This window comes from Myxococcales bacterium, assembly GCA_016712525.1.
GTDB lineage: Bacteria > Myxococcota_A > Polyangia > Polyangiales > Polyangiaceae > JAAFHV01.
The window spans coordinates 56667-170129 of sequence record JADJQX010000007.1 but is presented as its reverse complement, the minus strand read 5'-3'; the positions used below and the strand labels follow the sequence as shown (position 1 = coordinate 170129).

General features: G+C 70.0%; 102 protein-coding genes, 3 pseudogenes and 1 riboswitch (2 of these 106 running past the window's edge). Of the genes and pseudogenes, 57 read left to right on the top strand and 48 right to left on the bottom strand.

Annotated features, from left to right (window positions below; translation table 11 throughout):
* Positions 1 to 1220 carry the 5' portion of a pyridoxal-phosphate dependent enzyme gene (locus IPK71_17865; protein ID MBK8215602.1) on the bottom strand. The gene continues 154 nt to the left of window position 1, outside the view, so 1220 of the gene's 1374 nt are visible here — the first part of the coding sequence; its start codon is at positions 1218 to 1220; its stop codon lies off the left edge, out of view.
* 83 nt (positions 1221 to 1303) lie between these two features.
* The gene (locus IPK71_17860) at positions 1304 to 2116 is read right to left on the bottom strand and encodes a prolipoprotein diacylglyceryl transferase (GenBank protein MBK8215601.1); all 813 of its coding nucleotides are present in this window, start codon (positions 2114 to 2116) and stop codon (positions 1304 to 1306) included.
* A gap of 113 nt (positions 2117 to 2229) precedes the next feature.
* On the opposite strand from IPK71_17860, the gene IPK71_17855 reads away from it, so the two are divergent.
* The 3 genes from IPK71_17855 to IPK71_17845 all read left to right on the top strand — a co-directional run bounded on the left by IPK71_17855 (position 2230) and on the right by IPK71_17845 (position 4232).
* Positions 2230 to 2514, top strand: coding sequence for a hypothetical protein (locus tag IPK71_17855; GenBank protein MBK8215600.1), 285 nt, complete (start codon positions 2230 to 2232; stop codon positions 2512 to 2514).
* A complete protein-coding gene (locus tag IPK71_17850; GenBank protein ID MBK8215599.1) occupies positions 2511 to 3338 on the top strand; it encodes a ferritin-like domain-containing protein in 828 nt (275 codons plus the stop codon). The genes IPK71_17855 and IPK71_17850 overlap by 4 nt, the downstream gene beginning before the upstream one ends.
* Positions 3339 to 3407: 69 nt before the next feature.
* A complete protein-coding gene (locus IPK71_17845; GenBank protein ID MBK8215598.1) occupies positions 3408 to 4232 on the top strand; it encodes a hypothetical protein in 825 nt (274 codons plus the stop codon).
* Positions 4233 to 4261: 29 nt separating this feature from the next.
* On the opposite strand, the gene IPK71_17840 is transcribed toward IPK71_17845, so the two are convergent.
* Positions 4262 to 5254 (bottom strand): hypothetical protein, encoded by a 993-nt coding sequence (locus IPK71_17840; protein MBK8215597.1) that lies wholly within the window; start codon positions 5252 to 5254, stop codon positions 4262 to 4264.
* Here IPK71_17840 and IPK71_17835 point away from each other — a divergent pair.
* Together IPK71_17835 and IPK71_17830 are read left to right on the top strand one after the other, a co-directional pair.
* Positions 5253 to 6329, top strand: coding sequence for a teichoic acid biosynthesis protein (locus tag IPK71_17835; protein ID MBK8215596.1), 1077 nt, complete (start codon positions 5253 to 5255; stop codon positions 6327 to 6329). The two genes, IPK71_17840 and IPK71_17835, sit on opposite strands and share 2 nt — an antisense overlap.
* On the top strand, positions 6326 to 8080 hold the full coding sequence (locus IPK71_17830) for an NAD-dependent aldehyde dehydrogenase (protein ID MBK8215595.1): 1755 nt from the start codon (positions 6326 to 6328) through the stop codon (positions 8078 to 8080). Before IPK71_17835 ends, IPK71_17830 begins: the two co-directional genes overlap by 4 nt.
* 20 nt (positions 8081 to 8100) lie before the next feature.
* Here the strand turns inward: IPK71_17830 and IPK71_17825 are convergent, their stop codons facing one another.
* Positions 8101 to 8865 (bottom strand): patatin-like phospholipase family protein, encoded by a 765-nt coding sequence (locus IPK71_17825; protein ID MBK8215594.1) that lies wholly within the window; start codon positions 8863 to 8865, stop codon positions 8101 to 8103.
* Positions 8866 to 8932: 67 nt separating this feature from the next.
* Here IPK71_17825 and IPK71_17820 point away from each other — a divergent pair, with 67 nt between their 5' ends.
* Both IPK71_17820 and IPK71_17815 read left to right on the top strand, forming a co-directional pair.
* On the top strand, positions 8933 to 9700 hold the full coding sequence (locus IPK71_17820; GenBank protein MBK8215593.1) for a serine/threonine protein phosphatase: 768 nt from the start codon (positions 8933 to 8935) through the stop codon (positions 9698 to 9700).
* On the top strand, positions 9697 to 10449 hold the full coding sequence (locus tag IPK71_17815; GenBank protein ID MBK8215592.1) for a glutathione S-transferase family protein: 753 nt from the start codon (positions 9697 to 9699) through the stop codon (positions 10447 to 10449). The genes IPK71_17820 and IPK71_17815 overlap by 4 nt, the downstream gene beginning before the upstream one ends.
* A gap of 1 nt (position 10450) precedes the next feature.
* Here IPK71_17815 and IPK71_17810 read toward each other — a convergent pair whose 3' ends face one another.
* Entirely contained in the window at positions 10451 to 11059 is a 609-nt protein-coding gene (locus tag IPK71_17810) for a helix-turn-helix transcriptional regulator (protein ID MBK8215591.1), read from the bottom strand.
* Between the two features lie 26 nt (positions 11060 to 11085).
* Positions 11086 to 11688 (bottom strand): hypothetical protein, encoded by a 603-nt coding sequence (locus IPK71_17805; protein MBK8215590.1) that lies wholly within the window; start codon positions 11686 to 11688, stop codon positions 11086 to 11088.
* A gap of 161 nt (positions 11689 to 11849) precedes the next feature.
* Between IPK71_17805 and IPK71_17800 the strand changes: the two genes are divergently transcribed.
* The 6 genes from IPK71_17800 to IPK71_17775 all read left to right on the top strand — a co-directional run bounded on the left by IPK71_17800 (position 11850) and on the right by IPK71_17775 (position 17778).
* Positions 11850 to 14336: a TonB family protein gene (locus tag IPK71_17800; protein ID MBK8215589.1), complete on the top strand. Its 2487-nt coding sequence runs from the start codon at positions 11850 to 11852 to the stop codon at positions 14334 to 14336.
* Positions 14333 to 15040, top strand: a complete 708-nt coding sequence (locus IPK71_17795) for a hypothetical protein (GenBank protein ID MBK8215588.1) — start codon at positions 14333 to 14335, stop codon at positions 15038 to 15040. Before IPK71_17800 ends, IPK71_17795 begins: the two co-directional genes overlap by 4 nt.
* 22 nt (positions 15041 to 15062) lie before the next feature.
* Positions 15063 to 16010, top strand: a complete 948-nt coding sequence (locus IPK71_17790) for a hypothetical protein (GenBank protein ID MBK8215587.1) — start codon at positions 15063 to 15065, stop codon at positions 16008 to 16010.
* Between the two features lie 224 nt (positions 16011 to 16234).
* A complete protein-coding gene (locus IPK71_17785) occupies positions 16235 to 16894 on the top strand; it encodes a hypothetical protein (protein ID MBK8215586.1) in 660 nt (219 codons plus the stop codon).
* A gap of 102 nt (positions 16895 to 16996) precedes the next feature.
* Positions 16997 to 17410, top strand: a complete 414-nt coding sequence (locus tag IPK71_17780; protein MBK8215585.1) for a helix-turn-helix transcriptional regulator — start codon at positions 16997 to 16999, stop codon at positions 17408 to 17410.
* 23 nt (positions 17411 to 17433) lie between these two features.
* A complete protein-coding gene (locus IPK71_17775) occupies positions 17434 to 17778 on the top strand; it encodes a hypothetical protein (protein ID MBK8215584.1) in 345 nt (114 codons plus the stop codon).
* 102 nt (positions 17779 to 17880) lie between these two features.
* On the opposite strand, the gene IPK71_17770 is transcribed toward IPK71_17775, so the two are convergent.
* Complete coding sequence (locus IPK71_17770; protein MBK8215583.1) at positions 17881 to 18615, bottom strand: class II glutamine amidotransferase; 735 nt, start codon at positions 18613 to 18615, stop codon at positions 17881 to 17883.
* Positions 18616 to 18832: 217 nt separating this feature from the next.
* Between IPK71_17770 and IPK71_17765 the strand changes: the two genes are divergently transcribed.
* Positions 18833 to 20020 (top strand): DUF1501 domain-containing protein, encoded by a 1188-nt coding sequence (locus tag IPK71_17765; protein MBK8215582.1) that lies wholly within the window; start codon positions 18833 to 18835, stop codon positions 20018 to 20020.
* Between the two features lie 34 nt (positions 20021 to 20054).
* Here the strand turns inward: IPK71_17765 and IPK71_17760 are convergent, their stop codons facing one another.
* A complete protein-coding gene (locus IPK71_17760; GenBank protein MBK8215581.1) occupies positions 20055 to 21470 on the bottom strand; it encodes an FAD-binding oxidoreductase in 1416 nt (471 codons plus the stop codon).
* A gap of 44 nt (positions 21471 to 21514) precedes the next feature.
* On the opposite strand from IPK71_17760, the gene IPK71_17755 reads away from it, so the two are divergent.
* Positions 21515 to 21883, top strand: coding sequence for a sulfurtransferase (locus IPK71_17755; protein ID MBK8215580.1), 369 nt, complete (start codon positions 21515 to 21517; stop codon positions 21881 to 21883).
* A 73-nt stretch (positions 21884 to 21956) separates the two neighbouring features.
* Here the strand turns inward: IPK71_17755 and IPK71_17750 are convergent, their stop codons facing one another.
* From IPK71_17750 to IPK71_17715, 8 genes are all read right to left on the bottom strand, one after another.
* Positions 21957 to 23282 carry a hypothetical protein gene (locus IPK71_17750; GenBank protein MBK8215579.1) on the bottom strand — a complete coding sequence of 442 codons (1326 nt, stop codon included), beginning with the start codon at positions 23280 to 23282 and terminating at the stop codon, positions 21957 to 21959.
* A gap of 76 nt (positions 23283 to 23358) precedes the next feature.
* Positions 23359 to 23544: riboswitch (cobalamin riboswitch) on the bottom strand.
* Positions 23545 to 23622: 78 nt separating this feature from the next.
* Positions 23623 to 23937 carry a hypothetical protein gene (locus IPK71_17745; GenBank protein MBK8215578.1) on the bottom strand — a complete coding sequence of 105 codons (315 nt, stop codon included), beginning with the start codon at positions 23935 to 23937 and terminating at the stop codon, positions 23623 to 23625.
* 157 nt (positions 23938 to 24094) lie between these two features.
* Positions 24095 to 24520, bottom strand: coding sequence for a hypothetical protein (locus tag IPK71_17740; protein ID MBK8215577.1), 426 nt, complete (start codon positions 24518 to 24520; stop codon positions 24095 to 24097).
* Positions 24517 to 24948, bottom strand: a complete 432-nt coding sequence (locus IPK71_17735; GenBank protein ID MBK8215576.1) for a hypothetical protein — start codon at positions 24946 to 24948, stop codon at positions 24517 to 24519. Before IPK71_17735 ends, IPK71_17740 begins: the two co-directional genes overlap by 4 nt.
* A gap of 21 nt (positions 24949 to 24969) precedes the next feature.
* The gene (locus IPK71_17730) at positions 24970 to 26031 is read right to left on the bottom strand and encodes an alpha-ketoacid dehydrogenase subunit beta (GenBank protein ID MBK8215575.1); all 1062 of its coding nucleotides are present in this window, start codon (positions 26029 to 26031) and stop codon (positions 24970 to 24972) included.
* A gap of 3 nt (positions 26032 to 26034) precedes the next feature.
* Positions 26035 to 27060 (bottom strand): thiamine pyrophosphate-dependent dehydrogenase E1 component subunit alpha, encoded by a 1026-nt coding sequence (locus tag IPK71_17725; protein MBK8215574.1) that lies wholly within the window; start codon positions 27058 to 27060, stop codon positions 26035 to 26037.
* A gap of 133 nt (positions 27061 to 27193) precedes the next feature.
* Positions 27194 to 28177 (bottom strand): fatty acid desaturase, encoded by a 984-nt coding sequence (locus IPK71_17720; protein ID MBK8215573.1) that lies wholly within the window; start codon positions 28175 to 28177, stop codon positions 27194 to 27196.
* A 314-nt stretch (positions 28178 to 28491) separates the two neighbouring features.
* Entirely contained in the window at positions 28492 to 29073 is a 582-nt protein-coding gene (locus tag IPK71_17715) for a hypothetical protein (GenBank protein ID MBK8215572.1), read from the bottom strand.
* A 604-nt stretch (positions 29074 to 29677) separates the two neighbouring features.
* Here IPK71_17715 and IPK71_17710 point away from each other — a divergent pair.
* Positions 29678 to 31219 carry a protein kinase gene (locus tag IPK71_17710; protein MBK8215571.1) on the top strand — a complete coding sequence of 514 codons (1542 nt, stop codon included), beginning with the start codon at positions 29678 to 29680 and terminating at the stop codon, positions 31217 to 31219.
* A gap of 27 nt (positions 31220 to 31246) precedes the next feature.
* Here the strand turns inward: IPK71_17710 and IPK71_17705 are convergent, their stop codons facing one another.
* The 3 genes from IPK71_17705 to IPK71_17695 form a co-directional block, all read right to left on the bottom strand.
* A complete protein-coding gene (locus tag IPK71_17705) occupies positions 31247 to 32014 on the bottom strand; it encodes a DUF1275 domain-containing protein (protein ID MBK8215570.1) in 768 nt (255 codons plus the stop codon).
* A 403-nt stretch (positions 32015 to 32417) separates the two neighbouring features.
* Complete coding sequence (locus IPK71_17700; GenBank protein MBK8215569.1) at positions 32418 to 33668, bottom strand: DUF1501 domain-containing protein; 1251 nt, start codon at positions 33666 to 33668, stop codon at positions 32418 to 32420.
* A gap of 7 nt (positions 33669 to 33675) precedes the next feature.
* A complete protein-coding gene (locus tag IPK71_17695) occupies positions 33676 to 35538 on the bottom strand; it encodes a DUF1549 domain-containing protein (protein MBK8215568.1) in 1863 nt (620 codons plus the stop codon).
* A gap of 87 nt (positions 35539 to 35625) precedes the next feature.
* On the opposite strand from IPK71_17695, the gene IPK71_17690 reads away from it, so the two are divergent.
* Both IPK71_17690 and IPK71_17685 read left to right on the top strand, forming a co-directional pair.
* Positions 35626 to 36975, top strand: a complete 1350-nt coding sequence (locus IPK71_17690; GenBank protein ID MBK8215567.1) for a 1-acyl-sn-glycerol-3-phosphate acyltransferase — start codon at positions 35626 to 35628, stop codon at positions 36973 to 36975.
* Entirely contained in the window at positions 36972 to 37997 is a 1026-nt protein-coding gene (locus IPK71_17685; GenBank protein ID MBK8215566.1) for a DMT family transporter, read from the top strand. Before IPK71_17690 ends, IPK71_17685 begins: the two co-directional genes overlap by 4 nt.
* Here the strand turns inward: IPK71_17685 and IPK71_17680 are convergent.
* Positions 37902 to 38492, bottom strand: coding sequence for a hypothetical protein (locus tag IPK71_17680; protein ID MBK8215565.1), 591 nt, complete (start codon positions 38490 to 38492; stop codon positions 37902 to 37904). The genes IPK71_17685 and IPK71_17680 overlap by 96 nt on opposite strands.
* An 85-nt stretch (positions 38493 to 38577) precedes the next feature.
* Between IPK71_17680 and IPK71_17675 the strand changes: the two genes are divergently transcribed.
* From IPK71_17675 to IPK71_17650, 6 genes are all read left to right on the top strand, one after another.
* Positions 38578 to 39405, top strand: a complete 828-nt coding sequence (locus IPK71_17675) for a hypothetical protein (protein ID MBK8215564.1) — start codon at positions 38578 to 38580, stop codon at positions 39403 to 39405.
* Between the two features lie 25 nt (positions 39406 to 39430).
* A complete protein-coding gene (tsaA, locus tag IPK71_17670; GenBank protein MBK8215563.1) occupies positions 39431 to 40249 on the top strand; it encodes a tRNA (N6-threonylcarbamoyladenosine(37)-N6)-methyltransferase TrmO in 819 nt (272 codons plus the stop codon).
* A 46-nt stretch (positions 40250 to 40295) separates the two neighbouring features.
* Positions 40296 to 41441, top strand: coding sequence for a hypothetical protein (locus IPK71_17665; protein ID MBK8215562.1), 1146 nt, complete (start codon positions 40296 to 40298; stop codon positions 41439 to 41441).
* A gap of 353 nt (positions 41442 to 41794) precedes the next feature.
* On the top strand, positions 41795 to 43519 hold the full coding sequence (locus tag IPK71_17660) for a hypothetical protein (protein MBK8215561.1): 1725 nt from the start codon (positions 41795 to 41797) through the stop codon (positions 43517 to 43519).
* Positions 43520 to 43613: 94 nt separating this feature from the next.
* Positions 43614 to 45137 (top strand): acyl-CoA synthetase, encoded by a 1524-nt coding sequence (locus IPK71_17655; GenBank protein ID MBK8215560.1) that lies wholly within the window; start codon positions 43614 to 43616, stop codon positions 45135 to 45137.
* A gap of 145 nt (positions 45138 to 45282) precedes the next feature.
* Positions 45283 to 46215 (top strand): hypothetical protein, encoded by a 933-nt coding sequence (locus IPK71_17650; GenBank protein MBK8215559.1) that lies wholly within the window; start codon positions 45283 to 45285, stop codon positions 46213 to 46215.
* Between the two features lie 6 nt (positions 46216 to 46221).
* Here the strand turns inward: IPK71_17650 and IPK71_17645 are convergent, their stop codons facing one another.
* On the bottom strand, positions 46222 to 46776 hold the full coding sequence (locus IPK71_17645; protein MBK8215558.1) for a TlpA family protein disulfide reductase: 555 nt from the start codon (positions 46774 to 46776) through the stop codon (positions 46222 to 46224).
* On the bottom strand, positions 46748 to 47380 hold the full coding sequence (locus tag IPK71_17640; protein MBK8215557.1) for a hypothetical protein: 633 nt from the start codon (positions 47378 to 47380) through the stop codon (positions 46748 to 46750). The genes IPK71_17645 and IPK71_17640 overlap by 29 nt, the downstream gene beginning before the upstream one ends.
* 150 nt (positions 47381 to 47530) lie before the next feature.
* On the opposite strand from IPK71_17640, the gene IPK71_17635 reads away from it, so the two are divergent.
* The 5 genes from IPK71_17635 (at position 47531) to IPK71_17615 (ending at position 54309) form a co-directional block, all read left to right on the top strand.
* Positions 47531 to 48259, top strand: coding sequence for a sigma-70 family RNA polymerase sigma factor (locus IPK71_17635; GenBank protein MBK8215556.1), 729 nt, complete (start codon positions 47531 to 47533; stop codon positions 48257 to 48259).
* A 114-nt stretch (positions 48260 to 48373) separates the two neighbouring features.
* Complete coding sequence (gene mnmA, locus IPK71_17630; protein ID MBK8215555.1) at positions 48374 to 49462, top strand: tRNA 2-thiouridine(34) synthase MnmA; 1089 nt, start codon at positions 48374 to 48376, stop codon at positions 49460 to 49462.
* The gene (locus IPK71_17625; protein MBK8215554.1) at positions 49459 to 50214 is read left to right on the top strand and encodes a hypothetical protein; all 756 of its coding nucleotides are present in this window, start codon (positions 49459 to 49461) and stop codon (positions 50212 to 50214) included. Before mnmA ends, IPK71_17625 begins: the two co-directional genes overlap by 4 nt.
* Before the next feature lie 131 nt (positions 50215 to 50345).
* The gene (locus tag IPK71_17620; GenBank protein MBK8215553.1) at positions 50346 to 51263 is read left to right on the top strand and encodes a hypothetical protein; all 918 of its coding nucleotides are present in this window, start codon (positions 50346 to 50348) and stop codon (positions 51261 to 51263) included.
* A 31-nt stretch (positions 51264 to 51294) separates the two neighbouring features.
* Positions 51295 to 54309, top strand: coding sequence for a protein kinase (locus IPK71_17615; GenBank protein MBK8215552.1), 3015 nt, complete (start codon positions 51295 to 51297; stop codon positions 54307 to 54309).
* A gap of 334 nt (positions 54310 to 54643) precedes the next feature.
* Here the strand turns inward: IPK71_17615 and IPK71_17610 are convergent, their stop codons facing one another.
* Positions 54644 to 55000, bottom strand: a complete 357-nt coding sequence (locus IPK71_17610) for a hypothetical protein (protein MBK8215551.1) — start codon at positions 54998 to 55000, stop codon at positions 54644 to 54646.
* Positions 55001 to 55303: 303 nt separating this feature from the next.
* Between IPK71_17610 and IPK71_17605 the strand changes: the two genes are divergently transcribed.
* The 9 genes and pseudogenes from IPK71_17605 (at position 55304) to IPK71_17565 (ending at position 65825) form a co-directional block, all read left to right on the top strand.
* Positions 55304 to 56086 carry a hypothetical protein gene (locus IPK71_17605; protein ID MBK8215550.1) on the top strand — a complete coding sequence of 261 codons (783 nt, stop codon included), beginning with the start codon at positions 55304 to 55306 and terminating at the stop codon, positions 56084 to 56086.
* Between the two features lie 161 nt (positions 56087 to 56247).
* Positions 56248 to 57582 (top strand): class I SAM-dependent RNA methyltransferase, encoded by a 1335-nt coding sequence (locus IPK71_17600; GenBank protein MBK8215549.1) that lies wholly within the window; start codon positions 56248 to 56250, stop codon positions 57580 to 57582.
* Positions 57579 to 58592 carry a tRNA lysidine(34) synthetase TilS gene (gene tilS, locus IPK71_17595; GenBank protein ID MBK8215548.1) on the top strand — a complete coding sequence of 338 codons (1014 nt, stop codon included), beginning with the start codon at positions 57579 to 57581 and terminating at the stop codon, positions 58590 to 58592. Before IPK71_17600 ends, tilS begins: the two co-directional genes overlap by 4 nt.
* Positions 58593 to 59086: 494 nt before the next feature.
* Positions 59087 to 60668 (top strand): annotated as a pseudogene (gene ftsH / locus IPK71_17590) (ATP-dependent zinc metalloprotease FtsH).
* 210 nt (positions 60669 to 60878) lie between these two features.
* The gene (gene gap, locus IPK71_17585; protein MBK8215547.1) at positions 60879 to 61895 is read left to right on the top strand and encodes a type I glyceraldehyde-3-phosphate dehydrogenase; all 1017 of its coding nucleotides are present in this window, start codon (positions 60879 to 60881) and stop codon (positions 61893 to 61895) included.
* A gap of 109 nt (positions 61896 to 62004) precedes the next feature.
* On the top strand, positions 62005 to 63207 hold the full coding sequence (locus tag IPK71_17580; protein MBK8215546.1) for a phosphoglycerate kinase: 1203 nt from the start codon (positions 62005 to 62007) through the stop codon (positions 63205 to 63207).
* Between the two features lie 78 nt (positions 63208 to 63285).
* On the top strand, positions 63286 to 64068 hold the full coding sequence (locus tag IPK71_17575) for a triose-phosphate isomerase (protein MBK8215545.1): 783 nt from the start codon (positions 63286 to 63288) through the stop codon (positions 64066 to 64068).
* 23 nt (positions 64069 to 64091) lie between these two features.
* Positions 64092 to 64514, top strand: coding sequence for a preprotein translocase subunit SecG (secG, locus tag IPK71_17570; protein ID MBK8215544.1), 423 nt, complete (start codon positions 64092 to 64094; stop codon positions 64512 to 64514).
* A 12-nt stretch (positions 64515 to 64526) separates the two neighbouring features.
* Positions 64527 to 65825: a hypothetical protein gene (locus tag IPK71_17565; protein ID MBK8215543.1), complete on the top strand. Its 1299-nt coding sequence runs from the start codon at positions 64527 to 64529 to the stop codon at positions 65823 to 65825.
* 238 nt (positions 65826 to 66063) lie between these two features.
* Here IPK71_17565 and IPK71_17560 read toward each other — a convergent pair whose 3' ends face one another.
* From IPK71_17560 to IPK71_17540, 5 genes are all read right to left on the bottom strand, one after another.
* Positions 66064 to 66999 (bottom strand): hypothetical protein, encoded by a 936-nt coding sequence (locus IPK71_17560; protein MBK8215542.1) that lies wholly within the window; start codon positions 66997 to 66999, stop codon positions 66064 to 66066.
* 139 nt (positions 67000 to 67138) lie between these two features.
* Positions 67139 to 67402, bottom strand: a complete 264-nt coding sequence (locus IPK71_17555) for a PqqD family protein (GenBank protein ID MBK8215541.1) — start codon at positions 67400 to 67402, stop codon at positions 67139 to 67141.
* On the bottom strand, positions 67399 to 69810 hold the full coding sequence (locus tag IPK71_17550; protein MBK8215540.1) for a hypothetical protein: 2412 nt from the start codon (positions 69808 to 69810) through the stop codon (positions 67399 to 67401). Before IPK71_17550 ends, IPK71_17555 begins: the two co-directional genes overlap by 4 nt.
* Complete coding sequence (locus IPK71_17545; protein ID MBK8215539.1) at positions 69807 to 69959, bottom strand: lasso RiPP family leader peptide-containing protein; 153 nt, start codon at positions 69957 to 69959, stop codon at positions 69807 to 69809. Before IPK71_17545 ends, IPK71_17550 begins: the two co-directional genes overlap by 4 nt.
* Before the next feature lie 66 nt (positions 69960 to 70025).
* A complete protein-coding gene (locus IPK71_17540) occupies positions 70026 to 70943 on the bottom strand; it encodes a 50S ribosomal protein L11 methyltransferase (GenBank protein MBK8215538.1) in 918 nt (305 codons plus the stop codon).
* Positions 70944 to 71185: 242 nt separating this feature from the next.
* Here IPK71_17540 and IPK71_17535 point away from each other — a divergent pair, with 242 nt between their 5' ends.
* Entirely contained in the window at positions 71186 to 72088 is a 903-nt protein-coding gene (locus tag IPK71_17535) for a phytanoyl-CoA dioxygenase family protein (GenBank protein MBK8215537.1), read from the top strand.
* A 113-nt stretch (positions 72089 to 72201) separates the two neighbouring features.
* Positions 72202 to 72624 (top strand): hypothetical protein, encoded by a 423-nt coding sequence (locus tag IPK71_17530; GenBank protein MBK8215536.1) that lies wholly within the window; start codon positions 72202 to 72204, stop codon positions 72622 to 72624.
* Between the two features lie 68 nt (positions 72625 to 72692).
* Here IPK71_17530 and IPK71_17525 read toward each other — a convergent pair whose 3' ends face one another.
* Complete coding sequence (locus IPK71_17525; GenBank protein ID MBK8215535.1) at positions 72693 to 73211, bottom strand: hypothetical protein; 519 nt, start codon at positions 73209 to 73211, stop codon at positions 72693 to 72695.
* A gap of 474 nt (positions 73212 to 73685) precedes the next feature.
* On the opposite strand from IPK71_17525, the gene IPK71_17520 reads away from it, so the two are divergent.
* A complete protein-coding gene (locus IPK71_17520; GenBank protein MBK8215534.1) occupies positions 73686 to 75236 on the top strand; it encodes a hypothetical protein in 1551 nt (516 codons plus the stop codon).
* Between the two features lie 173 nt (positions 75237 to 75409).
* Here the strand turns inward: IPK71_17520 and IPK71_17515 are convergent, their stop codons facing one another.
* Positions 75410 to 76054 (bottom strand): hypothetical protein, encoded by a 645-nt coding sequence (locus tag IPK71_17515; GenBank protein MBK8215533.1) that lies wholly within the window; start codon positions 76052 to 76054, stop codon positions 75410 to 75412.
* 169 nt (positions 76055 to 76223) lie between these two features.
* Positions 76224 to 77167: pseudogene (gene mdh / locus IPK71_17510) on the bottom strand (malate dehydrogenase).
* A gap of 191 nt (positions 77168 to 77358) precedes the next feature.
* On the opposite strand from mdh, the gene IPK71_17505 reads away from it, so the two are divergent.
* On the top strand, positions 77359 to 79776 hold the full coding sequence (locus IPK71_17505; GenBank protein MBK8215532.1) for a hypothetical protein: 2418 nt from the start codon (positions 77359 to 77361) through the stop codon (positions 79774 to 79776).
* Positions 79777 to 79794: 18 nt separating this feature from the next.
* Here the strand turns inward: IPK71_17505 and IPK71_17500 are convergent, their stop codons facing one another.
* From IPK71_17500 to IPK71_17490, 3 genes are read right to left on the bottom strand one after another with little or no spacing between them, the layout of a single operon-like run.
* On the bottom strand, positions 79795 to 80703 hold the full coding sequence (locus tag IPK71_17500; GenBank protein ID MBK8215531.1) for an SUMF1/EgtB/PvdO family nonheme iron enzyme: 909 nt from the start codon (positions 80701 to 80703) through the stop codon (positions 79795 to 79797).
* The gene (locus IPK71_17495; protein ID MBK8215530.1) at positions 80700 to 81221 is read right to left on the bottom strand and encodes a hypothetical protein; all 522 of its coding nucleotides are present in this window, start codon (positions 81219 to 81221) and stop codon (positions 80700 to 80702) included. The genes IPK71_17500 and IPK71_17495 overlap by 4 nt, the downstream gene beginning before the upstream one ends.
* The gene (locus IPK71_17490) at positions 81218 to 82897 is read right to left on the bottom strand and encodes a hypothetical protein (GenBank protein ID MBK8215529.1); all 1680 of its coding nucleotides are present in this window, start codon (positions 82895 to 82897) and stop codon (positions 81218 to 81220) included. Before IPK71_17490 ends, IPK71_17495 begins: the two co-directional genes overlap by 4 nt.
* A 222-nt stretch (positions 82898 to 83119) precedes the next feature.
* Between IPK71_17490 and IPK71_17485 the strand changes: the two genes are divergently transcribed.
* Genes IPK71_17485 through IPK71_17460 form a run of 6 tightly spaced genes read left to right on the top strand, consistent with a single transcriptional unit; the run spans position 83120 to position 89087 of the window.
* A complete protein-coding gene (locus IPK71_17485) occupies positions 83120 to 84343 on the top strand; it encodes an MFS transporter (protein MBK8215528.1) in 1224 nt (407 codons plus the stop codon).
* A gap of 5 nt (positions 84344 to 84348) precedes the next feature.
* A complete protein-coding gene (locus IPK71_17480) occupies positions 84349 to 85938 on the top strand; it encodes a serine/threonine protein kinase (protein ID MBK8215527.1) in 1590 nt (529 codons plus the stop codon).
* Complete coding sequence (locus tag IPK71_17475) at positions 85935 to 87092, top strand: hypothetical protein (GenBank protein MBK8215526.1); 1158 nt, start codon at positions 85935 to 85937, stop codon at positions 87090 to 87092. The genes IPK71_17480 and IPK71_17475 overlap by 4 nt, the downstream gene beginning before the upstream one ends.
* Positions 87093 to 87106: 14 nt before the next feature.
* On the top strand, positions 87107 to 87691 hold the full coding sequence (locus IPK71_17470) for an RNA polymerase sigma factor (protein MBK8215525.1): 585 nt from the start codon (positions 87107 to 87109) through the stop codon (positions 87689 to 87691).
* Positions 87688 to 88434 carry a hypothetical protein gene (locus IPK71_17465; GenBank protein ID MBK8215524.1) on the top strand — a complete coding sequence of 249 codons (747 nt, stop codon included), beginning with the start codon at positions 87688 to 87690 and terminating at the stop codon, positions 88432 to 88434. Before IPK71_17470 ends, IPK71_17465 begins: the two co-directional genes overlap by 4 nt.
* Positions 88431 to 89087 (top strand): hypothetical protein, encoded by a 657-nt coding sequence (locus IPK71_17460; GenBank protein MBK8215523.1) that lies wholly within the window; start codon positions 88431 to 88433, stop codon positions 89085 to 89087. Before IPK71_17465 ends, IPK71_17460 begins: the two co-directional genes overlap by 4 nt.
* 110 nt (positions 89088 to 89197) lie before the next feature.
* Here IPK71_17460 and IPK71_17455 read toward each other — a convergent pair whose 3' ends face one another.
* The gene (locus IPK71_17455) at positions 89198 to 91105 is read right to left on the bottom strand and encodes a DEAD/DEAH box helicase (protein MBK8215522.1); all 1908 of its coding nucleotides are present in this window, start codon (positions 91103 to 91105) and stop codon (positions 89198 to 89200) included.
* A 182-nt stretch (positions 91106 to 91287) separates the two neighbouring features.
* Here IPK71_17455 and IPK71_17450 point away from each other — a divergent pair, with 182 nt between their 5' ends.
* The 3 genes from IPK71_17450 to IPK71_17440 all read left to right on the top strand — a co-directional run bounded on the left by IPK71_17450 (position 91288) and on the right by IPK71_17440 (position 93548).
* Positions 91288 to 91977, top strand: coding sequence for an SDR family oxidoreductase (locus IPK71_17450; GenBank protein MBK8215521.1), 690 nt, complete (start codon positions 91288 to 91290; stop codon positions 91975 to 91977).
* 38 nt (positions 91978 to 92015) lie between these two features.
* Positions 92016 to 92381 carry a PilZ domain-containing protein gene (locus IPK71_17445; GenBank protein ID MBK8215520.1) on the top strand — a complete coding sequence of 122 codons (366 nt, stop codon included), beginning with the start codon at positions 92016 to 92018 and terminating at the stop codon, positions 92379 to 92381.
* A 69-nt stretch (positions 92382 to 92450) separates the two neighbouring features.
* Positions 92451 to 93548: an IS630 family transposase gene (locus IPK71_17440; GenBank protein MBK8215519.1), complete on the top strand. Its 1098-nt coding sequence runs from the start codon at positions 92451 to 92453 to the stop codon at positions 93546 to 93548.
* 206 nt (positions 93549 to 93754) lie between these two features.
* Here IPK71_17440 and IPK71_17435 read toward each other — a convergent pair whose 3' ends face one another.
* The 4 genes from IPK71_17435 to IPK71_17420 form a co-directional block, all read right to left on the bottom strand.
* The gene (locus IPK71_17435) at positions 93755 to 94978 is read right to left on the bottom strand and encodes a hypothetical protein (GenBank protein MBK8215518.1); all 1224 of its coding nucleotides are present in this window, start codon (positions 94976 to 94978) and stop codon (positions 93755 to 93757) included.
* 86 nt (positions 94979 to 95064) lie between these two features.
* The gene (locus IPK71_17430) at positions 95065 to 95469 is read right to left on the bottom strand and encodes a hypothetical protein (GenBank protein ID MBK8215517.1); all 405 of its coding nucleotides are present in this window, start codon (positions 95467 to 95469) and stop codon (positions 95065 to 95067) included.
* A 38-nt stretch (positions 95470 to 95507) separates the two neighbouring features.
* The gene (locus IPK71_17425; protein ID MBK8215516.1) at positions 95508 to 95927 is read right to left on the bottom strand and encodes a glyoxalase/bleomycin resistance/extradiol dioxygenase family protein; all 420 of its coding nucleotides are present in this window, start codon (positions 95925 to 95927) and stop codon (positions 95508 to 95510) included.
* A 35-nt stretch (positions 95928 to 95962) separates the two neighbouring features.
* A complete protein-coding gene (locus tag IPK71_17420) occupies positions 95963 to 96460 on the bottom strand; it encodes a VOC family protein (GenBank protein ID MBK8215515.1) in 498 nt (165 codons plus the stop codon).
* Between the two features lie 295 nt (positions 96461 to 96755).
* Between IPK71_17420 and IPK71_17415 the strand changes: the two genes are divergently transcribed.
* Together IPK71_17415 and IPK71_17410 are read left to right on the top strand one after the other, a co-directional pair.
* Complete coding sequence (locus IPK71_17415; GenBank protein ID MBK8215514.1) at positions 96756 to 97190, top strand: YciI family protein; 435 nt, start codon at positions 96756 to 96758, stop codon at positions 97188 to 97190.
* Positions 97187 to 98512, top strand: a complete 1326-nt coding sequence (locus IPK71_17410) for a sigma-70 family RNA polymerase sigma factor (protein MBK8215513.1) — start codon at positions 97187 to 97189, stop codon at positions 98510 to 98512. Before IPK71_17415 ends, IPK71_17410 begins: the two co-directional genes overlap by 4 nt.
* Positions 98513 to 98557: 45 nt before the next feature.
* On the opposite strand, the gene IPK71_17405 is transcribed toward IPK71_17410, so the two are convergent.
* Positions 98558 to 99238 carry a hypothetical protein gene (locus tag IPK71_17405; protein MBK8215512.1) on the bottom strand — a complete coding sequence of 227 codons (681 nt, stop codon included), beginning with the start codon at positions 99236 to 99238 and terminating at the stop codon, positions 98558 to 98560.
* 341 nt (positions 99239 to 99579) lie between these two features.
* Here IPK71_17405 and IPK71_17400 point away from each other — a divergent pair, with 341 nt between their 5' ends.
* Positions 99580 to 100230 carry a dihydrofolate reductase family protein gene (locus IPK71_17400; GenBank protein MBK8215511.1) on the top strand — a complete coding sequence of 217 codons (651 nt, stop codon included), beginning with the start codon at positions 99580 to 99582 and terminating at the stop codon, positions 100228 to 100230.
* A 105-nt stretch (positions 100231 to 100335) separates the two neighbouring features.
* The gene (locus IPK71_17395; protein MBK8215510.1) at positions 100336 to 101100 is read left to right on the top strand and encodes an AAC(3) family N-acetyltransferase; all 765 of its coding nucleotides are present in this window, start codon (positions 100336 to 100338) and stop codon (positions 101098 to 101100) included.
* A gap of 61 nt (positions 101101 to 101161) precedes the next feature.
* Here IPK71_17395 and IPK71_17390 read toward each other — a convergent pair.
* The 3 genes and pseudogenes from IPK71_17390 to IPK71_17380 form a co-directional block, all read right to left on the bottom strand.
* Positions 101162 to 101719: pseudogene (locus IPK71_17390) on the bottom strand (dihydrofolate reductase family protein).
* Positions 101720 to 101793: 74 nt separating this feature from the next.
* On the bottom strand, positions 101794 to 102300 hold the full coding sequence (locus tag IPK71_17385) for an SRPBCC family protein (GenBank protein MBK8215509.1): 507 nt from the start codon (positions 102298 to 102300) through the stop codon (positions 101794 to 101796).
* Entirely contained in the window at positions 102281 to 102643 is a 363-nt protein-coding gene (locus tag IPK71_17380; protein MBK8215508.1) for a helix-turn-helix transcriptional regulator, read from the bottom strand. Before IPK71_17380 ends, IPK71_17385 begins: the two co-directional genes overlap by 20 nt.
* A 122-nt stretch (positions 102644 to 102765) precedes the next feature.
* Here IPK71_17380 and IPK71_17375 point away from each other — a divergent pair, with 122 nt between their 5' ends.
* Both IPK71_17375 and IPK71_17370 read left to right on the top strand, forming a co-directional pair.
* Positions 102766 to 105171, top strand: coding sequence for an AAA family ATPase (locus tag IPK71_17375; GenBank protein ID MBK8215507.1), 2406 nt, complete (start codon positions 102766 to 102768; stop codon positions 105169 to 105171).
* Positions 105172 to 105174: 3 nt separating this feature from the next.
* The gene (locus tag IPK71_17370; protein MBK8215506.1) at positions 105175 to 106245 is read left to right on the top strand and encodes a hypothetical protein; all 1071 of its coding nucleotides are present in this window, start codon (positions 105175 to 105177) and stop codon (positions 106243 to 106245) included.
* 528 nt (positions 106246 to 106773) lie between these two features.
* Here IPK71_17370 and IPK71_17365 read toward each other — a convergent pair.
* The 5 genes in view from IPK71_17365 to IPK71_17345 are tightly spaced (at most 37 nt apart) and all read right to left on the bottom strand, a layout consistent with a single transcriptional unit that may run on beyond the window.
* Positions 106774 to 107388 carry a macro domain-containing protein gene (locus IPK71_17365; protein ID MBK8215505.1) on the bottom strand — a complete coding sequence of 205 codons (615 nt, stop codon included), beginning with the start codon at positions 107386 to 107388 and terminating at the stop codon, positions 106774 to 106776.
* Between the two features lie 37 nt (positions 107389 to 107425).
* The gene (locus IPK71_17360) at positions 107426 to 107797 is read right to left on the bottom strand and encodes a hypothetical protein (GenBank protein MBK8215504.1); all 372 of its coding nucleotides are present in this window, start codon (positions 107795 to 107797) and stop codon (positions 107426 to 107428) included.
* A gap of 2 nt (positions 107798 to 107799) precedes the next feature.
* On the bottom strand, positions 107800 to 108816 hold the full coding sequence (locus tag IPK71_17355) for a hypothetical protein (protein ID MBK8215503.1): 1017 nt from the start codon (positions 108814 to 108816) through the stop codon (positions 107800 to 107802).
* Entirely contained in the window at positions 108809 to 112669 is a 3861-nt protein-coding gene (locus IPK71_17350) for a hypothetical protein (protein MBK8215502.1), read from the bottom strand. The genes IPK71_17355 and IPK71_17350 overlap by 8 nt, the downstream gene beginning before the upstream one ends.
* A protein-coding gene (locus tag IPK71_17345) for a hypothetical protein (protein MBK8215501.1) crosses the window boundary here: on the bottom strand, positions 112666 to 113463 show its 3' portion. Its footprint extends 261 nt past the window's final position; the window shows 798 of its 1059 coding nt (coding positions 262-1059); its start codon lies off the right edge, out of view; it ends in the stop codon at positions 112666 to 112668. Before IPK71_17345 ends, IPK71_17350 begins: the two co-directional genes overlap by 4 nt.

Below are 113463 nucleotides of genomic sequence, written 5' to 3'. Positions count from 1 at the left end.
TGGGTCGACATGACCTCCCCGACCGGCTTCTTGAAGTGCGCCTGATCGGGCAAATCGGCGAGGGCCAAGAGGAGGTCCGATTCGTCCACGATGCCCACGATCTTGCCGTTCTCCATGACCGGGAGCTGCGACACGTCGTAGAGCTTCATGCGACCGTGCGCCGTGAGCAGCGTGTCGTTCGGAGAGACCGTGACGAGCGCGCGATCCCCCGCCTTGCGCGAGATGACGTCCCGGAGGTCGCCGAAGGTCTCGCGGTCGGTGAGGCCTTGGTCGGCCATCCAGTAGTCGTTGAACATCTTCGACAGGTATTTGTTGCCGCTGTCGCACACGAACGTGACCACGTTCTTCGGGGTCGTCTGGTCTTTGCAGTACTTGACGGCCGCGGCGATGAGCGTACCCGACGACGACCCCGCGAGGATGCCCGTGCGGCGCAGGAGCGCGCGCGCGGTGTCGAGGCTCTCGCGATCGGTGACGGTGTACGCGTGTTTGATCCTGGAGAGATCGCAGACGCTCGGCACGAAGTCTTCCCCTACCCCCTCGACGACCCACGAGCCCGCCGTGCCGAGCTTTCCGGTCTTCACGTAGTCGGCGATGATGCTCCCCTTCGGGTCGGCCACCACGATGTCGACGTCCGGCTTCACACGCGCGAAGTAGCGAGAGAGCCCCGTGAGGGTGCCGCCGGAGCCGACCCCCACGACGACCGCGTCGACGTTGCCCTTCGTCTGCTCGAAGATCTCCGGCCCGGTCGACTCTTCGTGGGCGCGGGGGTTCGCCGGGTTCTCGAACTGACCGACGAGGAACGCGCCGGTCTCGTCGGCGATGCGCTTCGCGACGTCCTGGTAGTACTCGGGGTGGCCTTTGCCCACGTCGGAGCGCGTCGTCACGATGTCGACGCCGAGGGCTCGAAGGTGGAAGATCTTCTCCTGGCTCATCTTGTCGGGGATGACGAGCGTGAGCTTGTAACCGCGCTGCGCGGCGACCAGGGCGAGGGAGAGGCCGGTGTTCCCGGCGGTCGCTTCGACGAGGTGGCGCTTGTCGCCCCCGAGCTTGCCCTCGGCCTCGGCGGCCCGGATCATCGAGAGGCCGATGCGGTCCTTGATCGAGCCGCCCGGGTTCTGGCTCTCGAGCTTGACGTAGAGGGTGCAGGGGCCCGTGTCGAACTGGGTAAGCTTCACGATCGGCGTGTTGCCAATGAGCTTGGTGAGGTCGTCGGTGAACATGGGCGCGCAGCATAGTCAGCGCGAGCAAGGCCTGGTCTGAGAACTCCCCAGGAAACCGCCGACGGCGTGCGTCATCGGGCGCGTCAACGAGGAGAAGGCGGCGACGAAGGCCACGCTTCGCCATCACCTCTGTTCTGAGTTACGTCGGAGCGACGATCGGTCTCGCGGAGGGCGAGGGACAGGGCGAGCGCGACGACGAACACGCTCATCGCCTGCCCTGTCGTGAACGTCGCGGCGCGCGCGTCGGCGCGAAAAAGCTCGGAGACGATCCGCCCGCCGGCGTAGACGAGCGTCCCGGCGAAGAAGACCCCGCCTCTCCGGGTCGTCGGCCTCGGGCGGAGGGCGAGCGCGAGCGCACACGCACCGAGGGCGAACGCGGCCTCGTACAGGGTAGCCGGATGGAGGGGCACCGAACACGTCGCGAAAGCGGGAACGAGCCCTTCGCGAACGAGCTCGTCGAAGTGCGGGGACGTTCGGTCGTAGACGACGCCGAGCCACGTCCCCGTAGGGCGCCCATGCTCGCAGCCCGCCCACGTGCATCCGAGGCGCCCGACCGCGACGAGGAGCGCGAGCGGCGCCGTGATGCGATCGAGGGCGTCGTAGACCGAGAACCCACGGCGACGGGCGAAGAGCGCAAACGCGCCGCCGAAGCCGAAGAGCGCACCGTACGCCATCACCCCGAAGGCTCGCGGGGGCTCGCCGCTGCCGCCGGAGAGGGCGTAGCCGAGGAGCGCGAGGCCGTAGTCAACGCCGAGCGCTCCCAAGACCGTGAACGGCAAGGCACGCACGTACGCCCCGACGAGGACGGGAGGGGCGTCGCGGTTCGTACAGAGGAAGAGCCACGAGGCGAGCGCAAGGGCCGCGGCGTTCGCGAGGAACCAGGGAGAGGGGACCATGCCGCCATCGTCTGCACACCGCGTACCGTTGAATGGTTGAACCATTGCACCATCAGGCACGACCCTTGCTGGAGGCGGGACGGCTCACGACACGAGCCGAAAGGAAGCCCACGATGCAAAAGCCTTCGTCCGACCGAGCCCGCGCGCTCCGCATGGCCGCCCGAATCACGTGCGCCGTCTCTCTCCTCGCCGCCGGGGCCGCGCACGCCCGCGAGCGAGCCCCATCGTCCGACGAGCGTGTCGAGGACGGCTCGTCCGCCGAGCGCGTCGCCGACGTGCTCCGCCTCCGCGGCCAAGGGGGTGGCTGCGTTCCGTCCTGGGGCCCGCCCGCGCCGCCGGAGCTCGCGCCGGACCTCTTCTCGCAGCTCGCCGCGGAGCCGGCCGAGGTGGTGGCGTGAGGCCGCTCGTGTCGGCCACCGCCGAGGGCACGCCGGTGCTCGACCTCGGTCGCGAAGCCTCGGAGCTCGGCCCGCTGAAGCTCCCCGACGTCGCCCTCTCTCCCGACGAACGGGCGGCCGTCGTCGACACCTGGCGCACACGCATGGTCGCCGAGTACGTGTCGGCTCGCGTGTTCGCCGCGCTCGTCCCCCAGGCGATGGCCGCGGGCCTCCGCGCCCGGGAGACCACCGAGCTGCTCACGATGGCGAACGAGGAGCTGTCTCACGGCGTGCGCTGCGCGCGAGTTCTCACGTCGCTCGGAGAGGTCGCGACGGCCCCGATGGGCGAGCTCCCGAGGGTGCCCGTTCACACGAACGTATCCCCGCTCGAAGGCCTCGTATGGAACCTGCTCGACGTGTGCTGCGTGAGCGAGACGGCCGCCGTCGTGCTGGTCGGAGAAGAGGTGGAGCGCGCCGGGACCCCCGAGCTCGCCGAGGAGCTCCGCATCATCTTGGCCGACGAGGTCGGACACGCCCGGTTCGGGTTCCGCGTGCTCGGAGAGGTCGTGCCCACCTTCGGGCCGAAGGAGCGCGCGAGGCTCGCGGCCTACGCGGCCACGTCGTTCCGGCACCGCCTCGTCCGGTTCGGCTCGTTTCTCGGCACCCGGCCCTCGTCCGAGGCATCTCTTTCGTACGGGGCGCCCGAGGGGCCAGCGACGTTCACGGCCTTCTTCGAGACGCTCGAGGCGGTCGTCGTTCCGCGCCTCGAAGAGCTCGGGGTCCCCGCTCGCGAGGCGCTACGCGTGGCGCTGGCCGATCTCGAGCGCCACCCCGCGGCCGCGTGACGCGCCACGCCAAAGCTCCGCGGAGCGAAGCGGTCGACAAACGAACGGGCTCGAGTACATCATCGCGTCATGGTTCGCTCCGTCGCTCGCTTCGCGCTCTCCCTGGCTCCCCTCACCGTCGCGCTCGCCGCCTGCAGCGCCGAGACGGCGAACGACGATCCCGCGGCCTCGGCCGACGAGGACGCGGTCCGCGGGACGAACTGCGAGGCGACCTTCGTGTGGCTCCAGAAGGACGCCTACAAGGAGACCGCGGGCCGCACCTCGCCCCTCTGGCCTCCCCACACGACCACCACGATCGAAGCGTCGTGCACCACGAAGGCGAACGGCAAACAGCCGCTCGCGAGCGCGTTTCAGGCCAACTACGGCACCGAGCCCGGCGCCAAGGACAAAAACGGCAACGTCATCCTCGTCGAGGTCAAACGCGACACCGTGCGCGGCTCGAAGACGGCCATCTCGAACCTCGTCGCCGCGTACAAAACGTGCGGCTGCGATCCCAAACAGTTCCTCGGCATGGACCGCCTGAAGGGCGACGTCGGGGAGAAGCTCCTCACGGACGTCATCACGAGCATCGAGCAGAGCGCGGGCCTCACCTGCACGAACGAAGGTGGCAAGGCGGCCCTCGTCGCCGCCCTCAAGGCACAAGACTTCGAGAAGGCGATCGCCATCGCGCCCAAGTGCTCCTTCGAGGGCGGCAACCTCGCCTCGACGCTCGACAAGGCGCTCACCGAGATCGCGCGGTCGACGAACCAGACCCTCGCCGACTACCACGTGTGCAACAACAACGCGGCGCTCCAAGCCGAGCTCTTCGCGGGCTTCAAGGCGACGAGCAACGTCAAGGCGTGCTCCGCGGCCAGCACGCTCTGCCGCGGGCCGAAGTGGCTCTACAACCCGTAGACCGGACTTTGTCTAGTTAATTCGACAACTTACGGGCGTCCAAGGAACCGACCGAAGCCCCGCAGGAAGGCCGACCCGAGCGCGACGCGCCGTGGGAGCGACGTGGGCGCGGCGGCGTCGGTCGTGAACGCGTCGAGCCACGCCTCGGCCGGCGCGCGCCTCACGACTCCGCCGAGGTCGAAGAGCGTGAGGTCGTCGACGCCGAACGCACGCGCCACGGCCACGTCCTCGGCGAGCTCCCGTGGGTCGCGGTAGATGGGCTCGTCGTGGAAGGCCCCCGTGCCGACCGTCCCGAGGGAGAGGGACGCTCGGGCACCGTACCGTGCCTTCGCGAGCCTCGCGCACTCCCCGAGCACCCCCAGGGACGCCCGGCGATCGAGGAGGCCTCGCGACCACCCCTCCAGCATGCTCGTGTAGGCCATGATGCTCACCGCGCCGAACGCGACGCCGTCCACGGGCGTCCCGAGGAGCGACTGGTAGAACGGGGCGCCACGCTCGTGCCCGTCGAGGAGCACGAGGGGCACCGCGGCGCAGGAAATCTCGACCTCCGCGCCGAGCCTCTCGACCGTGCGCGCGAGCGATGCGTGGGCTTCGGCGAAGGCACCGCGCAGGCGCATGGCGGTGCGGACGGGGCCGGCGACCGCGCCGTGGGACGCGGCCTTCGCGGCCAAGAAGGGCGGCTCCAGATCGAAGGCGATCTCGCGCGGAGGCACGCCCTCCTCCACGAGGCCCGAGGTGACGGAGTCGACATAGGCCGTGTACGCGGAGAGGGTCGCGGAGCTCGCCCACCGCCCTTCGTCGTCGCCGATCATGGGCCAGAGCCCGGCGCGCACGCCGTGGTCCTCGAGGGCACGAAACGCCCGCGCCGCCCCGCTTCGAGTGCCGGGAGTCACCGCGACCAGCACCTCGAGGTCGTACCGGCGGAGGAGCCCCAAGACGGCCCGGGACTCGAGCTCTTCGAGCGGGAGCGTCTCGCACCAGACACGCCTTCGGCGCGCCGTTTTAGTAAGCTCGTCGGCCATGAAGATTCTCTACGGGGTCGTGGGCGAGGGAATGGGGCACGCGATGCGCTCGCGGGTGGTGCTCGAGCATCTGGTTCGCGAGGGGCACGAGGTCGAGATCATGGCCTCGGGGCGCGCCCGAGAATTTTTGGGGAAGCGCTTCGAGGGGGTCAACCAGATCCACGGCTTCCACATGATCTACGAAGAGAACCGGGTGCGCCTCGGGAAAACGCTCTGGAGCAACGTGACGACGGGCGCGGCCGGCGTGCCGGAGAACATCGGCGCGTACTTCGATCTCATCAAGGACTTCCAGCCCGAGGCGGTCATCAGCGACTTCGAGTCGTGGACGTACCTCTACGCGAAGACCCACAGGTTGCCGCTCCTCAGCATCGACAACATGCAGATCATCAACCGCTGCACGTTGCCCGAGTCGGTCATCGAGGGGCACACGGCGGAGTTTCAGCTCACGAAGGCGTTCATCAAGAGCAAGCTCCCGTTCTGCGACGAGTACTTCATCACGACGTTCTTCCGCCCGCCGGTGCGCAAAGAGCGGACGACCCTCTTCCCTCCGATCTTGCGCCCCGAGATCCTCGCGGCCAAGGCCACAAAGGGCGATCACGTGCTCGTCTACCAGACCGCCGAGGGAAACGAGTCGTTCGTCGAGGGGCTCCGCAAGCTCGACACCGAGTTTCGCATCTACGGGATCCGCCGCTCGATCAAGAGCGAGGAGCGCGAAGGGAACTTGGTCTTCCGGCCCTTCTCCGAGCAAGGGTTCATCGACGACCTCGCGTCCTCGAAGGCGGTCATCGCGGGGGGCGGGTTCACGCTCATGGGCGAGGCCGTCTACCTCCACAAGCCGATGCTCGCCGTCCCGTTGCATCGACAGTTCGAGCAGGTCCTGAACGCGCGCTACCTCGAGCACGAGGGCTACGGCATGGCGACCGAGTCGCTCGACGACCCGGAGGTCGTGAAGCGCTTCCTCGCGAAGGTGCCCGAGTGCGAGGCCAAGCTCGCCGCGTACTCGCAAGACGGCAACACCTTGATCTTGAAGGCGCTCGACGGCTTCCTCGACCGCGCACAAGCGGGGCTCGTGTGAGCGAGAAGCCCACCTTTCCCGAGCCCCCTCCGCCGCTCCCTCCCACGCCGCTCGCCCAGATCGATCTCAAGCTCGCGAACCTCGACGCCCACAAGGCCGACTGGCCGAAGGTGACGCTCGCGGAGCGTATTCGGCTCCTCGACGAGCTCGCGAAGGGCATCGTTCGTGTCGCCGAGGCGTGGTGCGACGCCGGCGCGCGGCGAAAGGGCCTCGATCCGGCGTCCGAAGAGGCCGGCGAAGAGTGGCTCGCGGGCCCGGTCGTGACGCTCCGCAACCTCCGTTTGCTTCGTGAGGCGCTCGAGGCGGGCGGGGCGCCGAAGCCGTCCCGTGTGCGCGACGAGCGCGGGCCCGACGGCGTCGGTCGCAAGGTGGCGCGGGTCTTTCCCGCGAGCCTGCTCGATCGCCTCACCTTCGGAGGGGTCACGGTCGACGTCGTGATGGCGCCGGGGCAGCCTGCCTCGCAAGGTCGCGTGTACCGCGAGGACAAGGGCGAGGGGCGCGTGTGCCTCGTGCTCGGTGGCGGCAACGTGTCGTCCATCGCGCCCATGGATGCACTCTACAAGCTCTTCGTCGAGGACGAGGTGGTGCTCCTCAAGACCAACCCGGTGTGCGAGCACGTGGGACCGCTGCTCGAGGACGCCTTCGCGCCCCTCGTCGATCGAGGGTACTTCGCGGTCGTGTACGGCGGCGCACACGAAGGCGCCTACGCCGCCGCGCACGCGCTCACGGGCTCGCTCCACGTCACCGGGTCCGACGCGACGTACGACGCGATCGTGTGGGGCGCGTCCGAGGAGGAGCGCACGAAGAACCGCGCCGAGGGGACTCCCAAGAACACGCGCCCGTTCACCGCCGAGCTCGGGTGCGTGACGCCGGTGCTCGTCGTCCCGGGGCCTTGGTCCGAGGCGGACCTCGTCTACCAGGCGCGCCACGTCGCCTCGATGGTGACGCAGAACGCGAGCTTCAACTGCAACGCCGCGAAGGTCCTCGTGATGGCCCGCGGTTGGCTCCAGCGCGAGGCGTTCCTCGAGCACCTGCACGCCGAGCTCGCCAAGATCCCGAGGCGAAAGGCGTACTATCCGGGCGCCGAGCGCCGCCACCGAAGCTTCCTCGAGGCGTACCCGAACGCCACCCCGCTCGGCCCGAGCGACGTCGCCCCCGAGACCTTGCCGTGGACGGTGATCCCGGACGTGCCCGCGCGAGCCGGCGAGCACGCGCTGACGCACGAGGCGTTCTGCGGCGTCCTCGCCGAGGTGACCCTCGATCTCGCCGACGAGACGGCGGGCTTCTCACGCGACCCCTACCCCGACGCCGAGCGTTTCCTCGCGAAGGCGGTCCCGTTCGTGAACGAGCGCGTCTGGGGGACGCTCTCCTGCATCCTGCTCGCTCACCCGACGACCCTGGACGCGCACGGAGGCGCCATCGAGCGCGCGATCACGGAGCTCCGGTACGGGGCGGTGGCCGTGAACTGCTGGGCGGGGCTCGTGTACGGGCTCGTCGTTCCGCCCTGGGGGGCGTATCCGGGTCACACGCGCGAGGCGATCACGTCGGGCACGGGGTTCGTGCACAACACGTCCCTCTTCGACCACCCCGAGAAGACCGTGGTGCGCGCGCCGTTCCGAACGTTCCCGAAGCTCCCGTATTTTTCGGATCACAAGGCCATGAAATCGCTAGCGAAAGCGCTCATGACCGTCGAAGCTCGGCCCGGCCTCGGCGAGCTCTGGGACCTCGTGAAGGCTTCTCTGCGAGGGTAGGCGCGGCGACGCGCGACGACCTACGCGACCTCCACGTCGACGACGCCATCGTCTCCGATGGGGAGAGACAACGCGCGAAGAGCCGCCGCTCGTGCGAGGTCGAGGGCCCGTCGCCCCTCCGCGAGCGCGAACGGCCCCGAACGTGGCAGGCCGTGGATCTTCAAGGTCACCATGCCCTCGCGCTTCGGGACCTTGAGGCCTTCGCTGTCGCGGGAGCGCCACGGGGAGCGCGACACGATGTGATGGAAGAGCACACGCTCCCCGCTCGGCATGCCGGCGAGCCCGGGCCGGTCGAGGATGCCGCCGTCGAGGAGGGGGCGTGGCCCGGCCCACGCCGGATGGAAGAGGAACGGAACCGTGCACGATGCACGCAACGCGAGCGCGAGCTCGCCGCGGGAGCGCACGTGGGTCGAACGCGAACGGACGTCGAACACCGACACGGCCGCGGGGATGCGACACTCCTCGAACGTCCGCACCGGCAACATCGCCTCGAGGCGCTCCTGGAAGCGACGACCACGAAGGAGCCCCGGCCCCGGCCCCGGATCCCAGAAGTGGGATCGCTCGAGCCGGACGAGCTCCTCCGCGAGGGCGTCCGACGAGAGGCCCGCCGCGAATGCCCCCGTCACGAGGGCGCCGGCGCTCGACCCCGAGACACGGGTGGGGAGCGGCGCCTCACGCTCGAGGACGGAGAGCACCCCGGTGTGCGCGAAGAACGAGAAGAACCCCGAGCTCATCGCGAGCGCATAGGGGCGCTCGAGCCATGCCCCCAAGGTCGTTTTTGCCATGGGGAAGGAGCATCGCACGACTCGCGAAGGTCGACTACGCGAGGGCGCGTCCGTGTAGCATGGGCCCATGGCTCACCGCACCTTCGCCGTCGGAGACATCCACGGCGACCTCGCCGCGCTCCGCGCCGTGCTCGCGAAGCTGCCGCCGCTCGACGAAGACGACACGCTCGTCTTCCTCGGGGACTACCTCGACCGCGGGCCCGAGTCGCGGCAGGTCATCGCCTTCGTTCGGCACGAGCTGCCGAAGCGGACCCCGGCCAAGATCGTCGCCCTGCGAGGGAACCACGAGGACGGCTGGCTCCGCGTCCGGCAAGGCGGCTGGCCCGAGTTCGTCATCCCGATCGGCAACGGGTGCCTCGCGACGATGCGCTCGTACGAAGAGAAGATCCACTTCGAGGGCGACGTGCCTTCGGTGGCCGAGATGCGACGCATGCAGGATGCAGGTTTCTTCCCGGAGGACGTCGTCACCTGGATGAAGAGCCTGCCCTACTTCTACGAGGACGCCCACGCGATCTACGTGCACGCAGGCCTCGTCGAGGCTCCGGACGGGACCTTCAAGCACCCCACCGCCATGGAGGATCCGACCCTGCTCTTGTGGGTGCGGACGATGAAATTCTTCAAGGGTTACCGTGGGAAGCGTGTGGTCTGTGGGCACACGTCGACCGACCACCTCCCGCCGGAGCTCTCGGCGTACACCCCCGAGGATCCGACCGACATGTGGATGGGAGAGAACGTCCTCGCCATCGACACGGGCGCCGGCAAAGGTGGGTTCTTGACCGTCGTCGAGCTCCCGAGCGTGACCGTGTACGAGTCGCGCGAGAAGGGCGCGCCATGACGCTCCGCCTCGTCTCCATCGGGCCGAGCCACTATTGCGAGAAGGCACGGTGGGCGCTCGATCACGCCGGGATCCCGTTCGCCGAGGAGGTGCACCTGCCCCTCGCGCATTGGGCGTTCGCCGTGCCTCGCGGCTCGCGCACGGTGCCTCTCCTGCTCCGCCCCTCGGCCCGCCCCCTCCGGGACTCGACCGACATCGTCGACTACGCCGACGAGCGAGCACCCGAAGGGCGGAAGCTCTTCTCGAACGATCCCGCGCTCCGCTCGCGCGCGAAGGAGATCGAGCACGACCTCGACGAGACGCTCGGACCGCTCACACGAAGGCTCGCGTACTGCTTCTTGGTCCCGAGGCCCGAGCTCTTCGTCCGCACCTTCGAGCGCAGCGCTCCCCTCACGTCGCGGGTCGCGCTCAAGACCCTCCATCCGGTGCTCCGCGGGGCCCTGAAGCGGGCGTTCCGAACCTCCGAGCGCGCCGAAAAACGCCTCCTCGGCGCCCTCGCGACCAAGCTCGACGAGATCGCGCGCCTCCTCGACGGGCGACGCTACCTCGTCGGGGACACGTTCTCGGCGGCCGATCTCACGCTCGCGTCCCTCGCTACCCCGGTGCTCATGCCCGACGGGTTCGGCGTGCCTTCCCTCTCACGCCGCGATCTCCCCGACGATCTCGGGGCGATCGTGGACGGGCTGCGGAAGACGCCCGTCGGCGAGCACGTGCTCCGCATGTACCGAGAGCACCGCGCGCCTCGTTGAGTCACCCTTGGGCGTCGCGGTAGGTCATCGTGAGCACCATCGTGGCGGCCTCACCGTGCGGGTTCGCGTAGGTGTGGGGCACGTCGGCCGCGAACTGGATCGCGTCCCCCTTCGCGAGATCGTGTGAGCCCTCGGGCAGGGTGATGCGGACCGCCCCGCGGATGACGACGATGTTCTCGAGCGTGCCCTGGGCGTGAGCCTCGGCGTGCTCCGCCGACGACGGCGCGAGCTCGAGCTCGTACATCTCCGACCTACGCGGCGTGCCGAACGGGAAGAGCGCGCGGGAGCGGAACGAGCCGTCGGCGCTCGTGAGGATCTTCGCCTCGCGTTCCCTCAAGACCACCGTGCCGGCCGTGGGCTGAGCGTGGATGAGGCTCGCGAAGGTCACGTCGAGGGCGCGCGCGATCTTCCAAAGGACGTTGATCGTCGGGGTGCTCTTGCCGAGCTCGATCTGACCGAGCATCGCGCGGCTCACGCCGCTCGCGACGGAGAGCTTCTCGAGCGACAGACCCCGCGCCGCGCGGAGCGTACGGAGGTTCTCGGCGACGACAGGAGACAGGTCGGGACCGCTCGGTCGGGCGGTCGGACGCGAAGCACGTTTGGCTGCCATGGTAGCTTTCGTTCGTCGGGGTGCGGCTAGCGCATGCAGGCCTTCCAGGCCTCCGGGGTCTTGGCCGCCATCCCGCACGCGTACTTCGCGCGCGTGATGCCCTCTTCTTTGCAAGGGTCCCCCTTCTGCGCGTTCGCCTGCTGCTTCGCCTGGGCGAGCATGGACTTCAGCATCTCGGGCGGGATGGCCGAGAGCTCGGGGCGCGACTTGATCTCGAGCTCGACGTAGTGGTCGACCACTTGCGTGCACTCTGCACGCGTCGGAGCCCCGCCCTTCGCGCTCGGCTCCGGGGTCGCCGCGGGGGCCGCCGGGAGCGGCGCGGTCTGCGTGTGCGTGGGGGCCGCGGGTGCGGGCGCAGGCGTCGGCCCGGCTCCCGGCGCTCCCGAGACGGGCGTACCGCCGGCAGGGGCGCCGTCCGAGGCCTGCGTGTCCCCGACGATGGGCGGCTTCGTGGCGGACGACTCGAAGGCCGAGTTCGACGGCACCATCTCGGTCTGCGCCGACTTCGCCGGGCGAGAGTCCCCGCACGCCACGAGCGCCGAGGCGACCCACACGGGGGCGACGAGCCGCGCGGCGCGGACGAAGAACGAAGCGGACGGGGGCCTCACGACGGCGGGCAGGCGGGGCATGCTCCGAGGACGATACCGAATTTCTCGAAGGACGACACGCGAGGGCACCGAAGTTGCGCGATGCGACTTGACCGACGGGTTTCTTTCGACCAAGTTGCATCAAGCAATTCTTCAATGGTTTTCATCACTTCAACACTCGTTCAAGCGTTCTGGTGTGGCCGATGAGGGCGCGCCATGTGGCGGGGCTCGTGGCCTTGGGCCTGCGCTTGGCCGTGCCACGCGAAGCGCTCGCGCAGGACGAGGTCGTGCCGCCGACGGTGCTCCGCTCGGCCGAGCCCACGTACCCGCCCAACGAGATCGGCTCCGGCAAAGACGTGCTCGTCGTGCTCGCGGTCACGGTCGACGCGCAGGGCCACGTGACGGACACCACCGTGCTCGAGAGCGGGGGGCTCGACTTCGATCGCGCCGCCATCGACGCCGCGCGCCTCACGACGTTCTCTCCTGCCCGCCGGGGTGAGCGCGCCATCGCCGCGAAGATTCGTGTCCCGTTCCACTTCGTCGCGAAGATGCCCGCGCGGCCTCCCGCGACGCCCGCGCCGAGCGAGCCGCCGAAGACCGAGGGCGAAAAAGGGCCCGCCGTCGAGACGGTCCAAGTGGATGGGGCTTCCCGCGCACCGACGCGCGGCCTCTCCGACTTCCGCATCGACGGCGCGATCCTTCGCGCGGCACCCCACCCCGACGCGGGCAGCATGCTCCTCACGGCCCCGGGAGTCTACGTCGCGCGGCCCGAGGGCGACGCCGTCGCCCAGCGCATCTACCTGCGCGGTTTCGATGCCGTGCACGGGCAAGACATCGAGCTCAAGGTCGCCGGCATTCCTCTGAATCAGGGATCCCACATCCACGGTCAGGGGTACGCCGATCTCGCGATCGCCATCCCCGAGACGGTGCGCAGCCTCCGCGTCATCGAGGGCACGTACGACCCGCGGCAAGGCGATTTTGCGGTCGCCGGCTCGGCCGAGCTCGATCTCGGCGTCGAAGAACGCGGCACGCGGCTCGGGTACAAGGTGGGCTCGTTCGGCACCCACCGCCTCCTCGCGCTCTACGCCCCCGAAGAGGCCCCCCAAGAGACCTTCGGCGCCGTGACCTTCCGTACGAGCGACGGCTTCGGCGACGGCACCCGCGGCTCGACGCAGGGCGCAGCGACCGGCCAGATGCGCTTCTCCGTCGCGAAGAACACCTTCCTCACGCTGCACCTCGCGGGCACCGCCGCGCGCGCGAACCTCGCCGGGGTCCTCCGCCGCGACGACGTGTCCGCCGGCCGCGTGGGCTTCTACGACGCGTACGCCTTCCCGACGGCGCGCGCGCAGTCGGCCGGGTCGGCGCGGGCGCAGCTCGGGGTGTCGCTCGAGCACCGCGACGGGGACGGCCGGAAGCTTGCGGGGGGCGTGTGGCTCACCATGACGAGCTTCCGGAGCCGCGTGAATTTCACCGGGTTCACGCAGCGCTCCCAGTTCGATCCGACCTGGGTCGGGCGCGGGGATCTCATCGAGCAGTCGAACGACGACGTCGGGCTCGGAGGGACGTTCTCGTACCGCACGGCGCGCGTCAACCTGGCCGAGCACGTCTCGGGGCAGCTCGAGATCGGCACCGACATTCGCGCGCATTCGATCGGCCAGGCGCAGAACCTGCTGCGCGCCCCTCAGAACGAGACGTGGGACCGCCGCGTCGAGGCGCAGATCAAGACGAGCGACATCGGTTTCTTCGCCGACGGGCTGCTCGCCGGCACCAAGTGGGTTCGGCTCCGCGGCGGAGTCCGCAGCGATCTCCTCTTCTTCGACGTCGACGACAAGCTCGGGAACTTCATCCCCGCGGCGTCGCAGAAGTCGTACATCGTAGGTTTTCGTCGCACGGCTGCCGGCATCGCGGCGGGCCCACGGGCCACGCTCGAGGCGAACCCGACGCGCTTCCTCACCGCGTCGGTCTCGTACGGAGAGGGCTTCCGCTCCCCTCAGGCCCGCCAGCTCGAGGAAGGCGAGAACGCTCCCTTCGCGAAGGTGCGCAGCTTCGAAGGAGGCATCTCCCTCCACGACGACGGCACGACCCAAGCGCGCGCCATCGCCTACCAGACGAACCTCTCGTACGACCTCGCGTTCGATCCCGAAGAGGGCCGCTTGGAGCGCATCGGCCCGACCACACGCCGAGGGCTCGTGGGCACGTTCCGGAGCCAGGTTCGCCCGTGGCTCCTCGTGTCGACCTCGGCCACGTACGTGCACGCGACGCTCGACGCCCCACCGATCGCGACCCCCGAAGATCCCGCGCCGGCGTTCCTGCCGAACCAGGCCCTCCCTTACGTGCCGCCGCTCGTCGTGCGCAGCGACGTCGCGGCCGAGCGTTCGGTGGGTGCGCTCTGGAAGAAAGACGTCGTCTTGCGCGGCGGCTTCGGGACGACCTTCCTCTCCCCACGCCCGCTCCCCTTCGGTCAGAGCTCGGCCGCCGTCTTCCTCGTCGACGCGCAAGTGGGTGTGCGGCGCGACTTCTTGGAGCTCGGCCTCGAGTCGACCAACCTGCTCGGGGCCCGCTACGCCGAGACCGAGTACGCGTTCGTCTCGAACTGGCGATCGACCCAGGTCCCCTCGTACCTCCCCGCGCGGCACCTCACGGCCGGTCCGCCGCGTCAGGTCATGTTCACGATGGGGGTCCACCTATGAGGCGCCTCTTCGCCATCGGCCTCGTCGCGCTCTCGGCGTGCCTCGAGTCGCCTCAATCGGAGGTCGCGTACTCGGCCTTCGCCACCTCCGATCTCGCCTCGTCGTTCGAGGCGAACGGGATCCGCGTGCGCCTCTCGCGCGCCGAATTTGCCTTTGGTCCCGCGTACTTCTGCGCTGCGTCGTCGGGCTCGTCGGCGCTGTGCAAATCGGCCCTCGGTGAGATCGTGCAGGTCTCGCGGATCGATCTGCTCGCGCCGGGCCCGCAGGCCCTCGGCACCGTGAAGGGCTTCACCGGCCAGGTCCGGAGCGTCTCGTACGATCTCGGCCTCCACTGGTTCGACACGAGCTTCGCCGTCGAGCCGTCGAGCACGGCGCCCGAGGCCCACTCGATGGTGTTCGAGGGCACCCTCGCGCGCGTGGGCGAGCCCGAAGAGGGCTTCCGCCTCGTCGTCGACGTGGTCCCGCAGTACCACGGGCAGCGCGCCGTCCCGACGGCCCCCGCCGAAGCCGAGATCGCCGACGAACGGACGAAGCTCACGGTCGCGCTCACCCCCGAGGCCTGGCTTCGGCAGATCGATTTCGACGCCGTCCTCCGCACGGCGAAACGTCCCATCGTGCTCGACACGAAGAGCCCCGCGCACGACGCCGTGCTCGTAGGCCTCAAGGTGGCACGTCCACCCGAGTTTCGATTCTCGCGTCTCTGACCATCCAAAACGGAGTCACTTCATGAATCGTAGAACCGTCCGCAAAGGGCTCGGTATCGCCCTTCCTTTGTCCATCGCTTCTGCCATCGTCGGCCTCTCGCTCCAGGGTTGCTCGAGCGACTCGGGAGGCGGAACGCCCTCGGGGACGGGCAACGTGCAGTTCGTCGTCGTCCCGGAGGACTCCGTGCCCGAGGGGCTCGAGCCCGGGACGGACGCCGAGCAGGTCAAGGACGGGTGGAAGGTCACGTACGACCGTTTCCTCGTCTCGATCGGGAACCTACGCGCGCAGCGGAGCGACACCGGCGCCGAGGTCGTCTCGGGAGACACGAGCTACGTGCTGGACCTGAAGAACGCCCCCACCACCGGCTATGTCGTGGCCGAATTCAACGGCATCGCCGCGGCACGGTACGACAAGTTCGGCTTCTCGCTCCCGAACGCGAAGGCCGGCGCGAAGCTCATGGCCCCCACCTCGCAGGCCGACCTCGACTTCATGGTGAAAGAGGGCCTCAGCGTGTACTTCGAGGGCGCGATCGAGAAGGGCGCCGAGAAGTACACGTTCAAGTGGGGCTTCAAGGCGGGCACGGCCTTCGCCGACTGCGCGACGGAGGACGGCCAACCCGGCTTCGCCGTCCCCTCGGGCGGCACCGTGCAGGTCAAGCCCACGATCCACGGCGATCACTGGTTTTTCACCAACGTCACGCAGGGCGCGGAGGTCACCGAGCGGCGCGCCGAGTGGATCAAGGCGTGCGACAAGGACGGCAACAAGGACGTGACCTTGGCCGAGCTGAAGACGTGCGACCTCGCCACGGCGATGCCGCAGAAGCCGAACGGCCCGTACGACCTCACGGCCGTGAAGGACCAGGACGGCGACGGCAAGATCACCGTGTTCGACTACGTCGACTCGCAAGCGCGCACCCTCGGAGACTTCCAGGGGGACGGCGAGTGCCCGACGCGCTCCCCGGCGCCGTGACGCCCATGGCGTGACGCACGTCGCGCTCGGGTCCGACGCCGCTCGTCTCGCCGCGCGTCGGACCCTCGCGACCTCCGGGCTGAGTCGTTCGTCCCTGGATCCTGGTTTTCTCAGGAGGGCGGGCGATCGCAAAAACGTCGAGAAGCGCGGCTCGGGAGGGGAGGCACGTCCTGCTCGTTCGCGCGGCACGTCGGTTGCTGAGAGGTGTTCCTTGGAGGTCTCCGATGACGATCGAAGCGTGGCAGGTCGAGCTCCCTTCCGGCGACATTCTCACGGTGTCACTCGACGACCTCGACGCGGCGTTCGCCGACGGGCACGTCACGGAGGCCACGCGGATCCGGCGCGTGGGCGACCCCACCTGGACGACGCTCGCGCTCGCCGCGGGCCTCGACGCCGCCAAAGCTCCCAAGAGCGCGGCCCCACGGGTGGATCCGTTCGTGGTGCCCACCCCCGCCATCCCAATCGCTCCGAGCAGCATGGCTCCGCTCGCGCTCGACCTCGACGACGAGCTCCCGTTCGCTCCCAAGCGGAGACCCGTGGGCGTCGTGCTCGGCATCTGCGCCGCTTGTGCGGCCCTCATCCTCTCGGCGGGGGTCGTGAGCGCCGTCTCGGCCCAACCGAAGCTCGCCTCGGCGGCGACCACGAGCGCCCTCACGGCAGCACACGGCACCGACGCGCCCCACCCCGCCGCACCGCCCCCGGCGCCGATGCCTCCAGCCACGGAGACAGCCACTCCGCCCGCCCCTCACGCAGCGCCCGAGCCTGCTCACGCGATGGCCAAGGGCTCGCGGCCCGGCGTGCTGGGCAAGGTGCCGACGAAGTCGCCCGCCAAGAAGCCCGCGGCGAAGCCCACCAAACCCGCCAAGGGGAAGCGCCCGTTCTGATCGCCCCTTCAACCCCTCGGATTCGCTGGGGTTCTACGCCGTCGCGCATTCCACTTGACGGGAGGCCGGGGGCCCCTACACACTTCATCGGTAAGTGAAGTGATGAAGGCGAAGGTCCCCCCAAAACGAGCCGTGTCGCCCGGAAGGGAAGAGGGCGCGTGTGGCCCGGAGGAGCACGCTCGCCGTGCCCGTGAAGGCCGTACGACCGACGAGCAGCTCGAGAGGGCCGCGGCGCTCTTTCGCGCGGCGGGCGAGGTGGCGCGCCTCAGGCTGCTCGACCGCCTCGCCGACGGCGAGTGGTGCGTGACGGAGCTCGCCGAGGCGGCAGGCGTCGGGCTGTCGACCGTGTCGCAGCAGCTTCGCATCCTGCGGGCCGAGCGCCTCGTGTCGCGCCGCCGCGCCGGCAAGCACATCTTCTACGGCCTCGCCGACAAACACATCGCCGAGCTCCTGCGCAGCGCCATCGATCACGCGGCCGAGCCGCACAGACACGAGCCCCACGACGACGACGAGTAGTCCCTCGCCGGAAGGAACCCACCATGAGCCACACGACCCACGCAGACCACGCGCACACCCATGGCCCCGGCTGCGGTCACAAGACCATCGAGCACGACGGCCACCGCGATTACCTCCACGACGGTCACCTCCACCACCCGCACGGCGACCACGTGGACGAGCACACGCTCGAGGTGAGCACGAAGAACCCGGCCGACTGCACCCCGTCGCACGCCTGCGGAGCCCACGCGAAGGACCACGCGCACGGACCCGGCTGCGGGCACGAGGCCGTCACCCACGGCGATCACACCGACTACGTCGTCGATGGCCACCTGCACCACGCCCACGGCGCGCACTGCGACGACCACGGCAAGGTCGACGTCGCGTAGGCCCCTGACCGACGAAACACGAAGCGCCCCGTGCCCTTCCTATGGGGCCAGGGCGCTTTCGTTTTTGGGCGACGGCAAGTGCGCGAGCGCAGATGGAGCAGGTCAGGGCGTCCGCGGGAGATGCACCACGTGCGGCGCGTCGCTCTGCTCGACCCGCATGAGGGATCCCTCGGGCACGTCGGTCCATGGCTCGTCGGTGATCGGCTCCGACGCGACCAGCACGGCGTCATGGCGCGCGAGCACGCACATGGTGCGCCCGAACCTGTGCGCGTAGAGGACCTTCCCGTCGGACAAGAGGTAGTTCCACGCGCCGAGCTCTTCGCATTCACGAAGCTCTCGGGTGGCCTCGGCCACCACGTGGTCGGTCGCTGGGCTCGCGGGCTCGTCGGTGAGGCCCGCCTCGTCGAGGCGCGTGAGGAAGTACGCGAAGAGCCGCTCGGTGTCCGTGTCGCCGCGGATCTCGCCGAGCCGCCGGCGCGACGAGCGCCCCTCGAGCACGTCGATGCGACGGACCGTTCCGTTGTGCGCGAAGACCCAGCGCCCGCGCGTGAACGGGTGCGTGTTGTCGATCGAGGTGTGCCCCACCGTCTTCTGTCGGACGTGGGCGACGACCACCTCGGCCGCGCCTTCCTCGGCCACACGGCGGAACTCGCCGCAGGCGTGCGCGCGCTCGGTCGACCTGTGCACGCGCCAGCCCTCGGCGCTGCGCGAGTGGAGCGCGATGCCCCAACCGTCGGGGTGCTCGCGCGAGAGGACCGAGAGGCTCCGCTTCGCCGTGGTCAGGCACTCCGACACGGGCACCGCGCGTTTCCCTACGATTCCGAGGAGCCGACACATCGAACGTTCTCGCTGGCTGGTGCGACCCGGGCGTCGGGCTGCGGGATGACTACTTTTTTTCGTCGGGGCTTCGGTGTCAAATATTCACGCGCTCTTCGTCGCGTCGGAAAGTGGTCGAAACGGTCGACCTCCGATATGACATCGAAGGTCACGACCGATCGGGCGAGCCGAAGGCCCGCCTCCGAGCCCCCTCGACCCCCAAGGAGCCGTACCCGCCTTGCGAAAACGGGCAGCATTTTCGGCCGTCGCCATCGCGGCGCTCTTCGCCGGGCTCCCCGTGCTCGACGGCTCCCCCGCGCCGCCGAAGCGCGCGCCGAACGCCCCCGAGACCACCTCGGCCGAGAGCGAGAAGCCCGCGCTCGTCGAGAAACGTTCGGCGCCGCCGGGGCGCGTGGTCTTGGTCGTGCTCGACGGGGTGCGGTGGCAAGACGTCTTTCTCGGGACGGATCCCGATCTCGCCAAGACCTACCTTCTCCCACCTTCCGAGGTGGTGGGTCCAGAGGTGCTCGTCCCGACACTACATAGGCTCGCGACGCAAGACGGCCTCGCCTTCGGGGTCCCCGGTCACGGAGAGGCGATGTTCGCGTCGGGGCCGAGCTACGTGTCGCAGCCGGGGTACATCGAGATCTTCTCCGAGCGGCGACCGCTCGGGTGCTCGACGAACGACTGCCCGAAGACGACCGAGGCGACGTTCGTGGACACGATCGCCGAGGCGACGAGCGGCGACGCAGCCGTGATCTCCTCGTGGGAGGTAGTCGGGCGGGCGGCCGCGGTTCGACCCGAGCGGCTCGTCGTGTCGACAGGCCAAGCGCGCGGCGAAAACCAAGGCGAGCTCCGCGTCGACGCACGCGCCACACGCGCCCTCGAGATCGGTCGAATCGCGCTCCCGTGGCCCGGCCACGGCGAGTACAGGCCCGACAAATTCACGCGCGAGATCGCCCTGGCCTACCTCGAGGCTCGGCGCCCGCGGTTCATGTTCCTCGGCCTCGGGGACACGGACGAGCACGCGCACCTCGGAGACTACCGAAGCTACCTGCGCGCCCTGCACGAGGCCGACGCCACCATCGGCGCGCTCCTCGAGACGCTCGAGCGCATGGGCGACGACGGACGCCACACGACCGTGCTCGTCACGACGGACCACGGCCGTGAGAAGGCCTTCATCGGGCACGGCGGCCACGCCCCCGAGTCGTCCCGGGTGTGGATGATCGCAGGTGGCAACGTGCGCCCCGACGGCCCGGTCGCCCTCTCGAAGCCCGCGCACCTCTTCGACGTGGGCCCGACGGTGCGCGAGCTCATGGGCTTGCCACGGTCGCCGGGAGAGGGGCGCGCGCTCGTCGACCCGACGCACGGCGACCCTTCGACGCTGTCGCTCGCGCAGACCACGGACGAGGGCCGCGCCGACTGAGCGCGCCTTCGCTCCGAGGCGAACGTCGGCACCTTCAGGCGTCGAGCACCTTGCCCGGGTTGAGGATGCCGTTCGGATCGAAGGCCTTCTTGATCGCGCGCATGCGCTCGATCTCGGCCGGGCTGCGCGTGTACCCGAGCGCCGCTTTTTTCAACAGGCCGATGCCGTGCTCGGCCGACACGCTGCCCCCGTGGGCGGCGACGAGCGTGAAGAGATCGGCGTCGGCCTCCTTCGTCTTGGCGAGGAACGCGGCCTTCTCGAGCCCGTCGGGCTTCATCACGTTGACGTGGAGGTTTCCGTCTCCGACGTGGCCGAAGAGGCAAATCTCCCAGCCCGGGTAGCGCTCGGCGAAGACGCTCCCGAGCTTCTCGCAGAACGGCTCCAGGGCGGCGATAGGTAGGGAGATGTCGTTCTTGTGGGGGAGGCCCGTCGCCGAGAGGCTCTCGCTGATTCCCTCGCGAAGCTCCCACAACGCACGCGCGTCGCCCTCGTGCTGCGCGAGCACGCCGTCGGTGACGATGCCCTCGTCGAACACGGACGACACGAACGCCTCGAGGCTCGCCTCGTCGGTGTGCTCGAGCTCGACGAGCACGTAGAAGGGCGAGCCGTCGGCGAACGGGGCGCGCACTTTGCGGTGCCGCTCGAGGCGCGCGAGGCACTCGGCGGTGAAAAACTCGTACGCGGACAAGGTGAAGGGGCCGGTCCGCACCTTCGCGAAGAGGCGGAGCACGTTCGCGAGCGAAGGCGTGGCGAAGAGAGCGACGGTGAGCTTCCCGGGCAGCTTCGTGAGCTTGAGGGTCGCCGCCGTGACGACGCCGAGCGTGCCCTCGGACCCGATGAAGAGCTGGCGCAGGTCGGTGCCCGTGTTGTTCTTCTCGAGGGCCCCGTTCAGCTCGAGCACCTCGCCGTTCGCGAGCACGACCTCGAGCCCCAAGACCCACGTGCGCGTGAGGCCGTAGCGGATCACCTTCACGCCGCCCGCGTTCGTGGCGATGTTTCCGCCGACGTGGCTCGAGCCCTTCGACGCGAAGTCGACGGGCCACGTGAGCCCGAAAGGCGCGCAGTGCTCGTGGACGACCTGGGTGACCGCTCCGGCCTCGACGCGCACGGTGGCCCCGACCACGTCGACCGGGTCCATGTGCCGCATTTTCTCGAGTGAGAGCACGACCTCGCCATCCTTCGCGACGGCGCCTCCCGCGAGGCCGGTCCGGCCTCCGGAGGGGACCACGGGCACACCGTGGAGGTTCGCGAGCGCGAGCAGCCGGCTCACCTCGTCCCGCGAGCGCGGGAAGGCGACGAGCGACGGGCGTGGCTCGTAGACGCGGGTCCAGTCCCGGCCGTACGTGGCGAGATCCTCGGGCTCGACGCTCGTCGCGAGCTCCGGGACGGTCTCGGCGAGGGCGCGGGCAAAGGCGTCGAAGCGGGCCGGAGTGAGCGCGGGCGCGGACATGACCCGAGGATCTAGTTTACGCTCCGCCACGGAGGCAAACCCCGATGGACCACAGCCCGCGTTTTTTGAAGCTCGTCACCGAGGCCCGCGAGAACGTGCGCGAGTGCACGGTCGCCGACGTGGCGGCGCGGATCGCGAGCGGTGAGCGGTTCGTGCTCGTCGACGTGCGCGAGGAGAGCGAGTTCGCGAACGGGCATCTGCCCGGGGCACGCCTCATCGGTCGCGGCATCCTCGAGCGCGACGTCGAGACGACGTTCCCCGACACGAGCACCGAGATCGTCCTCTACTGTGGCGGAGGTTTTCGCTCGGTGCTCGCGGCCGAATCGCTCGCGAAGATGGGGTACACGCGGGTGGTGTCGATGGACGGCGGATTTCGCGGCTGGAAAGAGGCCGGTCACACGATCGAGCGGTGACCTGCGCGAGCGCCCGAGGCGGTGACGGGGAGGCCGGCGCGTAACGGCCTCCACCGTGACGACACGCGAACGCTCAGTTGCGCGGCCACACCTCGACCGTGCCCAAGAAGCCGTCGTTCTTCGTGAACGGGTTCACCGACAGCGTCTCGACGCCACCGTCCCCCGAGAGGGGCACGCGGACGATCTCGACGGCGCCGGGGCCACCGTCCACGCCGGGGCGCTTGCGCGCGCCGACGAGCTTGTCGACGCCGTCGAACGCGAAGCTCGAGGGCGCGTTCGGGATGGCCGGGTCGAGCGTGGTCTTCGTCGGATCCCAGGGGAAGACCTGCCCGCCGAGACCGAGCAGGTACTTCGTGCCGAAGCGCTCGAAGGCGCTCGCGTACCCCTGCGTGTCGGTCGGAAGGACGCGGCTCGCCTGACCGGTCGCGAGCTTCACCTCGTCGATCCCCGCGCGCTGCGTTCCGCCGAACGGGCCGCAGCCCGCCGTAAGCACGAGCAGCCGATCCCCGGCCGGGTCGTAGAAGCTCCGCGCGCCGAACGCCACGTTGTACCCGGAGAGCGCGATGCCGCCGCCAGGCCCCGTGCCGCCGAGATTGACGAGCGTGTCGGTGTCGGTGTCGATGGCGACCACGGTGCTCGCGAGCCCACCCACGCCGGGGCACGGGAGGTCGTAATTGGGCGGAACGATGGTGGTTTTGTCGATGTTCGCGAGCGTCACGTAGAGGCGCTTCTTGGCGGCCACGTACACGGCCGACGTCATCTCGAGGAGGCCGTCCGCGTCCCCGGGGGCCACGAGCGCCGAGAGGTCGATCGTCCGCACCGGGACGGAGCCGTCGCCTTCGACGGACGGAGAGATCACCGCGATCGTGTTGCGCGTGTACCGGAGCACGTACGCCTTGTTCCCGGCCGACGCGACCACGGCCACGGGGTCCGAATAGGCGTCGCCTCCGTCTCTGCGATCGGAGAGCGCCACGTCGTACGTCGCCTTGATTTTCCAGGGCTCGAGGCGGTCCATCTTGGCCACCACGTCCACGGCTTGCTCGAGCAGCCAGAGGTCGTCGCCGTCGGCGTAGGTGCCGCCGATGAAGCCCGGGAACGTGAGGCGGCCGTCGATCGCTCGCGACGCGAGGCTCACGGCGACCAGCTCGCTCGAGGTCGCGCCGTTCATCGTGACGAGCACACGCGGCGTCGGCTTCGGGCCGGCGTCTCCGGCGTCTCCGTCGACCGCGGCGTCACGCCCCGGCTCCGGGACGGCGACGTCCGGGCGGAACACGTCGAACGACGCGTCGGTCCCGCCATCGGTCGCGAACACCTCGTCGTCCCCCGTGCACGCGACGAAGGCGCTCGAGCACAGCGCCGCACCTACGGCCACGAGGCCGCAAATCTTCAATGATTTCATAGACACTCCTCCCACGCAGCCCGCGTGGGCCGAGCCTCGGGACGGCCCTCGGCTCGAACCATGCCCGGGGTTCACCCGAGCCAGTGAGCGTAGCGTCCGGTCTCCGGGCTCCCGGATCGTCCTCCCCCGAGCCCTTCCCGAAGCGCGAGGCGTCGGTGGATTTGCTCGGGTTCGTCCCCGGATACCGTGGCGGGTGCCGCGCCGGTCTTTCACCGGCTTCCCAGTGAGGCGAGGAGGAGCCCACGCCTCACGACGTCACGCGCCGCAAGGCGAGGTCTCCCTCGGCGTGCGACGCGTGGCCTCTAGCGCGAATGGTCGCGCCGACGCAAGGGCGACCGGCTCAACCTCCCGAGGCGGCGTCGCGAGGCGTGGCGTCGGCCCCCGCGTCGGCCTTCGGCACACACACGGTGAGGCACTCGGCCTTGCGCGGCGCGCACATCTCCTCCGTCCCGTCGTGCGAGAGGTCGTGGCAGTCGTGGATTGGACCCGTCCCCTCGTCGAGCGGGTGGCAGGCCTCGAGGATGGCCGAGCAGGACGGGTACGACGCGGTGTGCGTCTCGCCGTCGTCGTGGTCGTGGGAGCAGGCGGAGATGGCGCACGCGGCGCCCAGCATGGACGCCAAGACGGGCGCCCCGAAGGAACGAAACAGGATCATCGGTAGGTCTCGATGCGCGGACGAGCGGCCCGCGCGGCATGAACATGGACGTCTCCCCGCGCGCGCCGGCAGTGGCACGCACGAGGCGCGCGAGCCCGCAGCCCCACCTCGCGCGAGAGCCTCACGCGAGCGCGGCAGCGACGGCACGGCGCTTGGTTCAGGTGGAGACGCGGGCCGTTCGAGGTGGCTCGGGCTCGGGGGGCGGCCGGATCAACCCCACCCGTCGTCGCTCCCCGGAAGGAGCGGGCGCGCGCTCCCACCCCACGACGGGGACCTCTCCTCGGTGGGGCACGTCGAGAGGGAGCCACTTGGCGAGGACGGCACGAGGCTCGTCTCCGCAGGTGCCGCGTACGCTCGCGACACCTCCTCCTTCGGGGTCGTCGCCGTCGCGCAGCTCGGGGCTGCAGATGGGGCACACGCACGTCGTGTGGGCTCCGCCGAGCGCGCAGTGGCACGCGTGCGCGGGCGCCCCGGCGAGCGCGCGGGCGACGATGGGACCGAGGCCGCCCAGGAACATCGCGAGCGCAACGAGCCACGCGACGAGCACGCGGAGCGTTCGGTCGAAGACGGGGCGGGGCCTCACGAGGCCTCGGGCGAAGGGCCCTTCTCCGCAATAGCCGACGCCTTCGCGATCGCCGCGACGATGTGCGACACGATCTCTTTGGCCGACACGTCCGTCGCGACCTCGAGCGAGAGCTCGACCGCATCGTCGTCGTCGGACACGGCCAACACCAAGCTTGCCACCACACGATCGCGAGCCGACGGATCGCGGACGGCGAAATCGTAGATGCCGTCCTCGTCGGCCACCTCGCGGCCGAGGAGCCGAGAGAGGGCGCGACCGAGGCCGGTCCCGAGGTCGTCGTCGTCCGCGAGGCCGAGGCTCTCGGGAGAGATCGTGCGCTCGACGTCGATCGTGTCCCCACCCGCGACCGTCACGCCCTCACGGTCCTCGACGACCAAGAAGGCGCCGGCCTCGAATGCCCCCGCGGGCGCCGAACGTGGGAGTGCCATGGACCGAGCCTTAGCCTGACCTCACGGCTCGTGGGCCGCAAGCTCCCGCAAAATCTTAATCATTTCGGACTTTTGCGGAACGCTGGCGTGCTCGAGGTTGTCGGCGAGGCCGATCCCCGGCACGAACGCGCCCGCGAGGAGCCGCGGCGGCGCGTAGAGCTCGTAGAAGAGCTCTTCGACGATGCGTCGGATGAGGTGCTCTCCGAAGTTCGTGACCTCGGTGTCCTCGTTCACGACGAGCACGCGGTGCGTCTTCTTGACGCTGTCTCGGATCGCGTCGCAGTCGTACGGGTAGAGCGTGCGGAGGTCGATCACCTCGACCGACACGCCTTCGGCGCGGAGCTCGTCGGCGGCACGCATGGCGTCGCGCACGAGGCGCCCGCACGAGATCACGGTCACGTGCTCGCCTTCGCGGAGCGTCTTCGCCTTTCCGATGGGCACGAACAGCGTCGGCGTGTCCGGCCACTCGGCGCTCCACTGCGAGCGATCGCCGAGGGGCGCGTCGATCATCTTCGAGAGCGCCTTCTCGTCGCCCGGCTCGCCGGGGATGAGCTCCTCGGGGAGCGCGCGCGTGCGCATGAGCGCCTTCGGGAGGAGGTACATGACCGGGTTCGGGTCGACGATCGCCGAGAGCATGAGCCCGTACGCGTCGAGCGGGTTCGAGGGCATCACGACCTTCCACCCGGGGATGTGGGTCGCCGTCGCGTCGAACGAGTGCGAGTGGTAGATGCTCCCGCGGATGCCCGCCCCGACCGGGGTCATGCACACCATGGGCACGTTCCACTGGCCGTTCGACGACCAGAGCGTGTTGCCCGCGATCTTCAGGAGATCGATGGTGTTGTAGATGTAGTCGCAGAACTGGATCTCGCAGACGGGCTTCTGCCCGGCGAGCGCGAGGCCGATCGCGGTGCCGATGATGCCGCGCTCGTCGAGCGGGGAGTTCCACGCGGTCTTGAGGCCTTGGGTCTGCGTGAACGCGCCGCCGAGGGGCGGCCCGATGTCCTCGCCGAAGATGTCGGTGACGCCGAGGCGCTCCTCACCGACGTGAAGGGCCATGCGTACGGCTTGAACGACGGTCGCCATGTCTCAGCGCTCTCCTGCGACGTAGTTTTTGTCGGCGAAGATGTGATCGTAAATGGTCTTTCCTTCGGGCTGCGGCTCCTCGCGGACCCGCTTGCTCGCCTCGAGGAGCTCCTGGGTGAGCTTGGCCCGCATGTCGTCCATCTCCTTGCGGGTGCGGAGACCACGCGCCTCGAGCTTGGCCTCGAATTCTTTGAGGCAATCGCGCTCTTGGGTGACGAAATTGGCGCCGGAGGCCGACGAGTGCCCGTGGAGGCGCGACACCATCGCCTCGAGGAGGAAGGGCTTTTTCTCGGTGCGCACGTAGTCCATCGCCTTCTTGATGGCGTGGTACGAGGTCTCGACGTCGTTGCCGTCGATCGTGGCCGTGGGCATCCCGAAGGCCTTGCCGCGATCGCTCACGCGCTCCTCGCCGTGCTGGCCCTCCCACGGCGTCGAGATGCCGTAGCAGTTGTTCGTGACGATGATGAGCACCGGCGCCTCGTGGCCTTTGCGCGAGCTCCACACGAGGCACGTCGCGAAGTCGCCCTCGGCGGTGCCGGCGTCGCCACCCTGGACGATCGTGATGCCGTTCGACCCGGCGCGCTTCTGGGCGATCGCTGTGCCCGTGGCCATCGAGTACTGGACCTCGATGGGCGACGAGATCGGCACGACGTTCCACTTCTTCACAGAGTAGTGGCTCGCGAAGTTGCGGCCGCCCGAGTAGGGGTCGCTCGCCGTGTTCTTCATCTGGCGGAGCGAGTCGACCGGATCGGCGCCCATGGCCACGAGCGTCCCGCTCGAGCGGTAATGAAGGTGGAGGTAGTCGTACGCGATCCCCTCCCCCTTGTGCACGAGCATGCCGAGCGGCACGTTGAACGCCTCTTCGCCGGGTCCCCCGATCCAGAAGTACCCGTCCCCTTGGCGGTACATCGTGATGAGGCGCTCTTCGAGCACGCGGCCCGTGAGCATGTGCGAGTGGATTTGGAGGAGCAGCTCGGGGGAGAGCTTCTCGTCTTCGGCGCCCTTCGGCGCGAGCGGGATCGTCGTCATGGTCATGTCGGCTTCCGGGCGGGACACTAGCGCTCCTTCGCCTCGTTGCGTGGGCAAAAGTAGGCGTTCCGAATGAAGACGCGCCACGTCGGGGGACGTGGCGCGCTGCGTGAAGCTCGTCGTGGCTCGGCTGTCAGGCGCCGGCGGGCTTCGGCTCGAGCATCTCGGCGCCGTCGCCCTCGATGACCCCTTCGGCGCCGAGCTCGGCCCCAGGGATGCGCTCCGGGATCCAGCTCTCGTCGGGCCCGTCCTCCGGGAGCACGAGCGGCGAGCCGTCGTACATGACGCGCTTGCCCGGGAACACGAAGGCCTTGAAGAGGTAGACGAGGAGCGACTTCTGCTCGAGCGCGGGGTGGATGGTCGGGTGGAGGCGCTCCATGTGCGCCTCGCGGAGGAGGCTCCAGTGGAGCCCCGGCACCTCGTGGTGGATGCCGTGGAAGCCGTTGTTGAAGGTGAACCAGTTGAAGATGCGCCCCATGAAGTTGCGCGAGTGGTTCACCGGGTGGTCCTTGTCGCAGCCGTCGTGCTGGAGGTAGTTCACCGTCGTGATCCCCCACACGGCCCAGAGGTGCGGCACGAGCACGAGGAGGAGCGCCTTCTTCCAGTCGAGCGCGAAGAAGACGGCCTTCACGCCCCAGCACACGATCATCTCGAGCATGAGCTGGCGATGCCACTTGGGGAGCTTCGCCTTCATGACGGACGAGTACTTGTAGTTCGAGCGCGTCACGCTGATGCCCACGGCGGGGAAAAAGAGCAGGAACGAGAGCAGGTTCCAGCCGTAACGCACCTTGGTCGTGCGCATCACGTCTTTGCGCTCCTGCGTGTACTTGTGGTGCGAGAGGTTGTGGCCCGTCACGTACTCGCTCACCGGGAAGCCGTACGAGCAGGTGAGCGCCACCTGGAAGGCCTTGTTCGCCCAGCGCGACTTGAACACCGGGCAGTGGATCGAGTTGTGCGTGATGACCGCGCAGATCCACGAGACCGTCATGAGCAGGAGCACCATGGGCACGCGCGCTACGAGGCCGACCTTGTCCCACGTCGCGTAGGCGAACGCGAAGAACGCATAGTAGAAGCCCACGAACACGAGGGTGCGAACGTCTGCGCGGTAACGGAGCATGGCCTTGCGCTCCGGGGTAGCCCCTCGCGTGCGGCCAAGCAAGCCCGAGTCGCTGCGAAAAAAGCTTTGCAGGCCACCGTCGTCGCGCCTCGATCGTGCGTCGATCGCGCGAGCGTCTCGCACACGCAAAATCATGATATCACTCATATTTATTGCCCACTTGGGCAGCGCCGTTCGTCGGCTCTGGGCCCTCGGGACGAACGAGGTGCCGAGGCACGCGTGCGGCGTGTGCAAGAGCTGCAGGACGAGCCCCGAAAACGAGAGCGCCCCGGCTCGGAGGAGAGCCAGGGCGCCATCGGAGCGAACCACGTGCCTCAGGGCAGGTACTGCACCTGGGGCATGTTCTCGGCCTCGCGCATGAACACGGCGCGCGCGATCGTCACGCCGAAGTCGCGGCCGTAGTTGAGCCCCGCGGGGACCTGGAGCCGCTGCCCGTGGTGGGTCGTGAGCGTGACCGCGATGGTGCGGTTCCAGTAGCTGGGATCGATCTTGGCGTTCTGGTTCGCCATGTGGTTGGCGACGGCCGTCACCGCGGCACGAACGGCGAGCCCGATGAGCCCACCGCCACCACCGCCCGCGCTCTGCCGCACGGGCTCGACGTCCGCGATTTGGTTGAGCGCGTACGACTGCTGCTGCCCCTTGCCGTCGATCACGATGATGCGCCGGTTGGTGATGACGTGCGCGCGCGGGTTTCGGCCGTCGTGGATGAGCGCCAAGATGATGAAGACGATGCCGATGATCACCACGAGGAAGAGCACGCCCAAGACCCACATGATGATCTTGTCGACCGTGTAGTCGTGGCGCTTGAACCAGATGACACGCTCGCCCGGCTCGAGCGGGACACCCATGACGGTGCCACCCGGACCGGCCATGCCCGCGGGTCCCGCTTGGACCATCGCTCCCGGAGGCGCCCCGTAACCTCCCGGCGCTCCCGGAGGCGCTCCGTACCCACCCGGCGCTCCCGGAGGCGCCCCGTAACCTCCCGGCGCTCCCGGAGGCGCTCCGTACCCACCCGGCGCTCCCGGAGGGGCAGCTCCGCCCGGAGGAGGCCCGTATCCACCACCCGCAGGCGGCGCCCCTCCCGGAGGAGGCCCGTATCCACCACCGCCCGGGGGTGCCCCCGGAGGTCCGTATCCGCCGTTGCCTTGCATACGAAGAAGCCCTTTCTTGCCGTCCGTTGAAGAGTCGGACCTGTGTCCGGCGCCGTCCGCGAGCACCCCCGATCGCGAAAACGGGGGCGGGACCAGAAGCAGCGGTGACCTTCGACCCACGAGGGTAGCGGGCGAGCCGACCGCGGCGCAAGGCCACGCGCGGGGAGGGTGTCTCGATGCGAACCGGCGTCTCGAGCCGGGCGTCGCCGGCGCCCGCCGCCACGACACGGTGCACAAATGCTCGTAATCATGAAACAAATGGGAACGACCGCGCGCGGCGCAAAAAAAACGGTACGGCCCCGAAGAAAGGAGGCAACGGGGCAGAGGCACCGGCCGACCCATCGGCATCATGAGCCCACGACAGACCCCTCCTCCCCTCCCCGCCCATGCGCCCGTCCTCGGCAACGTCCCGTTCCAGCGCGGAGAGATCCTCCGGAGCGGCGGCGGTGAGTACATCGTACGCGGCATGCTCGGCCGCGGGGGCATGGCCCAGGTGCTCGACGTCGAGGATCGTGTGCTCGGCAAGCGCTTCGCCCTCAAGGTCCTCGACGCCCACCTCGCGCGAGACCCCGCGAGCGTCGAACGCTTCGAGCGAGAGGCGCGAGCGCTCGCCAAGCTCGATCACCCGAACCTGGTCGCGGTCGTTCGACTCGATCACACGGTGGGCCCTGCGCCCAGGCCGTTCTTCCTGATGGAGCGGCTGCGCGGCGGCACGCTCCGCGAGCACATCGATCGCGGCCCGATGCCGATCGACCGCGTGCTCGAGCTCGGGGACGGTCTGTTCCGAGCGCTCGACTACGTCCACCGCCGGCAGCTCCTCCATCGCGACGTGAAGCCATCGAACGTGTTCGTGCACCGCGACACGTACGGAGAAGAGCGCGCGAAGCTCCTCGATTTCGGGGTCATGAAGCTCATGCTCGAGAAGGACGCCCAGACCGGGTTCTTCGGAACGGCGCACTACGCCGCGCCCGAGCAGCTGGAGGCGGGCGGGCAGCTCGGCCCCGCGACCGACGTGTACTCCGCGGGGATCGTGCTCTTCGAGATGCTCTCGGGCGCTCACCCCTTCGCGCAGGCCGAGCGATCGGCGCGGGGCGCACGGGCCGCGCGCGTCGTGGGGCCTCCTTCGCTCGAAGGATGCCCGAGGCTCGGGGCGCTCGCCCCGGACGTGCGCACGGAGCTCGTGGCCCTCGTCGCCGCGCTGCTCGACAACCGCCCCGACCGCCGCCCGACGGCCCTCGCGGCCGCGCGGACGCTGAGCAGGCTCTTCGACACGATCGGCGCTCCTGCGAGCCACGACCCATCGCGAGAGAAGGCGCGCACGGCCGACCCGGCCCCCTTCCTGCCGGGCCACCTCGCCGCGCCGACACTCATCGAGGAGCCCCGCTTCAAGCCGACGCCCGAGAGCACGGTCTCGGTGACCGACGCGGAGCTCGTCTCGATTGGACCGACTCCGCCCCCCATACCGGCGAACGCGCGGGCCACGCTGGCGCTCGCGCCTCCGCCAGGGCTCGCCCTCGCCGCGCAGGCTGCCCCCGGGCCCGGGAGGCCCCAGCCCGCGCCCATGGGCTCCCCGCGCGCCGCGCGCACGCTCCCGCTCGGTCGCTCCTACGCCGATCTCCTCCCGGAGCCCGTGCTGCCGCTCTCCCGCGTGGTGCAGCCGTCGCCGGCAGCGCCCGCCTCCGAGCCCGCTCGCCCCGAGCCTCCGCGACCGTACCTCGCCTCTCCCCCGTGGGGCTCGATCGGCCTCGCCGCCATCGTGGCCATCGTGGCCATCACGGTCGCCATCATCGCTCCCTACGGGCGCGCGGCGACCCAAGGCCGCTCGGCGACCCACGGGCTCTCCGCCGGGGCGAGCTCCCCGGCCCTCGACGGGAGCCTCGCCCCTCGGTGACCCGCCGGAGCACTCCGGAGGTCGGCGTCAGACGTCGGGGGTCGCTTGGCTTATCGGCGTCGCCTCGGCCACGGCCTGGCCGGCAGGCTCGATCAAGCTGCGAAGCGCGGCGAACGTGATCGGCGGCACCGCCAACAGAAAGACGAAGTACTGGAGCTTGTCGGCCGTGAGCGCCGCGACGACGCCGCCGAAAATGAAGGACGTAAGCTTGAGAGCGCGGAGCCCGACGTGCCGGAGAGCGTCCGGCCTCATCTCCGGGCGACCCCACAAAAAATTCCCGAAGTGGACGGCCATGTCGGTCGCGGGGCCCGTCATGTGCGTGGTGCGAACGAGCGACCCCGTCGCCAGGCCAATCGATGCATTCTGCAGGCCGCTCGCGAACGCGAGCAGCGCGAGGAGCACGAAGTCGCCGGCCGTCTCCACCGTGGTCCCGAAGGGGCCGAAGGCGCCCGCTCGCCCGAGCGACGCGGTGATCACGAGGAGCCCAGCCACGGCGAACAGCGGCACGGCGTACGCGGGCCCGACGCCCCGACGCACACGCTTGACGATCCAGAAGCTTGCCGCGAGCGCACCGAACAGAAAGGCGTTCAGCACGATCGCGTACTCGATGAGGAGCTTCCACTGGCCGACGTCGGCCCCGATGCGGGTGGCGATGCCCGTGACGTGCGTGATGAGGCGGCGGCACGCTTGGAGCGCCCCGGCGTTGACCGCCCCCGACGCGAAGCACAAGGCCGCCCAGCTCACGAGGTTCCGGCGAAGAAAGACCTCTTTCGGCTCGAAAAGGGCTACGTTCATGCGCCTTCGAACTTAACGAACGCGCAAGGTTTTGCCAGCCCTTCTTTCGTTTCCGAAAGATTTTCGGGAGGGCGACCGCAGGCGTTCGCCCGAAGCCAAGCAAAGTTCGTAGTATTATTGAGCACTTACGACCCAGCTGGGTCGCGCTCGCCCGGCGCCTTCCGCCAGGCAGCCTGTTGATTTTTCGGACCGAGGCCGTTCGACGTCCGCGCCCGGATCCGAGAGCCTACTTTCGTATTTGGACGAGAGCACGCCCCTTGGAAGTCCCCGACGGGGGACGCACCGCAGATCGCGACGAAGGCGGTCGGGATGCGGCGGCGGCGACCCCTGGAAGTCCCCGACGGGGGAGCGGCCGACGACCCTTGGAAGGCCGCGACGGGGGACGGGTGAAAATCAACGGCTGCTAGGCCAGGAGCTCTCGAACGGGCGTGCCCGCGTCCGCCAGGGCGATCGGGCGCCCCGCCGGGGACATCGCCGTGTCGCCCGGGTCGAGGCCCATCACGGTCGCGAGGGTCGCCACGACGGACGGGACGGTGACGGCCCCCTTCACCACCTTGCCGCCCTCCGCGTCGGTCTCGCCGTGCACCTGCCCGGCGCGGATTCCTGCGCCCGCGAGCACGAGGCTCGAGGCCTGCGGGTGGTGGTCGCGACCGTCGTTTCCGTTGATGCGCGGCGTACGGCCGAAGTCCGTGAGGAGCGCGATCGTGGTGGAGGCGAGGAGCCCTCTCTGATCGAGCTCGCGGAGGAGCGCCGAGAAGCCGGCGTCGAGCGTGCCCATGAGCTTCTTCGTGCGGCCGAAATTGTCGACGTGCGTGTCCCACCCGTCGAGGGCCACCTCGACGTAGCGTGTCCCCGCGCCGACGAGCCGCGAGGCGACGAGGCACCCGCGGCCGAAGTCGGTGTCGCCGAATGCCGCGAGGGTGGCCTTGGGGACGTTCGCGAGGTCGAACGCGGGCAGATCGGGGCAGCGCATGAGCGCGACGGCCTGCGACGTGAGCGCGCGTCGCCCCTCGACCTTGGCGTCGCCCGTGCGCGCCGCGAAGTCGGCCTCGAGCTGCTCGAGCAGGCCGAGGCGAGACGCGAACCTGCGGTCGTCGACCTGGGGCGCGTGGGTCACGTTCTGGGGGAGACCACCCGGCTTCTGCAGCACGAACGGGCCGTGCTGGACGCCGAAGAACCCGGCCGAATGGCTCGGCCCTCCGAGGCTCACGAACGCGGGCAACCCCCGCGGCGTCGGCCCGAGCCGCTTGCTTACCCAGCCACCGAGCGACGGGTGCTCGACCGTGGGTGTGGGTGAATAGCTCGTGTGGAGGAGGGCGTTCGCGCGCTGATGATTGCCCTCCTTGTGGACGAGCCCCCGCACGACGCAGAGCTTCTGCGAGAGCCTCGCGAGCTCCGGCATGTGCTCGCTGATCGAGAGCCCCGGAGTCGCCGTTTTGATCGCCTTGTGCGGGCCCCCTTGGGGCGTGCCCGGCTTCGGATCCCAGGTGTCGACGTGGCTCTGTCCGCCGTTCATCCAGAGCACGACGAGCGACTTCGCGCGGGCGGGCTTCGCGTCGGCGCGGGCTTCGTGCTCGAGGCGCGCGCCCACGAGGGCAGCGAGCGAGCTCGCAGAGAACATTCGGACGACGTCGCGGCGTGTGTAAGTCGACATGAGCGCCTCAGTGGTTCAGGAGCGACTCGCTCGACGTGAGCAGCGCCCAAAAAAGATCCTCGAACGCGCGCGTGCGACCGTCGGCGCTCGCCCCTGCCCGCCCTGCCGCGAGCCTCGCGAGCTGGGCCGCGTCCCCCGAGGGCGCCTTCTTCTTTCCCTTGCCTCCCTTTCCGGGGGGCGATGGAGCGGGACCCGGGGCGGGAGCCGCGCTCGGATCCGGGAGCTTCTCGGCCTGGTCGAGGTAGGCTACCGCGCGCGCCACCTCGGCCTCCGTCGCCCGCCGATGGACGGTGCGCAGGTAGAGCGCCTGCACCTTCTCGGCGTCGGTCCCGCGGGAGAGCACCTCCGCGAGCGCCGTGCCCGGGAGCGCCCGCGTGCCGTAGCCGGTCACGTTCCCGTTGAGCAGCGAGAGGGCCTGCGTCACGTTGCCCTCGAAGGTCTTCGAGTCCTCGACCTCGTCGACGTCGAAGAGGAACGCGTAGCTCTTCGCGAGCTGTGCCTTCAGCGTGGGGAGGTTCTTGATCCCCGCGGCCTCGGCGGCGCGCTCGACCCGCGTCGCCGCGAAGAGATGCGCGAGCAGCTCCTCGGGCCCGAGGGGAACCATCCGGAACCTGGCCCAGGTGAGGTTCTCGGTGTCGACGTTCGTGCCTCCTCGTGCCTCGAGCGCGTAGACCTCGCTCCCGCACACGAGCCGCACGAGCGCCTTCGGATCGAAGCCTCCGTCGGCGAAATCACGCGCGATCCGCTCGAGCAGCTCGGGGAGCGTCGTCGGGTTCGAGGGGCGCATGTCGTCGACCGGGTTCTGAAACCCTCGACCCAAGAAATGAGCCCACACCCGGTTCACGTAAGCCTTCGCAAACCATGGATTTTTCGGCGACGTCATCCAGGCTGCGAGCTCACGGCGTGTGTCCTTCCCTTTGTCGAGCGGGGTGCCGTCGAGGGCCGTCGGCGTCGCCGCGGCGATGGGGGCGAGGTCCTGAGCCTTCACGAAGCGAGGCGGGACGCGCGCCGAGTCGACGAGATCGACGCGTCGAATGCCTCCCTTGTCGCCCTTGTCGACGACGTCGACCTCGGCCCGCAAGAAGGCCGCCGTGAACTTCCGGAAGTCGTCCTGCTTCCACTTCTCGGTCTTGTGGTCGTGGCACTGCGCGCACTGGATCTGCACGCCCAAGAACGTGCGCGACGCCGAGCCCGCGAGATCTTGCGGGCCTTGGAATCGGAGCGTGTAGTTGACCGCGCCGTTCAGGGTGCCGGGGCCCGTCGCCGCACGTGCGGTGTCGTCGGCGCGCGGGGCCATCGGGGCCGGCTCGGCGGGCAGCTCCATGGGCAGCGCGTTCCTCGGGCCCCCTTCGCTGTTGCGACCGGTCGCCGCGACGAGCCCGGCCACGACCTTGTCCCACGGTGTGTTTTGTTGAAACTGCGCGAGGAGCCACTTGCGGAGCTCCTGCCGATCGAGCCGCTGCTCGCGCACCTCGTTCCCCACGAGGATCTCCTCCCACACGTTCGCGAAGTGCCGCGCGTACTCGGGGGATGCGAGCAGGGCATCGACCTTCTTCGCGCGTTTGTCGGCGGCGCGATCCGCGACGAAGGACTCGATCTCCTCGGGTGTGGGCGGCCGCCCGATCACGTCGAGCGTCACGCGACGCAGGTAGGTCGCGTCGTCGGCGCGCGCGGCCGGGGTGATCCCGGCCTTTTCCCACGAAGCCCGAATGGCGCGATCGACGTCCGCCGAAGAGAGCCGCACCACGCCCGAAGGAGGCGCGGGGACGGGGCGATCGTTAGGAACGACGGGAGGCGCCTTCGGCGGCGCGGGGGGCTCACCGCAGGAGGCGAGCGCGAGGGCCAAAAGTCCGGGCCGAGTCCACTTCATGCCCCAAGGTTCGCCGACACGAAGGTCGCCGTAAAGGCGCACGTCGGCACCCACGTCCGTGGTTCGTCGCGCTATGGTCGCCGCCCGATGGCATCGCCCGAAAACCCGCTCCGAAAGGCGGTCACGCGCTTCTTCGGACTCGTCCTGCGAACGTACTTTCGCAACGTCGAGGTCGTGGGCGACGTGCCTGACGAGCAAGTTCGGGGGAGGCTCTTCGGCGCGAACCACGTGAACGCGCTGGTCGATCCGATCCTCGTCGTCACCTCGGCGAAGCCCCCGATCTCCCCCGTCGCGAAACACGCGCTCTGGCAGATCCCGTTTCTCCGACCTCTCCTCGACCTCGCCGACGCCGTCCCCGTGGTGAGGCGACGCGACGATCCGACGAAGGCCCAGGGCGACAACGACGCCGTGTTCGAACGCGTCGGCGCGCACCTCGCGACGGGCGGCAACATCCTCATTTTTCCTGAGGGGACGAGCCACAACGAGCCGTCCCTCGTGCCGCTCCGCTCGGGCGCGGGGCGGATGCTCGCGCGCGCCAGGAGCATCGACCCGGCGGCTCGGCTGACCGTGCAGCCCGTGGGGCTCACGTTCGACGAACGCGAGATCTTCCGCTCGCGCGCTCTGGTCGTGTACGGAAATGTCGTCTCGATCGACGATGTCGCGGCAGACTCGCCGGACGACGGCACCCTCGCGAACCGCATCACCGAGGTCCTCCGCCAAGGTCTCGCCGACCTCGTCGTCGAGGGACGGACGTGGGAGGACCGCGTCCTCATCGGTCAGGTGGCCGAGCTGCTCGCCCACGAGGGCGAGAGCGACGCCGAGAGCCTCCACACCTCGAGCACGATCGGCAAAGAGGTTCAAGCGGCGCATCGCCTCCTCGGCGACGCTCACCCCGCCGTGAAGGACGTGCGGGTGAAGGTGTCCGCGTACTACCGAAAGCTCGCCGAAGCCCGCGTGTCCGACGCCACCGTGCGAAGGCCCGACGCGATCGTCGCCGAGCGCTCTCCCGCCGCGCTCGCCGCATTCCTCGCGGTGCTCCCGGTCGCGCTCTTCGGCGCGGCGCTCTACTTCGTGCCGTACCAGGTCCCCCGACTCGTCGCCCGCGCGACCAAAGAGGAGGCGTCGGACATGACCTCGACCACGAAGCTCGGCGTCGGGCTCCTCGTCTTCCCGCTGTGGGCCCTGGGCGCCGCGATTTCGGCCTTCGTGGCCACACGTTCGCTCGGGATGGGAGCCGCGGCAGCTTCGGTCGCGCTCGTCCTCGCGAGCCCGTTCGCGGCGATCGTGTGGGTCGACCACCTCCCGCGGCTCGCCGACACGTTCGGCCTCGTGCTCGGGCGCGGGAGAGGGAGGCTCGAGGCGCTCCGGGCCGCACGCACCGAGGCTCGCGCGGCGATCGAAGCGGCGCGGGAGAAGCTCACCGAGGCTCGCGCGTGACAGGGCACGAGAGAAGGCCTCGCGCCCGCCTCTTCGTCGTCGTCGCGGCGCTGCTCTGGAGCACCGGAGCCCTCGGCATCAAGACGCTCTCCACCACCGCAGCTCCGACGATCGCCTGCCTGCGCGCCGTCTTCGCGACCGTGGTCATGGGCGTCGCGCTGGGCTCACGAGCTCCCCTCGCGCGCATCGTCGCGACCGCGAGGCGCCCCCGCGTCGGCCTCGCCGCGGTGAGCTATGCCGTGATGGTCGTGTGCTTCGTGGCCGCCGCCAAGCTCACCACGGGCGCCAACGCCATCCTCATCCAATACACCGCGCCGGTGTACGTCGCGATCCTCTCGCCGTTCCTCCTCGGCGAGCGCGTCGGCCGCCGCGAGGCGCTCGCCGTCCTCGCGACGATGGTGGGCATGGTGCTCTTCTTCATGGGCGATCTCAGCTCGGAAGGGCGGCTCGGCAACGTCGTGGCCGTCGTCTCGAGCTTCGGCTTCGCGGGGCTGCCCATCTTGCTGCGCATGGACGACCTCGCCCGGCGGAGAGGCGCGCTCCCCGAAGAGCCGCTCACTCCCCTCGTCGCCATGACGCTCGGGAACGTGGTCGCGGCGCTCGTCTGTCTGCCGAAGGCGCTCGCCGCCATGCCCGCTTCCACGGGAGCCTGGGTGACCATCGGCCTGCTCGGTACGTTCCAGATCGCCGTGCCGTACCTCTTCTACGCGAGCGCCGTACGGGATCTCCCGGCGCTCGAGAGCTCGCTCATCGCCGCGATCGAGCCGATCGTCAGCCCGCTCTGGGTGTTCCTCATGGTGGGAGAGAGGCCCTCGGGATTCGCGTTGCTCGGCGGCGCGCTCATCGTCGTCGCCGTCACCGTCCAGGCAACCGCCTCGCCGACCAAGGCATCCGAAAACCAAAGCGATTTCGAAAACTTGGATCCATCACCCTTGACCGTGGGATCTCCGACGCGCGCGCCGAACGAGGGCCGCGCCGACGAAGGCCACGACGAGCCCCACGACGACCAGCCAGCGGCGTGACGACGACGCGGGCTCGGGCGTACGTGGCGCCCCTGTCCTCGTCACGAAGGCGACGTGCGGCGTGTCCGTCGTGAGGAGGGCGTCTGCCGTGCTCGTCCCGATGGTGCGCGCGACGTGACGGTGCGAGGGGCCGAGCGCCGAGAGGCCCGGGAACGCCAGGTCGAACCCTGCGGGCTCGTGAGCACAGGTGAACGTCGCGTCCACGATCACGCCGTCGCCCTCCGTGAGCGCCGCATCGGTCACGTGCCCGTCGCAGAGGCCGCCGTCCCCCGAGACGACGACGAAGGACCGCATCGCGCCCTCGATGGCCGGACGCGCCCGCACGACCTCGGCCGCCGCGACACGACCGTCCCCGTCACCGTCGAGCGCCGGCACGAGCAGCGCGGCGTCGGAGGCCGCAAAGGCGAGGTGCACCACCAGCCGCGAGCCCGACGCCCTGTATTCGCCCGACGAGATCCCCAGCGTATGGGCGTGCGCCACCGTAGCGACACCCACGACGACGATAAGCGCTTCGATAAGTCGAGAGGCCCGCACTCTCCGGGAGTTTGACCGAAACGCCGTCCCGTAGGAAGGATGAGGCATGACGCGCGCTCGACTCGCCGCCGCCCTCGGGCCTCTCGCCACGACCGTCGCCCTCGCGAGCGGGCTCGCTGCGTGCGGGTGGGGCACGGGCTCCGCGTTCATCGAGGAGCCGCTCACCCCCGCGACCGAGCCCACGCTCCCGAGCCCCGAGAGCCGCTCCGCGCCCGCGCCAGGGCGCAAAGCGAGCGTCACCCTGGAGGCGAAAGAGCACGTCCCGGACGACGTACGAGGCCAGAACCTCGGCGTCTTCCGCAACACGTACTACGACTTTCCGTCCGAGGCCGACATGGCCGCCAAGGACGAGAAGGGCGCGAAGGTCACCCTCCGCGACGCGTCCTGCGGCGCCATCGGGGACGTCTCCCGCACGTTCTTCGAGGCGCTCTGCGTCCAAGGCTCGGGCTCCCTCGCCCGCGGGGGCACCGTGAGCTTCGCGAAGCGCGACTGTCCGTGCGCCGACATCTGCCCGCGTACGAGCCAGAAGATTTGTTTCGAGGCCCTCGACCCGAAGGTCTACCCCTTCGGTCGAGGCGCGGCCGGGAAGGCCATCCGCCCCCTCCGGAGCGTGGCGGCCGACACCCACTTTTTGCCCATGGGTACGGACATTTACGTCCCGGAGCTCGACGGGCTGGCGGTGGGCGAAGGGGGCAGCCTCCACGACGGGTGCCTCGTGGTCGAGGACCGTGGGCTCAAGGTCCGCGACGCGCACATCGACATCTTCACGGGCCGCCCCCGCTCGACCGAGCTCGTCGAAGAGATGCTCCCCTCGAACCAAGGGGTGCACGTGGTGGTCGGCACCAAACGGTGCTCCGGGTCGAAGCGCCCCTGAGCCACGCGCGTCGGACGGGCACACGATGACAAGCGACGTCGACGCAGCTCTCGTCCTGCGCCCTATCGGGATCGCGCGCACGCCCTACGCCGAGAAGGCGGACGCCCCGCGCCAGCCGCGGGCGGCCGAGGGTGTCGCCGGGGTGATCGAGATCCGACCGGACCTCGCGGATGGGCTCGCCGACCTCGACGGCTTCGACAGGCTCATCGTGGTCTTCGGGTTCGACCGCGCGCACCGAACGTCGAGCCTGAAGGTGCTCCCGCCGCGGAGCACGACCAAACGCGGTGTCTTCGCGACGCGCTCGCCGCATCGCCCGAACCCGATTGGAATCTCCGTCGTTCGGCTCGTTCGCGTCGAGAAGACCTCCCTCCACGTGCTCGACGTCGACCTCCTCGACGGCACTCCCATCTACGACATCAAACCCTACCTCGCGTACACGGACGCCTTCCCGGACGCGAAGGCCGGCTGGCTTGAGGGCGACGCGCCGACCGTCGTCGCGCCCAAGGCTCGCGCGAGCGATCCCCGCGCTCCTTACGAAGTGGTGCTCACGGACGCCGCGCGTGAGGCGTGCGCGTTCGTCGAAGCCGAGACGGGCCTCGGGCTCGAGCGGCGCATCCGCGAGCACCTCGGCCTCGGACCGGAGCCGCACGCGTACCGGAGGATCCGGCGGGAGGGGGACACGATGGTCCTCGCGGTCAAGGAGTGGCGCGCCGTCTTCGTGCCACGCGAAGGAGAGAGGGTCATCGACGTCCTCCGCGTGCGCAGCGGACAGTCCCCTCGCGACCTCGCCCGAGGTGGCCCCGACCTCGAGGTGCACCGCACCTTCGTCGCGCGCTTCGGCTGAGCTTCGAACACGCTCCCTCCCGCGCGACGCGTGCTACCGTGTCCGCATGCGCTCCGGCTCGTTCGCCTCGTCGATCCTCGTCGCCCTGGTCCTCGCCGCCGGCACCGCCGCGGCTTCGTCCGCGTGCAGCGACACACCCGAGGCCCCCGTCGACGCCAGTGTCGCGGACAGCGCGCCCCCCGTCGACGCCGAGCGTCCCGACGTCCTCGTGCCCCCGACGGACGCCGCGGAGGCCGGCGCGTGCGACAGCGTCGGCAAAGACGGGCTCGCGAACGATCTCGCGTGCACGGGGCTCTACGCCGACGTCACCACGAAGGCCCTCGCGCCGGGCGTCGTCGCGTACTTCCCCGGCACCCCGTTCTGGAGCGACGGCGCCGAGAAGTCGCGCTTCGTGATGGTCCCGCCAGGCCAGAAGATCGACACGACCGACATGACGGCCTGGAAGTGGCCCGTGGGCACGAAGACCTGGAAAGAGTTCAAGGTCGACGGAAAGCGCATCGAGACACGCCACTACGCGAAGGTGGCGCCGAACAAGTGGGCGCGAACGACCTACCGTTGGGATGCTAGCGAGACGCGCGCCACGCGGTTCGAAGCGGGTGCGAGGTTGGCGGACGGGTACGAGATCCCCACACCTCAGAAGTGCGACACCTGCCATTTCGGCGGCGCGGACCAGCTGCTCGGCCTCGACGCGATCGCGCTCGCCATGCCCGAGGCGAAGGGGCTGACGCTGGAAGGGCTCGTCGCTGCCGGAACGCTGACGAGCCCGCCGGCCAAGACGCGCGCCGTGTTCCCCGAGGACGCGACCGGGAAGGCCGCGGCCGCCATCCAGTGGCTCCACGCCAACTGCGCGGCCTGCCACAACGACGCCCCGCTCTCGGCGGCAGCGCAGGTGCCGCTTCGGTTCGCGCTCAAGGAATCCGAGGTGCTCGGCGCGACGCCGACGGCCGTCTCCGACCTCTCGCTCTTCACGACGTCCTACTGCACGGCCTCGCGTTGGGTGCCCGCGGGGGGCACGGCGCCGCTCAAGAACATCGTGGGCGGCGACAAAGCGGCCAGCGCCGCGTTCGTCCGGGCGAACCTCCGCGAGCCTACGGAGAAAGAGCAAATGCCGCCGATCGCGAGCCACAAGGTCGACGCGACCGGCGTCGCGCTGTTGGGCGCGTGGATCGACGCGCTGCCGCCTTGCCCGTGACGGGTCATCGAGCGCCCTCCCGCACCGCCCACGCACGGTCCATGAACCCCTAGCCGTCGGCTAGGTGGGATACTCAGGCGACGCTTCAGGCTTCCGAGTTATCCGGCTCGTGAGAGCAGGCCCGGCGTGCACACCGCATTTCCGTCGTAACCCTGGTTCGTGATCGTAAGGGATCCATGACGCCGCGACGCGAACGGCACGGAAGAGCAAGGCTCACCCTAAGTGCGCCGCCCCTTCCCGTCAACGCGCCCCGCGATGCCTCCGCCGAAGATGCGTAGGCGAGCGAGGGGCGCTTCTGCCGGAAAACGCGCCGAAAACTTTCCCGCGAGGGGGGTGTCGGGGAACGTTGCGCCATGACCACGACGGACGTTTCCATGCCCGCTCCGCAGCACGACGAGCCGCGGCCGGGGCGCGACGAAGTGAGCCTGGCACGCGAGCCCGACACCGATGGGGCGGCGCCTCGCTTGCGCGGAGAGGTCGAGCTCGGGAGCGCCGAGCACCGCGAGCGCCGGGCCGTGGAGCTCCTCGGGGAAGGAGCGCTCGTCGTGCGGGTCCCCTCCCCCACGCGCGCCGAACGCGGCCGCCTCGCGGCCTACCTCGACGACGCGATCGAAGGAAAGCTCCTCGCGCTCGGGGCCTCGGGTCCCTACCCCGGAGTCGACGATACACTCGGCGATCAGCTCTTTCGCGCGCGTGCGATCGGCGCGTCCGGCATCGTCCTCTCCCTCGACCCGCTCCGCGCGATCCGTTCGCCGGCCCTGACCCCCGAGGACTCGACGACCCTCGCGACGCTCGCCTACGCGACGCGCTCGCGGTCGTTCGTCTTCCTCCTCGACGACGACGACGCCGACGCCCCCGCCTACGGCAGGCCCGTCCCGCTCCTCGCGCTGCTCGACCCGAGGCTCGTCGCGACGGTCCCCGCGCCCCGACCCTCCGTGCCCGCCGCGCCACCGGCGATCCCCGCGCAGGCCGAAGAAATCAAGGCGATCGCGGAGGTGCTCGCCAGCCCGAGCCCCCCCGCGGCGGCGACGACGGACGACACGCTCGCCGCCGCCACCGAGCACGACGAGGCCCCGCCCACCGTGAGCGAGCCCGCCCCCGTCCTCGAGGCACAAGACCAGGGAGAGCTCCGCGACGAGCCCGAAGCGGCGCGCGCGATCGAAGCGGACGACGAGCCCGCGGTCGAGCTCCCGACGTACGAACCGGTCGACCGCGACGTGACGCTCGGCCACGCGCGGGCGCTCGCCGACCTCCGCGGGCCCCAACCCCTGTCCGTGTTGAAGACGTGCTTTTTGTCGCACTATCTCCCACTCGGAGAGATCCTCTTCGAGGCGCGCGCGCATGGCGTCGAGGTCGAGCCGCGCGTCGCCGCCGTGCACTCGGGGTTTCGTCGCAACTTCGAGCGCGCGTACTCGGACGCGTTCCCGACGTTCGCGCTCACCGGGAAGCGCCCGAAGATGGTGCTCGACGCGTTCGAAGAGGCGACGCGGCTCGCACGCGCGAGCGGGGCACGCTCGACGAGCCTCCTCCTCGTTCCAGGGCTCCGCGTCGACCTCGGCCGTCGGGCCCACGACGCGCTCCTGAGGATGCTCCCCGAGGACGCGGAGGTCGAGTCGGGGCTCCTGTTCGCCGCCCTCCCCACGACGTCGGCCCGCCAAGAGGACACCCTCGCGCGAGGCGCCGCCGCCCTCGGCTCGCCCCGCCCGGACGAGTCGCTACCGGACGCCGAGTGGCACGCGCGCGGAGCGCTCCGGAGAGTCCGTATGGGCGCCCGGGATCTCTTCAGCCTCGACACCATCGCGGCGTTTCGCGCCGCCCCGCTCGCCCGTGGGCCCCGGCTCGCCTTCGAGGTCGCGACGCTCGTCGACACCCTCGCGGGCTCGATCGCGCGCCACGCGCACGGCCTCGTCTCCGGCAAGAGCCCGCTCGGCCCGCGCACGCCGGAGCGCACGCTCCTCTACGTCTTCGGAGACCACGGGTTCGTGCTCCACGAGGACGGGCGCACCCAAGACGGTGGCGCGACCCCCGAAGAGGTGATCGTGCCGTATTTCGCCTACGTGCTCGACCCGGCGAACTGACCTACGAGCCTCTCCGTACGCGCGCCTCGCTCCCCGCGGGGCGCGCTTTTTTTGTGCTCGGCACGCGCGACCGGGCGTGGCAAAGACGAAGGCCATGCCGACCCAGCTCGTCGACGCGTGGCTCTCGAGACGACACGACACCTCCCTCGCCGTCATCGACGGCCGCGGCGATCACACGTACGGCGAGGTGGTCGAGGGCTCGCTGCGCGTCGCTGCCGCGCTCCGAGGAGAGCGCGCTTCGCTCGAAGGAGAGCGCGTCGCCGTGCTCGTCTCGCCGGGCGCCGATTTCGTCGCGTCGGTCATGGGCGTCGTGCTCGCGGGCGGCACGGGCGTCGTGCTGACGCCGCTCTATCCCGAGCGAGAGCGCGCGTATTTCTGTGACGACGCTGGCGTGCACACGCTGCTCGTCTCGGACGACATGCAAGACACGGCACGCCCACACACCCCCGGGCGACGCGTGGTGAGCCCGTCCGCCGTCGGCGCGACCGACGCGCCCTTCACCCTCCCCGAGAGCCCGAGCGCCCCCGCGCTGCAGCTCTACACGAGCGGCACGACGGGCCGCCCGAAGGGGGCCGTGCTCACCCACGAGAACCTCTCCACGCAGCAGAGCGCGGTGGGCCGTGCGTGGGGCTTCTCGCCCGCCGACATCCTCCTTCATACGCTCCCCCTTCACCACATGCACGGGCTGGTGATCGCCCTGTTTTCCGCGCTCGGGGCGGGAGCGTGCACGCGTTTCCACCCGTTCGAGGCCAAAGCCGTGTGGGACGAGATGGCGCACGCCACGGTCTTCATGGGCGTGCCCGCGATGTACCAAAGGCTCGTCGTGGCCTACGACGGCGCGAGCCTCGAGACGCGCGCCCGATGGGAACGAAACGCACGCGGGCTCCGCCTCGCCACGAGCGGAAGCGCCGCGCTGCCGGCCACGCTCGGAGAGGCGTTCCGCACGATCTCGGGGGCCTACCCGCTCGAGCGATTCGGCATGACCGAAATCGGCGTAGGGCTCACGAACCCGCTCGTCGGCGAGCGGCGCCCGGGCACGGTGGGTCTCCCGCTCGAGACCGTCGAGACGCGCATCGTCGATGAGCATTTCGCAGACGCCCCCCAAGGCGAGCTGCTCGTGCGCGGCCCGAGCGTCTTCGCGGGCTACTTCCAGCGCGCCGACGAGACCCGCGCGGCGTTCGTCGACGACCCCGCAGGCGGGCGGCCCTGGTTCCGCACGGGCGACACCGTGACTCGCGACGTCGGCCCCGATGGCTCGCCGGGCGCCTTTCGCATCCTGGGGCGCACGAGCGTCGATATTCTCAAGAGCGGCGGCTACAAGCTCTCGGCCCTCGAAATCGAGGAGGTGCTCCGCGAGCACGGGTCGGTGCTCGACGCGGCCGTCGTGGGTCTCCCCGACGAGGCGTGGGGCGAGCGTGTCGTCGCCTGCCTGCTCGTGAGAGACGGCCACGCCCCTCCGACCGAAGACGACCTCCGCGCCTTTTGCCGAGAGCGGCTCGCGCCCTACAAGGTGCCCAAGGCGTTCCTCGTGCGCGACGCCCTCCCGCGAAACCCGCTCGGCAAGGTCGTCAAGCCGACGCTGGTCGCCGAGCTCACCCGCCCCGCGGCGGCCGGCTGAAACCACGGCCAGCGACCCCTCGACACGGTAGGCATGCCGGCAACGGAAATGGGCGTTCGTAGTGGGTCGCCCTGGTCGAGCGAAGTGCTAGGGTAGCGAGACCGTGCCTTCGTCTTCATTTTCTTCTTGGTTCGACACGCTCCGCGTGACCTCGCGACTCGTCCCCTTCGCTGCCCTGGCGCTCGCCGGCGCCGGCTACGCCGCGGGGTGTGCGTCGACCCCACGCACCACCTTCGACGACGACGCCGGCCCCGACGCCGCGGTCGTCATCCCCGCCGACGGCGGAGAGAAGCCGCCCGTCTTCACCGACGCCGGCCTGGACGATGCCAAGCCGCCCACCGGCCCCGCCGAGGTCTTCGGGCACTCCGGCACGACGCTCTACCGCCTCGATCCCGACACGCGGGCCGCGCAGACCGTGGGCACGTTCTCGGGCTGCAACGAGCCCAGCGAGGCCGTGCTCGACATCGCCCTCGACGAGAAGTCGGCCATGTTCGGCACCACCCGCACCGGCCTCTTCAAGATCGACAAGGCCACCGCGAAGTGCACGAAGATCGCCGCCGCGGTCGGGAACAAGGAGTTCCCGAACTCCCTCTCGTTCGTCCCCAAGGGCACGCTCGACGCGAACAGCGAGGCGCTCGTCGGCTACGTCGACGACGAGTACGTGCGCATCGATCCTCAGACCGGGCAAATCTCGTCGATCGGCAAGCTCGACACCGGCTCGTCGCGCTTGATCTCGAGCGGCGACATCGTCTCGGTCATCGGCGGGCCGACCTACCTCACCGTGAAGAGCGCCGGCAACGACACCCAATGCGACGCCGCCGACTGCCTCGTCGAGGTCGACCCTAAGACAGGGAAAATCCTCAGGAATTTCGGACAGTTGAACGGAAAGACGGCGGTCTTCGGCGTCGCCTTCTGGGCGGGCGCCGTCTACGGGTTCGACCGCGCCGGGAACCTCTTCCAGGTCATCGTGAACGGCGGCTCGCTCACGCTGTCGACCATCACGATCCCGCAGGCGCCCGCGGGGCTGTCGTTCTTCGGCGCAGGGTCGACCACGGCCGCGCCCGTGCTGCCGAAGTAGCGCGCCTCACGGGGCGTCGAGCTTGGCGGCCTCGATCGACGGACGGAGCACGTCGGCCTTCGTGATGCCGACGTGCCTCTGGACGATGCGACCGCGTGCGTCGAGCACGAGCACGGTCGGGATGGCGTGCACGTCCCCGAGCGGGCCCCGCCCCACACGCGACTCGGAGTCACCGAGGGCGACGGGGAACGTCACCTTGAGGGCGCGCGCGTAGTTCTCGACGAGCTCGCGTTCGTGCTTCTCGTGGAGGGCGACGATGGCGTACCGGACCTGGTCGCCGTCCCTTTGGGCCATGCGGCTGACGATGCCGACCTCGGCCTGGCTCGCCACGTCCCAGGTGGTGAGAAAGACGAGCACCGCGGGTTTGCCGCGGAAGGCCTCGCTCGAGACGGGGCGCTCGTCGAGCGAATCGAACACGAACGGACGAGCGTCTTCCCGTGACGCGACCGGGGCGACCTCGGGCCCTTTTCCCCCGCACGCCACGAAGCACGCCGCCACGGCGACGAAGAGCGCGCGACGCCCCGTGCCGGCGTCAGTCCGTTTTTTGCCCGACGAAACCATCGTTCTTGTCGGCGAAGAGCACGTTGAAGGTCGTGAGTGTTCCGTAGCACTGCGTGATGTACTGCTGGAGCTGCACTTTTTCTTCGTCGGTGAGCTTGGCGGTGCCGTTCACCTTTTGCTCCAGCACCCGCAGCCTGTCCCGGATCATCACGATTTTGTGGAAGAACGTCTCGAGGGGGACGCGCTTCTCGGCCGTCTCTTTGTTGCCCGGGACGAGCACGAGCTCGCCGCCTTGCCACCGTCCGCCCAGGTCGACGGGGGCGACCACCAGCTCCTCGTGGATGACCTGGCGAAGAACCTTGCGAAACTCATCGGCGTCCATGTCGAGCAACTCCTCCGGAATCACCACCTCGGGGCGGTCGTGGGTCTTCGTGCGGTCGCCTCGCGACGCGCGTGGCGTGCGCTCGGGCTTCTTGGGCGCGAGCGTGAAGGTGCCTTTTTTGACGTACTTGGAGCACGTCGACGTCTCGTAGAGGGGGGCGGGCCAAATCGCGAGCAGGCACTCGCCGTGGCGCTTCACCTCGCCCGAGGCGTCGATGTCCTCGATCACGCGCACGAACCGCGCGCACGAACCGCAGCGGCCCTCGAGGTCGGGCCTATCCACGGGCGCCTCTCGCGCGAACGCGGGGTGCGAGTTTCGCCGTGACCTCGGCTGGGCCGTGCATGAGGCCGGGGTGCTAGCACCAAACGGAGCCCGGCGCATCGCCTTATCCTGTCCGCCGCGGCACGAAGCGCGGTAAGCTAAAGCGGACCCGTGAGCGCCGAAGGCCCGCCGAACGCCCCGTCTCCGAACGACCCCGCCGTCTCCGCGCGGGTCACGGAGAACCTCGACCTCGTCGAGAAGCTCGCGCGCTCGACGAAACGGCTCACGCCTCGCGCGGACTTCGACGATCTCGTCGGCGCGGGCCGCATGGGTCTCCTCCTCGCGGCGCGCGCCTTCGATCCGACCGCAGGGGTGCCGTTCCGAGCCTACGCGAGCCACCGCGTGCGCGGAGCGATGCTCGACCACGTGAGGCGCGCCGGCAACCTGTCGCGCGCCGGCATGAGCCGCGTCCGCGCCTACGAAAAAGCACAAGAGATCACCCTCGCGGCCGCCGAAGAGGATGGCGCGCGAAAGGCCCCGCTCTCCCCCGAGGACGCCGACCGCGCCCTCGCCGAACGCCTCTCCGCGTGCGCGACCGCCATGGCGATGAGCATGCTGAGGACCGGCGGCACCGACGACCTCGAGCACGTCCCGGAGGAACGGGACCCCGCGGCCGCGCTCGAACAGAAGCTCCTCCTCGGAAAAATCGAGGACGCCCTCGCCGAGCGCCCGGAGACCGAGCGCGAGATCGTGCGGCTCCACTACTTCGAGGACCTCACCCTCGAGGAGATCGGGGCACGCCTCGGCTTGCACAAATCGTGGGTCTGCAGGGTGCTCGCGAGGGTCGTCGGCGACCTGGCGAAGCGCCTCGATCGACGCCCAGTCGGAGCCGGCCCGTGAACGTCGCGGGGAGCGGGCTCGCGTCCTGGGCCTGGACCCTGGCGTCACGCGCGCGGGCTCGCGGGGAGGCTTCGACCTTCGATGGCCGGTGAGCGCGAGCGGGTGATCGTGGCCATGAGCGGCGGAGTCGACTCCGGCGTCGCCGCGGCGCGCCTCGTCGACCAGGGGTACGACGTGGTGGGTGTCACACTTCATTTGTGGGACTACCCCGACTCCCCCGACGAAAAGGGGGGCCACGGCCGGTGCTGCGCCCCCGAGGACCAGTACGACGCGCGCCGCACCGCCGACGCGCTCGGGTTCCCGCACTACACGTTCGACCGGCGCGAGCTCTTTCGTCTGCGCGTCGTCGACCCCTTCGTCGAAGCCTACCTCGAGGGCGAGACGCCGAGCCCGTGCACGGCGTGCAACCGCACCGTCAAGCTGGGCGAGCTCGAGGGCATCGCCCGTCGTCTCGGCGCGACGCGCATCGCCACCGGACACTACGCGAGGGCGGGCCGCTCGGCCCAAGGGCACGCCCGCATCCTCGAAGCCAAGGACGCGCGCAAAGACCAGAGCTACTTCCTCTACGCAACGCCCCACTCGCTCGTCGAAAAGATGCTCTTTCCTCTGGGCGAGAGCCACAAGCCCGAGGTGCGCGCCGAGGCCGTCGCGCGCGACCTGCCCGGCGCCACGAAGGGCGAGAGCCAAGAGCTCTGCTTCGTCGGCCAGGGCGATCACGCCTACGTGGGGCTCGTCGAAGAGCGCGCCGACAAGGCTCGCATCCGCCCCGGCCCCATCGTCGACGCCGACGGCCGGGTGGTCGGTCGGCACGAAGGTGTGCACAGGTACACGGTGGGGCAGCGGCGCGGCCTCGGGGTGGCCGTGGGCAAACCCGCCTTCGTGTCGCGCATCGATCCGTCGACCGGGACGGTGACCCTCGGGGACGCGGGCGACCTGCTCGCGCGTGAGGTCGACCTCGAGGACGTCCACCTCGCCGAGGGCGCGACGCTCCCTTCCCGGGCGCGCGTGCGGATTCGCTACCGCCACGAAGGCGCCTTCGGGCACGTGCTCCCGCTCGGCCCGCCGGGAGAACGCCGCGCACGTGTCGTGCTCGACGAGCCCGTGAGAGCGGCCGTTCGTGGGCAAATCGCCGTCTTCTACGAGGGTGACGCCGTCCTCGGGGGCGGCCGCATCGTGCGCGTCGGCGCCGAGGTCGCCCCATGACCTCGAGGCGCACACCGATTCTCGCGTCTCTCGCTCTGGCGCTCGGGGTGGCGCTCGTCCCCGCCTGCACGAGCCCCGAGGGCGAGGGCTCGCTCTACGGCTCACTCGATTCCCCGCCCTGCCTCACGGGCCCCTTCGACCTCGCTCCCGACTTCTTCGGCACCATCGCCTACCGGTCGCAGGTCATGTTCCGCATCCAGCAGAGCAGCGACAACCAGGCCTACAGCGACGGCGCCTTGATGGTGGTCGAGGACATCGAGAAGGTGAAGTCCTCCCTCGATCGCCCGCTCGTGGTCACCCTCCCCCCCGAGGTGACCGCACCCGGCGTGCCCATCTCCCCGACCGACGACCCGGGCAACGTTCACCTTTCCCTATACCTTTTGCGCACTTGCAAGACGCAGCCCGTCACCCTGCACGCCGTGAGGGAGGTGTCGTTCGACGGGGCCGGCGCCGCGTGCGACGTGACCCGCCCCGAGGGCGCGACGATCGATCCGGCGTGCGAAACCCCGCCGTTCTCCACCGACCCGCGCGGCGACGGGAAGAGCCGCATCGTCTTCCACTCGATCTTCGCGGGCGACACGGCGACGCTCGACTCCGAGCCGAGGCGCACCCGGGGCTGCTTCGACATCTACCTCGCCGACCCGCGCGAGGTGAACGGGGCGACCCTCGCCCCCCCGCGATGCCGGGGCCACCTGCGCGGTACGTTCGACTTCCTCTTCCGAAGGTCGCGCCCGTCCCAGCCCTTCCCGTGACGTGCCCCTCGCGAGGAGCCGCGAGGTCCTCGTGGTGGGTCGAGGTCGGGGACCTGCCCGGGCCGAGCGGAGGTCCCCGCCTCCTGAACCTTGCGAAGCGAGGGTGAGGCCGATACCGTTAGGGCGTGCACGTGGCCCGCAGAGTCGTCGGAATCGCCTGCGCCGTCGGCTTCTTGGCGGCGGCCGCACCCGCGTGGGCCGACGGAGACAGCCCCCCCACGGCCGACGCCCCCACGGTCTCGGAGCCCCCGAAGCCCGCCGGCGTCCCCGCCGAAAAGAAGGGAAAAGCGGCATGGTCCGCCGGGGATATGGGGGGAGCCGAGGTGTTCTACCGCGAGGCGATCGCCAAGGGAGGCCTCGCCCCGGACGAGGTGCTCGAGGCCTACGTGCGGCTCGGTACGGCCAGGTTGCTCCTCGGCCGCAAGGAGCAGGCGCTCGCCGCGTACAAGGCGGCGGCCGTCATCGACAACGCCTTCTCGGTGCCGAGCGAAGGTGGACCGAAGGCCGAGACCCTCGCCACCATCGCGAAAAAAGAGATGTCCGCGGTCGGCACGCTCGTCCTCGGCCTCTCGGCGCCTTCGAGCGTGAAGGGCGGAAAGGCCTTCCGCGTGCGCGCCAAGATCGACGATACCCACTCGCGGGTGCTCACGCGCCTCGGCCTCTCCACCAAAGACGGGTCGGGAAAGGAGCTTTACCTCTCCGCGAAGCCGGCCCCCGTGGTGGAGTTCGAGGTCCCCGCCGAATCCGTCGTTCCCGGTGGCACGCTCGTCGTGCGGGTCGACGCGCTCGACAGCCACGACAACCGCCTCGCGTCGGCCGAGAGCCGCGTCGAGGTCACGGGGACCAAACCCGTGGTCGTCGCCAAAGGCCCCGAGGGCACGCCGGCCAAGCCCGCGCCCCAGAAAAAGGAGGGCGGCGGGTTCTTCAGCTCCCCCTGGACCTACATTGTGGGAGGAGCGCTCCTCGCCGGCGCAGGTGCCACGGTCTTCATCCTGACCCGCCCTGGCGACGACGTCACCGTGGGTGCAGTTTCCGTGCGTGCGCGATGAAGTCGCCTGCTAAGCTCTCGAGGAGAACTCCGTGGCTCAAGACCGTGCACAACGCCAAGACTCTTTCGCGCGGAGCGGCGCGAGCGCTTCGCATGGGGGCCAGGCGATGAGCGGCAGCGAGGGCGGCACGTACTTCCTCGGGCGCTACCGCGTCGTCGACGAGATCGGCATCGGCGGCATGGCCAGCGTGCACCTCGCGCGCATGGACGGCCCGGGCGGTTTCCAGCGATGGGCCGCCATCAAGAAGATCCACTCGCACCTCATCGAGGACGACTCCTTCATCCAGATGTTCTTGGACGAAGCGCAGGTCGCCGCGCGGATCTCGCACCCGAACGTGGCGCAGGTGTTCGACCTCGGCAAGACCGAGGACACCTACTGGATCGCCATGGAATACCTCCACGGCGAGCCGCTCCGCGAGATCATGCGGCGCACCGAGGAGGTGGGCACGGCGATGCCCCCCGAGATCGCGTGCCGCGTGATCGCCGACGCCGCCGAGGGCCTGCACGCCGCGCACGACCTCACCGGGAAGAACGGCGAGCAGCTCAACCTCGTGCACCGCGACGTGACGCCGCACAACCTCTTCGTCACCTACGACGGCATCACCAAGGTGCTCGACTTCGGCATCGCGAAGTTCAGCTCGCGGGCTGCGCACACGAAGGCCGGAACGCTCAAGGGCAAGCTCGCGTACATGTCGCCCGAGCAGGTCCACGGCGAGCAGCTCGACCGCCGCACGGACGTGTTCGCGCTCGGCGTCGTGCTCTGGGAGCTCACGACCGGGCGGCGCCTCTTCCGCATGGACAGCGACCTCGACACGCTCGCCAAGGTGCAAGAGTGCGACGTGCCGCGCCCGAGCGCGCTCATTCGCGGGTACCCGATCGACCTCGAGAAGATCGTGATGAAGGCCCTCGCGAAGGACCGCAACGAGCGCTTCAAGACGGCGAAAGAGCTGTCCCGCAGCCTCCAGCAGCTCCTCATGCGGCGCGGTTTGTTCATCGCCAGCGACGAGGTCGCGCAGTACGTGGGCGCGCTCTTCCAAGACCGCATGAAGAAGCGTGACGAGCACCTCAAGTGGGCCTCCGAGGTCACGCAGACGGTGAACGTCGACGGCTCACCTCCCCTCGACGCCGTCCCCAAAGCCATCGGTCGGTCCCAAGAGGGCTCCGACGTCAAGAACCGCAACGTGCCGGCGAAACCGCTCCCGGCAGCTGGCGCACCTGCGGCTCCGCGCCCGGTCGACATCGGCTCGGGCAGGAGCAGCCACGCCCAGCACAGCTCGCCAGCCCCTAGCCCGCCGCGACCCTCGGCTGCCGCCCAGCCGCCCCGCCCTTCCATGGCGCCTAAGCCACCCGCTCAAGCTCAAATCGTGCACGACGTCCACCCCGCCGACGCTGACGGTCCCACCATCCAAGCCGACGTGGACGACGCCCCCGCGTCCGGCCCCGGCGAGGACGGACCGACCATGATGGCCGTCGCGCCGCGCGATCCCGCGCCCGCGCCTGCTCCCGCTCCTCCGAGGCCGGTCGCCGCTGCGCAGCCTTCACCCCCGCGCCCACCGTCTCCGTCGATCCCCGTGCTCGACGAGGACCCGTTCGAAGACCAAGAGGACGCCACCATCGTGCAGATGGGCGGCGGCGCGGCCGCGGCCGCGGCGGCCTCGGGGCCAGCGTTCCCAAGCCCCCCCCTACCCGCGGCCGGCATGCCCGCGGCGGCGCCGAGCGCACCGAACGTCTCCAAGGCGACGTCCGTGGGCGGCTTCGCTCCCCCGGGCGCACCTGCGGAGGGTCCGGCGACGAAGCCCCCGCCGCCCCTCCCTGGCGGAGCGGGCGCGCCTGGCATTCCGCCGAGCACGGCGCTCTTCGGGGGCTCGACGATGGCCCTCGGAGCGTCGGCCAACCCTGCCTTCATGGCGACCGCCCTGCAGCCGCAGGTGCCGATGCCCGCGCCTCAGCCGCCCATCACGACGGCGACGAACCCCTTCGACTTCCAACCTGCCGGCGGGCCGCAGGGAGCGATGGGCATGGGTCAAAACCCCATGGGTCAAAACCCCATGGGTCAAAACCCCATGGGTCAAAACATGGGTCAGAACCCCATGGGCCAAAACATGGGTCAGAACCCCATGGGCCAAAACATGGGTCAGAACCCCATGGGCCAAAACATGGGCGGCCCGAACATGGGCGGCGCGCAGCCGATGATGGGCTCGCCGTTCGGACCTCCTCAGGCTCCGAGCCCGTTCGACTTCGGCCAGCCGCAAGGCAACCCGGGGATGGACATGGGCGCCCAGGGCCCGAACGCGATGATGGGACCTGGAAATCCCTCTCGCATGGCCCCGACGATGCCTGCGATGAGGGACCTCAACCTGTCGCAGTCGGCGGTCGGGGTGAACAGCGTCTCGATGAGCGCGCAGCCCAAGAGGGCGCCGATGTGGGTCATCGCGGCGATCTCCTGCGCCGTCGTGCTCGCCATCGTCGCCGCCGTGCTCATGGTCATGTCGAGGGGAACGGCCGCCGACGGGAAACCCGCGCCCAGCGCGTCGGTGTCGGCCGAGCCCGCGGCTTCCGTCGTCGTCGTCCCGCAGCCAACGCCCACCGTCGTGGAGACGGTCGCGGCGACGGTCGCGACCGTCGCGCCGCCCCCCGACACGGCTCCCGTCGCCACCGAGGCCCCGACGGCTGCCCCCACGGCCGCTCCCACGCAGGCCCCGACCGCCGCTCCCACGCAGGCCCCGACCGCTGCTCCCACGCAGGCCCCGACCGCGGTCGCGACCACGAAGCCGACGGCGCCTTCCCCGACCCCGGTGCCGGGTCCTGGGCCCACTCCCCTCGGGACCGCGAAGCCCGCGGCGGGCCCCGGCACGCTGACCGTCGTATGTATGCCCAAGTGCGAAGAAGTGCGCTTGGACGGCGCGGTCATCGGGACCGGCAACGTGTACGGCAAAGAAGTGGCGGCCGGAAACCACACGGTCTCTCGGTCGGCTGGCGGCAAAAAAGACACGCGCTCGGTCACGATCAAGGCGGGCCAGTCCGTGGAGATTCGCGGAAGCCTGTGACCATGACGGGGCCGAGGCACGCGGGTCATCTGGCGCCCGGCGATCGTCGCGGACGACCGACCCCGCGGCGAGCTCGGGCGCTCGGGGTGGCGTTCGCCCTGGCCGTCGCGCTCTCGTGCAAGGGGGGCTCGGAGGTCTCGTTCGAGCTCGACATCGCCAAGGGCATCGCCGACCAGGCCACCTGGTACGAGATCGGCGCCTTCTCCGAGGGGTACTGCCAGGCCGTCAAGCCGATCCTGTCGTCGGGCATTCCACTCGACGGCGCTGCGGCCCGCGTGGCCTTCCGCAAGGACAACGCCGCGCCTCCCGCGATCGGCAGCCTGAAAAAAGGCCTCTACGCGTTCGCCGCGATCGCGCGCCGGGACGATTGCGGCGTGCTGGCGAGCGGGTGCGCCGAGGTCGACGTGGGCTCGGAGAGCGAGATCCGCATCACGATGGATCCCGTCGCGCAGACGCCCGGAGCATGCGGCACGACCTCGAAGTGCACGGCGGGGCGCTGCGTCCCCTCGAACGACAACGAGACCATCGGCGCGGGGTGCTCCCTCGCGCTCATCGGCGCCGGCCCGCTCGGGAACCTCTTGTCGACGAGCGGCGAGTACGTGTCCGCGCCGGCGATCGTGCCCACCTCGACGGGGTTCCTCATCGCGTACCGCGAGGTCGACACCGAGGGCGGCGCGAGGCTCACGCTCATCCCGCTCGACGGCGGCGGAGGGGCGCTTCCTCCCCTCGTGAGCCCTCGCCTCGCAGGCGGCCTCCTCCGCGACTATTGCATCGACGCGGCACCCTCCATGACCGACGGCGCGGCGCTCGTGCTCGGCGCCGGAGGCGGCACGGCGATCGTGTCGCACCCCGCGTGCGGAGGTATCGGCGGCGTCGACATTTTTCCGACCGACCCGACCGGAATCATCACGGGCTTCGGACGCTCCGGAGGTCAGGGGTCGCGCTCCGCCTGTCTCCGTCCCGCGCCCTCGCGGCTCGCGCGGGCGCCACCCCGGTGCTCGCGTACGTGCAGAACGGGCAGGCCGAGGTCGCGGGCGTCAACGGGGCGGACCTCGAGGCGCCCGAGCGCCGTGGCAAGTTCGGAGGCACGGCCACGGCGGCCTGGGTCGCCATCGACAAGACGATCGCGTTCCTGTCCGTCGGCACGAACGGAGGCACCCCACCGCCGCCCGTCGACGCGGGCCCGAGCGACGGCGGCGCCGACGCCTCGCGCGACGCGAGCGCGCCTCCTCCTCCGACGTCCGACTCGGCCCTCCGCTTGAAGACGAGCGACGATCTCGCGGACCTCACGAAGCTCACTTCGGCGAGCTCGGTCGTGGTCGCCAACAACGCCAAGTGGGGCTCGATGGCCGTCGTCGGGAAGCGTGTGTTGGTGGTCGCACCTTCGGAGTTCGAGGGTGCGCCGGTCGACGTGCACGCGTTCGACGGGAGCCGCCTCGTGACGAGCGCGACGCCGATCGCGGTCGAGGGCATCGGCGAGGCGACGGCCGGAGACATCACGGTCTCGGGCGACCGAGCGTTCGTGGCCGTGCTGCGCCGAGGCGAGATCTCGCTGGCCGCGCTGGACCGAGTGTCGACGCAACCGACCCCGTTCGATCCTCCGAGGGTCGTCTCGTTCCTGCGCGACAGCCGCATCCCGTCGATCGCGAAGATCGAGGACGGCAAGGTCGCCATCGCCACGTCGGGCACGCGCGTCGCCGTCGCGTGGAGCTCCGCGTCCAAGATCGACGTGAACAAGCCCGTCGGTGGGTACGCCGTGTTCGCGTGCGCTCCCTGAGCCCCGCCACCGTCCGCGGGCGCCGCGGAGCGTGGACGAGGGCGGAGCCTTCGCGTACAAACATCAGGATTCATTCACGTTTTTGCGTTCGCACGGGCGCACCTTGCCGGGACGCGGGCGCGCCACGCGGCGGTGCGCCCGAGTCGGTGTAGGGTGCGGGGATGTCCCGCCCCAAGTCCCCCGGCCGGCCTGTCACGGCGTCCCTCGAGGTCACGAGCATCGCCCCTGGGGGGTTCGGGGTGGCGCACGTGGAGCACGGAGGGGAGCGGCGCGCCGTGTTCGTGCCCCACGCGGCGAAGGGCGATCGCTTGCTCGCGGAGGTGTCGTTCGGCTCGCGGCCGGCTCGCGCGAGGGTGCTCGAGATCACGGCGCCATCGGCGGATCGGCGCCCGGCGGGCGAGATCCCGTGCGCGCACCTCGACGCCTGCGGGGCCTGTGACTTCATGCACCTCCGGGCCGAGGCCCAAGGCGACGCGCACGTCGCCATCGTGCGGGCGAGCTTGCCGGCAGGGCTCCGCGACGCGGCGATCGAGCGTCACCCCACGGGCCGCGCCCTCGGCGCGCGCGAGCGAGCGCGTGTGCACATCGACGCACGACGCGGGAGGCGCCCCGTCGTCGGCATGTTCGCCCGCGGCACCCACACGACCCTTCGCATCGCGTCGTGCGTCGTGCTCGATCCCGCCCTCGACCGCGTACGTGACCTGCTCGTCGACATTCTGGACGGCGCGTCCGGCGAGGGGGAGGCCCACCTCGCGATGGGCCGTGGGCCCGACGGCGCCCCACGCCCAACGGTCGTGGTCACGTTCCGGGGAGAGCCGCTGCCAGGCGCGGTGTTCGCGCGCGCCGAGGCGGCCGTGCGCGACGGGAGGCTCGCTGGCATCTCGTTCGACGGCGCGAAGGTCGGGCACGTCCGTCCGACGACGCTCGGCGCCGACGGGAAGGACCTCGTCTTTCCCGCGGGAGGTTTCGCGCAGGCCAACGGCGAGACGAACGCGGCGCTCGCGAACGCGGTCGGCGCTGCGGCGGCGCGCCTCTTCGCGGCGTCGACGAAGGGGAAGTCGGTGCTCGAGCTCTACGCCGGGTCGGGGAACCTCACCGTCGCCCTCGCGGCGGCGCTCCCGGACGCGCCGATGGTCGCGATCGAGGCGTCCGAGGATGCGTGCGACGCGATGCGGACGAACCTCGGGGGGCGGGGGCTCGGGGGCCGCGTTCGCGTGGTCCACGCGAACGCGGACGACGCGCCCATCCCCGACGGGACGCGGGTCGTGGTGCTCGACCCACCGCGCGCGGGCGCGCGCGCGGTGTGCGAGCGCCTCGCGCGCTCGAAGGTCACGGGGGTCGTCATGGTCTCCTGCGATCCGCCGACCCTCGGCCGCGATCTCGGGATCCTCGACGCGCGCTTCGAGCTCGTGTCGCTCACCGTGTTCGAGATGTTCCCCGAGACGAGCCACGTCGAGACCCTCGCCGTCCTCCGCGCCCGTGAGCGCGGCTCGTGAGCCGCGCTCGCGGCCCCCGCGGCCCCCGCGGCTCCCACGCCCCGTCGCTCACGACGCTCGCGCGTCGTGAGCTCCTCGCCACCCTCACGCCCGACGAGAAGCGTGCAGGATGCACGCTTCTCGTCGGCGTCAGCGGCGGCCCCGACTCCATCGCGCTCCTCGACGCGCTCGCGCGCGTGGCCGCGCGCGAGCGCGACGGGGTGCGGCTCGCGCTCGTCGCGTGCGGCGTGGACCACGGGCTCCGCGCCGAGGCGGAGGCGGAGCTCCGCCTCGGCGCGGAGCTCGCGGCGCGGCACGGGGTGCCGTGGGTCACGAAGCGCGTCGCGGTGCGCCCCGGGCCGAACCTCCACGCGCGCGCGCGGGAGGCTCGGCACGCGGCGCTGCTCGAGGCGGCCCACGAGGCGTCGGCGGGGCGCGCGGGCGCGACCTTGGTCGCGACCGCGCACCACGCCGACGACCGCGCCGAGACGTTCCTCATGAGGCTCGCCCGAGGCGCTGGGCTCTACGGCCTCGCCGTGCTCCCGCCACGTGAGGGCCACCTCGTGAGGCCGCTCGTCCGCGCGCGGAAGGCCGACATCATGACGCACATTACCCGACATGGCCTTACCTACGCGAGCGACCCGTCCAACCTCGACCCACGCTACCTCCGCGCCAAGGTCCGCGCGGAGGTGGTGCCGCAGCTGCTCGCGCTCGACCCGCGGCTCGTCGAGCACGTGACAGCGGTGTGCGACGAGCTCGTCGCCCTCCGCCGCGACGGGGTGCTCACGCCGTCCCCCGCGGGCGCGGGGCGCCGCGCGAGGGCCGAGCTCGACCGCCTCGGCCCCAGCGGGCCACGAAAAATGGCCGTAGCGCTCCCCAACGGGCACTTCGCGACCTATGATCGTCCTGCGGGCCGCGTCGTGATCCTTCCTGGGCCCTCGGACACACCTCCCTCTCGGGAGCGCACGCCCCCCGTAACCGCCTCCTCCGCCGCCCCCCCGCCCACTCGGCCTCCTCGTAAAGGCCCGTAAAGACCTCCCGAAACTCGTGCCTCGGGCCTTCGGGAGCCATAGTAAGCTAGAAGTCTCGTTCCCTTCGTCTCGAGCCGCCCGTCCGCCGGTCGGCACCTCTGCTCCCCCCTCGCGTTCGCCGAGGGCCGAGGTCACACGTGAAGCAATCGCACAAGACGCTTCTTCTCTGGGTCGTACTCATCTTCATGTTCCTCGCCATTTGGCAGTTCTTGGGGAACACCGAGAAGAAGACGGCCGTCGCCTTCAGCGAGTTCGTCTCCGAGGTCCACGCCGGCAAGGTGAAGGACATCCACATCAAGGACCGCGAGTACCTCTACACGCTGTCCGAGGGCGACCCGCGCGCGGCCCAAAAGTCGACCACCGGCCCCCAAGCCGACGAGGCGCTCCTCGCCCAGCTCCGCCCGGACTCGAAAGACCAGCCCGCACCGAAGATCTTCTTCGAGAAGGAAGACACCTCGCCCTTCTGGTCGAGCGGCCTCGTGACGCTCATCCCGATGGTGCTCATCGTGCTCATGTTCTTCGTCTTCATGCGCCAGCTCCAGGCGGGCGGCGGTAAGGCGATGAGCTTCGGCAAGAGCAAGGCGCGCATGCTCTCCGACTCGCAGAACAAGGTGACCTTCGCCGACGTCGCCGGGGCCGACGAGGCCAAGGACGAGGTCGAAGAGATCATCGCGTTCCTCAAGGATCCCAAGAAGTTCCAGCGCCTCGGCGGCCGCATCCCGAAGGGGGTGCTCATGATCGGCCCACCCGGCACGGGCAAGACGCTGCTCGCGCGCGCCATCGCCGGCGAGGCCGGGGTGCCCTTCTTCAGCATCTCGGGCTCCGACTTCGTGGAGATGTTCGTCGGCGTCGGCGCGAGCCGCGTGCGCGACCTCTTCGAGCAGGGCAAAAAACATGCACCGCTGCATCATCTTCATCGACGAGATCGACGCCGTCGGTCGCCACCGCGGCGCGGGCCTCGGCGGCGGTCACGACGAGCGCGAGCAGACCTTGAACCAGCTCCTCGTCGAGATGGACGGCTTCGAGGCGAACGACGGCGTCATCATCATCGCCGCGACGAACCGCCCCGACGTGCTCGACCCGGCCATCCTCCGCCCCGGCCGCTTCGACCGCCGCATCACGGTGTCTCGCCCCGACGTACGTGGCCGCGAGGCCATCCTCCGCGTGCACGCCAAGAAGACCCCGCTCGCGCCCGACGTCGAGCTCGAGGTCATCGCGCGCGGCACGCCCGGCATGAGCGGCGCCGACCTCGAGAACCTCGTCAACGAGGCCGCCCTCCTCGCCGCCCGCCAAGACAAGGACGCGGTGTCGATGATCGACTTCGAGATGGCGAAGGACAAGGTCTTCATGGGGACCGAGCGCCGCTCGATGGTGATCAGCGACGAAGAGAAGTGGAACACGGCCATCCACGAGGCCGGCCACGCGCTCGTCGCGCTGTCGATCCCCCACCACGACCCGGTCCACAAGGTCACCATCATCCCGCGCGGCCCCGCGCTCGGCGTGACCTTCTACCTCCCCAAGCAGGACAAGCTCTCGCTCTCGCGCGAGCAGGCCGAGGCCCAGATCGCGAGCGCGCTCGGCGGACGCATCGCCGAAGAGGTGTTCTTCGGGCGCCTCACGACGGGCGCCGGGAGCGACATCAAGCACGTGAGCCGCATCGCGCGCGCGATGGTGTGCGAGTGGGGCATGAGCGAGAAGCTCGGGCCGCTCACCTACGGCAGCAACGAAGAGTCGGTCTTCTTGGGGCGCGACTACACCCAGCGCAGCCAAGACTACTCCGAGCAGACCGCCGAGGAGATCGACCGCGAGGTTCGGCGCATCGTCCAGGTGCAGTACGACCGCGCGCACGCCATCCTCGTCGAGAAGAAGGACACGGTCGAGGCGATGGCGAAGGCCCTCGTCGAGCGCGAGACCCTCGACGCCGAGGAGCTCGACGCGGTGATCGCAGGCCGCGAGCTCCCCGCGCGCGAGAAGGTCGTCATCCCCTCGTACGCCGACAAGGACAAGGCCGCGAAGGAGAAGCGCAAGGCCGCGAGCATCTTCGGCGGACCTCCGAAGCCCGCCACGAGCACCTGACCTACGCACCCACGAAACGACCCACGAGGCCCCTCCCACGAGGGGCCTTCGTCTTTTCGAATGTCACCCGAACGCCACACGGTCGACACGCGGCATTTGCGCGACGGAGCAGTCCTTGCGCCGAAAAAAGCCCGAAGAATGCCGCGGTCGAGGGTTGCCCGGGGGCGTACTTCTGACTACCTTCCGGCCCCCGAGAAGGAGCTCTGAGCCATGTCGAAGAAGATCGCCATCAACGGTTTCGGACGTATCGGCCGCTGCGTCGTTCGCGCCCTGCACGAGCGCGGGGTCGGAGACCTCGAGCTCGTCGCCATCAACGATTTGACCAACCCGGCCACCCTGGCGCACCTCTACAACTACGACACGGTGCACGGCCGCGCCGAGCAGCGCGCCACCGCGGGTGAGGGCAAGCTCACGATCGCCGGCAAGGACATCAAGATCCTCGCCGAGAAAGAGCCCGGCAAGCTCCCCTGGAAGGACCTCGGCGTCGACATCGTCTTCGAGTGCACGGGCCTCTTCACCGACAAGGAGAAGTGCCAGCCGCACTTCGACGCCGGCGCCAAGAAGGTCATCGTCTCGGCCCCCGCCAAGAACCACGATCTCACCATCGTGATGGGCGTCAACCACGAGCTCTACGACACCTCGAAGCACCACCTGCTCTCGAACGGCTCGTGCACGACCAACTGCCTCGCCCCCGTCGCCAAGGTCCTGCACCAGGCGTTCGGCATCAAGCAGGGCCTCATGACCACGGTGCACTCGTACACGAACGATCAGGCCGTGCTCGACATCCCGCACCGCAAGGGCGACCTCCGCCGCGCGCGCGCCGCCGCCCAGAACATGATCCCGTCGTCGACCGGCGCCGCCAAGGCCCTCGCCGAGGTGGTCCCCGAGCTGAAGGGCAAGTTCGACGGCCAGGCCATTCGCGTCCCCACGATGGACGTGTCGGTCGTCGACCTCTCGTTCACCACCGAGAAGCCCATGTCGAAGGACGCCATCCACGCGGCCATCAAGGCGGCGTCCAAGGGCCCGATGAAGGGCATCCTCGGCTACACGGAGGAGCCGCTCGTCTCGAGCGACTTCATCGGCGATCCGCGCTCCTCGATCTTCGACGCCACCGTGACCCAGGTCCTCGGCGACAACTTCGCCAAGATCATGAGCTGGTACGACAACGAGTGGGGCTTCTCGAACCGCATGATCGACCTCGCGCAGCTCGTCGCCGCGAAGCTCTGAGCGTCGGCCGAGCGCTGCCCGTGCCCCGCCCTCGTCGGGTGGCACGGGCTCGCTCCCCAGCCCTCGTCGAGCCCACGCCACGGACCTTCGTAACCCAAGGAAAGCGCTCATGAATCCGCTCGCCGGCATCTCCTCCATCCGCGACCTCCCCATCGAGAACAAGAAGGTCTTCGTCCGCGTCGACTTCAACGTGCCCCTCGACGGCGGGAAGATCACCGACGACTCGCGCATCCGCGAGGCGCTGCCGACGATCAAACACGCGCTCGAGCGCGGCGCGCGCCTCGTGCTCGCGAGCCACCTCGGCCGACCGAAGCCCGGCAAGACCGAAGGCCTCTCGCTGGAGCCCGCCGGCGCCCGCCTGGCCGAGCTCCTCGGCGTCGAGGTCCACCTCCCGGAGGACTGCATCGGCGACGCCCCCAAGAAGGTCGTGCAAGACCTCCGCGGCGGTCAGGTCTGTCTGCTCGAGAACCTCCGCTTCCACCCCGAGGAAGAGAAGAACGACGAGGCCTTCGCGCAGAAGCTCGCCGAGCTCGCCGAGATCTACGTCGACGACGCCTTCGGGTGCGTCCACCGCGCCCACGCGAGCGTGCACGGGATGGCGAAGCTCTTTCGGGATCGCGGGTGCGGCTTCCTTCTCGAGAAGGAGATCGCCGCCCTCGGCAAGCTCGTGACCGCGCCCGACAAGCCCTACGTCGCCGTGCTCGGCGGCGCGAAGGTGTCCGACAAAATCGCGGTGGTCGACGCCCTCCTCGAGCAGGTGCAGGTGCTCGTCATCGGCGGGGCCATGGCGAACACCTTCCTCGCCGCCCAGGGAAAGAACCTCCAGGCCTCCAAGATCGAGGGCGACAAGCTCTCGCTCGCGCGCACGATCCTCGAGAAGGCCAAGGCGAAGAAGGTGGAGCTCTTGCTCCCGACCGACCTCGTCGTCGCCCAGAGCCTCGAGGCCAAGGAGGGCAAAGTGGTCGCGGCCGATGCCGTGCCCGAGCACCACATGGCGCTCGACATCGGCCCGAAGAGCCTCGAGGCGTTCGCCGCGGCGTTCGGCGGCGCGAAGACCGTCTTCTGGAACGGGCCGATGGGCCTCTTCGAGAAGGCCCCCTTCGCGGCCGGCACGTTCGGGCTCGCCAAGGCGCTCGCGGCCTCGGACGCCTTCACCGTGGTCGGCGGAGGGGACAGCGCGGCGGCCGTGCACGCGGCGGGCGGCGACATCGCCTCGAAGATGAGCCACATCTCGACGGGTGGCGGCGCGTCGCTCGAGCTCATCGAAGGCAAGAAGCTCCCGGGCATCGAGGTCCTCCGCACCGCCCCGTGACGGGCCGCCTCCCGAGGCGACTCTGTTTATCCATTCATATCGAATAGTTACGATTCACCCCAGCGATCCACGAGCCTCATGAACCCGAAGCGCACCCCCCTCATCGCAGGCAACTGGAAGATGCACCACGGCGGCACGAGCGGAATCACGCTCGCCGCCGAGGTCGTCGCGCTCTCCAAGAGCGTGCCGCACGTCGAGCTCCTCGTGGCTCCCCCGTTCACCGTGCTCGCGGCGGTGGCCCACGAGTGCGACGGGAGCGGCGTGCTGCTCGCCGCCCAGAACGTGCACGACAAAGAGAAGGGCGCGTTCACGGGCGAGGTCAGTGCGGCGATGCTCGCCGAGGCGGGGTGCACGTGGGTCATCGTCGGGCACTCCGAGCGGCGTCAGCTCTTCGGCGACACCGACACGTGGGTGAACCAGAAGACGGCCGCGGCGCTCTCGGCGGGGCTCTCGCCGATCGTCTGCGTCGGAGAGACGCTCGAGGAGCGCGAGGCCGGGAAGACCCTCGACGTCGTGCTCGCGCAGGTGGCGGCCGTGCTCGAGACCTTGAAGAGCGCCACGCGCCCCGTCGCGATCGCGTACGAGCCGGTCTGGGCCATCGGTACGGGCAAGGTCGCCGGACCGAAGGAGGCCGAAGAGGTGCATGCGGCCATTCGAGCCGAGCTCGTCAAGGCCGCGCCGGCGCTCGGCGAGGGGACGAGGATTCTCTACGGCGGCTCCTTGAAACCCGACAACGCCGAGGCGCTTTTGGCCTGTCCGAACGTCGATGGCGGTCTTATCGGTGGAGCGAGCTTGGATGCCGCCCAGTTCGGTGCTATCGCCCGTGCGGCGGAGACGCTCGCCACCCGTACGCCCGCCTGAGCCTCGCCCTTTAGAGCCCCGAAGTGAACACCTTCCTCAGCATCCTCCACGTCCTTATCTGCCTCATCCTCGTGCTGCTCATCCTCGTCCAGCAGGGCAAAGGAGGCGGCATGGGCGCGGCGCTCGGTGGGGGTGCATCGAACCAGGTGTTCGGCGGCCGGGGCGCGGGCAACTTCCTCACGCGCGGCACGGCCGTGCTCGCCGCGCTCTTCATGCTGAACTGCGTGGCCATCGCGTACTTCACGACCGATCGCTCCCTCCAGGACCGCCAGGCTCAGGAGAAGAAAGAGCGCGACAAGAAGGGCGCCAGCGGCACGGCGCGCGCCAAGGACTCGGCCGCCGCACCGGCACCGAGCGCCGCGCCCGCCCCCTCCGGAGCCGAGGCCCCCGCGCCGAGCGCGCCCGCGGCTCCCGCCAGCGCTGCGTCGCCCGACGCCGCCAAGTAACTCTCCTCCGCCGTGCCGGTCGCCGACGAGCGCCGAGCTCTCGCGCTCGAGGTTTCCGGGGCGCTCGTGGTGCGGGCGCTGCTCGTGCTGGTCGTGCTCGGTCTCGGCTTCCGGGCCGTGTCCGACGATGACTACGCACGGGTCGTGATCGCCGAGCGGTGGGTAGCGTCTCCTGCGCTGGATCCAAGCGGGACGAGCTGGCTCCCGCTCCCCTTTCACGTGATGGGCGTCGCGATGGCGGCGTTCGGGAGGTCGCTCGCCGTAGCGAGGGTCGCGTCGGTCGGGTTCGTGCTTGCTTCGCAGGTGGCGCTCCACGTCGCGCTCCTCCGGACGGGCCTCTCTCGGCACGCGCGGCTCTTCGGGCTCGCGGCAGCCGCGCTCCTGCCCTGGTCCCTCTTCTGCTCCGCGGCGACGGTGCCGGAGGCCCCGACCGCCGGCCTCGTGGCGGCGGCGCTGCTCTTCTCGGCGCTGCCCCCGGGGCGAGCCGATCGCGCGACGAGGCTCACGGCCGGAGCGCTGGCCCTCGCCGCGACGCTCTGCCGGTACGAGGCGTGGCCGGCGGCGGTCGTGGTGGCGATCTCGCTCGCGTGGCTCGGGCGCGCGGAGCGGGGAGCCGACCTCCGGGTGCTCGCGCTCGCGGTGGGGCTCGGCCTCGCGGGTGCGCTCGGCTGGATGGTGTGGAACCGCTGGAGCCACGGCTCGGCGACGCACTTTCTCTTTCGGGTGGCGAGGTACAAACGCATGCTCGCGCAAGGCGGGCCCGAGATCGCGCTCTCGGAGCGCCTCCTCGCCTACCCTCGCCTGCTCGTCGTGCACTTCCCGGAGGCGCTCGTCGCGGCGCTGCTGCTCGTCGTGCGCGTGCCCGCGCGACTCACGGCGGCGGCGCGCGTGGTCCTCGTCGGCCTCCTCGGCGTGGGAGCCTTCCTGGTCGTAGGGAACGTGAACGACGGCGCCCCTACCCACCACGCCGAGCGCGCGTGGCTTGGGGTCGTGACCGCGGTCGTCGCGCTCGGCGCGGGGCGTGCGACCGAAGGGCTCGTGTCACGCCGCGCGTGGGGGGCCGTGGCCGTGGCGCTGGGGCTCGCCGGAGCGCTTCGGTTCGCGGCCACGGAGGCCCCTGGCGGAGGCGACGCGGATCGGAGCGCGCAGGTCGCTCGGGGGCTCGCCCTGCGCGGCGCGGGACCGTTCGCGGTGGCTCCGTGCGCCTACGAGCACTTCGCGCTGCTCGCCGCGTACGGGCGCCCCGAGGACGTGACCGTCCTCCCGGCCGAGCCGAAGGGGAGCCCTTGCCCGCGCGTCGTGCTCCCCTGACCCAAGCACCTCCGGCGGTGCTTCGCGCCATCGCCGGCGATGCTCCAAGCCCACCGACGTGACCGTCCTCCCGCCCGCGCCGAAGGGGAGCCCTTGCCCACGCGTCGTGCTCCACGGACCCAAGCACCTCCGGCGGTGCTTCGCGCCATCGCCGGCGATGCTTCGCTGCCGACGGAGGGAAAAAGAAACGGAGAGCGGGCACCGAGCCGGCTCTCCGCTCTCCCGGTCGGTCGACGCTTCAGCGGAAGATGTCGCACTCCGCGGCGGTGATGAGATCGGTGATCTGGGGCTCGCAGGTGCCGAGGCAGATCTTGCTCGAGCACTGACCGGAGAAGCGGCAGGCGGAGCTGTTGGCGAGCGGCCCCACGCACTTGTTCGTGGCCGTGTCGCACGCGTTGCCGTTGAGGCGGTAGGCGCACTCTTCGTCGCTCGCGCAGGTGTCACCGATCGCCTTGATGGGGCGGCAGCGACCGACGATCGGCGCCACGGCTGCGTCGCCGGTGCCCGAGTCGCTCGGAAAGACGCCGCCGTCGGCGAAGGCCTCGCAGTAGTGGCCGGTCTGGCACTCGACCGTGGCGCGGCAGTTGCCGTTGACCGGCACGGTCCCTTGCAGGGTCGTCTGGCAGAGGTTGAGCGCCCCCGAGTACGTGCTCGACGTGATGTTCTTGCACCCAAGCGTTCGGATGCCCTGGTAACAGGCGGCGCCCTTGCCCGTGTCGACCGTCACTTGGCCGCCGCGGAGGACCGCGTCGGATACGGTGACGAGGTCTCCTTGGAACCCGTACCCTTGGTAGAGCGTGCGGCACTTGGCCATGTCGAACTGGGCCTGACCGGCCGCGAGGCAACAGCCCCGCGTGAGGGTGCAGAGCGCCTCGATCTCGTTCTGGGCGTGAGCGAGGATGACCGTCGCGTCGGGCGTAATCACGGACGTGTCGGCGGCGTCGCTCGCGTCCCCCGAGTCGGCGTTGGCGGCGTCGCGCGCGTCGGCGGCGTCGGCCGCGTCGGTCCCCGCGTCGACCGGCTTGGCGTCGGGCACGAGCACGTCCTTCGGGCCGACGTCGGCCGAGGCGTCGCTCGGGGTGTAGCCGTCGTCGCCGGTGCAGGAGACGATCATGGTGCCGACCGAGGCGGCGGAGAGCATGACCGTGAGGAAGACAAGCGGTCGAAGTCGCATCGAGATTCTCCTGGAGGTATCCTAGCAGGTTTGCCTGGGGACGGCGCTCGCATCCGTGGTCGAGCTGACGCGGTGGCACGTTCGAGGGCCCGTTGCAGCCGGCGGCGTACCCAGAAAGGCGTAGGCTCGCATTGCCGCGTTAGGCGCTCCGGGTCGCGATCCCCTTCGTGACGAGGCGATCGACGAACGCGCCCACGTCGACGCGGGCGCGGGCCTCGTCGACGTCGAACTCGGCGCAAACGGCGGCGACGGCGTCCTCGAGAGAGCCGGTCTGCTCGAGCGCCCTCCAGACGGCCGCCGCCACCGGATCCAGGCCGAAATACGCGCCCCCGTCGAGGTCGAGGAGCACGACCTCGCCCTGGAACTCGCGGGCGAAGACGTGCGGAGAGAGAGAAAGCTTCATGGCTCGGCCTCCAAGAGGTGCATGAGGGCGGTCGAACATTCGACGAGGCGCTCGAACGCCGCCGGGCGCTCGAGACTATACACCGGCACGCGCTCGGTGAGCCGCCCGAGCAGCTCGAGCTCGTTCGCCCAGAGCTCGCGGTACGGCAAGCCGGAGCGGACGACGTGCGGCAAGAGCACGTCGAGGGCGCCGAGGCCCACGTTCGTGTGGGTCACGAGCGCGGGACCCCACGCGAGCCGCACGATGGCGCGAAGGGGGACGCTCGTGTCGGCGTGCGGCACCGGCACGCCGCACTTGGTGGTCTCGTCCCAGTAGACGTGATCCCCTTCTTTTTGCAGGCCGAGGGCACGGGTCGGGCCCTCCTGGAGGTAGAGGTGCGACTCGGAAGGGACGAGCCTCGGCGACCCATCGTGCATGTCGACCCACGCCATGTCGTCGGAGACGAGCGCGCACCCCCGAGAGACGAGGGCGCCGACCGTGGTCGATTTTCCGGCGCCGCTCGGGCCGAGCAGCAAGAGGCCGCGCCCCGCGTACGCGACGGCCCCGCCGTGGAACGTGAGCTCGCCGCGGAGACGACGCTCGAGCGCCTCGATCGGCCCCACCTCGAGCTTGCGCAGGAGGAACGGATCGACGCCGTCGGCCACCGACAGCCGAACACGCTCGCCCGCGCGGGTGACCTCGAGGGTGACGGCGCCCCCTCCCCACTCGGCCACGACCAGCCCGTCACGCTCTCCCACGCGGTAGGCGGGCCCTCCCCGAGGCTCGTCGACCACCGTATGCCACGTGGTCTCTCCCGGAGGGCTCATGTCCCGTACCTCCGGAGGAGTGCCTCGACGCCGACGAGGCGCCAGAGCGCCCAGAACGGGGCCGACTCGAAGAACGTGGACGACCGGAGGTGCGGCTCGAGCCACTCCCGGAGCCGCGACGGCTCGACGAGCCCCGCGTCCGCGCTCGCCGAAAAGTCCATGTAAGGCGCAAAGATCTGCGCGCCCCCGGCGTGACGAAACGCGCGGGCGACGAACGGCTCGGCGATGCCCTTGTCCGTGCGCAGGCGGACCGACTCGGGCACGCGCCCCGCGAGCGCGCGGCGGTAGAGCCCCTCGGTGCAGACCATCGACCTCGAGCCACTCGAGCGGGAGCCGCCAGAGGAACGTGAAGAGACGCCCGTCGAACCACGGGTCGACACGACGCGCACCGACGAGCTCGTCGACGTCCGCGCGCACCTCGGCGGCCTCCGTGAGGAACGGTTGCTCGAGGTAGGCGCGGACGCGCTCCTCCGGTTCGAGACCGACGGGAGGGGCGCTCATTCGCTCCGCGAGCGACTCGTCGAACGCGCGACGCACCCGCGGGCCGGCAAAGGGGACCTTGGCGCGGTGCAACCGAAATCGGCGCCGGGCCATGGCGCGGCCGAGGACGGCCGGCAAGCGCGGCTCGAGGAGCCAGTGCTGGAGCCGGGTGCGCGCCGTGTCCGACCACGGCACGCGGAGGCCGAGCGCGGTCGCGATCGTCCGGACCGGCCTCGGGCCGACCTCCGCCGCGAACGCCCGCAGATCGCCGCCGAACACGTCGTCGCCGCCGACCCCCGTGAGCCAGGTCGCGCAGCCGAGACCTCGCGCGAGCGCCGCCCCCCCGAGCTCGAGACACGCGTTCGGCATGACCGATGGTTGCATGTAAGACGCAAGTATCGTCGCCACGTGAGGTGCGAGGGCCTCGGGCGCGTAACGCGCGACCTCCACCCCGAAGAACCGCTCCATCGACGCGACGTGCGGGCGGTCGTCGGGCGTGCCCGCGAAGTCGATCGTGAACGGGCGCACGTCGTAGCCGAGCTCGAGGCTCGTCGCGAAGAGCCCCGAAGAGTCGAGCCCGCCGCTCAGCGGCATCGCGAGCGGCGAGTCTCCACGCGCGCCGCGCACCACGGCCGAACGGAGCTCCTCGGCGAGCGCCTCGACCACCGACCCGCGGCTCGGCGTGGTCGGGCTCTTCGGCAGGGTGCTCGGGACCTCACGGAGGCCCGCCCGGGAAACGGAGAGGCGCCGACCTCCGCGGACCCTCGAGACACCGCGATAGATGGTGCGGAGCTCACCGCTGGCGGTCTCGTCGGCCACGAAACGGGCGAGCGCGTCCGCGTCGAGGCGAACGTGCGGGAGCGCCGCGACGAGGCGGCGCAGCGACGTGGACCCGAGGCCACCGGAGCCGCCTCCGTCGGTGACGAAGAAGGGCGTCGTGTAGGTCGGCCGCTCGGCGTCGAGCCCGTCGGGGCGGACATGGACGGTCAAATCGAAGCCGGGGCCCGCGTCGCCTTCGCGGAGGACCCCGTCGCCCGTCTCGTGTGCCCCCGTGCACGTGTAGAAAACGCCGTCGGCGCGCCCTCGCGCGGCCGCAGCGGCCCCCCACGCGACCTCGATCACATCGCCATCTTGAGGAGCCCGTCGTTCACGCTGCCGGCACCCGCCAGGGTGAGGTCGCGCACGTTGCCCAGCTCTTTGAGCTGAGGAGCGGCGTACGGCTTCTTGGGCGCGGGCTTGGACGCCTCGACGGAATTCTCACGGACGGACATGGGCGAAGCTCCTTGGGGGACGAACGAACAGGCCAAAAGATACGATGCCTACCCCTACCACAGTATTCATGCGCGGGGCGAGGGGGGCAAAACCCCGGTGATTTCGGTGAGAGCGACCGTGGTCTGGCGCACCCGGCGGCTCCTCGTGGTGGTGGCAAAGCTGAACAGGTGATCGTCGCCGCTCGCCCGGACGACGGCGCTCATGCGGACGCGCTCTCCCTCGACGAGAGCGATGGGCTCGTCCCACGGGAGTACGACCCGCCCATACACCGTAAGCTTGCCGCCGGGCGCGTTCGAGAAGCCCGCCTCCGCGTCGATCTCGGCGTCGAACCAGAGGGCGATGGCGTGGGCGAAGCCGGAGCGGAGCGCGACGAGCTCGACGTCTCCGCGGAACACGTCGCACGGCACGCCGTACTCGACGGTGAAGAGCCGGGCGGACGCCGTGACGAGGTGCTCGGGGCGGATGGGGCACTTGTCGTCGTCGTGGATCTCGTGCGCGACGGCCGCGCGGCACGCGCCGAGGTCGAAGGCCGGATCCCGAAAACCACCGAAGAAATGCTCGTGGAGCTCGTCGGACTCGACGAGCGCGGCGTGCACGTGATCGCGGAGAGGCAAGAGGCGGCCGTCGGGCTTCAAGAGGCGCGCGCGTGCGTCGGCCATGGACGCGACGTTGGCCCCGAACGTCGGCAGGCGACCGCGGAGATCCCCGAAGGCGACGTCGGCGCGCTCGGGGAGCTCGAGGGCGGTCGAGAGCCCGTGGACGACCTCGACGATGCCCTCGAGGCCGTTGTCGCGCACGGTGGCCCGCGCGATTTGGCACGCCTGCCGGATACCCTCGATCGCGTACACCTTGCGGGCCCCGAGGCGCGCGGCGACCATCGCGAAGTACCCGGTGCCGGTGCCGATGTCGACGACCACGTCGCCCGGACGGACGGCCCGCGCGAGCGCCGAGGTGTACGCGCTCACCCGGGGGTGAGCCAACATGCGGCCGAAATCGTAGGTCGAGTACATGCGCCTCGGGTGCGTGTGTCGCGTCTCGGGTTCACGCCGACAGTAGTGCAGCCTCCCGCCGTTCGACCACGGAGTTTTCGCGGGCACCTCACGCGGCGTCGTCCGACCGTCGCGCGCGCCGTGGTTCTCGACGGCGAGGCGGTGGTCGTGGAGAATTCTCGGGCGCCGCGCATCCCAGGCGACTCCCCTCTCCTTTCGACTCGACCGAGCCCTTCATGCCCGACCCCCTCCGCGAGCTCTTTCATCTCCTCGAGCGCACCCCGTGGACCACCTCGGTCGGCGCACCGCTCGGCGAGGACGAGGACGCGCTCCCCGACGCGACGAGCGCGCTCGCCACGTTCCCGACCGAGGGCGTAGGGGTCGTGCGAGGGCTCCTCTCTCGGCGGCGCGCGGAGGCCCTCGCGGCGGCGCTATGCCGTGTGGAGGAGCTTGGCCTGCCCCCGGTGTTCGTCTACGCGCTCGACGCGTTCTGGGAGCCGCTCGCGAGGCTCGTGCCCATCGTCGAAGAGCTCATCGGGCCCGCGGAGGTGCTCGCGGACGGGTGGGCGTGGAACATCCCCCCGCGCTCGGGCCTCTCGGGCTGGGCACCTCACCGCGGCGTCTACGAGCCTCTCCGCCAAAGCGACGGGAGGCCCTCGGTCGTGAACGTGTGGATCGCGCTGTCGGACGTGACGGTCGACACGGCCTGCATGCACGTCGTGCCGCTCACGAAGGATCCGGGCTACCCCGACGCGCTCCGGCGTGAGCCGTTCGACGTCACCCACGCGCGCCCCTACCCGCTCGAGGCCGGCTCGGCGCTCTTCTGGGACGCGTGCTCGCTCCACTGGGGCGGGCCGATGCGCGAGGGCGCCACGAACGCCCGGACCGCGTACTCGCTCACGCTCCGGGCACGCGGGGCTCCCGGCCTCGAGGGCCTCGACGCCGTCGAGAGCTTCGAAAAACTGAGTCTTCACGAGAGGTTAGAGCTCGTGGCCATCCAGATCCTCCGGTACGGCTCGCTCGCCGAAGTGCCGCGCCCCGTGGTCGATTGGGCCGGGCTCCTCGGGGCGCTGCGCGACCGCCACGGCCCGGTAAAGAACCGTGAAGGGGAGCATGGGGCGGGCCGAACCCCCGTCTGACCGTTCAAGAACGAAGCGGGCGGCGACGAGACCACGACCTCGAACGACCCCACGGGAAGCCGGTGCTTCCCACTCGCGCCCTCCGCACCTTCGATCTACATAGGAGCCGTACCATGCGCTTTGCCAAGTCCGTCGTCGCCGCCCTCGTCGTCTCCCTCGCCACCCTCGTCGCGGTCCCCGCGCTCGCCGAGACCGGCGCCAAACGCGCCACCCCCGCGGCCGAGGACGGCGGCAAACACGGCAAGAAGTTCCCCATGGCGGGCGCCGAGTTCAAAGCCAAGGTCGATCAGCGCGTCGCCAAGGCTCGCCAACACATGGAGTCGCGGGTCACGAACCTCCCGGCCGACAAGCAGAAGGAAGTGCGCGACAAGTTCAACGCCGGCGTCGCCACGTTGAACGCCGAGGTCCAGAAGGCCGTGGCCGACAACGTGGTCACGAAGGAAGAGGCCCAGAAGGTGCGCGAGGTCGCGAAGCAGCTCCGCGGCGGCCATGGGCACGGCGGCCACGGCAAGAAGGCGAAGGCCGAGAAGAAGTAGTCACGCCCACCACGATCGTCGACGAGGCCCGCAGCGTCATGTGCGGGCCTCGTGCCTTTCGAAGGCGGCTACTCTTTGACCACTTCGACCGGGACGCGAGGCAGGCTCTCGTCGGGGAGGCCGCTGAGCGAGCTCCCAAGACGCACCGTGTACTTTCCGACGGGCAGGTTGCCCGCAGAGGCCACCGGGAACGTGCCGATCGTGACGACCGAGCCCTCGATTTTGTCGGGCGCCCAGCGGTACTTGACCGCGTCCCAAAAGAGCTTCGTCTTGAGGGTGCCGCCGGAGCCGACGAGGAGCTTCACGGTGCGCACCGAGTCTTCGTCGATGACGACGCCCGAGGGGGCCTTGGGCTTGCCGGCGGGCTGGCCCACGCGTTTTCCCTTCGCGTCCCACGTTTGAACGACGAACGCGGGCCCGTCGACCGAGAAGACGAGGCCGACCTGCTCGCTCGACTTGTTCTTGATCGTGAGCACGAGGTCGACGCGGCCGCCGGGGAGATCTCGGCGGTAGAGGCGGTGAGCTTCACGTCGAGCTTCTGCGTGAGGCCGGGCGTCGGATCGGCGTCGCCCGCGGCGATCTTGCACTTGTCGTTCTTGAGCCAGTCGGCGATCTCCTCGGCCTCGTTCACCACGCAGCCTTTGGCCGCGCCGTTGTCGACGACGGGCGGGGGCTTGTTCGTGGGGTACTTGTCCTCGTTCACGTCGGGGGCGTTGGTGCCGATGGGCACCATGTCGATCTTGGGGGGCTTGTACGGAGCGCACCCACAAAACGAGAGGGCCGCGAGGCCGACGAACGACGGGACGACGAGGGAGCGAGGGGGGGCCGAGGGCATCGGAATCCGCCGAGAATAGCGCACGAAATGGCGCGCGGGAGAGTGATCGTGGCGATCGTGGGCGAGCTTGGGCCAGGGTGCGCGTGGGTGGGAGGGCGTGCCGAATCGCGCTGCGTGAGTTTTCCGTGTGCGTAGGCCTCTCGGGATACGCTACGTTGAAGCGTCGTGACGTGGCTCGGAGGAGAGCCGCGGGTTGCTTTCGAAACGCCTTTCGGAGTGGAGAGCCATGAAGAACCTCAGCTTGAAGAATCGCCTGTCGCCGACCGTGGTCGGACTTTTGTGCGGGGCCGCGCTCGCCGCGCTCCCGAGCATCGCCTCGGCGCAGCTTGCCGAGAGCTGGGAGAACGGCGTCCAGGCCGGCAAGTGGATTTCGACGAGTTCGACCGGCAATCTCACGTACATCGTGCCGGGTGCGCCGGAGGACAACATCGTGCTTCGAAGCTCGATCGCGGACGAGGGCGCCGGCGCAGCCTGCGCGGGCCGCTACGCGCGGGAAACGCGGGTAGCCGTCGCTGGGCATCAGTACGCCGCTGGCACCAACATCGTCGCTTCCACCGCCGGCACCGACTACTGCTTGAGCGCGTGGATCCGAGCCCAACCGGGGTCGCGACCCTACCTCGGCATCAACTTTACGCCCACGAACGCCGGAATGGCCGGCGTCGCAGGCGGAGACAAGCGCACCGGCCTTTGCTTCGCCGCCAGCGCCGAAGCGCCGAGCGCCGCCGAAACCTGCAACGGAGTTTCCGTAACCAACATCGTCCGAGACGGCGAGTGGCACTGGGTCGCGAACTCGTTCAAGGGGAAAGCGGGATTCGCGCAGACGCAGTTCTTCAATTACTGTGGAAGCGCGACCTGCGCTTCGGCCGACAACCCCGCGTTCGACATCGACGACATTCGATTCACGACTGGCGTTTGTCCGGCGACCCCCCCGGCGACCACGGCGCCTCACACGGCGTGCACTGGGACCACACCGGTGTGCGTGCCGGGCGATGCGACGAACAACGCCAAGTGTGCGGCGTGCACGGGCAACGCGGGGGCTGCGGCTCCGGCGATCGCTTGCCCGGCGGACAGGCCCGTGTGCCAGACCGCGGGCGCCGAGAAGGGCGCGTGCAAGACGTCGTGCACCTCGGACTTCGGCGGTGACGGCGGCGCGGGCGCGTGCCCCGAGACCTCGCCCTTCTGCACGCTCATCGCGGGCTCGACGACGCTGAAGGAGTGCAAGCCGTGTGCGGGCAACAACGGCTCGGCGACGATGCCCGCCTGCCCCGCCGCGAACCCGACGTGCTTCACCACCGGCGCCAAGGCCGGCGCGTGCGGCAAGTGCACGACGAACGCCGAGTGCGGCGGCGCGACCCCGCGCTGCGACGTGGGCACCGGGCGCTGCACCGACGACTGCGAGCAGGACGCCGACTGCGGCGACAAGAAGAGCGGCAAGATCTGCCTCGCGTCGACGTTGAAGTGCACCGACGGCTGCCGCGGCGACGCGGCGGGCAACGGCTGCCCCGACGGGCAGAAGTGCACCTCGGTCGACCTCAAGCCCGGCACGTGCGAGCCGTCGAACCCCGTCCCCGACGCGGGCCCGACGCCGACCCCGGAGCCCACGACGCCCACGCCGACGCCCACGCCGACCCCCACCCCCGAGCCCACGCCGACGCCGGCCGAGGAAGAGGGCGGCTGCTCGATGTCGTCGGGCTCCGTCGCGGGCGGCACCGCGACCATGCTCGTCGGCCTCGGTGTCGTCGTCGCGGCCATGGGTCGCCGCCGCCGCCGCGACTGACCGGCCTTCGACCCCGAACATGACGAGAGGCGACCTGGAGCTCCCGGGTCGCCTCTCTCGTTTTCGGAGCTCGGCTTTTTCCGAGACGGCATCGCACGAGCAGCTGCCCGTATCGCGCGCACGCGTGCACAGCACACGGATTTACGTGTGCATCATGCACGCACGACCGAGCCTCACTGTTGACAGGCGAAGTAGCCCGGGAGGAGCGTCGAGGCGACACACGCGCGCGCGCCGCAGCTCGCCGCAGGAGACGCGGGGTTGCAGAAGGTGATGTCGTTCCCGCCGCACGAGGACTTGCACTCGAGCTTGTCGTAGTAGCCGCCGCCGCCGATCTGCACACGGTCGCCGCAGCAAATTTTCGCCCCGGTGGGGCAGTCCTCGGAGCTGTCGCACTCGATCTGGGTCGACGGCTCGGGGCACGTCACCTTCCCGGCGCGGCACTCGTAGCGGTACGTCTGGCTCGCCGCTTGGTAGAGCGCGCAGCACGTGTCGGTGAGCGGGCACGCGCCCACGGTGCCGCACGCGATGCCCGCGCCGGTCGAGGCGTCGGGCTTGGCCGCGTCGGGCACGCTCGCGTCGCGTGGGGGGCCGCCCGCGTCCTTCGGGGGCGTCGTCGGGGGCGTCGTCGGCCCCGGAGGGGGCAACGTGGGCGAGGGAGGCGTCGTGCTCGTGGACGTCGGGGTCGTGCCGGGCGTCGTCGCGGTGGGGGCCGTCGAGTCGGCCGGCGAGGGATCTCCGAAGAGATCGGTGGCGGTCGCGCCGCCGCACGCAAAGAGGAGAGCCGAGGCCGAGAGCACGACGAAGGTGGAGCGACGCATCGCGCTCAGCATGCGAGAGGTCCCCCTCGCGAGCAATCGAGAAAACGAGGTTGAGCTCGGTCCACACACGCCGACATTTCCCCACAAAAGACCGAAGGGCACACGAGGCTTCGTGCGCCCTTCGAGGTCGACCCGGAGCCTCACGAGGCCGGGTCTTCGTGGGGAGAGCTCAGGCCGGGGTCTTCTTCACGACGTCGACGATGCCCTGCACCGAGGCAGCGCTCTTCGCGAGCATGCCCTTCTCTTCGTCCGTGAGGGGGATCTCGACGATCTTCTCGACGCCGTCGCCGCCGATGATGGCGGGCACGCCCATGAAGAGGTCCTTGTAGCCGTACTCGCCCTCGAGGTACGCGCGACGGGGAGGAGGCGCTTCTGGTCGAGGAGGTAGGCCTCGGCCATGGCGACCGCGCTCGTCGCGGGGGCGTAGTAGGCGCTCGTGCCCATGAGGTTCACGATCTCGCCGCCGCCCTTGCGGGTGCGCTCGACGATCGAGGCAAGCTTGTCCTTCGCGATGAACTGCGTGACGGGCACGCCGTTGATCGTGCACATCGAGAGCACGGGGACCATGTCGTCGCCGTGGCCGCCGAGGACCATCGCGCGCACGTCCTTGATGCTCACGCCGGCCTCGCGGGCGAGGAAGAGCTGGAAGCGCGCCGAGTCGAGGACGCCGGCCATGCCCGCGATCTTCTTCTTCGAGCAGCCCGTGACCTTCATGTACTCGTAGACCATCGCGTCGAGCGGGTTCGAGATCACGATGACGAACGCGTCGGGGCAGTGCTCCTTCGCGTTGTTCGCGACGTCGCGGATGATCGGGAGGTTCGTCGCGACGAGGTCGTCGCGCGACTGGCCGGGCTTGCGCGGGATGCCGGCGGTGATGATGAGCACGTCGGAGCCGGCCACGTCCTCCCACTTGGAGGTGCCCGTGATGCTGGCGTCGTAGCCGAGCACGCTCGAGTTCTGCTCGAGGTCGAGCGCCTTGCCCTTGGCGAAATTCTCCTTGGCCGGGATGTCGAAGAGGACCACGTCGCCGAGCTGCGTGTTCGCGCAGAGCCGCGCGAGCTCGCCGCCGATGTTGCCCGCCCCGATGAGAGAAATCTTCTTACGCTTGGCCATGGGAAACCTCCGAATTTGGCCGCGGTTCTACACGACCCGCGGCCGAGGCGAAAGCCACCATGGCGGCTCGGTCCCACGTTTTTGCGAACGCCACGGGGAGCCGGATCCCGCGCAAACCGTGCGGCGCGGGCCGACGCCCCATTTTCCGCTAAGCTCGTCCCAGCGTCGCCTCGCGACGGTACGGAGCTTCCATGCGAACGCGTCTTGCCTCGATCTTCTCCTTGCTCTCCGCGTCGGGCCTCCTCGCGAGCCTCGAAGGGAGCGCCGCCGCCGCGCCGCCGCTGCCCACGGGCCCGCATCCGCGTATCTTGCTCGACGCGCCGACCCTCGCCGCGCTGAAGGCGAAGGCGCAGGACCCGAGCTCGGCCGCCGCCAAGGCCGTCGCCCACTGCAACGCGATCGTCGCGAGCCCGGGGCGTTACGCGTCCGGCGTGCACATGGGGTACGGCTTCGCGTTCAACGGCTCGGCGTGCGCGCTGGCCTACAAAATCACGGGGAACGAGGCGCACAGGGCCCAAGGGGTGCGCTACTTGAACGCGCTCCTCGACGACCAAGAGACCATAGGCGATCGCGCCGGCGGCAACGAGGTGGCGAAGCGCGACGCGGGGTACGCCATTCGCTACCACGGGTTCGCTTCGCTCCTCTACGACTGGCTCGCGGGCACGGCTGGGGTCGACGCCGCGAAGACCCGCGCGCGCGGGAAGTACTGGATCGACGAGCACACGCGCGACGGGTACCTGCGGGACATGCCCGGCAGCAACATGCACGCGGGGTTCGTCTCGGCGAAGACGTTCGCGGCCCTCGCGCTCGCCGGAGAAGAGCCCTCGGCGGCCACGTATTGGACGCAGGCCGTCGACGACATTTTCGGCAAACAAATCAAAGACAAAGGGCTCGGCGCAAGCGGCATCCTGCGCGACGGCGATTGGCCCGAGGGCTGGGAGTACGCGCCCTTCAGCCTCGTCGGCTACGGGCTCGCGTGGCGCGCGGCCAAGCAGCACGGCGCGGCGTTCCCGGAGGTCGATAGGTTCTTCGACGACGTCGTCCCGCTGTATCGCCACACGTTCTTCCCCGACACGAAGGGCGGCTACGAGGGCGGCGACTGGGGAGATGCCTCGCGGCACGCCACGATCACACGGAGGCCCGCGCTCGGCTCGCTCCTCGGCGGCGCCGACGCGAAACGTGCGGCCCACGCGTCGGCCATGCTCGCCGACCCGGTGACGGGCGAGCTCGACGAGTGCCTCATGTGCGAGGCCATCGCCGAGACGCGGAAGGTCGCGCCCGTCGACTATGTCTCCGAGAAGCCGCCGACGTTCACGTTCGCGCGGGGGACTCGCAACTTCTACGCCCGCTCGAGCTGGGCCGCGGACGCGTATTTTACCGTGTTTACGTCGGCGCCGCGCCTCGGGCCGGACCACCAACAGTTCAACGCGTCGAGCTTCGTGCTCGCGCGCGGCGGAGACGATCTCGTCGCCGATCCGAGCCCGTACGGCTCGCTCTCGACGTTCACGGGCAACGCGCTCGCGGTCGACTCGCAGACCGTGGAGCCCGACTACCGCCCCGGGCAGGGCCACTACGGGCGCGCCGACATGCCTTGGGCGCGAGGGTTCGAATCGGGGGTCGTCGCCGCGCGGGCCGACATCGCCATGGCGTTCCGCGACTACCAAGACAAGACCGACGTGCCCTTCGCGAAGCGAGATTTCGTCTTCGTGCCTTCGGGCGAGATCGTCGTCATCGATCGCGCGCGCACGGACGCCGCCGCGCGCGGCATGAACGTCCGCTTCCGAAGCGCGGCCTCCCTCACGCTGACGGCCGACGGCGCGAAGGGCACGGTCGGTGGCTCCGAGCTCGTCATCCACCAGGTCACGCGGAGCGGTGGGACGCCAGAAGTTCGAAAGATTACGCAGGTTTCCCGAACGTGCCAGAACGGTGCACCTTACAACAACTGCACGGCCGCGCGTTTCCCGGTGGACGAGTACCGGTTCAAGGTGCCCGGCCCCTCGGCGCTCGCCGTGACCGTCTTCGACGGGCTCAAGGCGGGAGAGGCCGCGGCCACGGTGAGCGACGTGACCAAGGTCGATGCAAAGAACACGGGCGTCGTCGGAGCCGAGGTCGTGAGGGGCTCGCGGACGGTGGTGGTCGCGTCGTCGGCGAAAGACGGCGCGGCGGGCCCCGAGCTCGCCTACGTCGCGACGGCCGACGCCGAGGCACGCCACGTCGTGTTCGATGCCCCCGAGACCGACGGCAAGTCGACCGTGACCACGACGGCCGAGGGCGGCAAGTGCGCGGTGAAGATCGTGGCCGGTGGGGCGCTCGCGGGCAAGCCGCTCGTCTTTCGGGTCGCGCCTGCGTCGGCGGGCTGCACGGTCACCGAGGAGAAGGGCGTCGAGCTCCAGAACGCGCCCCCGGGGAGCACCGAGCCCAACGGCCCCGGCGGGCCTTCTGGATCCGGCGGAGGGGACGGCGGCGCGGCGGGCGCGGACGGCTCGAGCGACGGTGGCGGGTGCTCCTGCGACCTCGCCTCGTCCTCTCGTTCGGGTGGCGCCGGAGCGGCCGTCGTGCTCGCGCTCGCGGTCGGGTCGACACTCGCGCGACGCCGCAGGGCGCGGTGAGCTCCGCCATCGTCCCGGTCAAGGGGTGAGGTCGGCGCAGCAGCGAAAGCCGGTCGAGTAGTCGTGGTACGTGACGCCGTGCGCCACCGTGCGGTAGGCGCACCCTTCGCCGTGAAGCGTCGTGTCGAGCCAGTAGCCGCCCTGAAATGTGCCGTTCGGGTCCGACGTCCACTCGTGGAGGTTGCCGACCATGTCGAAGAGGCCGTAGTCGTTCACGCAGGCGGAGCTCGCGCCGGTTTTGTCGAGGCCGCCCTCGAGCGCGTTGGCGCGCGGGTCGTTGAGCTCGGTCATGCCCCACCCGCGCGACATGGTGTCCGCGTGGTAGGTGAGCATCGGGCTCTTGCCGGTGTCGTGGCATTTGCCGGGAGCCCGCGCCGGGCCGTACGGGTAGGCCGTGCCCTTCGAGCCCGCGCAGGCGACGCGCCACTCGAGCGGTGAGCAGAGGCGCTTCTTCGCGTTGCGGCAGGCAGCCTCCGCGTCGGCCGCCGACACGTACCCCATCGGGACGACCCCCGCGACGCTCCTCGCGACGAGCACACGCCCCGGCGCGAGCGGTCCGTACGGCGAAACCTCGACCTCCGTGCCGTCCGCGCGGCGTTCGACGAGCGAGCCCTCGTAGCGATCGACGCAGTACGCCCCCGCCACCTTGGCCATGTCCGCCGGGCACGTGCCCGAGCCTTTCGCGGGGATCGTGCCTTCGTCGACGGCGTGCACCGTGGTGGGCACGTAGCGCCGGATGGCTTCTTCGAGGGATCCTTGCGAGGCGGCGTGGCCCGTCGCGGCTTGGGCGAGCACCGAGGACACGACGGCGACGGCGTTCGCGACCTGCGCGCGGCTCGCCTCCGGAGGCTCACGCGTCGGCCCTCCGAGGGCGACCCCGGCCACGCACGAGAGCGCCGCCGCGAGCCCGACGCTCGCACGTTTCACGGGGAGACCTTCGTGTGAAAGAACGTGTCGAGCTTCGGCGCCATGTTCGCCGGCACGTTGTCGTCCCACGCGCTCCCGTCGATGCGTCGCTTCGTTCCGCGGCCCTTCTCGTCGAGCACGATGAAGACGGGGATCGACGGCGAGGCGAGCCCGACGGCTCCGAGCGAGCCCCCCCACGCGTCGACGTCGAGGTGGACGACGTAGGTCGCCTTGAAGGCGGCCTGCATGCGGGCGTCGCTCATGCTCGCCTCGAGCTCACGGCAGGGGCCGCACCACGTCGCCCCGAGCTCCACGACGGGTAAATACCCGAGAGCCTTGGCTTTTTCGACGTGGTTCCCGAGCACCACCGCGAGCGACCCCTCGGACGGCTTGGGACGCACTTCGACGAAGGAAGCGGCCGAGGGCGCGCCCTGGGTCGCCCCTTCGGACGGCGAGGATTTGTCGCGGCAGGCGCCCCCCGCGAACGCGAAGAGCGCCGTGCCGAGCACGGACAGAGCCCGCGCGACCCGCGACCTCACTGGGCCGTCGGGAAGCAGCGCGGACGACCGTTCGTGTCGAGGACCGCCTTCGAGCGGATGTCGGCCGGGTCTTGACGGTGGCAGTAGGTCGGGTTGGGCTGCGTCGCGCAGGAGTGGCCCTCGGCGATGGTCACGCTGCCGTCACCGGCGCAGCGGTAGCCCGCGTTTTTGTTGCTGTCGCTGCAGTACCAGCCCGCCGTCTTGGGGGACGCGCAGCTGTCGGGGAAGCAGGTTTTGTTCGTGCACTCGGTCTCGACGAGCGATTTGCACTTCTGGTCCCAGAAGCCCATCTTCGAGTTGCAGAATGCATCTTTCATCCCGACGCGGCCGGCGCAGCCTTGCTCGCAGGTGGCGCCGAGCGCGGGGCCGAGCGTGCACACGTCGTGGTCGCAGGCCGTCGCGGGCTCTTCGCCGGCGACCGCCGCGTCGCCGCACCGCTGGAAGAAGCTCGGGCAGGGCACACACGCGCCGTAGCCGCCCGCGATCATCTGGCAGTACATGTGGACCTTGCGGTCCGTCGGGCCGAACACCTTGTCGAGGAGGAGCGCGGCCGCGATGCTCCCGATCGGCCCGAACGCGTCACCGGCGAACTTCTGAACATCGATCGCCTGGCAGTCCGCGTCCTTCTTGCAGGGCACGCAGACGCCGCACTTCTTCCCGTCGAGGATGTCGACGTTGGCGCAGGCGTTCATCGGGTAGTCGATGTTCGCGTCTTTGACGTTGAGGCCGGTGGCCTTCTTGATGAGGGCGCCCACGTTGAGCTGGGCCTTCACGCCGGCGCAGTTCGCGTCGGTCGAGCATGCCTGGGTCACGCGGCTGAAGGGATCGGGGAGGACGAAGACGCCCTTGCCGAGGTCCTCGCAGCCGGCCGCGGGGGCCGCGCACGTGCCGAGACCGCCGCCGATGGGAACACCCGTGCACTTGGTGAGGCCACCCTGGCAGGCGGCGCAGTCCGCGTCGGCCTTGCACTTGTTGGGGTTGCCGGCGACGCCGCAGATCTTCTCGCAATCGCCGACGTCGTTGCAGATCTCGTTCGAGCCGGGGCACTTCTTCGACTCGCTGCACTTCGCGCACACGCCGCGGTTGCAGGCGTTGTTGGCGGGCGCGCCGTTCTTGCCACCGCACTCGCTGCAGTCCGCGTCGGTCTTGCAGCTGTCGGGGCAGGCCGCTTGGCATTTGCTGTCTTTGCAGACGTCGGTCGACTGGCAGTTCGTGACGTTCGTGGTCGTGCACCCGACGCACTTCTTGGCGGCGGGATCACACACCTTGAAGGCCGGTCCGCACGCGGCGCAGTCGGCGTCGGCGTTGCACGTGATGGTGGGGACGCCGTTCACGTCCTCGGCGCAGGCCACGCCCCCGCCGACGCAGTCGCCGTACTTCGTGCACGTCTGTCCTGCGCCGCAGGTCTTCCCGCCGGCGTCGGGCCCGCAGGCCACGCAGCGGTTCTCCTTCTGGTTGCAGACGGTGCGACCGCCGGTGCAGTCCTGGCAGTGGCGATCCGTGTCGCAGTTGTTGAGGAGACAGATTTTGTCCGTCCCGTTCGGGTCGTTGTTCGGATCGACGCTGCCGTCGAGCCCATCCAGAGGGGGGAGCGTGTCGCTGCCGCCACACGCGACGACGAGAGCGGAAACCGAAGCGATGCACGCGAGACCCGTGACGAGCTTTGCGAAGGCCATGAGACGAGTTTGCCATTCCTTTCGCGGGGGCGCACCTGGTGACTTGCGATCCAAAGGGCATGGATCACACGAACCACCCAGGCGCGTCGGCTCGTGCCCGGGCGCCGAGAGCATGATGTAGTCCAAGCTCCCACCTTCGGTCGCTCGACCCGGCCCGAGGGAGCGCTTTTCTTCGGCAGGTGCGCGTCGGGTGGCCGGGTTCGCGCGTATCCTGCGGCGCCCGTGTCCCTCACCTCCCGCATCCGCGACAAAAACATCTGGCTCGTCTACGGAGCGATCTTCTCGGTCGGCATCGCCTACGGCCTCTCCATCGCCATCATCCCGCTCTTCCTCGACGCCCACGGCTTCGGGAAGGCCGCGATGGGGGGCCTCGCCGCCATCTTCGCGTCCGGGATCTGCCTCTTGTCGCTCCCGATGGGGCGCATCCTGCGGCGCTTCTCGGCGAAGGGAACGCTCGTGGCCTGCCTGCTCGGGTACGCCGTGTGCGTGTCGACCTTCCCCTTCTTGAAGACGTTCGCGGCCGTCTCGGCGGCGCGGTTCTTCGACGGGGCGTTCTCGGTCGGCGTGTGGGTGAGCTGCGAGACCGTGCTGCTCGCGCGCGCGGGCAAGGAGAACAAGGCCTTCGTCACGAGCCTCTACGCGATGTCGCTCGCCATCGGGTACGTGATCGGGCCCATTCTCTCGAAGGCCATCGTGGCTGCGTTTCGGTTCGAGGCGGCCTTCGTGCTCGCGGGGATCATCGCGCTCGTCGCGACGGGCATCGCCACGCGCCTCGACGGAGGCATCGGCGGCCACGAGGACGAGCCGCGCGAAGAGACGCCGAAGGGAGACGTGGCGCCGCTCTCGGTCGACACGGAGAGGCCGCTCGCGTGGCGGACGAAGACCTCGCTCTTCGCGACGTTCGCGTACGGGTATTTCCAGTCGAGCGCGGTGCTCTTTTTGCCCCTCTACTTGATGAAAGAGCGCGGGGTCGCCGAGAAGGACACCATCCTCGTCACGGCGTTCTTCGCGCTCGGCATGCTGCTCTTCTCGAACGTCGCCGGAAAGCTCGGGGACAAGTACGGTCACCTCGCCGTGATGCGGAACCTCTCGGCGATCGGGTTCCTCTGCGTCGCGAGCTTCGTGTTCTTGTCGCGATTTTCCCTCATGTGCGCGACGGTGTTCGTGGTGGGCGCTACGCTCGCGTCGATCTCGCCGGTCTCCCTCGCGCTGCAGGGCGCCATCACGAAGCGCCACGAGATCGCCCGAGCCAACGCCATCTACAACACGTTCTACGCCGCCGGCATGCTGATCGGCCCGCCGCTCTCGGGCATGGTGTTCGAGCGCATCGGAGGCCGCACCATGATCTTCCACTTCTCGCTTTTGTGGCTCGCGTTCGCGGTCTTCGCCACGGTGTTCGCCAAGGACGATCCCGCCGCGCGGCGGCCCACGCGCGCCGAGGTCTGAGCGCGATGGCGAACGAGGGGGGCCTCTCGGGTGCGACGTTGGGCGGCGCGTACCTCGTCGGCGCGCTGCTGGGCGAAGGGTCGATGGGGGCCGTGTACGAGGGCACGCAGGTGGCGCTCGGGCGCCCGGTCGCCATCAAGGTGCTGAAGGCCCGCGGCGGGCAGTCCCGTGCGGCGCTCGAGAGGTTCGGGCGAGAGGCGCGCTCGGCGGCCGCGCTCGGCCACCCCAACATCGTCCAAGTCACGGATTTTAGGCCGGATTTCGACCCTCCATTTTTGGTCATGGAGCGTTTGTCGGGCGAGTCTTTGAGGCAGGCGATCGCGCGGGAAGGGCGGCTCGAGGCCGGCCGGGTCGCTCGCATCGGGGTGCAGCTCCTCGACGCGCTCGCCGCGGCCCACCGCGCGCGCATCGTTCACCGCGACGTCAAACCCGACAACGTGTTCCTCACGCGCCTCGCCGGGGGCACGGAGATGGTGAAGGTGCTCGACTTCGGCGTCGCCAAGCTGGTCGGGGACGCGCCGCTCACGGCCCACGGCGCGCTCATGGGCTCACCGGCGTACATGTCGCCCGAGCAGGGCGCGGGGCGGGACGTGGACCATCGCGCCGACCTCTTCTCTACGGGCGCGACGCTCTACCACGCGCTCACGGGCCACCTCCCCTTCGCCGCGCGGTCCCTCGGGGAGCTGCTCGACTGGCTCGCCACGAGGCCGCACACGCCCCCGACGACGTTCGTGCCGGGCGCGGACCCTCGCCTCGTCGCGATCTTGGACCGTGCACTCTGCAAGGATCCGGCGGCGCGCTTCGCGGACGCGGGCGAGATGCGGGCTGCGCTCGATAGCCTGAGCCAGGTCCGGTCGACCAGGCACGCCACGCCGGCATCGTCCCTCCCCTCCGCGCTCGCGGCGAGCGTCGCGGGCGATGGCCGCCCCTCGACCGAAGCGCCGCCTCCGCGCGCCGAAGGAGGCGCCTTTGCCCCGGAGGCGCACGCCTCGACCGCACGCGCGAGCCTTCCGACGGCCGTCTGGGTTGCCTTGGGCGTGGCAGTGCTGGGTGGCGTCGGAGGCCTCGGGGCGCTCGTCGTGACGGGTGCGCTGGCGTGGCACCTCGGCGCGGCGCCTCCCGCTCCGCCCGGCGGTCACGGAGGGGCCGACCACGAAGGCACGGCCCACGCGGACGCCGGCCACGAGGGTGCCAATCACGACGACGCCGGCTCCGAGGACGGGACGTGGCGGGAGCTCGTCGAGACGCAGGACGTGCACTGCAAGGCGACGCGTTCGGCGCCCTTCGCGAACGGAAAGGCCGGCACGTTCGCCGCTCTCGGGGAGCGAGAGGCTCGCGGCCTCGGGAGCCAGCTCGCCGAAATGGCCGAGGAGTGCACCGCGCGCTGCGCGTCGCCCGAGGCCACCTACATCGTGCGCATCTACGGCAACGGCCAGGTGACCGAGGCCAACGTGGTACGGGGAAATCCAGCCTGCGCCGACCGCGACCGCTGCGTCGACGAGGCCGTGCGCGAGGCGAGCATCGACGCCCCTCCGAACGGCCAAGAGGTCGTGGTCGAGCTCCAATGCCGCTTCGACATGCCTAGGACGCCGTGAGATTGCTCTTCGCGCGGCCGCGCCTCCGCGGCTATCGTCGCCCGCGCCGCCGCATGCTTCCCGCGCCGACACCTCCCCTCGCCCAGCGCCGCGGCCCACGTCCACGGCGGAGCATCGTGTGGCGCACGGTCGCCGCGTGGGTCGCAGCCACGGGGGTGCTCGGCGTCGCGCCCTCCGTGCACGCGAGCCCCACGGCGAGGCTCGTCTACGTGCGCGGCGCGGGGGCCGAGTCGTGCGCCGACGAGGCCTCGATGCGTCAGGCCGTCGCGAGCCGGCTCGGGTACGATCCGTTTCGTGTCGTCGCCGACACGACCCTCACGGCCGACGTGTCGCGCGAAAATGGCGTATTTCACGGGCACGTGAAGCTCGTCGACGCGAGCGGCGTCGAGCGGGGAGCGCGGACGCTCGAGAGCCGCGCAGGCGACTGCGGCGAGCTCACGTCGGCCATGGCGCTCTCGATGAGCATCGCCATCGATCCGGTGAGCGTGCTCTCGCCGACCCCCGCGACGACGCCGAACGCGCCCGAGCCAGAGCCCCCACGTGACCCCGAGCCCGAGCCCCCACGTGCGCCCGAGCCACCCCCGCGCCCTCCGCCGGCCGTGGTCCCGCCCCCTCGCGCTGAGCGAGCGTCGCCCCCTGCCCCGGTGTTCCGGTTCGGGCTCGGGGCCGAGATGCACGCGGCGTTCGGTGTCGGTCCTTCGGCGGCGCCCGGCGGCGAGGTCGGGCTCGAGGTGACCTCGCCGCGCTTCATGGCCGCCCTTCGAGCGCGCTTCGACGCCCCCATGACGGCCTCGTCGAGCCAAGGGGGCTCGGTCCAAGCGACGCTCGTCGCCGCCGAGCCGAGGGTTTGTGCGCGTCTTCCGCTCGGCTCACGCGGAGGGCCCGCGCTCTCCGCGTGTGGGCTCGTGCTGCTCGGGGCGGTCTTCGCCGAGTCGCGGGACGTGTCGCTGCCACGCTCGTCGTCCACGGCGTTCGCCGCGGCCGGCCTCGGCGCCTCTCTCGACGTGCCGCTCGCGCCGAGCCTCTCGATCCGCGGGACCCTCGACGGCCTCGGCCACTTCACGCCCTACGGGCTCACCGTGAACGGGGCCGAGGTCTTCTCGTCGTCTCCCTTTTCGGGCAGGGCCGCGGCGGGGGCCGTGCTCTTTTTTTGACGGAACACGCGACCATGGCCCAAGCCCCCGGCGAGCCCATGGCGACCCCCCGTGAGAAAGACGCGAAAACTGCCGAATTTACGGCACTTTTCGAGGCGCATCTCGCGTACGTGTGGACCACCCTCCGGCGGCTCGGCGTGCACGAGCGGGACCTCGAGGACGTCGCCCACGAGACCTTTCTCAAAGTGTACGCCGAGCTCGACCGCTTCGACCGCACGCGCCCGGCCAAACCTTGGCTCTTCGCCTTCGCCCTTCGAAAGGCCTCGGACTACCGCAAGCTCGCCCGCCACAAGACGGCGCTCTTCGGGGACGACGAGCCCGGCGACGCGACGAGCGAGAACGACGAGGCGGACGCCCGACGCGAGCGAGAGGCGCTCGTGCACGAGGCGCTCTCCGCGCTCGACATGGAAAAACGCGCCGTGCTCGTCCTCGCCGACCTCGACGAACAATCGATGCCCGACATCGCCGCGGCGCTCGGCATCCCGCTGAACACCGGGTACTCGCGGCTGCGCACCGCCCGCCAAGAGCTCGCCACCGCCATTCGTCGCAAGCTCGCGCGCCGAGGCACGCCCTCATCCGCACACGGAGGTCTCCCATGAGCGACGTCGACGACGACAAGCTCCCCGACGATCTGGTCGACTGGCTCGGGGCCGCCAAGGAGGTGCGCGGCCCTTCCCCCGAGGTGCGCGCGCGCATGACGTCTCGTATGCTCGCGGCCCTCCCCGTGGGGCCGGGAGGCGGCGGAGGGGGTACGACCTCGGACCCGACACCGCCGGCCCGCCCCGCGCCTCTGCCTGGAATGCCGCAAATCCCCGCGTGGATCGCGGCGGCCACGTTCGTGCTCGGCATGGGCGCCGGCGCGCTCGTGACGTCCGGGCCCACCGCGCCGCCAAAGGCCACGGAGAGCCTAGCGCCCACCTCGGCACAGAGCGCGCTCGCCGCGCTCCCGAAGGCGACCGAGGGCGCCGCGAGCGGCGGATCGTCGACCCTACGCCCCGAGGACCTCCCGACCGCGAGCATCGCACCGCCTCCGAGCAAACCGAGCGCCACGCCCTCGCGCGCGGCGGGGGGCTCCGATCTCTCGGCCGAGCGCGCCGTGCTCGACGTCGCGCGGACGGCGCTTGGCCGCGGCGATCCGGCGCACGCCCTCGCGTCGACCGACGAGCACGCGAGGCGCTTTCCCCGCGGCGCGCTCTCCGAGGAGCGGGAGGCCATCGCCGTGCAGGCCCTCGCTCAGAGCGGTAGGGCCGACGAGGCGAGGTCGCGCGCGCTACGCTTCAAGAAAGACCACCCCGAGAGCATCCTCTTGCCCGCCGTCCTCGCGGCTGGAGCCGTTCCATGAGCCTTGCGCGTCTCGTCGTTCGTTCCGGAGCCGCCGCCTGCCTCGCCCTCGTCGTCGGGGCCTGCGAAGCGCGTGTGCTCGACTTGGGGGAGAACTCCCCATCGCCGGACGCAGGACCCGCGCCCCTCGGCGCCGACGCCACGGTCACCGTGTCGCGTGCAGGATGCACGGAGTGGATCGACGACGACGTCGCCGCCGTGCAGGCCGTCGAGTGCGGCGGCACCTGCGCGCCGGCCCCAAACGCCCACGAGGCCGACCTCCCCACGATGAAGTCGTTCATCGACCAGACAGGCGGACCTTGGCTCTACTGCGCGGGCAACCTCGGGCCCTCGGACACCCTCGGGGTCGAGCTGGCCCCCGGCTGCCGGATGTACTTCCTCCGTCGCGACGAGGCCGGGAAGCTCACACGAGGGACCGAGGTCCGGCACCAGGGGCTCTACGGGATCTTCGATCCCGTGCCCGAGGGCAAGCGGCGGCGCATCGAGGTGAAGACCCTCGAAGGAGGGAAGACGACGTACGAGGTGACCGTCTACTCGTGCCCGAAGGCGCTCGTGCTGGAGGAGGCCGAGCCCCCGCCCGGCAAGGCGCCGAAGCGCGTGGTCCTCATTCGCGCGCGTGAGACAGACGGTGGTTTCCCCGGGACGTTCCCCTGATCGCACGCCGCGAGCGCCTCGGGTAGCAACGACGACGACTCGCCGTCGTCCTCCGAGGCGAGGCCGCGCGCGCCGGGGCGGTCGTGGGCTCGTGCTTCGATGACCGGGTGTCAGCGCCGCGGAGGCGGGCGCTTGCCCGGGTGCTTCGGGCGCGTATTTCCGCCCACCCAGCGCGGACGCGGGCGCGGCTCGTCCTCGAGGACGGGGAGGTAGGGGCTCGACGGCGCCTCGCCCGGGCGCGAGTCACGCCCGTGCTCGGTCCGCGCGAAGCGGACGCGCGGATCGCGGGGATCGGGCTTCTTGGAGGCGCGCTCGAAGTCGTCGGCGACGTCGGCGCGGACCTCGACGATGGAGGTGTCGGGGCCGACGAGGATCGCCCCGAGGTCGGCGCCGCGCACGTCGCCGCGCCGGCACGACATCGCCATGAGCCGCCGCACGTCGGCGCCGTGGCGCGAGCCCCAGGTCACGCGGAACGCGACGAAGTCGACCTCGTCGCTCGGCTTGGGGGCGCGCATGCGCTCCGGGCGACCTGCGGCCTCGAAGGCGGTCCTGGGCGCGGCGTCGCGCGCGGGGGCCGAGAGCTTCGAGGGGCGCTCGCCGTCGGCCACACGCGGCGCGCGGGCGGGACGAGCGTCGGGCCGGTCCCCCCCGCGCTCGTCGAGCTCGGGAGCGCGGACCGCGCGCGCAGGGGCCGAGAGCTCTCGGGGCTCGGCGCTCCCCGCGAGCACACGCAAGAGGAGCCGGCGGACGAGCGTGTCCGGGTCGACCTTGCCCGCGAGGGCGGCGACCACGCGATCGGCCATCTTCGCGTGCGCGCCGACGACCTCACCCTCGGGCTCCGAGAGCTCGGCCACGAGCCTCTCGGCCTGCGCCTCGCGCACCGACTCGGACGACGGAATCGGCAAGAGATTCGCGTAGATCCCAGCGCGCCGAAGCAGCCTGCGGACCTTCTCTTTTTCGGCGGGGGGCACGAACATGACGCTCGTGCCTTTGCGCCCGGCGCGCCCGGTGCGGCCGCTCCGGTGCGTGTACGACTCGGGATCGCCGGGGGGATCGGCGTGGATGACGCGGGTCACGTCGGGGAGGTCGATGCCTCGCGCGGCGACGTCGGTCGCGGCGAGGATGCGCGTGCGCCCGCTACGGAACGACTCGAGGGCGCGCGTGCGCTCGCTCTGCTCCATGTCGCCCGTGAGAGCCGAGGCCGAGAAGCCGGCGCGGACGAGGAACGCCGCGAGCTCGGAGGCGCCCTCGCGGGTCTTCGTGAAGGCGAGCGTGGCCTCGTCCGGGGCCGAGAGCAGCACGTTGATCATCGCGGCGGGGCGGTCGGCCGAGGGCACGATGTGGACGACGTGCGTGATGTCGGCGTTCGCGTCGCCGCGGCGGGTGCCTTCGACGTCGACCACGTTCGACTGGTAGGTGTCGGCGAGGCGAAGGACCTCGCGGGGGAACGTGGCCGAGACCATGTGGGTGCGCCGCCCTTCGGGGACGGCGTCGAGGATGGCCTCGAGGTCTTCGGTGAAGCCCATGTCGAGCATGCGGTCGGCTTCGTCGAGCACCACCGCGCGCACGGCGGTCGCGTCGAGGGAGCCGCGCCGGAGGTGATCGAGCAGGCGACCCGGGGTACCCACGACGATCGTGGCGCCGCGGGAGAGCTCGCGACGCTCGGCGCCGCCGGAGGTGCCGCCCGTGACGACGACCACGCGCGCCGAGACGCCCTCGAAGAGCCACGACAGCTCCCCCGCGACCTGCGCGGCGAGCTCTCGCGTGGGGGCGATGACGATCCCGAAGGGAATTTTGCCTGGAGTGAGCCCCTCCGACAGGAAGAGCTTCGCGAGCACGAGGCCGAGCGCGACCGTCTTCCCGGAGCCGGTCTGCGACGACACACGGAGGTCGACCCCCTCGACGCTGGCCTCGAGCACGGCCTTCTGCACGAGCGTCAGGTCGGCGAAACCCCGGGCGACGAGGGCCTCACGGAAGGGAGAGGGGACGTCGGCAAGGGAATTCGTTTCGTCGGCCATGGTCATGTAGGGGCGCGCAACCTACTCCCTTCCGCGCCGGTTGCAAGACCGATGCCGCGTCACCGTTCAGGTGCCCGTCGACGGGAGCGACGCGCTCGGGCTCGCCGAACCACTCGCCATGCGCCGCCGTTTCGGGGCATCGTGGTCCGTCGCGAGGCCACGCGATCGAGGAGGAGACGTGCATGCGGTGGGTCATCACCGGAACGAACCGCGGGATCGGGCTCGAGCTCGTGAGGCAGCTCGCGGAGCGCGGGGACGAGGTCGTCGCGACGGCGCGTGACGTCGCTCGTGCCGACGCGCTGCGAGACCTCGCGGAGCGGCACGCCGGCCGCGTCACGGTCCGCGCGTGCGACGTCCGCGACGACGCGAGCGTCCGCACGTTCGCCGAGAGCCTCGAAGGGGCGCCGGTCGACGTCCTCGTGAACAACGCCGGGGTGATGGGGCGGCTCACCTCCCTCGAGGACCTCGACCTGGACGACGCCATGCAGACGTTCGACGCCAACGCGCTCGGGCCTCTCCGAGTGAGCCGCGCGCTCCTCCCGCACCTCGGCCGCGGCGCCCGGAGGTGCATCGTGCACATCTCGAGCGGCATGGGCTCCATCTCGGACAACACGAGCGGCGGCGCCTACGCCTACCGCATGGCGAAGGCCGCGCTGAACATGGCGAACAAGTCGATGAGCGTCGACCTCGCGGGGCGCGGGTTCGTGTGCGTGGTGATGAACCCGGGGTGGGTCCGCACCGACATGGGCGGCGAAGGCGCCCCGCTGCCCGTCGAGGTGTCGGCCAAGAACCTCCTCGCGCGCATCGACGGGTTCGGCCCTTCGGACAACGGCGCGTTCGTCAACCATGACGGGCGCCTCTTTCCCTACTGACGCGCGACCACGAACGAAGACAGGAAGGAACGACGAGCATGAGCGACCCTGACAACGATGCCCCCGACTCGGTGCGAACGCGGCTCCGCCGTGAGGCCGGGCGCGTCGAGGCGGAGTGCCTCGCGACCCTCGAGAGGTCGGACGGCTCCCGCGTCACGGGCACCCTCGCCGACCTCTCGGTCACGGGGCTCTTCGTCACGACCCAAGCGCGGTTCGTCGTCGGCGAGCGCCTCGAGGTGACCTTTCGGCTCCCCGGGGCGCGCGCCGACCTTCGCGCCACGATCGAGGTGCGCTCGCTGCGCGACGGCAACCCGCTCGACCTCGAGTCGCGCGGGATCGGAGGGATGTTCCTCGACCTCGACGACGCCACGAAGGACGCCATCGTCGCCTTCGTCGCGGGCTAGTGTCCTGCGCCTGAAGTTCGTTTCTAAAATGTCCGGGAATTTGCGTTGTGGTACGGACGTTCGGGGTGCATGACACAGCCCATCGTGCACCCGGGTCGACCTCGCAAGCCCTTGAGCATCTCCGACGACGAGCGGGTCGAGCTCGAACGCTTGACGCGGCGGCGGAAGAGCGCCCAGCAGTTGGCTCTTCGCGCCAGGATCGTGCTCGCGTGCGCGTCGGGGGCATCCAATACCGAGGTCGCCGAGCTGCTCCAAGTCTCGCTCCCGACGGTCGGAAAGTGGCGCGAGCGGTTCCGCCTGGATCGCTTGGCAGGGTTGTCGGACGAGCCACGTTCTGGAGCACCTCGTGTCATCGACGATGAACGGATCGAACGTGTGATCGCCCGCACCCTCGAGTCGCTGCCGCAGGGCCAAACCCATTGGAGTCGCGCGACGATGGCTGCGGAGAGTGGCCTGTCTCGCAGCTCGGTCGGGCGCATCTGGCGAGCTTTCGGCCTCAAGCCCCACCGTGTCGACAGCTTCAAGCTGTCATCGGATCCTCACTTCATCGAGAAGGTGCGCGACGTAGTCGGGCTCTACATGAGCCCGCCCGAGAACGCGGTCGTCCTCTGCGTCGACGAGAAGTCGCAGATTCAAGCACTCGACCGAACCCAACCCCTGCTCCCGATGCGGCCTGGACAGCCCGAACGCAAGACGCACGACTACGAGCGCCACGGCACGACCTCGCTCTTCGCGGCACTCGACGCTCATCGTGGCGACGTCATCTGGAAGATGTACCGAAAGCACCGCCAGCAGGAGTTCGTTCGGTTCCTTGCGACGATCGACGAGCGCGTTCCTCGCGGCACCGACGTGCACCTCATCATCGACAACTACGCCACGCACAAGACGCCGCGCGTGCACCGTTGGCTGCTCAAGCACCCCCGGTTCCACCTTCACTTCACGCCGACCTACAGCTCCTGGCTCAACCTCGTCGAACGACTCTTCGGTGAGATCACCGACAAGGCAATCCGGCGCGGTGCCTTCAGATCGGTGCGCGAGCTCGAGGCTGCCATCTCGGCCTACCTCAAGGCCCGCGAGGGCGCACCGTTCGTCTGGACTGCGACGCCCGAAGCGATCTTCGAGCGCCTCCACGAATTTTGTGAACGAACTTCAGGCGCAGGACACTAGCAGCCCGTTGATTTTCTCCCGTCCCCCGTCGGGGACTTCCAAGGGTCGTCGGGCCCGTCGCCGCTGCATCCCGCCCGCCTTCGTTCCGCTCCTCCGGTGCCTGCTCACCTAGAAAACTAGGCTCCGCGGGCTCCTCGGACCGCGCCTCGGCGGCGCGGGCGCGGGCGACGACGGGCCTCGGTCCCTAAATCAACGGGCTGCTGAGCTCAGCGCGCCACGCGGCGCACGGCGCGAGAGCCCGCGGCCGTGCCGGTGGTCTCGAAGTAGACGAACTTGGCGTCGAGCACGACGTTGCCGACGCTCGCGAGGCCGCTCGCGACGGTGCGCACGCCCCCGGGGCACGCGACGTCGCTGCACGATTGGAGCTTGTCGTCCTCCGTCCAGAAGATGCCCTTCGCGTCGGCGGCGAGGTTGCCGAGGGGCCCCGCGAGGCGCGTGAGCGGGGTCGGCGCCGCGCAGCCCCCGGTCGTGGGGCACGCGTAGACCCCCATGCCTCCTTGGGTGATGCCCGGCCCGACGTAGTAAACGAGGTTTCCTACCACCTCGATCCCGCCGAGGACCCGCATCGTCGTGATGGGCGTCCGTGTCGCGCAGCCGCCCACGAGCGGGCAGCTCGCGAGGCCCGCTCCGCCGCCGGTCGTGTCCTCGAAGTAGACCCGCTGCGCGTCGACCGCGAACTTCCCGACCGGGCGAGGGACGACGACGCCCGGCGCACCGCACGCACCCGACGCGCAGTCGACGCGGTTCACGCCGGAGCCGCCGAGGTTCGCGTACGCCGAGCGCGCGAACGTGCGGTAGTCCCCGATGCCGTTGAGCCCGTCGCTCATGATCGACGCCGGGGGGTTCGGGCAGCCCGCGACGGGGCATCGGTAGATGGCCGGGCGCTGGGTCGCTTGGTTCGGGGCGCTCTGGAAGTAGAAGAACCCACTGTCGACGTACGGGCGCTCCGCCGCGTACTGGACCATCGCGACGAGCTGCTTCGGCGAGGCCGTGCCGCACGTGGCGATGGGGCACGAGAAGATCTTGTCGGCGGACCCGTAGTAGAGCGAGGTCTCGTCGATACCGAAGCCGTTCGAGTCGACGATGTTGTCCTTCACCGTCGCGACGCCGCACTGGCCCGCGGTGCAGGTGCCACCTCCGCACGATCGGCCGCAGGCCCCGCAGTTCTCGCCGGAGGTCGCGAGATCCACGCACGCCGTCCCGCAGGCGACGGTCGGCGCGGTGCACGTCGGGGCCGCGTCGGGGGATGCCGCGTCGGGCGTGGGGGCCGCGTCGGGCGTCGGGGTCGCGCGGTCGTCCGAGGTGGCCGCGTCTTTGGGGGCCTCGGCGTCCACCGTACCTTGAACGGCCTCGTCTCCGACGCAGGCCACGAAGGCGACGGGGACCGACACGAGAGCGACGAGGGCGGCATGGCGGAGGATGGAGCGCATGCCGGAAGGATAGCCGAGCCGTTGCGCCGCGCCGACTTTCTGCACGCTCGGACGTCGATCGTGGCGCGCCCGGAGGCGCCCGAGCGTCAGGTGAGGAGCGGACGCAGGTGCTTTCGTTCGAGCAGCGCGAGCCCGCCGACGAACATCCCCTCGAAGACGAGGACCGCCACCCCGATCGCCGTCGACCGCGAGCCGAGCGCCGCCGCGAGGACGAAGCAGAAGATGGCCCACGCGCCGTTGGCCGCGACGAGCAGGTCGATCGCGCGCGCCGAGGGTGGGGTGCCGCGCGCCATCCGCACGGCGAGCCGGCTCGAATACGATCCGTAGGCGAGGTTCGCGGCCCCGAGCGCGAGCACGAGGGTCGGCGAAAAGCCGTAGAGGCGAGCGAGCCAGGGGTGAAGGGCGAGGACGGCGACCCCCACCAACGCGCCGGCGAGGCCGTCCGTCCAGAGGAGCACACGTGCGAGCTTGGGGAGCGGCGCTTGCTCCATGCGGCGCGCTTAGGGCCGCCTCCCCCGCCCGTCCAGACCTACTTCGACGCGCCGTGGAACATCCAGGGCACGCCCAGCTTGTCGACGAGGAGGCCGAACCTCCCGCCCCAGAACGCGTCGTGGAGCGCCATCACCACGTTGCCCCCCTCGGCGAGCACGTCGAAGGCCTTCGCGAGCTCCGCGGGGTCGTCGATCTCGACCATCTGCGTGCCGTTCGTGCGCGGAAAATCGGGCCCGCCCGGCATGGCGTCGTTCATGAAGACGAGCGCGGAGCCGACGCGGAGCCGCGCGTGCATCACGTTGCCGCGCTTCTCGGGGGGGAGCTTGTCCCCCGCGCCGGGCATGTCGCCCCAGGTGCGCTTGTCGAGGACCTCGGCGCCGAAGGCACGCACGTAGAGCTCGATGGCCTCGTTCGCGCGGCCGTCGAAGTTGAGGTGTGGGGCGAGTGTCTTGACCATGAGGTTCGTTCCTTTCGTGGGTTCGGTGGAGCGGCTCACGCGCCGCGGTAGGCCTTCTCGATCGCGGCGAGGTCGAGCTTTTCCATAGGAAGGAAGGCGCTCGTGACGCGCGCCACGCGCGCCGGGTCCGGGTCGGACATCATCGCCGGGAGCGACCGAGGGACGATCTGCCACGAGAGGCCGAACCGGTCCCGGAGCCAGCCGCAGCGGCTCCCCTGCCCTCCGTCGCGCGTCAGCGCGTCCCACAGGTGGTCGATCTCGGACTGGTCCTCGCACATCACCTGGAAGGACACGGCCTCCGAGAACGTGAACCTCGGCCCGCCGTTCAGCGCCGTGAAGCGCTGCGCGCCGAGGTGGAACGCCACGGTCATGACCGAGCCCGCGGGCCTCCCGTGGTGCTCGAAGCCCTCGGTACCGAAGCGCACGATCGTGTCGATCGCCGAGCCGGGAAAGAGGCTCACGTAGAGAAGCGCCGCGTCCTCGGCGCGGTCGTCGAACCAAAGACAGGGGACGATTTTGGATAGCTCGGGCATGGGAGACCTCTTCTCCTCCTTTCGACTGGCCTCGGCACGAAAAGTCATCGGCCTCCACGAAGAAAACGCACCGCGCCCTCGACGCGCCGTGCCGAACGCGCAAATCGACCCAAGAACCGAGCACTTACGTGGGAGCCGGGCAGGCCCGATGCGCCCCGCCGAAAAAAGCTTCAGGGCCGTGTCGATCCGGGGGCCGGTCGATCGTCGCATGGACGACCACGACGTCCACGTGGCAAGACGTCCGCGCCGAAGGTCGGCGAGGACGGGCTCACGACCCCCGAGAGGAGCAAGTGCGATGAAGGTGATGGTGATCGTCAAGGCCACGAAGAACAGCGAAGCGGGCGTCATGCCCGGCGAGGACCTGCTCGTCGCGATGGGGAAGTACAACGAGGAGCTCGTGAAGGCGGGCATCCTCCTCGCCGGAGACGGGCTCAAGCCGAGCTCGGCGGGCAAGCGCGTTCGTTTCGCAGGCGGCGCGCGCACCGTCGTCGACGGGCCGTTCGCCGAGACGAAGGAGCTCATCGCGGGGTACTGGATTTGGCAGGTCCGCTCGATGGACGAGGCGCTCGCGTGGGCGAAGAAGTGCCCCGCCCCGATGCCCGGCGAGGAGTCCGAGCTCGAGCTTCGCCCCGTGTTCGAGCTCGAGGACTTCGGCGATGCGGTCACGGACGAGGTTCGCGAGCGCGAAGAGCGGCTGCGCGCCGAGGTCGCGAAGCAGAACGGCGGATGACCGACGAAGCGACGCGACGCGCGATCGAGGTCGTCGTGAGGGTCGAGGCCCCGCGGCTCATGGGCGGCCTCGTCCGCTTCACGCGGGATCTCGGGAGGGCCGAGGACCTCGTCCAGGAGGCGCTCGTCACGGCCCTCGAGACCTGGCCTACGGAGGGCGTCCCGAAGAACCCCGGCGCCTGGCTCATGGCGGTCGCCAAACGACGCGCTCTCGACGTTCTCCGTCACGAGCGCGCGAAAGACCGAAGCCACGGGCGCCTCGAGGCCGGCGAGGCGCGCGCGTTCGTCCCCGACGACTGCGCACCCGACGACGTCGTGGGCGACGACGTCCTGCGCCTCGTGCTCGCCACGTGCCACCCCGTGCTCTCGCGCGAGGCGCGCGTGGCGCTCACGCTCCGTTACGTCGCGGGCCTCGGCACGGCCGAGATCGCGCGCGCCTTCCTGACCACCGAGCCCACCATGGCGCAGCGCCTCGTCCGCGCGAAGCGCTCGCTCGCGGAGGCCCGTGTGCCGTTCGACGTCCCGAAGGGCGAAGATCTGCGCGCGCGGCTCGGCCCGGTGCTGGAGGTCGTCTACCTCACGTTCAACGAGGGCTACTCCGCGACCTCCGGCGACGCGGTCGTCCGGTCCGAGCTGTGCGACGAGGCGATGCGGCTCGCGCGCGTCGTGGTCGGGCTTTTCCCGCACGAGGCCGAGGCGCATGGCCTGCTCGCCCTCCTCGAGCTCCAGGCGTCACGGGCGCGCGCTCGGGTCGCACACGACGGAACGCCCATCCTCCTCGCCGACCAGGACCGGCGCCTCTGGGATCGCCTCCTCGTGACCCGCGGGCTCGAGGGCCTTCGCCGCGCCGAGGGCCTCGCCGCGCCGCTCGGACCGTACACGCTGCAGGCCGCGATCGCCGCGGTCCACGCGCGAGCCACCGACCTCGCCTCGACCGACTTCGTCGCGATGGTCGGCCTCTACGACGCGCTCGTCGCGCTCACGGGCTCCCCTGTGGTGGAGCTCAATCGGGCCGTCGCCGTCGGGATGGCCTACGGGCCCGAAGAGGCGCTCGAGCTGGCTCTCGAGCTCGCCCAGGAGCCCACCCTCGCCGCCTACCCCTACCTCCCTGCCGTGCGCGGCGATCTCCTCGCCAAGCTCGGGAGACACGCCGAGGCCGCCGAAGCGTTCGCGTCCGCCGCGAGCCTCACGACGAACGCCCAGGAGCGCGCGCTGCTCACACGGAGGGCCGAGGCCGAGCGGAGCGCCCAGCGGAGCGGAGCGGGCGCGAGCACCGACGGGAGCAGCACCGACGCGGGCTCGGAGCGCGCCTCGACCATGTGAGGCCTTCGGGGCCACCCGCGAGCCGGGCTCGTGTCCCCTCCTGGGTCAGCCCTTGAGGGCCTGGCGCGCCGACGCCACCCACGCAGCGACCGCGTCGAGCTCGGCACGCAACGCGGCCTTCTCTTCGTCCGTCGCGCGCTGTGATTCTTTCTTCAACGCGCGGAGCGCCAAGGACGTGCCGAGCTTCGTGTGGAACGCGCGCACGCGGCTCGTCACGGCGCGCATCGTGGCCCGCGGCTTCGGGCCCTCGCCCTCTTCGGCGCGCAGCGCGGTGACGTACTCCCGGGTCTTGTCCTGCGAGAGCTTCATCTCGACGACGTGCTTCGCGGCCTTGCGCATGCGCGACTCGTCCTCGAGTGGGAGCAGGAGCTCCTTGCGCCCGGGCTCGAGGCCTCGCCAGATGTCGTCGTTGATGCGCTTGTCGCGCGCGGCGATCTCGACCGCGACGTAGAGCACCTTCCGAGACATGCGGAGCGTCGGCCCGCCCGCCCGCGCAAGGAGCGCCCGCCACAGCACGTTCTCGCTCTTCGCGTCGAGCGCCGCCGACGCGTCGTCGTCGAAGATATTCACGAGGATCCAGCGGCCGTACTCGACCAGCGCGTCCTCCATCGTGTTGCGTGTCGCCTCTCCCCGGCGGAGGGCCTCGGCGAGGAGCGGCGCTTGGGCCTTGGTGAGCGGCACGTCCGCGGCGTCGGCGCGCCGCGCGAGGCTTCGGGGGATCGGCATGGCGTAGGATCCTAGCTCCTCGCGGGGCGCCGTCCGCGCCGGAAAGGCCAAGACCGAGGGTACCTGTCGAGCCGTCTTCGAGCGCGCTCCGGAGGGGCGCGACTCATCCCAGAGATACTATCGAGTAACCGTACGAGATCGTTCGGATCACGTCGTTGTTCCGGCGCCGTAACAGTGGGCCCGGATCGACCCCATTTCGGGCGCCGCGAGCCGGCCCCTTCGTGCCGCGTTCGGTCCCGGAGGCGAGGCGGACCGCGACGATGGGAGCCCGCGGATCGCACGAACCGCGCTACGACGGAGCGCACGACCCGAGAGGCCGGCTCGCCCGGCGGAGGACACGCATGGGCAAGGTACGCGTCAGCAGCTACTCGATCTCCGCGGACGGCTTCGGCGCCGCGAAGGGGCAGTCTCTCGAGAACCCGTTCGGCGTCGACGGCATGGCCGTCGCTTCGTGGTTCACGAAGACGAAGACGTTCCACGAGCACCTCGGCACCGGCGGCACGGGCGCGACGGGCATCGACGACGACGTCGCCGCGGCGGCGCTCCGCGGCATCGGCGCGTGGATCTTGGGTCGCAACATGTTCGGGCCGGTGCGCGGACCATGGCTCGACGACGCGTGGAAGGGCTGGTGGGGACCGAGCCCGCCCTACCACGTGCCGGTGTTCGTGCTCACGCACCACCCGCGCGCCGACCTGGTGATGGAGGGCGGCACGGTCTTTCATTTCGTCACGGGCGGCATCCACGAGGCGCTCGAGCGGGCGCGCGCGGCCGCGGGCGAGGACGACGTGCGCATCGGCGGTGGCGCGGCGACCATCCGCCAGTACGTCGAGGCGGGGCTCGTCGACGAGCTCCACGTCGCGGTGAGCCCGGTGCTGCTCGGCTCCGGCGAGGCGCCCTTCGCGGGCCTCGATCTCCGGGCCCTCGGATACGAGGTGGCTTCTCACACGCTCGGCGAGAACGCCATGCACCTCTTCATTCGAAAGCTACGCTGACCAGGCTCACGAGGGCGCGCAGGGCCTTGCCCTACGACGACGCCCCGCACGTTCGGCCGACGCCCCCTACGACTCCCGAAAGAGCGCGCAGCGAGAAAGGCGACGATGAGCTCTCCCACCTCCGTTCACGACCTCACCCGGCAGCTTCGGGCGCTCGGCGTCGGCGAGGGCGACGTCGTCATGATCCACGCGAGCATGCGGCGCGTCGGCCCCGTCGTGGGGCGCGCGGCCGGGCTCGTGGAGGCGCTCTCTTCGGCGGTCGGCTCACGGGGCACGTTGCTCATGGTGCTGAGCGCCACGGAGGACGTGCCCTTCGACGCGCTCAGCTCCCCGGTGGACGTCGCGGACATGGGGATCTTCGCCGAGGTCTTTCGGACGTACCCCGGGGTAGCGGTGAACGACCACCCCGCCGACCGGTTCGCGGCGCTGGGACCGGGCGCAAAGCACCTCTTGGAGCCTACGCCCTCGGACGACTACCACGGCCCCGGCTCGGTGCTCGAGCGCTTCACCCGGCGCGGCGGGAAGGTCCTCCGCCTCGGCGCGAACCCTGACACCGTGACCCTCACGCACTACGCCGAGTACCTCGCCGACGTGCCCGACAAGATCCGCGTCCGCCGCCGCTACGTCCGCGCGGACGTGGGCGAGGTGTGGATCGAGAGCCTCGACGACACCGACGGGATCGCGACGTGGGAGGGTGGAGACTACTTCCCGCGCGTCTTTCTCGACTACCGCGCGTCCGGCGCCGTCCGCGTGGGGCCCGTCGGTCGGTGCGAGGCCGAGCTCTTCGATGCCGCGCCCTTCGTGGAGTACGCCGTCGACTGGATGAACCGTCACCTCGGGCCGGCGCCCCACGGCTCCGAACGCTGGTAGCGGACCGACCTCGTCGGACTTCGGCGCGCACGCCGAGACGAGAGGACGAGCGGGAACGCTCTCAATGCGCGCGGCGGTAGCGCATGGCCACGGCGCCGCTCCGGAGCGGCGTCGACGAGACGAGCTCGAGCTTGCGCGTCTCGGGCAGTCCGGCTTGGTGGAGGGTCGGGCCGCGGCCGACGATCCTCGGGTGGACGAGGAAGACGTACGCGTCGACGAGATCCAAGCGGTCGAGCGCGTTCGCGAGCGCGGCGCTGCCGAGCAGCACACCGGCCGGGGTCGCGTCTTTGAGCTTCTGGATGCCCTCGCGCAGATCCCCCTCGACGTGGTGGCTGTTCGTCCAGGGGAAGCTCGTGCGCGTCGTCGACACGACGTACTTGGGCTTGTCCTCGAGCTTCCGAGCCCAGTCGCGCATGGCGGGCGGCGCGGCCTCGTCGCCACGCGCAACGGCCGGCCAATAGCTCTCCATCATCTCGTAGGTGACTCACCCCCAGAGCATGGCGCCGCTCTCGTCCATGAGGCGCGTGAAGAAGGCGTGGGTCTCGTCGTCGGCGATGCCCTCCTGGTGATCGATGCAGCCGTCGAGGGTGACGTTGAGGCCGAAGGTGAGGAGACCCATGGGCGGCAGGCTATCCTCGCCGAGGCGTCACGACCATCCCGCCGAGGCGCGACGCCCCACGCGAGGCGGCGTCGTCATGCGCTCTCGAAGCTCGGAAGGAGGGCGTCGAGCTGCTCGAGCTGCTCGGGCAATCCGCCGGTCGACCCCGAGGCGATCGCGGCGTCGAGCGCCTCTTTCGAGGGATAGAGGTCGTGCACGACGACGTGTGTCTTGCCGTCCTGCTCCTCGAACGTGACGGTGGTGACCGTCTCGCCGCCTTCTTCTTCGTTCGTCCACACGAGGCGAGAGGCCGGGACCACCTCGCGGTACGTGCCGAAGAACGCCATCGTCGAGCCGCCGTGCTCGAACACGAGGCGATACTGACCCCCGACGCGAACATCCATCTCGCACGACAGCAGCGTGAGACCGAACGACTCCGGCACCCACCACCGCCGAAAGAGCTCGGGTCGGGTCCACGCCTCGAACACGAGGCGCGCGGGGCCGTTGACGGTGCGCCGGACGACGAGCTCGCGCTCGGACGTCCGCTCGGCGCTCGTCGGGTTCTTCGTGGGGTTCGCACCGCTATCGTTTCGTTCGGCCATGGCTCTTCTCCCTCCGTGCAAGCTCGTCGACGATCGTGTCCAAGGTGTCGAAGCGCGCGGCCCACGCTTGGCGGTAGCGCTCGAGCCACGCGCTCTCTTCGTCCAGTCGACGAGGGCCGAGCCTGCAGGTCCGCACACGCCCGACCTTCTCGGTGGAGACGAGCCCCGCCGCCTCCAAGACGCCGACGTGCTTCTTCATGCCCGTCAGGGTCATGTGAAACCGCTGGGCGAGGTGCGAGATCGACGCGTCGGCGCGCCCGAGCTCGGCCAGCACGCCGCGCCGGGTCGCGTCCGAAAGGGCCGCGAACGAGGCGTCGAGGCGATGATCCATATACTGAACCATGTGGTTCACCATAGACCGGTGCCTGGGTCTTTGCAAGGGGGTTGAGGGCCCGGGGGCAGGTCGTGGCTCCGCCGGCCCACGCTTCGCCGGCCCGCTCAGCGACAGTGTAGAATCGCCGACCGATGCCTGTCCCGCCCTACCAGTTGTTCGTTGACCCGCTACTACGGGTTCTCGCGGAGAGCCCTGACGGGCTTCGAACAGCTTCCGCGCACGAGGCGGTCGCAACGCGGCTGGGCCTGTCCGATGCTGACAAGGCCGAGCTACTTCCCAGCGGTCAGCAACCTGCATTCAAGAACCGCAACGGTTGGGCGCACGACCGTCTCAAGCGTGCCGGGCTCTCGGAGAGCTCAACGTTCGGGACCTGGCGGTTGACGAAGACCGGCCGTGCGTTCGTGCAGGCTCACCCCAACGCGCTGACCGAAGAGCAGATCTCTCGCATCACCGACATCTCTGACGAGAACCAGGCCGTCGTCTGGCGAGACCGCCTAGCGGCCTTCCGTGCCGATACAACGTGGGCGACGGACCTCGACGCAACCAACGCGACACGACGGCAGATTCGTCCCGAGATCCTCGATGTGCTCGGACGCTACATGAGCGGCGCAACAACCCTAGAGGAGTTCCGCGCAATCTTCGACCAAAAGACCCGGCGCGAATGGGCAAGCTTCGGTGCGAAGGGGTTGAGCGGTGCGATGGTCTTGAACCAGCTCGCGAAACACGCCCCTGACGTCGCTCGCGCCGACACGGAGCTGAAGGCGTTGCTCGCGAAACCCAAGGACGACAGCTCAGCGGCCGCTGCGCTCAGATCGTTCGCTGCGTACCTGGCGGCAGCGCGCGCAAACGCGCCGTCAGGATCCAAACTGCCGCAAGAAGGCCGGCTGCGGTTCTTCGCGAGCAGCTTGTGGCACGTGCAGGAGCCCGAGGATTGGCCCCCGTTTTACGAGACCGCTCGGGCCGCACTCGCGGCTGACGGCCTCTACGACTCGACCGGTCTCGACGTCGCGGATGACTACATCGCGTTCCGTAAGGCGTTCCTGCAGCTACAGAAGGCGCTCAAGGTGCCCTCGTGGGATCTCGAGTCACTCCTTCGTTGGACCCAGCGTGACGACGCTGCTCCGGCGCCCGCGAATCCCGACGAAGACCAACCTGAGGAGCCCACGGAGGGTCGGGTCTGGTTGATCGCCTTGGGTCGGAACGCCGACCAGTGGGATGCGTGTTACCGCGACGGCATCATCGCGATTGGTTGGAACGGACTCGGGGATCTTCTCCAGTATCCATCGCTGGGCGCTGTTCGCGCCAAGCTTCGCGAGGAACGCGAGGACGACGTAGACCCTATGAACGCCGGCCTCGCGTGCTGGCAGTTCGCCCACGTCATGCAGGAGGGTGACATCGTCTACGTGAAGCGCGGGCGCCACTGCATCGTCGGGCACGGTGTGATCACCTCGGGCTATCGCCACGACGCCGGGCGCCCCCTCGCGAATCTTCGTGCCGTAAATTGGCTCGGCCGGGGAGAATGGAAACCTCGCGAGAAGGCGCTCGCGATGAAGACGCTGACCGAGATCGGGCGATACCCAGGTCTCCTCAAGGACATTCGCGCGGCGATTGGTGCGACCGACGAAGTCGACGAGGAAGTCGAGACCATCAAGAAGCCGGTCGCGCCGCCCTACGTGTTCGAGGACGCGGAGAAGGATCTCTTCTTGGCGCGCGAGCAGCTGCGCGAGCTCCTCGAACTCTGCCGCTACAAGAAGAACATCATCATCCAAGGTCCGCCCGGCGTCGGAAAGACCTTTGCAGCAAGCCGTCTCGCGCACTTGCTCATCGGCAGCACGAACGAGGAGCAGGTGCAGCGCGTGCAGTTCCACCCTTCGTATTCGTACGAGGACTTCGTGCAGGGGCTGCGTCCAGTCGAAGGCGGCGGCTTCGTCCGCAAGGACGGCCCACTTCTGAGCTTCTGCAAGGATGCGCTCGAAGATCAGGCGAGTCCCTACGTCTTGATCATCGACGAGATCAACCGGGGTAACGTCAGCAAGATCCTCGGAGAACTGCTCTCGCTCATCGAGGCGGACAAGCGCGACCCTCGCTACGGCGTGACGCTCGCATATGCCCGGGACGACGAGCCGCGGTTCCATGTCCCGCCGAATATGTTCGTGATCGGGATGATGAACACTGCCGATCGGTCCCTGGCGTTCGTCGACTACGCGCTCCGTCGGCGGTTTGTCTTCTTCGATCTCGAACCCGCATTCGGTACAGAACGGTTCGAAGCAGACCTTACCCGCCGGGGCGTCGAAGCATCTCTGCGCAAGACCATTCAAGTACGGCTCACGGCTCTCAACGCGCGGATCGCGTCCGACCCCACGCTGGGGCTTGGATTCCGAGTAGGTCACAGCTACTTCTGTCAGCGTGTGGACGCCTACGACGAGGCGTGGTTCAGACGCATCGTCGAGTACGAGATCGTGCCGCTCCTTCGTGAGTACTGGTTCGACAGCCCGGCCAAGCTGGACGAGGCGCTCGCCGACCTCCGGGGCGGGTGAGCCTTGCAGGTACGCGTCGAGAACCTCTACTTCCTCCTCTGCTACGCGTGGGGGCACTTCGAGGAACGCGACCTCGTCGAAATCGCGGCCGATGACGCCCGAACCGCGGAGGAGCTTTTCGCTCGCGTGCTCGTGAGCGCGTCGAGGCGACTGCTCCGACAGCGCCTCGACCGCGGCTACCGCGCGGACGTCGACGACCTGCGTCGGCCACGCGGCAAGATCCACTTCGCTCGCACCGCCGCTCGAGGCGTCGAGGTTCGTGGAGTCTTGGAGTGCGGCTTTGACGACACGACGGAAGACGTCCTGCATAACCGCATCATCAAGGCGACGGTGAAGCGCCTAGCGATGGTCGATGGGCTCTCCAAGGAGCTGAGGCACGGGCTCCTCACCATCGCGCGAGAGATGCCAACCGTCGCCGACGTCCCGATCTCGGCACAGGACTTTCGACAAGTTCAAATTCACTCGAACCTTCGCCGCTACCGCCTCGCGCTGAACGTCTGCGCGCTCCTTCACCGGTGCCTGTTGCCCGACGAGCGGACTGGCCGCTGGCAGTTTCGCTCGTTTGCTGGCGACGAGCGGGAGATGGGGTTGTTGTTCGAGAGCTTCGTGCGCGAGTTCCTGGCGCGGGAGCAGCGCGTGTTTCCCAAGGTCGAGCGCACGCGGATCCGATGGGTCGTCGAGGGCGAGACCAACGGGTTGCTGCCGGGCCTTGATACGGACATCACGCTCAGACGTCCGGGGCAAGCCGTCGTGGTGGAGACGAAGTGCTACGGGGCACCGCTGGTGTCTGGGCAGTTCGGCAACAGCGCGACGCTCCGGTCCAAGGACGTGTGCCAACTGGTAGCCTACCTCGCGAACTTCCGCGCCGCTGGTGACCGACTCGCAGGGGTGCTCCTGTACGCCGTTGACCGGCCGACGGTGCCGTGCACGCGGATGCGTCTGCTCGGCCACGACGTTTACGCGCTCGAGCTGAACCTCAACCAGCCGTGGCAGGAACTCGGTCGCGCGCTCCACGATCTCGTCGACGTGCTGTCGGGGACGGAGAGGGTTGAGGGTATGCGCTTCGGGGTCTAGGGGAGGCCGAGAACATCACCCCTGTCAGCCGCTCGATGGCCGACCGCCGGCACTTGCTACCGGTATCGATGGCTCCAAGGAGACCAACGCCGCCGGCTCGCGTTGAACGTTTAACACCACCTGTTAGCCGCTCTCGGCTTCTCTCTCCCCACGGGACCGAGATGAGAGCGCGAACGCCGTCCCGCGCGCCCTCGACCCGCTCGTCGTCGCGCGCGCGGCGAGATCGCCATCCCCGCGCACGCGACGCTCGCCGACCCGGAAAACGAAACGGCCCCGAGGATCGCTCCTGGGGGCCGCTGGTTGCCGACGCCTCTCGCGAGGTTCGCGAGGGGGAAGACGTGGCTCCGCATGGGGAGCGGCATGCTAACCCGTTCGTGGGGCTCTCGGCGGGACGGGTTCGCTGCGCTCGCAGCGTCCCGAAAATGCGAACGCCTGCGAATCCAGGTGGTTGCGCGACGAGAGCCGGGACGCTCTCGAGGGTTCGCACCGTCCCGCGAGGAACGCAGGGCCCGTGGATCGCGTCCCCGGTCACATTGCTTCCCGCTCGAGGGGGAAGCCGTGCTTGGCGGCGCCCCCCTCGACGATGCGCGCGTCCTCCGGCCGGAGGACGACAAAGACGAGCTTCGCGAGCCCATCGCGCTGCTCGGGCGGCGACGCGCGCAGGTGCTCGTGGACCGCGCCCATCATCGCGTCCACCGATGCGACCGGTCCCAGGCCACCGGCGCCAGCCCCGAGGAGCGGCGTCGCCAAGATGAACTGCCCCGTGAGGTTGTTCTCCTTGGCGAGCGATGCGGCAGCATCGAGGAACGCACGCACGCACGCACGAACGCGGCGCGGACCCGAGGGGCCTCCGGTCTCCGGGTCTCGCCTCCGGTAGTCGACCGCCGGCACGTGCAGCACCCAGCGGAAGGCGGTGCTGGTGCCCGCTGAAGTGACGAGGCAGTCGTCCGGCTCGAGCTCCGCGTCGAAGTTCTCCTCGAGCCGCTCGCGAAGCTCCTGCTGGAAGGCGGTACCGCCGCAGGCCTCGCGAAGCGCACCCGAGACGCCGCTTCCGAGGGCGACGCTTGGGTTGGATGCGTTGACGACGGCGTGCGCGCCGATGGCTGGGTCGACAAGCGAGCCGGTGTAGACGCCGAGCTTCATCCTCGGCGCTCCAGAGCACGCAACTCTCGGCGCGCGCTCATGTGGCCACGAGAAGGACGGAACGCTCACGGCCCGCCTGGGTGCCAAGCCACGCAGACACGGTGCGCCTCGCTGCGAGGTCAGCACTCCCATCGAGCGCGTGCTGGAAGCGCTGAGCATCCGCCGGCGACCAGAACAGCTCGCCCGCCAGGTCGCGGTCACCGGGCTGAGTAAGCCCCTCGGTGGCGCTGGCCCAGTCGTCGTCGTCTAGCTTGAGGACCGCAGCGCCGTGCATCTCGGCGAACGCGCGCAGGTCGTCGCCCAGCGCGATGACGTCGTCGGAGAGCTTGGAGAGCGCTTGCGTGTACCGCTTGGCAAGCTTCTTCGCCGCCTCGGAAGCGTCGGGCGGGATCGCGTAGATGCACTTCATGGTCATGCCCTCTCCACCCTGTCTCGCACGAGTCGCAGGAGAGCCTCATCCATCGTCCGCTTCTCGGGGAGCAGCGCCATCACGCGCGAGCCGGCTTCGGCCACAGTGTCTCGCGCAGCGCGCTCGCCGGTCATCGCGTACACATCCCGCGAGACCAGCACCAGCGACTTGTCTCCCGCCGCTAGGTGCCCCTGCACCTGGCGACCAGCGATGTGGCTCACCTCGCGCTCGAGGTACACCGGTTGGCCGGTCTTGACCTCGACTGAGAGCGTGCCTCCTTCTGCGACACTGTGCCCCCGCCCGAAGATGATCGGGCAACGCGCCTCGGTGAAGCGACCGTCGATGAACGTCATGCCGTTCGCCGTTTCAACGCGCCGCTGCAGCTCCAGCCCGTTGAAGTAGGGCTTCAGTCCGTCGGTGGCGATCGACTCGCCCAGCTTCCCGGCGGTGGTCTTGCGCAACTGCTGGAGCGCGGCATCGAGCTCGGCCGGCGACTTGGCCGCCTGGAGTTGCTCGTGGCGGCGGGCCAGCTCCTTCGCGAAGCCGGCGTCCCGCTGCTCGAGGTTGCGCGCGTAGGACTCGAGGTTGGACGGATCGCGGAGCGGACGGAACCTCTCTGCGATGCTCGGCGGGGTTACGCGCTCGCCGGCCTGAGGGCTCCAGTCGGACCAACGAGCAGCGTCGAAGGCTGCCGTCCCGCCCCCAGCGTCAATCGACGGCTTCGCGATCTGCGGCAGCTCCGTACCCGCCTTGCGCAGCGCCTCGGAGAGCGCTGCCCCCGAAGTCTCGGCGCGGCTCAGCACCACCTCTCCGAGCCCCGCTGCATCAAGCTCAAGCGACCCGACGAACGCTTCGGTGGACGCCCCGGCCGCGCCCAGGCCGACGCTCTCCACCGCCGCAAGTTGGCCGCCGACCTCCGCTGCGCTCAACGCGGTGGACGTGGCTGCAACCCCCTCACCGGCGGCGACTCCGGCTTCCGTCACCGCCGCCACGGTCGCCATCGTGATCGGTTCAGGCATCGCTGGTGGCCTCCACGTCCAAGAGTACCGCAACAGCCGCTCGGACTCCGTCCCCATGACGCGACGCCATGTCGAGCGCCAATTCCCGCGCGGTGTGATCGGCGAGGACCTGCCACCGCTGGGTGACGGCCGGCTCCTCTGTCTGCGGGCCGAGCTCGATCAACGGCTGGAGCAAGGCCTGGGCGTGAAGCACCAACTCGACGGGGTCTGCATGGTGCCCGTTCGCCATCGTGCTGTGCGCGGTCTCCGCAGACAGGAGAAGCACCCGAACCGGCGTCGTCGCGTCCGACCGACCCACCTCGTTGCAGTAGCCCGCGAACCTCCCGCACGCATCTTGCCACCGAAGCCCGGGCCGGCCCGATAGGCCCAGGAGGAGCGCACGCCATTTCTCGGGGCTGCCGAGGCCGGCGAGCGCCATCAGGTCCGCCGCGCGTTGAATGCCGACTCCCGTCACACGGATCGCCGTGTCGGCTGCTGCAGGCTTCACGAGAGCGCGGAACATGAGGCGCGCGACGTCGAGGAGCGGCCGGTAGTTCGCCACGACGACGCTCCGCTTGAACGTCTCCCGTGCGGCATCGAACAGGTGGCTTCCGCCAGGCTCATCCGCGGCGAGCACCGTTCGCAGCTCTCGGGTCTTGGCGAGGATCTCAGCGTCGTTACGGTGCTGCTCCAGGAGCCCCTTCACCCCGACGAAGGCAGCAAGGTTCACCCTGCCGTCGGCGGCAGCGAGCATGTCCTTCAGCCAGGCCTCGTCCGGCCTGCGCGCGCTGGTGAGCACGCCGCTCCAAAGGTCGCCCAGCTCCGCATAGCGGGGCACCGTGCCTGCTTTCGTCCGCTCGTGTTCACTGGGTCCCGACGTCGTGTTGTTGAAGCGTGCGGTCTTTACAGGGGCATCCATGAACGACGCCTTGATGATCGCCTCGCCCTCCTGGAGGTACCCGAGCTTCTTCCAAGCGTCTTCCTCGAGCCCGAGCGCTCTCCCAATCTCCTCCATCTCGGCGCCGTCCTCCAGGCGCATGACGATCTTGGTGCCGGTGTTCGAGATGACGCTGCGCGCGAGGCTCGCCGGCGACTGGTCGATGACCATCACGCCCAGCTCCATCTCACGCCCTTCCTGGAGCAGCCGGTCGATGCACCGAAGAAGGGTGCGTCCGGCGTTGCTCTCGTCGGCGGGGCGTCGGACCTCGAAGGACCGATCGAGAACGTTGTGCGCTTCTTCGACGACGACGAGCCAGCGACGTGGGCCGGCCGCGACTTGCAGCGCGTGTTCTCGAGTCGTGGCCTCGGACGGCAACGGCTGTCCGATCGCGGAAGACGGCTCGAGCCCATCGCTCCTCGGCCAGATCTGCACGCCGCCAACGACGACCCGGTCGCGTTGCGACAGGCGGCGGTCACCATCGGTGGCGACGCCCCCGTTCACCGAGACGTCGCCGCTCTTGAACAACCGCTTGCGATCGGCCTTCGCGTACCGGCCGATCGAACGGAGGTGCTCATCGACCGCCCGCCGCAGCGTTGTGGCGTGCTCACCATCCGGTTCGGAAGAGGTGGCCGGCGCATCGAGCAGTCGGGGGCTCGACTCCGAGGCCAGGGGCTGGGAGCCACGAGCGGCTTGCACAGCTCGCAGTCGACTCAGCAGGAGCGTCATCACGAAGGCGCGGATGTCGACTTCGCTCGGCGGAAGATCCTCCACCTCGACGATAGCGTCGTGTCCGACTGGGAAGAGCTCGTCGACGGGAACGTTGCCGCCGTGAGCGAAGATGTCCTGGAAAGTTGCGTCCACGAAAAGCGCCGCCCGGCTCTCGAGGGCGCCTCGGTAGTTCGCCATCACCTCCGGCCCGTAGTTCAACGTCTGCGCCACCTGCCGGACATGGGCGGCGAAGTCCAAGACCGAGGGCCACGAGGGGGACCGGTCTCCAGTCGGAAGACCTCTCTCGATGTCCCAGCCACGTTCGACGTAGGAGGCCTCGACCGCCTTCCTCATGAGCGGCGCGATCATCGCCTCCGTGGGCATCAACTCCGCGAGCGCGTCCGAGAGCACGGCGATGTGTCGCTTCAGCGACGTGCCGACTTCAAAGAAGAACGGGTTCAGCCGAAGCGGTCGGTACCGGTCCCCAGGAACGTCACGACTGCTCCCGAGCGAGTACACGAGTGGTGCAGGGCGGCCGGCCCGCTGGAGTCGCTTTCGGTAGGTCCGCTTTGCCGTCTCGAAGACGATCACGCTGAGGTGATCGTCCTCGAGGTTGTTGAGGATCTCGACAACCCGCGTCGTCTTGCCAGAACCCGTCGTGCCGGCCACGAGGATGTGACGGAACAGGTCCCGTCGAGGGATCTCGATGAACTCGGGATGCTCGTCGCCGGTGAGGGCAGAGAAGGCATCGGGGCCCAGGCCCACCCGCGGCTGCCCGTCCTCCGGCGGGCTAAACGTTCTGCCGAGGAACACATTTCGACGAAGCCGCACACCGGGGAGCTCCGCCTCTGGCAGCAGCAAGGCTTCACAGGCGCGCGAGAGCGGCAGGATTGGAGCCGCCTCCTCGACGAGGTCGAGCAGCGACTCATTCCCAAGAAGCAGCTCGGCACCTGCGCCTTGCACGGCGAAGCGGTTGAACGGGTAGTCCTTCGTACGCGAACCGGCGAGAACACCGACGAGCGCGCCGCTGATCAGGTCTGCGTTCTTTCCATCGGCAAGTATGAACGCGGACCAGCGATAGCCGCCCGTGCCGTGGGCCTCATGGAGCGCCGCGACGGTACGCTCGAGGGAGCGATCGGCGAGTTCAAGCATCGACCGCAGGCGCTCCTGGCTCTCGCTCCAGTTGGTGTCCTCGGAGGTCCCAGAAGATGTGCCAACAGTGACCGTCTTAGACTCGCCATCCGTCTCGCCGGTGCTGCGCGTCCACGTTCGACCTTCGGTGCGAGGTCCTGTGCTGTGCCGACGAATGGGGTGGAAGACGTTCTTCACGCCGTCCCATGCGCGCTTTGCCCAGCCGTCCTCGTTCTGCTCAGAAGCGTTGCTGCCGCTGCTATCCGTCGTCTGCTTCGTTCGGCTGGTCCCGTCCGCCTCGGACCTCGACGTCGAGGCGTTCGTCCCCCTGCTGCCTCCGGCCTGAACGGTTCCGCGTACGTGGGGATGGATCGCGTCGCGTAGCTGCGTGGCCTGACCAAGTCGCACCTTCAGCGAGTCGGCGTCGACGCGCTCAATGACGAACGCGATACGGTAGTCGCACCTGAGGTCGACAAGCGACTCCGCGACATCGTTGAGCGACTGGTAGTTGCGCGTGGCATTGGCGCGCTCGATCTCGCGTCGATCGTCTTCGAGGTCACGTGGTGACGGGAGTCCGCTGACACACACGCATCGCTGCTCTCCACCCGTCGAGAAACCGAGCAACGTCTGGAGCTCGCTGGGATCCACCCAGCGCACGTCGGAACCCGGGAATGCTTGTCGTTGGAACTGCGAGACGATCATCCTCGCGCGCTTCCGACGGCGGTCGAGATCGCCAGCCGAGAGCGCCTGACGTTGTGGAAAGCGAACCGCGAGCCAGAGCGTGAATGCGCGCCCTGTCTGGTTGCCGTCGCCGCGGACGTGGTCGAGTACGTAGAGCAGCTCCTCCCCAGGCTCGAGGAGCGTCAGGACGTTTTCCCAGTCCCACGCGCGCGGGAACTCGTCCTGGTGTCCAAGGCAGTTCACTTGGACCGCGACGCAGTCGAGCAGCCAGGGGTGCAGATCCAGGCTGCGCGTCTCCGGGGCGAGAACCAGCTCTGCGTCTTCCGAGCCGAGGCCGAGAATCAACTCGAGTTCGACCGCCGATGCGTCATCGAGATCGACGGTCCTTCTGCCCTTCGGCTTTCGGTTCGTCATGCGCCACTCCTCGCAGGCTTGGTGCGCACAACCGCGACCAGAAGCGGACTGCCCCCAGGGCATGCGAGGCCGTACTGCGGAACTCCGTCACGCAGAACCACCTCGGAGACGACCGCATCCCCGACCGGGCTGCGTCCGTCTTCGGTCTCCATCGAAGACTCGAATGGCTCGCCCGGGCTTCCCACGAGTACGAGCTGCCGCTCCGGGCGATCGCGATAGCGGGGGTTGAGCTCGGAGATCAGCCGCTGCCGCCACCCATCCAGGACTGTCTCGGGCAGCCCACGGAGGTCCTCAGGAAAGGTGAACCCCCACGGCGCCCGCCATGACGCCGCCTTGGAAAGACCTCCAGCGATGAGATTGTCGGCCCGCTCGATGATCGCTTCGCCGACCGCGCAGCCTGTGCGTGAAAGGACCCACCAGTCAGCGGTGCAGGCCTCGACTTCAGCAAGAACCTCGACGCGATCGGCGATGCGGTATCCTCGTCGGTCGTCCGGCGTGTTGCTCGCCACGACCCAGAGGTCGTCCGTGTTGAGGGCGACCGCGGGAGACATCCGGCTCGCATCGAAGTCTTCGCCTGCCTTGGGCGCGAAGGCCGACACCTCGCAGAGGTCGCGCTCTGCGAGCGCGCGGAGCAGGCTGCGCTTGGCTGCCGCCGAGAGCCCACGCAGGCCGTCCGTCAGCCGCCAGGACCACGGCTCTGCGACCTCCGACTTGATGCGGGTCGCGATCGCGGCCGCTTCGCCTTCCCCCTCGGCGAGGATCACCAGCGCGCGAAAGTCGGGCGAAGGGGCGAG

Bases quoted from the DNA above. Each gene is read 5' to 3' on its own strand.
- IPK71_17380 (MBK8215508.1), bottom strand. From the start codon at position 102,643: ATGGTTCAGTATATGGATCATCGCCTCGACGCCTCGTTCGCGGCCCTT.
- IPK71_17705 (MBK8215570.1), bottom strand. From the start codon at position 32,014: ATGAACGTAGCCCTTTTCGAGCCGAAAGAGGTCTTTCTTCGCCGGAAC.
- IPK71_17755 (MBK8215580.1), top strand. From the start codon at position 21,515: ATGGACCACAGCCCGCGTTTTTTGAAGCTCGTCACCGAGGCCCGCGAG.
- IPK71_17710 (MBK8215571.1), top strand. From the start codon at position 29,678: ATGAGCCCACGACAGACCCCTCCTCCCCTCCCCGCCCATGCGCCCGTC.
- IPK71_17515 (MBK8215533.1), bottom strand. From the start codon at position 76,054: ATGCGTCGCTCCACCTTCGTCGTGCTCTCGGCCTCGGCTCTCCTCTTT.
- IPK71_17780 (MBK8215585.1), top strand. From the start codon at position 16,997: ATGAAGGCGAAGGTCCCCCCAAAACGAGCCGTGTCGCCCGGAAGGGAA.
- IPK71_17845 (MBK8215598.1), top strand. From the start codon at position 3,408: ATGGTTCGCTCCGTCGCTCGCTTCGCGCTCTCCCTGGCTCCCCTCACC.
- IPK71_17375 (MBK8215507.1), top strand. From the start codon at position 102,766: ATGCCTGTCCCGCCCTACCAGTTGTTCGTTGACCCGCTACTACGGGTT.
- IPK71_17695 (MBK8215568.1), bottom strand. From the start codon at position 35,538: ATGAAGTGGACTCGGCCCGGACTTTTGGCCCTCGCGCTCGCCTCCTGC.
- IPK71_17450 (MBK8215521.1), top strand. From the start codon at position 91,288: ATGCGGTGGGTCATCACCGGAACGAACCGCGGGATCGGGCTCGAGCTC.
- IPK71_17720 (MBK8215573.1), bottom strand. From the start codon at position 28,177: ATGCTCCGTTACCGCGCAGACGTTCGCACCCTCGTGTTCGTGGGCTTC.
- IPK71_17730 (MBK8215575.1), bottom strand. From the start codon at position 26,031: ATGGCGACCGTCGTTCAAGCCGTACGCATGGCCCTTCACGTCGGTGAG.
- IPK71_17645 (MBK8215558.1), bottom strand. From the start codon at position 46,776: ATGGTTTCGTCGGGCAAAAAACGGACTGACGCCGGCACGGGGCGTCGC.
- IPK71_17735 (MBK8215576.1), bottom strand. From the start codon at position 24,948: ATGGCACTCCCACGTTCGGCGCCCGCGGGGGCATTCGAGGCCGGCGCC.
- IPK71_17665 (MBK8215562.1), top strand. From the start codon at position 40,296: ATGCGCTCCGGCTCGTTCGCCTCGTCGATCCTCGTCGCCCTGGTCCTC.
- IPK71_17810 (MBK8215591.1), bottom strand. From the start codon at position 11,059: ATGGCAGCCAAACGTGCTTCGCGTCCGACCGCCCGACCGAGCGGTCCC.
- IPK71_17795 (MBK8215588.1), top strand. From the start codon at position 14,333: ATGAGGCGCCTCTTCGCCATCGGCCTCGTCGCGCTCTCGGCGTGCCTC.
- IPK71_17455 (MBK8215522.1), bottom strand. From the start codon at position 91,105: ATGGCCGACGAAACGAATTCCCTTGCCGACGTCCCCTCTCCCTTCCGT.
- IPK71_17700 (MBK8215569.1), bottom strand. From the start codon at position 33,668: ATGTCGACTTACACACGCCGCGACGTCGTCCGAATGTTCTCTGCGAGC.
- gap (MBK8215547.1), top strand. From the start codon at position 60,879: ATGTCGAAGAAGATCGCCATCAACGGTTTCGGACGTATCGGCCGCTGC.
- IPK71_17825 (MBK8215594.1), bottom strand. From the start codon at position 8,865: ATGGCAAAAACGACCTTGGGGGCATGGCTCGAGCGCCCCTATGCGCTC.
- IPK71_17520 (MBK8215534.1), top strand. From the start codon at position 73,686: ATGAAGAACCTCAGCTTGAAGAATCGCCTGTCGCCGACCGTGGTCGGA.
- IPK71_17460 (MBK8215523.1), top strand. From the start codon at position 88,431: ATGAGCCTTGCGCGTCTCGTCGTTCGTTCCGGAGCCGCCGCCTGCCTC.
- IPK71_17435 (MBK8215518.1), bottom strand. From the start codon at position 94,978: ATGCGCTCCATCCTCCGCCATGCCGCCCTCGTCGCTCTCGTGTCGGTC.
- IPK71_17770 (MBK8215583.1), bottom strand. From the start codon at position 18,615: ATGTGTCGGCTCCTCGGAATCGTAGGGAAACGCGCGGTGCCCGTGTCG.
- IPK71_17465 (MBK8215524.1), top strand. From the start codon at position 87,688: ATGAGCGACGTCGACGACGACAAGCTCCCCGACGATCTGGTCGACTGG.
- IPK71_17660 (MBK8215561.1), top strand. From the start codon at position 41,795: ATGACCACGACGGACGTTTCCATGCCCGCTCCGCAGCACGACGAGCCG.
- IPK71_17405 (MBK8215512.1), bottom strand. From the start codon at position 99,238: ATGCCGATCCCCCGAAGCCTCGCGCGGCGCGCCGACGCCGCGGACGTG.
- IPK71_17610 (MBK8215551.1), bottom strand. From the start codon at position 55,000: ATGAGCGTGAGCCTCGCGCCGCCCTCGGTGTCGACCTCGCGGTACGCG.
- IPK71_17815 (MBK8215592.1), top strand. From the start codon at position 9,697: ATGACGCTCCGCCTCGTCTCCATCGGGCCGAGCCACTATTGCGAGAAG.
- IPK71_17745 (MBK8215578.1), bottom strand. From the start codon at position 23,937: ATGATCCTGTTTCGTTCCTTCGGGGCGCCCGTCTTGGCGTCCATGCTG.
- IPK71_17715 (MBK8215572.1), bottom strand. From the start codon at position 29,073: ATGGTCCAAGCGGGACCCGCGGGCATGGCCGGTCCGGGTGGCACCGTC.
- IPK71_17395 (MBK8215510.1), top strand. From the start codon at position 100,336: ATGAGCTCTCCCACCTCCGTTCACGACCTCACCCGGCAGCTTCGGGCG.
- IPK71_17840 (MBK8215597.1), bottom strand. From the start codon at position 5,254: ATGGCCGACGAGCTTACTAAAACGGCGCGCCGAAGGCGTGTCTGGTGC.
- IPK71_17820 (MBK8215593.1), top strand. From the start codon at position 8,933: ATGGCTCACCGCACCTTCGCCGTCGGAGACATCCACGGCGACCTCGCC.
- mnmA (MBK8215555.1), top strand. From the start codon at position 48,374: ATGAGCGGCGGAGTCGACTCCGGCGTCGCCGCGGCGCGCCTCGTCGAC.
- IPK71_17855 (MBK8215600.1), top strand. From the start codon at position 2,230: ATGCAAAAGCCTTCGTCCGACCGAGCCCGCGCGCTCCGCATGGCCGCC.
- IPK71_17575 (MBK8215545.1), top strand. From the start codon at position 63,286: ATGAACCCGAAGCGCACCCCCCTCATCGCAGGCAACTGGAAGATGCAC.
- IPK71_17355 (MBK8215503.1), bottom strand. From the start codon at position 108,816: ATGCCTGAACCGATCACGATGGCGACCGTGGCGGCGGTGACGGAAGCC.
- IPK71_17625 (MBK8215554.1), top strand. From the start codon at position 49,459: ATGACCTCGAGGCGCACACCGATTCTCGCGTCTCTCGCTCTGGCGCTC.
- IPK71_17540 (MBK8215538.1), bottom strand. From the start codon at position 70,943: ATGTTGGCTCACCCCCGGGTGAGCGCGTACACCTCGGCGCTCGCGCGG.
- IPK71_17725 (MBK8215574.1), bottom strand. From the start codon at position 27,060: ATGACGACGATCCCGCTCGCGCCGAAGGGCGCCGAAGACGAGAAGCTC.
- IPK71_17760 (MBK8215581.1), bottom strand. From the start codon at position 21,470: ATGTCCGCGCCCGCGCTCACTCCGGCCCGCTTCGACGCCTTTGCCCGC.
- IPK71_17860 (MBK8215601.1), bottom strand. From the start codon at position 2,116: ATGGTCCCCTCTCCCTGGTTCCTCGCGAACGCCGCGGCCCTTGCGCTC.
- IPK71_17545 (MBK8215539.1), bottom strand. From the start codon at position 69,959: ATGTCCGTCCGTGAGAATTCCGTCGAGGCGTCCAAGCCCGCGCCCAAG.
- IPK71_17410 (MBK8215513.1), top strand. From the start codon at position 97,187: ATGACCGACGAAGCGACGCGACGCGCGATCGAGGTCGTCGTGAGGGTC.
- IPK71_17805 (MBK8215590.1), bottom strand. From the start codon at position 11,688: ATGCCCCGCCTGCCCGCCGTCGTGAGGCCCCCGTCCGCTTCGTTCTTC.
- IPK71_17530 (MBK8215536.1), top strand. From the start codon at position 72,202: ATGCGCTTTGCCAAGTCCGTCGTCGCCGCCCTCGTCGTCTCCCTCGCC.
- IPK71_17365 (MBK8215505.1), bottom strand. From the start codon at position 107,388: ATGAAGCTCGGCGTCTACACCGGCTCGCTTGTCGACCCAGCCATCGGC.
- IPK71_17800 (MBK8215589.1), top strand. From the start codon at position 11,850: ATGAGGGCGCGCCATGTGGCGGGGCTCGTGGCCTTGGGCCTGCGCTTG.
- IPK71_17440 (MBK8215519.1), top strand. From the start codon at position 92,451: ATGACACAGCCCATCGTGCACCCGGGTCGACCTCGCAAGCCCTTGAGC.
- IPK71_17445 (MBK8215520.1), top strand. From the start codon at position 92,016: ATGAGCGACCCTGACAACGATGCCCCCGACTCGGTGCGAACGCGGCTC.
- IPK71_17400 (MBK8215511.1), top strand. From the start codon at position 99,580: ATGGGCAAGGTACGCGTCAGCAGCTACTCGATCTCCGCGGACGGCTTC.
- IPK71_17750 (MBK8215579.1), bottom strand. From the start codon at position 23,282: ATGAAATCATTGAAGATTTGCGGCCTCGTGGCCGTAGGTGCGGCGCTG.
- IPK71_17535 (MBK8215537.1), top strand. From the start codon at position 71,186: ATGCCCGACCCCCTCCGCGAGCTCTTTCATCTCCTCGAGCGCACCCCG.
- IPK71_17415 (MBK8215514.1), top strand. From the start codon at position 96,756: ATGAAGGTGATGGTGATCGTCAAGGCCACGAAGAACAGCGAAGCGGGC.
- IPK71_17470 (MBK8215525.1), top strand. From the start codon at position 87,107: ATGGCCCAAGCCCCCGGCGAGCCCATGGCGACCCCCCGTGAGAAAGAC.
- IPK71_17600 (MBK8215549.1), top strand. From the start codon at position 56,248: ATGTCCCGCCCCAAGTCCCCCGGCCGGCCTGTCACGGCGTCCCTCGAG.
- IPK71_17560 (MBK8215542.1), bottom strand. From the start codon at position 66,999: ATGCGACTTCGACCGCTTGTCTTCCTCACGGTCATGCTCTCCGCCGCC.
- IPK71_17420 (MBK8215515.1), bottom strand. From the start codon at position 96,460: ATGCCCGAGCTATCCAAAATCGTCCCCTGTCTTTGGTTCGACGACCGC.
- IPK71_17360 (MBK8215504.1), bottom strand. From the start codon at position 107,797: ATGAAGTGCATCTACGCGATCCCGCCCGACGCTTCCGAGGCGGCGAAG.
- IPK71_17480 (MBK8215527.1), top strand. From the start codon at position 84,349: ATGGCGAACGAGGGGGGCCTCTCGGGTGCGACGTTGGGCGGCGCGTAC.
- IPK71_17580 (MBK8215546.1), top strand. From the start codon at position 62,005: ATGAATCCGCTCGCCGGCATCTCCTCCATCCGCGACCTCCCCATCGAG.
- IPK71_17790 (MBK8215587.1), top strand. From the start codon at position 15,063: ATGAATCGTAGAACCGTCCGCAAAGGGCTCGGTATCGCCCTTCCTTTG.
- IPK71_17350 (MBK8215502.1), bottom strand. From the start codon at position 112,669: ATGACGAACCGAAAGCCGAAGGGCAGAAGGACCGTCGATCTCGATGAC.
- IPK71_17425 (MBK8215516.1), bottom strand. From the start codon at position 95,927: ATGGTCAAGACACTCGCCCCACACCTCAACTTCGACGGCCGCGCGAAC.
- tsaA (MBK8215563.1), top strand. From the start codon at position 39,431: ATGACAAGCGACGTCGACGCAGCTCTCGTCCTGCGCCCTATCGGGATC.
- IPK71_17430 (MBK8215517.1), bottom strand. From the start codon at position 95,469: ATGGAGCAAGCGCCGCTCCCCAAGCTCGCACGTGTGCTCCTCTGGACG.
- IPK71_17675 (MBK8215564.1), top strand. From the start codon at position 38,578: ATGACGCGCGCTCGACTCGCCGCCGCCCTCGGGCCTCTCGCCACGACC.
- IPK71_17490 (MBK8215529.1), bottom strand. From the start codon at position 82,897: ATGGCCTTCGCAAAGCTCGTCACGGGTCTCGCGTGCATCGCTTCGGTT.
- IPK71_17385 (MBK8215509.1), bottom strand. From the start codon at position 102,300: ATGGCCGAACGAAACGATAGCGGTGCGAACCCCACGAAGAACCCGACG.
- IPK71_17505 (MBK8215532.1), top strand. From the start codon at position 77,359: ATGCGAACGCGTCTTGCCTCGATCTTCTCCTTGCTCTCCGCGTCGGGC.
- IPK71_17690 (MBK8215567.1), top strand. From the start codon at position 35,626: ATGGCATCGCCCGAAAACCCGCTCCGAAAGGCGGTCACGCGCTTCTTC.
- IPK71_17785 (MBK8215586.1), top strand. From the start codon at position 16,235: ATGACGATCGAAGCGTGGCAGGTCGAGCTCCCTTCCGGCGACATTCTC.
- IPK71_17655 (MBK8215560.1), top strand. From the start codon at position 43,614: ATGCCGACCCAGCTCGTCGACGCGTGGCTCTCGAGACGACACGACACC.
- IPK71_17775 (MBK8215584.1), top strand. From the start codon at position 17,434: ATGAGCCACACGACCCACGCAGACCACGCGCACACCCATGGCCCCGGC.
- IPK71_17555 (MBK8215541.1), bottom strand. From the start codon at position 67,402: ATGAAGCTTTCTCTCTCTCCGCACGTCTTCGCCCGCGAGTTCCAGGGC.
- IPK71_17835 (MBK8215596.1), top strand. From the start codon at position 5,253: ATGAAGATTCTCTACGGGGTCGTGGGCGAGGGAATGGGGCACGCGATG.